Source organism: Sinisalibacter aestuarii, from assembly GCF_027923545.1.
In the GTDB taxonomy this organism is placed as follows: domain Bacteria; phylum Pseudomonadota; class Alphaproteobacteria; order Rhodobacterales; family Rhodobacteraceae; genus Sinisalibacter; species Sinisalibacter aestuarii.
The window spans coordinates 1-111,868 of the sequence record NZ_BROH01000002.1; the positions used below are offsets into that span (position 1 = coordinate 1).

The window sequence follows — 111,868 nt, forward strand, 5'->3', positions numbered from 1 at the left end:
GCAACATCATCGAGAGGTTCTTCAACAAACTGAAGCAATACAGGGGCCTGGCCACCCGCTACGACAAACACGCCGAGACCTTCATGGCCGGCGTCACTCTGGCCGCCATCCGCATCGCAATACGGGCAAATGAGTCTACGGCCTAGAGTTCTAGAGTTCTAGAGTTCTAGAGTTCTAGAGTTCTAGAGTTCTAGAGTTCTAGAGTTCTAGAGTTCTAGAGTTCTAGAGTTCTAGAGTTCTAGAGTTCTAGAGTCGACCACTCCCAAAGCAAAATCAACAGGTTACACCCAACATCCCGTTAATCTTCCGTTCATCCGTCAACGAAGTGTTACCCAGCCATCCCGGCCAACAGCCACCCTAACCGATCCAGCGCCGCGCCGGGAAGGGCACCACATTTTCACGCCCCGCTCGGCGCGGGCGAGCGTGCTGCCGCCACGCGCCGCATCCACAAGCGCGCTCAGCGGGCGCGGCGCGGTCCCGGTCGCCGAGACGATCACATCGCGCATATGCGGGAAGCAAAACGCCTGCTCGGTCATCGCAGCACAGTTTTGTAGACCTACAAACACCAAAGGCCCCCGTAGGGACCCTTGTTTTCAGGAAACCAGTTGTTTGTTTCGAGTGCTTTGTCACCCCGCATGTCCTTAGCAGGGGAGCGCCTTCGACCACTCGGCCACGTCTCCGCCGGCGTGTCTATTGGCACGGGCGGCGGAAAACAAGAGGGAAATCGGCGGGACTTGCGCCGCCGGGAGCAGAGGCCGCCGGGATCAGTTCGAGTGCAGGAAATGCATCACATCGCCGTCCTGCACCATGTAGCCCTTGCCCTCGGCCCGCATCTTGCCCGCTTCCTTCGCCCCGGTCTCGCCGCCGCAGGCGATGTAGTCGTCAAAGGCGATGGTCTCGGCGCGGATGAAACCTTTTTCGAAATCGCCGTGAATCACGCCGGCCGCCTGCGGGGCCAGCGTGCCTTCGCGGATGGTCCAGGCGCGGGCCTCTTTCGGGCCGACGGTGAAGAAGGTTTCGAGATGCAGGAGCTTGTAGCCCGCCTTGATCAGCCGGTCGAGGCCCGCCTCGTGCAGCCCGAGTTCTTCGAGGAACATCTGCTGCTCCTCGTCGGAAAGCTGGCTGATCTCTTCCTCGATCCGGGCCGAGATCACGACCGCGCCGGCACCCTGTTCCGCCGCCAGCGCCTCGACCCTGGCGGAGTGCTCATTGCCCGTCGCCGCCTCGTCCTCACCGACATTGCAGACATAGAGCACCTTCTTGGTGGTCAGCAATTGCAGCGCTTTCCAGGCTTTCTTGTCATCCTCGGCGATCTCGACGGTGCGGGCGGGCTTGCCGGCCTCCAGCGCGGCCAGCGCGGCCTTCAGCAGCCGTTCCTGCTGGATCGCCTCCTTGTCTCCGCCGCGCACCTTGCGCACCAGATTTTGCAGCCGCTTCTCGATCGACTCCATGTCGGCGATCATCAGCTCCGTCTCGATCGTCTCGGCATCGGCCACCGGGTCCACCCGGCCTTCCACATGGGTCACGTCGCCATCGTCGAAGCAGCGCAGCACATGGGCGATGGCATCGACCTCGCGGATATTGGCGAGGAACTGGTTGCCGAGCCCCTCGCCCTTCGAGGCGCCCTTCACCAGACCGGCGATGTCGACGAAGGTCATCCGCGTCGGGATGATCTCTTTCGACCCGGCGATCTCCGCCAGCTTGTCGAGGCGCGGATCGGGCATCGCCACCTCGCCCACATTCGGCTCGATGGTGCAGAACGGGAAGTTGGCGGCCTGCGCGGCGGCCGTCTTGGTCAGCGCGTTGAACAGGGTGGACTTGCCCACATTGGGCAGCCCCACGATCCCGACCTTGAAGCCCATCTCGCTCTCCTTGCGTTGGTTCGGCGCCTTCTAGGCGGAAATGCCTCCGCCCGCAACGCCCGCCGTGCTATGCTTGGCGTTCGGGCCATGGGCGCGCATCGGGTCCGGCACGTTCCGCTTCACCAGGTTGAAAGGCACAGATCATGCAGACCGCGATCTATCTGTTCTTCAGCGGCAATTGCCGCGAGGCGTTCACGCATTATGGCGAGGTTTTCGGCGCGACGCCGGATATCATGTCGGCCGCCGACATGCCGCCGGGCGAGGGCGTACCGGAGATGCCGGCCGATACGGTGATGCATGCGGCGCTCAGGCTGGGCGACGACTGGATTTTCGGCAGCGACGATCCGTCCGGCTCCACCCCGGCCATGGCCGGATGCAACCTTTCCGTCTCGCTCCCCAACGACGCCGAGACCCGGCGGGTCTATCAGGCACTTTCGGAGGGCGGCGATATCCGCCAGCCGCTCGCGCCGGAATTCTGGACCTCGCTGTATTCCGCCTTCACCGACCGCCACGGTATCCGCTGGATGGTGATGACCGAAAGTGCCCAGCCCTGAGCCATTGATTTTCCGTCCGGCCCGGGGCAAACCCTGCGGGACCGACGGAGGGATCAGCATGACTCGCATCGACGCAAAATTCGCCGCCCTGAAGGCAGACGGCAAGAAAGCCTTCGTCGCCTATATCATGGCGGGCGATCCGGATTACGCCACGTCGATGGAGGTGCTGAAGGGGCTGCCCGCCGCCGGGGTCGACGTGATCGAGCTCGGCATTCCCTTCACCGACCCGATGGCGGACGGGCCGACGATCCAGCTCGCCGGGCAGCGCGCGCTGGAGGCGGGCCAGACCCTGCAGAAAACGCTCGACATGGCCGCCGAGTTCCGCAAGTCCGACGACACGACACCGATCGTGATGATGGGGTATTACAACCCAATCTATAACCGCGGCGTGGCGCGCTTTCTGGCCGATGCGCAGGCCGCGGGTGTGGACGGGCTGATCGTGGTCGATCTGCCGCCGGAGGAGGATGACGAGTTGTGCATCCCGGCGCAGAAGGCCGGGCTCAATTTCATCCGCCTCGCCACCCCGACGACCGATGACAAGCGTTTGCCGAAGGTGCTCACCAACACCTCGGGCTTTGTCTACTATGTCTCGATCACCGGCATCACCGGCGCGGCGGAAGCGCAGGCGGGCGATGTGGCCCCGGAAGTGACGCGGATCAAGGCAAAGACCGATCTGCCGGTCATCGTCGGCTTCGGGATCAAGACGCCCGACGCCGCCGAAGCCATCGCCTCGGTGGCCGATGGCGCGGTTGTCGGCTCGGCCATCGTCGAGCGGATCAGCAAGGGCGACAGCCCGGCCGAGGTGCTGGCCTTCGTCAAGGGCCTCGCCGACGGCGCGCACCGGGCGTGACGCAGCCGAAGCCTTTCTAAGACTTCGGCCCGGTTTGTTTCAAATAAACCGGGTCAGGCGGCAAGCACCACGTCGAGGAACATCATCAGCACAAGCCCGAAGATCAGCCCGGTTGTCGCCCGGTCCTGATGGCCGTTGCGGTGGGTTTCCGGCACGATCTCGTGGGAGATGATATAGAGCATCGCGCCCGCCGCGAAGGTGAGGCCCCAGGGCAGAAGCTGGTTGGAAACCGTCACCGCGCCGGCGCCGATGAAGCCGCCCACCGCCTCGACCAGACCGGTTGCCGCCGTCACCAGGAAGGCCCTGAGCCGCGAATAGCCAAGCCCGATCAGCGAGACCGCCACGGCGAGGCCCTCGGGAATGTCTTGCAGCGAAATGCCGGTCATCACCGAGAACCCGTTGGTCGAGTCACCGCCGCCGAAGGCCACCCCGATCGACAGGCCCTCGGGGAAATTGTGGATCGTGATCGCGATGACGAATAGCCAGATCCGCGCCATATGGCCGGGATCGGCACCCTCGCGGCCGGTCTTGAAATGCTCATGCGGCAGCACCTTGTCGAGCGACCAGACAAAGAGCGCGCCAAGCGCAATGCCGATCCCCGCCACCGCGGCGGCGCCCACGACCGAACCGTAGATCTCTTCCGCCACCGCGATGCCCGGCAGGATCAGCGAGAAATAGGCGGCCGAGAGCATCACGCCGGCGGCGAAGCCCAGCGTCGTGTCGGTCCATTTCTGGCTCATCTTCTTGCCGAACATCGCCGGCAAGGCGCCGGCGGCGGTCGCGAGCGCGGCGACGAGCCCGCCGAGGCTGCCCATCAGGATCGGTGACATATCTGGCCTTTCGACTGTTCGCCGCACCTTCGAGCAAAGCCCGTGGAGCCGCAAGCCATCACTTGCGCCCGTCTGCATGGATTGGCAAAACCGGCTGAGAGAGGGAGGCGCCCATGCCCGTCATCACCAATATCGCCGATCTGCACCGCATCTACCGCCGCAGGGTGCCGAAAATGTTCTACGATTATTGCGAGACGGGAAGCTGGACCGAACAGACCTTCCGCGAGAACACCAACGATTTTTCGCAGATCCGCCTGCGTCAGCGGGTGGCGGTCGACATGTCGGACCGCAGCACCGAAACCACGCTGATCGGCGAGACGGCGGCGATGCCGGTGGCGCTCGCGCCGGTGGGGCTGACGGGGATGCAGCATGCCGATGGCGAGATCCTCGCCGCCCGCGCGGCGGAAAAGTTCGGCGTGCCCTTCACGCTCACCACCATGTCGATCTGCTCGATCGAGGATGTGGCCGAGAACACCACCAAACCGTTCTGGTTCCAGCTCTACGTGATGCGCGATCAGGACTTCCTCGCGCGCATCATCCAGCGGGCGAAGGATGCGAAGGTCTCGGCCCTCGTCGTCACGCTCGATCTGCAGATGCTCGGCCAGCGCCATAAAGACATCAAGAACGGCCTCTCGGCCCCGCCGAAGCCGACGCTGGCCAATATGATCAACCTGTCGACCAAGTGGCGCTGGGGGCTGGGCATGCTGGGCACGAAGCGCCGCCAGTTCGGCAATATCGTTGGCCATGTGCAGGGGGTGAGCGATCCGTCCAACCTCATGGCCTGGACCGCCGAGCAGTTCGATCCGCGCCTCGACTGGGCCAAGGTCGAAGCGATCCGCGACATGTGGGGCGGCAAGCTGATCCTGAAAGGGATCATGGAACCCGAAGATGCGCTGATGGCGGCGAAGATCGGGGCCGATGCCATCGTCGTCTCCAACCATGGCGGGCGGCAGCTCGACGGCGCGATCTCGTCGATCCGCGCGCTGGAGCCGATCCTGCAGGCGGTGGGCGACAAGGTGGAAGTGCATATCGACAGCGGCATCCGCTCCGGGCAGGACGTACTGAAAGCCGTGGCCCTGGGGGCAAAGGGCGCGTGGATCGGCCGGGCCTATATCTATGGCCTCGGCGCGATGGGCGAGGCGGGGGTGACCCGGGCGCTCGAAGTGATCCACACCGAGCTCGACAAGTCGATGGCCTTCACCGGCCACCGCAATATCGCCGATGTGACCCGCGACATCCTGCGCGTTCCGCGCGGGTTTTCCGGCGACTGGGCCTGAACGCTCCGCGCGCCGGAAGGAGCGAAAGCGACATGTGGCGGGGGCCCCGGCCTCCGAAACACCTGAGCCCTAGGCTGAATCGACATTGGCCGCATCCATAGCATTGCGGATGCGAGGTGGAGGACGCTCAGGAATCATACGACGCGGCGGTCGAAGCATGTTGCGATGCGGCGGAAGTGTTTGTGCTTGTTGAAACATCTCTCGATCATGTTGCGGATTTTGCACGCTTCGAAGTCGTCAGGGATCCAACGCTTGCGGGTGGAGTTGCAAGGGATCACCGGTTCAGCCTTCATCTCCGCGATTAAGGCAGGCAAGGCATTGGAATCATACGCCTTGCCTGCCAGAACAGGCAAAGGAGACAGCCCCTTCAGAAGGTCCTGCGCAATCGGCGCGTTGCCCCGGTGTCAGGAGCACACGCAAGGGTCGGCCACGGGCATCCGTTGCAAGGTGGATTTTGGTCGTGAGACCGCTTCGGGAACACCCCAGAGGCTGATCCCCCCCTTTTGACCTCTTTGCCCGTCGCCGCCTGCTGGTGCGCACGCACGAGACTGCTGTCGAGCGAGATATAGCTGTTGTCGGGGTCTTCGATCAGGTGCTCAAATACCCGCTCTCATACGCCCGCTTCCGCCCAGCGAGTGAGGCGTTTGCGTACAGTTTTCCGCTTGCCATAACGATCCGGCAGATCGTGCCACTGCGCAGTCGACCGCATAACCCACAATACTCCGTTCGCAAACAATCGGTTGTCCGTTCCGCTCAGACCAGGGTCGCCAACCTTGCCGGGCAAAAGCGGTTCAATCTCGCGCCATTGTGGCGTGGTCAGTTCATATCGCTTGGTCATGTGATCGTCCCAGACTGCTCATCTGGCTCCCCATGAATCACACAAAACCACCAAATGTGAATCCTGAATGTCGATTGGCCCTAGAGTTCTAGAGTTCTAGAGTTCTAGAGTTCTAGAGTTCTAGAGTTCTAGAGTTCTAGAGTTCTAGAGTCGACCACTCCAAAAGCAAAATCAACAGGTTACACCCAACATCCCGTTAATCTTCCGTTCATCCGTCAACGAAGTGCTACCCAGCCATCCCGGCCAACAATGGCCCTATCCGATCCAACGCCGCGCCGGGAATGGTACCACATTCCCGCGCTCCAGCTCGGCGCGGGCCAGCGTGCTGCCGCCACGCGCCGCATCGACAAGCGCGCTCAGCGGGCGCGGCGCGGTCCCGGTCGCCGAGACGATCACATCGCGCATATGCGGGAAGCAAAACGCCTGCTCGGTCATCGCCGCCGCGTCATAGGCCGTCTGCCCAAGCCCCATATAGTGCCGAAGCGAACCGCCCGCCCGCCGCAGCCGCGCCTCGAACAGCGAGGTGGCAATCAGGCATTCGTCACCGAGTTGGCGCAGGGCGCTGTCGGGCGCGCGGGCCTCAAACGCCGCGACGGTGCGGATCGTCAGCCGGTCGAGCCGTGGATTGTCGCGCATGAAGCGCGCCAGCGTGATGGCGATGTAATGGCGCAGGGTTTCGGTGAGCGCGATCCCACTCTTGCGCATCCCCTCGCCCACGAACTCGTCGGCGGCGGCAACAAAGGCGTTCTGCATCGGCGTCCCTCCTTCTCGCGTGCTGTCAGGCTAGCAACGGGACGGTGCGATACAAAATCAAATCGGGCGGCACGCGGGGGCGGCGTGCCGGCTGTTGCGCGTTTGCGCGGCGTCTCGGGGGCGGTTTGCCCGCGGAAGCGGCGTCACGAATGCTCTTCGGCGGCGGTTTCCGACAAGGCGCGATTGAAGGCTTTCAGCGCATCGACCTGATGCAGCGCGCCCCAGAGTTCCGGCGGCTCACCCTCGCCCGCAATCGTCACCACCGGGATAAAGCTCACCGGCTGCTGCTCGAAGATCGCCATCGCCGCGTCCAGCGTGGCATTGCCGTCGAGATAGATGCCGTCCTCGATCAGCGGCCAGCAGCTTTCTTCCGATGCAGCCCCCTCCGTGCCCAGCCTGCGCATGGTGCTGGCGACCCGGACGGTGGAGAGCAGATAGGCTTGCGGCCCGGCGGCCAGATGGATGCCGCGCCGTTCGAGCTGGGTGAGGAAGAAGCTGCGCTTCACCAGCCGTGAGGCGAGCGCCGAGGAAAGCGAGACCGATGCCATCACCGCGATCCCGGTCTGCCAGTCGCCGGTCAGCTCGAACACGATCATCGTGGTCGAGATCGGCGCGCCCAGCACCGCCGCCGCCACGGCCCCCATCCCGGCCAGCGCATAGAGCGTTTGCGAGCCCGACACATCGGGCAGGATCGCGGTGGCGACGATGCCGAAGGCCAGGCCGGTGAGCGCGCCGATCATCAGCGAGGGCGAGAACACCCCACCGCCCATCCGCCCCGCCATGGTGATCGACACCGCCACCACCTTGAGCGCGGCGAAAACGATGGCCTCGCGCAACAGAAGTTCGCCGGTGAGCGCGGCCGAGGTCGTCTCGTAGCCCACGCCGATGATATGCGGAAAGAAGATCGCCAGCATCCCCAGCAGCAGCCCCGCCACGGCCGGGCGCAGCACCCGGGGCAGACGGCTGCGGCGCTGCAGCTCGCTGGCGATATCCTCGGCAAAAAAGATCCCGCGCATCAGCGCCCCCGCCACCAGCCCGGATACGAGCCCGAGGATCAGAAAGGCGGGCAGCTCGACATAGAAGGCCACGCCTCCTGCCTCGGGCAGAGTAAATTCGGTGACATCGCCGAATTCCAGCCGGTTGATCACCGTGCCCGCAACCGCCGCGATGGCGATGGGAGCAAAAGCGCGCACCGCGAAATGGCGCAGCACCACTTCGAGGGCAAAGAGCGTGCCGGCAATGGGCGCGTTGAAGCTCGCCGAAACCGCCGCCGCCACGGCGCAGCCCATCAGATCGCGCGCGGTGATGCCGTTGGCATTGATCCGCGCCGACACCCAGGACGAGATCACCGCCGCAAGGTGCACCACCGGCCCTTCCCGCCCCGACGAGCCGCCGGTGGAAAGGGTAATGAGCGAGGCCAGCGCCGAGGCGAGCCCGGCCCGCTTCTCGACCCGGCCGTCATGCAGCGCCGCGCCCTCGATCACATCGGCCACCGCGCGCACCCGCCCGTCGGGGGTGAACCAGTTCAGCACCACGCCCACCACCAGCCCGCCGATCACCGGGATCAGCAAAAGCCAGTACCACGGCAGAGTGCGGGCATGCGAATGCAGGAGCGCCACGTTGTCGGTGTTGTAGAAGGTGGACTGCAGCGTCTCGATCCCGAGCCGGAAGCCGAGCGCGGCAAAGCCTGCGCCGATGCCGATCAGCAGCGCGATGAACCAGAACTGCACATGCCCCGGCCCCTTGTCGCGCAGCACATGCCAGGCCAGCACCGCCTCGTCGCGCACGCCGGTCAGCTGTTCCGTTAGGTAAAGTTTGAACCTTTTCTGCATCGGCGCATGGGCCTCGGGCTTTGCATCGGCCGTGGGGCTGGCCTAGATTGACCCGGATTGCACGACGAAGAGGATGGGATGACCATCGACACCGCAATTTCCGAGCTTTCGGCATTTCTAGGCGATCGGCTGAGCCGGTCCAAGTCCGATCTCGATGCCCACGGCGCGAGCGAAACCTGGTATGCGCCCGCGCCGCCCGATGCGGTCGCCTACCCCGAGAGCACCGAAGAGGTGGCGCGCATTCTCGCCATCTGCACCGCCCATGGCTGCCCGGTGGTGGCGTTCGGCGCCGGCACCTCGCTGGAGGGGCAGACCAGCGCCGTCGCCGGCGGGGTAACGCTGGATTTTGCCCGTATGAACAAGGTGCTGGCCATCCATCAGGGCGATATGGAAGCGGTGGTTCAACCCGGCCTCACCCGCGAGGAGCTGAACCGCGAGCTGCGCGATACCGGGCTGTTCTTCTCGGTCGATCCCGGCGCCAATGCCTCGCTCGGCGGCATGGCCGCCACCCGTGCCTCGGGCACCACCGCCCTGCGCTACGGCACGATCCGCGAGAATATCCTGGCGCTTGAGGTCGTGCTCGCGGACGGGCGGGTGATCCGCACCGGCAGCGGGGCGAAGAAAAGCGCGGCGGGGTATGACCTGACCGGGCTGTTCCTCGGCTCCGAAGGCACGCTGGGGATCATCACCGAGCTGACCGTCAAGCTGCGCGGCCAGCCTGAAGCGGTCTCGGCCGGGGTCTGCGCCTTCGGGGCGATGTCGGACGCGGTGGAAACGGTGGTGGCGGTGATCCAGATGGGCATTCCGATGGCGCGGATGGAATTCGTCGATGCCGACACGGTGCGCGCGGTAAATGCCTATTCCGGCACCGACCTGCCCGAGCAGCCGCATCTGTTCGTCGAATTTCATGGCTCCGACGCCTCAGCGGCGGAAGACGCCGCGCGGTTCGGCGAACTGGCGGCGGAAGTCGGCGCGAGCGATGTGCGCACCGCCACCCGCACCGAAGACCGCACCGCGCTCTGGACCGCGCGCCACCATGCCTATTGGGCCTGCCTCGGGCTGAAACCGGGCGCGACGGCGGTGGTGACCGATGTCTGCGTGCCGATCTCGCGGCTCGCCGAGGCGGTGGAGGAAACCCGCGCCGACATCGCCGCTTCGCATATCCCCGGCCCGATCCTCGGCCATGTGGGCGACGGGAATTTTCACGCCATCCTGCTCGTCGAAGCGGGCAACGAGGCCGATCTCGCCGAGGCCAGGCGGCTGGCCTCGCGGATGGCCGAGCGGGCGCTGCGGATGGGCGGCACCATCACCGGCGAACACGGCATCGGGCTTGGCAAGCTCGGCTATATGGAGGCCGAGCATGGCGAGGCCTGGGCGGTGATGGGCGAGATCAAGCGCACGCTCGATCCGGCGGGCATTCTCAACCCCGGCAAGCTGGTGCGGCAGAACTAGCCGAGTTTCACTTTTCCCGCCTTTTTTCAGAGTTCCTCGCGCCTCTACACTTGTAGATTTCACTTTTCGAACATCTGCTTTTTCTTGGCGAAAATACTCCCGCCGGAGGCAGCCGCCGCGTGCGCGGCGGTAACCGGCCCGCGCGCGCGGGCCGCCTCTAGCCGCGCAGCAGCGCTTCCGCCGCGGCGCGGGCTTCGTCGGTGATGTTCTCGCCCGAGATCATCCGCGCCAGCTCATCCACCCGCGCCGCCTCGCCAAGCGGCGTCACCCGTGTGAGGGTCGCGCCATCCACCACCGATTTCGCCACCTGCCAGTGATGCGCCCCGAGCGCCGCCACCTGCGGGCTATGGGTGACAACGAGCACCTGCCCGCCCTCATCGGCCAGCGTTTTCAGCCGCCGCCCCACCGCATCCGCCGTGGCCCCGCCGACCCCGCGGTCGATCTCGTCGAAGATCATCGTCAGCCCATGGGCATCGCGGGTCAGGCAGACCTTGAGCGCCAGCAGAAAGCGGCTGAGCTCACCACCCGAAGCGATCTTGTTGAGCGGCCCCGAAGGCGCGCCGGGATTGGTGGCGACGGTGAAGGTCACCGCATCGCGCCCCGCAGGGCCCGGCTCGGCCTCCGCCAGCTCGGTGGTGAACACCGCGCGTTCCATCTTGAGCGGCGCAAGCTCGGTGCCCATCGCCGCGTCGAGCGCCGCGGCCGAGGTGATGCGCACGGCCGACAGCGCCGCCGCCGCCGCGTCATAGGCGCCGGCCGCCGCAGCCCGCGCCCTGGCGAGCGCGGCCAGATCGTCGGCCCCGGCATCGAGCGCCGCCAGTTTCGCGGCGATATCCTCGGCAAACCCGCCCAGATCGTCCGGCGCCACGCCATGCTTGCGCGCCGCCGCACGGATCGCGAACAGCCGTTCTTCCACCCGTTCCAGCTCGCCGGGGTCGAAGGCCAGCGCCTCCAGCGCCGTCTCCACCCCCTGCGCCGCCTCGCCCAGCTCGGCCAGCGCCCGGCCAAGCGCCTCGATCGGGGCTTCCAGCGCATCGCCGGCCTTGTCGGCCACGCCGTCGAGCCAGCGCAGCGCATCGCCCATCCGGCCCTCGGCCCCCTCGCCCGGCCCCAGCGCCTGGGCGGCTTTCTGCACGTCCTCACCGATCCGCTGCCCGGCTTGCATCAGCCGGCGGCGCGCATCGAGCGCGGCATCCTCGCCCGGCTCCGGCGCCAGCTTCGCCAGTTCGTCGCCCGCATGGCGCAGAAAATCCTCTTCGGCCCGCGCTGCTTCCAGCCGCGCTTCGGCCTCGGCCAGCGCCGTCTCCGCCGCCCGGAGCGCGCTCCAGCTGGCCCGCACCGCCGCGAGCTCGGCCTCATGCCCGCCGAAGGTGTCAAGCAGATCGCGGTGAATACGCGGGTTCAGAAGCCCCCGGTCATCCTGCTGGCCATGCAGTTCCACCAGCGTATCGGACAGCGCGCGCAGCAGCTCGCCCGAGGCGCGCCGGTCGTTGACCCAGGCGGTCTTGGCGCCGCCGGTCCGGTTCACCCGGCGCAGAATCAGCTCGTCCGCGTCGCCAAACCCGGCCTCGGCAAGCACCGCGCGGGCCGGATGATCGGCACCGAGGGCAAACACCGCCGTCACCTCACCCTCCTCGGCGCCCTGGCGCACAAGCTCGGCCCGCCCGCGCCAGCCCAGCACGAAGCCGAGCGAATCGAGCAGGATCGACTTGCCGGCCCCGGTCTCGCCGGTGAGCACGTTCAGGCCCGGCTGGAAACTGAGGTCCAGCCGGTCGATGATCAGCATGTCGCGAATGTCGAGGCTCAGCAGCATCGGGGGCCCGGCCTAGAGCCATTCCCCCTTGACGAGCTGCCGGTAGAGCGCCGAAAGCCAGTTGTCGCCCTTCGCCTCGGGTTTCAGCCCATGGGCGGTGAGCAGCGCGTAGCTGTCGTCATACCACTCGGTGGACTGGAAGTTGTGGCCAAGGATCGCCCCCGCCGCCTGCGCCTCGTCGGTCAGGCCGAGCGACAGATAGCTTTCCACCAGCCGGTGCAGCGCCTCGGGGGTGTGCGAGGTGGTCTGGAATTGCTCCACCACCACGCGGAACCGGTTGATCGCCGCGGCGTAGTGCTTCCGCTTGAGGTAGTAGCGGCCGATCTCCATCTCCTTGCCGCCGAGATGGTCGAAGGCGAGATCGAATTTCAGGATCGCCGAGCGGGCATATTCGGTGTCGGGATATTTCTCGATCACATCGCGCAGCGCCTGCAGCGCGCGGAAGGTCTGGCCCTGGTCGCGGCCGATATCGTCGATCTGGTCGTAATAGCTCAGCGCCAGCAGGAACTGGGCATAGGCGGCATCGTCGTCGCCCGGGTAGAAATCGAGGAAGCGCTGCGCGGCGGCGCGGGCTTCTTCGAATTCCTTGTCCTTGTGCAGCGTATAGGCCTGCATGATCAGGGCGCGCTTGGCCCAGTTCGAATAGGGATAGAGGCGCTCGACCTCGCCGAACCAGCGGGCGGCTTCCTCGTAATCGCCGTTCTCAAGGTCGTATTCGCCGCGCTTGTAGATCTCCTCGGCGGTGTATTCCTCGATCGGCTTCTTCTCCGCGGTGTTGGCCGCGAAGAGATTGGAAAACCAGCCGCCGCCGCCGCCGCCGCCACCCGTCGAACAAGCCGAGAGGCTGGTGGCCAGAACCAGCACGGCAACCGTGCTGACGAGCCGTTTTCGCCCGGTGTGACCGTTATGCTGTGCCCTGTCGCGCCGCATGTCGTGCATGGTCCGCGCCTACCCCATATCCGTTAATGCCCCCGGCACCTTCCGGTGCGGGATCGAGCTTTGCCCATCCCTAGCACATAAAACTGGCAGGCAAAATGGTTTCGGGGCGGATTTTGCGCCGGGTGGGCAGCCCGGCAACTGCTGTAAGATCATGGCATATCCATCTGACCTGAAACGAAAAAAGGGCCGGCATATAGCCGGCCCCTCGATGCGGTGTCAGATTTCGTCAGTTTGCCTGGCGGCGCAGGAAGGCCGGGATTTCCACCCGCTCCTGCTCCGGGTCGGGTTGCGGCTCTTCATAGCCGCGCGCCTGCACCGGCGGCTGCTGGCGCGGCGCCGGTGCGGGCGCGGCTTCGGCATGGCCGGTCATCCGGTTGATCAGCGAATTGATCCCGAAGCGCGGCTTGTTGTCGCCGCCCGGCTGGGCGTGATGCGCCTCGGCGGTGTGCTCCTGGCCCTGCTGGCGGCCCACGGCGTTGCGCAGACGCGCCACGGCTTCCGGCGAGGGCGTGCCCGGCGCGGGCGCTTTCGGGGCAACGAAGGTGGCGACGGGCGCTTCGGCCGGAGCGCGCGGCGCGGGTTGCTGCACCGGGGCTTCCTGACGCGGCTGATAGGCCGGCGGCGGCAGGTCGCGCCCCGCCTCGTCGGCCGGGAAGATATCTTCCGCCTGCTCCTCGGCGGCGGCGGCGGTGGCGTCGATCTCTTCATCGAAGAACGACGCCTGCGGGCCTTCGTCGTAATGATGCCCGGTTTCGATCGCAGCCGCGGCGGCGATGGCGGCGGGCGCCTCGGCCTCAAGCTTTTCTTCCACCTCATGCGGCGCGTGCAGCGGCTCGGCCATGCGGCGGCGCGGCACCGGGATATCCTGCAGCACCTCGGTCGCGTCGATCCCGGTCGCCACGACGGACACGCGCATCATGCCTTCCATATCGGTGTCGAGGGTCGAGCCGACGATGATGTTGGCGTCCGGGTCCACTTCCTCGCGGATGCGGTTGGCGGCCTCGTCCAGTTCGAACAGGGTCAGGTCGTAACCGCCGGTGATGTTGATCAGCACGCCTTTTGCGCCTTTGAGCGAGATCTCGTCGAGCAGCGGGTTGGCGATCGCCTTTTCGGCGGCCTGCACGGCGCGGTCTTCGCCCTCGCCCTCGCCGGTGCCCATCATCGCCTTGCCCATTTCGTCCATCACCGCGCGCACGTCGGCGAAGTCGAGGTTGATGAGGCCCGGGCGCACCATCAGATCGGTCACACCCTTCACGCCCTGATAGAGCACGTCATCGGCCATCGAGAAGGCTTCGGTGAAGGTGGTCTTTTCATTGGCGAGGCGGAACAGGTTCTGGTTGGGGATGATGATCAGCGTATCGACCATCTTTTGCAGGGCTTCCACGCCCTCCTCGGCCTGGCGCATCCGCTTGCCGCCCTCGAACTGGAACGGCTTGGTGACGACGCCCACGGTCAGCACGCCAAGCTCGCGCGCGGCCTGGGCGATGATCGGCGCGGCCCCGGTGCCGGTGCCGCCGCCCATGCCGGCGGTGATGAAGCACATATGCGCGCCGGCCAGGTGGTCGACGATCTGCTCAATGCTTTCCTCGGCCGCCGCCGCGCCCACGGTGGCGCGCGCCCCGGCGCCGAGCCCTTCGGTTACCTTGATGCCCATCTGGATGCGGCTGGCCGCCTTCGATTGCTGCAGCGCCTGCGCATCGGTGTTGGCCACGACGAAATCGACGCCATCCAGCGCCTTGTCGATCATGTTGTTGACCGCGTTGCCGCCGGCCCCACCGACGCCGAACACGGTGATGCGAGGTTTCAAATCGTCCTGACCGGGCATGGTGAGGTTCAATGTCATGATCGTTCCGCCTGTCCTTTGATGCCGCACCCTGCGCTAGTGAATCGGGCGCGTCCGTTTATGGCACTGTTTTTACGTCTATACCTGTCCTGCCCCGCCACTCACGGGCGGGTTTGCAGCTAGGGCAAAGGTAGCGGCGTTTTGCCGAGACGTCACGCAAAAAACAAGGGAAACACCCCAAATATGGAGCATTTCCAACGCATTTCAGCGGTATTTTGCCGGGGACGCCAGATATTGGGGGTCGTTCGGGTGCGAGACCGAGTCGGGCGCAGCCTGCCTGCCCCGGTCGCCTGGCCCGCCCGCCGCCAGCGGCGGACTACCAGTTGTCTTTAAACCATTTCATCGCCCAGCGCAGGCTGCGCGCGGGGTAGCTGTCGGTCGGAATGTCGAAATCCCACCACTCGTCCTGCGGATGGGCGGCGAAGAGGCACAGCCCCACGGCGCTTGCAAAGGCCGCGCCGGTGGCCGCCTGCGGCAGCCCCTGCACCCGCAGCGGGCGGCCGATGCGCACCTGCTGGCCGAGAATCTTTGGCGCCAGCCCATCCAGACCCGGAATCTGGCTCGCCCCGCCGGTGAGCACAATCTGTTGGCTCGGAAGATGCGAGAATCCGGCGGCATCCAGCCGGTCGCGCACCTCTTCGAGGATTTCCTCGACCCGCGGGCGCATGATCCCGATCAGCTCCGACCGGCTCACCGTGCGCCGGTCCTTCTCCCAGTCGCCGCTCTCGCCGCCGATCTCGATCTGCTCGCGGTCGTCCATGCCGGTGGCGTAAACGCCGCCATAGAAGGTCTTGATCCGCTCCGCCGTCGCCCAGGGCACCTGCAGGCCCTTGGAAATGTCGGAGGTGACGTGATCGCCGCCGAGACGCACCGAATCGGCAAAAATCATGTGTTTTTTCATGAAGATGGAAATGCCGGTCGAGCCGCCGCCCATGTCGATGCAGGCCGCGCCCAGCTCCTGCTCGTCCTCGACCAGCGATGAAATCCCGGCCGCATAGGCCGAACTGGCCATGCCCGCCACTTCGAGATCGCAGCGCTTGATGCAATAGAGCGCGTTGCGCACCACGTTCGAATCGACCGTCAGCACATGCATATCCACCGAGAGCCGGTTGCCGATCTGACCGCGCGGGTCGGCCATGCCGGTGCGGTGGTCGAGCGCGAAATTGATCGGCTGGGCGTGAAGCACCTCGCGCCCTTCCCCGATCGGCGGCAATTCGCACGAGGCGAGCACGCGGGCGATATCGTCTTCGCGCACCGCGTCGCCGTGCAGCTCGACCGTGCCGGCAAGCCCGTAACTGCGCGGATTGGCGCCGGAAAAGGTGGCGATCACATGGTCGACGCGCGTATTCGCCATCTTCTGCGCGGCCTGAACGGCGGTGCGGATCGCGCGTTCCGTCTCCTGCATCGCGTCGATCTCGCCGAATTTCACGCCGCGCGAACGGGTGGTGGCGGCACCGATCACGCGGAAGGCCGATTGCCCCGCCAGCGAGCCGACGCCCTCGCCGCCCTGAAACTGCTCCGGCCCGTCGAACCGCAGCACAAGGCAGCCGATCTTCGAGGTGCCGATATCGAGGATGGCGATCACCCCCCGCTGCATGGCGGCGGACCGCATGGCGCGCATGGCACGTTGCTGTTGATAAAGCTCGGTCATCGGCGGGCTCACTCCAGTGAAAGGCTTCTGATTTGGCGCAGCTCCTCCACCGCCTGCGGGGCAAGGCGGAGGGTCGGGCGCTGCGGGTTGCGCATGTCGATAACGGTCACGTTGCGGGCGAGAAGGTCCTGCGCCTGATCGAGCGCGAGCACCTGTTCCAGCGCCGCGACCGGGTTCTGTTCGGGAAGGCGGATCACCCTGGCCTCGGACAGCCAGATGTCCCAGCGCCGCTCGCTCACCCGCACCAGGCCGCGCAGCCTATCGGCCAGCGGCGCGGCGGCGGCGATGAGCGCCATCGCCTCGGGCACGTTCGCATCGGCCCCCGCCCCAGCGACCAGCGGCAGATCGGCGCGCGCCGAGCGGTCGGTGACGGTGGCGACGCGGTGGCCGGTGGCGTCGATCAGCTCGATCGAGCCGGGCGCGCGCCAGACCAGCGCCGGCTGGCGTTCCTGCACCGCGAGTTCCAGCACGCCGCCGGGGCGGATGCGCACATCCACCTTCTCGATCACGTCGAGCGCGGCGATCTGGCTCTGGATCACGTCGAGATCGAGATCGAAGGACGAGACCGGAAAATCCACCGGCACCAATTCGCGGATCGCGGTATCGACCACCGGGGTCGCCCCCTCGACGGCCATCAGCTTGACCATGAATTCGGGCCGCGTCTCGATCGAGCGGCGCACCTCTTCGACCTTCCCGGCGATGGCATAGCGATTGGCCGGATTGGCGAGATACCAGCCGGCGACGGTGAGGATCAGGAAGGCCGGCAGCCCCACCCGCATCAGCGACCGGTAGAGCGGCGTGAGCCACATCCGCTGCACCTTGTAGGTCAGACGCGACGGCGCCGGATCGCGGCGCGGCGTTTTCGACCGTTTATGGGCGGCGATCTCGGAGCGCGAGGGCGTCAGCGGTTGCATGAAGCATCCTCCACCATCCAGGCGCAGAGCTGGCCGAAGGTCATCCCCGCCGCCGCCGCCTGTTCGGGCGCGAGCGAAGTGGGCGTCATCCCCGGCTGGGTGTTGGTCTCGATCACGATCAGCCCGTCAAGGCCACGGGTCTCGTCCCAGCGGAAATCGGTCCGGCTGACGCCCCGGCAGCCCAGCACGTCATGGGCCGTCAGCGCATAGTCGAGGCAATAAAGCGTGATTTCCTGAGGGATTTCGGCGGGCACCACGTGGCGCGAACCGCCCTCGGCATATTTGGCGTGGTAGTCATACCAGCCATCGGTGATGATCTCGGTCACGCCCAGCGCCCGGTCGCCCACCACGGTGGTGGTCAGCTCGCGGCCCGGCACATATTCCTCGACCATCATCACATCGGGGCTGCCCTCGGCCAGTTTCGGCGGCGTATTCGCCCCTTCGGCAACGATATAGACGCCGACCGACGAGCCCTCGTTATAGGGCTTCACCACATAGGGCGGCTCCATCACATGGCGGCGCTGGATCGTCTCGGCGGGCCAGAGGCCGCTCTTGGCGACCGGCAGCCCGGCGGTGCGGAAGGCGGCCTTGGCGCGCTCCTTGTCCATCGCGAGCGCCGAGGCGAGCACGCCGGAATGGGTGTAGGGAATGCGCAGCCATTCGAGGATGCCCTGCACGCAGCCATCTTCGCCCCAGCGGCCATGCAGTGCGTTGAAGGCGACATCGGGCTTGATCTGTTCGAGACGCGCACAGAGGTCGGGGCCTGCATCGACCTCGACCACCGTATATCCCTCATCGCGGAGTGCGGCGGCGCATTCGCGCCCTGTTGAAAGCGACACCTCCCGCTCAGCGGAAGGTCCACCCATAAGTACCGCAACCATGAGGGCTTGCCTGCTCGACTTGCCCACTGTCTGCCTCGTTACCCGGCCTTGATAATGGCCGATTATTGCTCGTTATTCCGGCGCAGGTTCGCCCACGCGCATGATTTCCCATTCTAGCGTGATGCCGGTCTGATCGTAAACAGTTTTTCGCACCTGCTCGCCAAGGTTTTCAAGCTCCGCGGCGCTCGCACCACCGGCATTGGTGAGGAAATTCGCGTGTTTGGGGTTCATCTGCGCGCCGCCGAGCGTGGCGCCCCGCAGGCCGGCATCGTCGATCAGCTTCCATGCTTTCAGGTCGTGCACGTCATCCGCCCGCCCGGTCGAGGAAAACCCGGCCGGATTGCGGAAGGTGGAGCCTGCCGTGCGGTCTTTCGACGGCTGGGTCTCATCGCGCCTGGCAAGCTGGGCCGCCATCCGCGCCGCCAGCTCCTCCGGCTCGCCCACAATGCCCTCGAAGGTGGCCGAGGTCAGCACCCAGCCCTCCGGCAGCGCCGATTGACGGTATTGAAAGGCCAGATCGTCGGCGCTGAGCACCACCCGGTCGCCGGCCCGCGTCACCGCCGTGGCCGAACGGAACACATCCGCCGTATAGGTGCCGTAGCAGCCCGCATTCATCTTCACCGCGCCGCCCACGGCGCCCGGGATCGTGCGCAGGAAGGTGAGGTCAACCCCCGCCTCCGCCGCACGGCGTGCGACATGCGCATCCAGCGCCGCCGCCCCGGCGCGCACCGTGGTGCCGTCGATCTCGATACCGTTGAAGCCGCGCCCGAGCCGGATCACCACGCCGCGAATACCGCCATCGCGCACGATCAGGTTGGACCCCACCCCCATCGGAAACACCGGCACCGACGGGTCGAGCGCCGCGAGGAACTCGGCCAGGTCGTCTTCGTCGGCGGGCAGGAAGAGCGCATCCGCCGGGCCGCCGACCCGCATCCAGGTGAGATCGGAGAGCGGGCGGTTTTCGGTGAGCGTGCCGCGCACGGGGGGGAGTTCGAGCGTCATGCCGCTTGGGTAGCTTCTGACGCGCGGCGGGGCAAGGGCAAGGCGTCAGCCATAGCGGCGGACCATGCGTTTCAGCCAGCGCCACAGGTAGATCGCCGGCCAGCGCAGCATCGAGGCGCCCGCCGCCAGCACCACCAGGCCGATGATCGGACCGCTCTCGAATGTCACCCAGCCGACGATGGGAATACCCGTGACGATCAGCACCCAGGCGGCAGGCCAGTGCCCGCGCCGCGACGGTGCGAGCGCGATCAGGTTCGCGACGAGCGCCCAGAGCGCGGCGGCGATCAGCGACGGGGTCATGTCGGGCGCTCCGGGTTCTGGCCGCGCGCCTTGGCGATCAGGTAGAGGAGCGGACGGCGGAACATCGACAGGAAGGCGAATAGCGCCAGCGCCGTCCAGATCCAGCCGTTCTGATAGCCGACCCAGATCATCAGCGGCACCGCCGTCAGCAGCAGGACCGAGCCGGGAATGGCCTGATACCGGATCGGGAAAAAGGCGGTGACGGCGCCGAGCAGCACCCAGAACGCAGCGGCGATGAGAGAGGGGGTCATGGCAAGGTCTCCGCGATATGGGCGACAAGCAGTGCTCCGGCCCCGGCAATGCCGAGCCAGGGCATATAGGCGGGCACCGCAAAGGGCAGCGCGCGGCGCTGGCGGTGAAGGCCGATCAACGCGGCGTTGACGATGATGAACACGGCCAGCAGCGCCAGGGTGGTGTATTCGGCCAGCGTCGAAACCGGCAGCGCCAGCGCGGCGGCGATGGTGGCGGCCCCGGCCAGCAGCGTGGCCAGCACCGGCGTGCCGAAGCGCGGATGGGCGCGGTGGAAGATCGTGAGCGAAGGCGCCCGGCGGCCCAGCCCGAACAACACGCGCGCCGCCATGACGATCTGCGCCAGCACCCCGTTCAGCGCCGCGGCAACAGCGATGGCGGAGAGAAACAGCGATGAACGGCCCGTCGTCTCCCAGACCAGCGCGAGCGGGCGCTCGGAGGCGCCCAGCGCCTCGACCGGCACCGCGCGCAGGGCGGCGAGCGTGACGAGGGCGTAGAGCAGCGCGGTGACCAGAAGCGCCACGAGGATCGCGCGCGGCATCGAGCGCACCGGATCGCGCGCTTCCTCGGCCATGTTCACCAGATCGTCGAAGCCGAGAAAGGCAAAGAAGGCAAAGACCGTCGCCGCCACCAGCCCGGCAAGCGCGAGCGGCGGCGGGCCGCTGGCGAGCGCCTCGCTCCAGCCTTCGGTGGGCACGGCCACCGCCCCGGCCCAGCCGACCATCAGCAGCCCGGCCACCTCGACCAGCGTGAGCAGCGCCGCGAAGGTCAGGCTTTCGACCACGCCAAAAACCGCAAGCAGCGTGAGCGCCACGCCAAGGCCGATGATCGCCGCGGCCGGCGGCACGGCAAGGAGCGCCTGCAAATATCCGACACCGCCCCGCAGCACGGCGGCCCCGCCGACGACGCCGGCGGCGATGTTGATCCAGCCCACCAGCATGGCGAGCCAGTGCTGGCGCAAGCCCTTTTCGACATAGGCGCTGTCGCCCGCCGCTTCGGGGATGGCGGCGGAGAGCGCGGCATAGGAGAGCGCCGAGGGAACGGCGATCAGCCCGGCGACGAGAAAGGCCACCGGCGCCCAGATCCCGGCAGCGCCGGCGGCATGGCCGACAAGCACATAGATCCCCGCCCCCACCATGATGCCGATGCCGTAGAGGGTGAGGAGCGGCGTGCCGAGCGACTTTTTCAGCGTTTCACTCATGGCCCGCCGCCCTCGCGCCATGTGCGGCGGGCCGGGCCTGCCGAAAGGGGATATGCTGCGCCGCGGTCAAGGATCAGTCTTTGAGCCTCGCTTCCAGCCCGCGCGCCCAGGCCGAGATCGTGCCGGCGCCGAGGCAGACCACGATATCGCCCGGCCGGGCCTCGGCCCGCACCAGCGCCACAAGGTCATCCTCCGAGGTCACCGCCAATGCATGGCGATGGCCGTGCGCGGTGAGGCCCGCCACCAGATCGTCGCGGGTCGCGCCGGCAATCGGCTCTTCCCCGGCGGCGTAGACTTCGGCGATGCCCACCACGTCGGCATCGTTGAAACAGGTGCAGAAATCTTCGAACAGGCTGTGCAATCGGGTGTAGCGATGCGGCTGGTGCACCGCGATGACCCGCCCGTCGCTGGCCTGGCGCGCCGCTTTCAGCACGGCGGCGATCTCCACCGGATGGTGGCCGTAATCGTCGATGATCGGAATGCCCTGCCACTCGCCCACCTTGGTGAAGCGGCGGTTGACGCCGCCGAAGCTGGCCAGAGCCGCGCGGATCTCGTCGCGCTTCATGCCAAGGTGGCGGGCCACGGCCACGGCGGCCAGAGCGTTGGACACGTTATGGTCGCCCGGCATCGGCAGGGTGCAGCCCTCGATCTTCGTGCCTTCGGCGTTCAGCTCGATATCGAAATGCGCCACCCCGGCCTTGTAGCTGAGATTGACCGCGCGCACATCGGCCTGGGCGTTGAAGCCGAAGGTGACGACGCGCCGGTCGGTGATCCGGCCCACCAGCGATTGCACCTCCGGGTGGTCGGTGCAGCACACGGCAATGCCGTAGAACGGAATGCCCGAGACGAAATCGTAAAACCCCTCGCGCAGCGTGTCGAAATCGCCCCAATGGTCCATGTGCTCGGGGTCGATATTCGTCACCACCGCGATGGTGGCGGGCAGGCGGTTGAAGGTGCCGTCGCTCTCATCGGCCTCCACCACCATCCATTCGCCCTCGCCCATCCGGGCGTTGGAGCCATAGGCGTGGATGATGCCGCCATTCACCACGGTCGGGTCCAGCCCGCCCTTCTCAAGCAATTCCGCCATCATCGTGGTGGTGGTGGTTTTGCCATGGGTGCCGGCGATGGCGATGTTGGATTTGAGCCGCATGAGTTCGGCCAGCATCTCGGCGCGGCGCACCACCGGCAGGCCACGGGCGCGGGCGGTGTCGAGCTCGGGATTGCCCGGCTTGATCGCGGAGGAAATCACCACGACTTCGGCGTTTTCGAGGTTCTCGGCCTTCTGGCCGATGAAAATCTCGGCCCCCAGCGCCGCCAGCCGCTCGGTGATCGCGGTCGATTTGAGGTCAGACCCCTGCACCCGGTAGCCGTGGTTCAGCAGCACTTCGGCAATCCCCGACATGCCGATCCCGCCGATGCCGACAAAGTGGATCGGACCCATTTCGGTGGGAAGCTTGGTCGCGGCGGCGTTCATGTCTTGTCTTTCCGGGTCTTGGCGGCGAGGTCTTCCACCAGCGCGACGAGCGCCTCGGTGGCATCGGGTTTGCCCTGTGAGAGCGCGGCGGCGGCCATTTGCTCGGCGCCGTGCGGATCGTTCAGAACCAGCGCGATGTGCTCCGAGAGCATGTCGGCGTCAAGCCGGCTTTCGGGGATCAGGATCGCCCCGCCCGCCTCGGCCAGCCCGCGCGCATTGGCGGTCTGGTGATCGTCCATCGCGGAAGGCAGCGGGATCAGGATCGAGGGCCGCCCGACCACGCTGATATCGGCCACCGACGAGGCCCCGGCCCGGCTGATCACGAGTTGCGCATCGGCCAGACGGCGCGGCACATCGTTGAAAAAGCCCTGCACTTCGGCGCGGATGCCGTGATGATTATAGGCGGCGGCGACCGCCTCGGCATCTTCGTCGCGGGCCTGCTGGCTCACGGTCACATGCCCGCGCAACGCCTCGGGCAGCCGGGCGATGGCGGCGGGCACGGTCTCCGACAGGATGCGCGCGCCCTGGCTGCCGCCGATCACCAGCACCTGCATCGGGTAATCGCCGGGCGCGATATAGCCCGCGCCCGCCCGGTCCGCGATGGCGCCGCGCACCGGGTTGCCGGTATGCACCGGATGCGCACCCGCAGGCATCGGCGCGGTCGGCCAGGTGCCACAAGCCACGTAGCCCACACGGCCCGCGAAGCGGCGATTGACCCGGCCGAGCACGCCGTTCTGTTCATGGATCATGCGCGGCAGGCGCAAGAGCGTGGCCGCCACGAGCGCCGGGATCGAGGGGTATCCGCCAAAGCCGATCACCACATCTGGCCGGTCGCGCAGGAAACCGAAGGTCGCGCCGATCACGCCGCCGAAAATGCGAAACGGCACCGCGAGCCGTGCCAGCACACCGCCGCGCGCGAAGGTGGCGGAGGAAACCCGGTCAACCTCCACCACATGCGGAAAGCCGCCGGTGTAGCGCGCGCCGCGCGCATCGGTCGAGAGTTTCACCCGCCAGCCCCGCCGGATCATCGCCTCGGCCAGCGCCTGCGCGGGGAACATATGCCCGCCGGTGCCGCCGGCGGCCATCACCAGAAGCGGCGCGCGGCGGCTCATCTGCCGCTCCGGCCATGGCCGAGAACGTCGCCAATCTTGCCCTGTGGCCGGGTGCGGGTGAAGGCGAGCAGCATCCCCACCGCGAAGCCGGTGGCGATCAGCGAGGAGCCGCCGTAGCTCACGAAGGGCAGCGTCATCCCCTTGGCGGGCAGGAGCCGCACGGCCACGCCCATATTGATCAACGCCTGCACGCCGAACATCGCGGTCAGCCCGGTGCCGGCAAGGCGGATGAACGGATCGCGTTCCTGGATCAGCCGGATGAAGCTGCGCACCACCACCGTGGCGTAAAGCCCGATGATGACCATGACGAGGAACAACCCGTATTCTTCCGCCGCGACGGCGATGATGAAATCGGTATGGGCATCGGGAAGTGACCATTTCACCTGCCCCTCACCCACGCCAACGCCGAAAATCCCACCCTCGCGGATCGCGTTGGTGGCGTAGCCGATCTGGGTGGTCGGGTCGATCTCGGTCGAGAGGAAGCCGTCGATCCGGCGGGCGAAATGCTCGGAATGCTCATAGGCGACCATGCCGCCCATCACCACGATGCCGGCGGCGCCGACGATCAGCACATAGGGCGCCCCGGCGACGAAATACATCACCCCCCAGCCAAACAGCACCAGCGCCGACTGGCCGAAATCGGGCTGCATGGCGAGGAACCCGACCACCACCGTGGTCAGCACCAGCGACATCGTCTTGCCCGGCGGGCCGCCGATCTCCTGGCTCGCGGCGATCAGCCAGGCCACGGTGATGACGAAGACGGGTTTGAGAAATTCGGACGGTTGCAGCGAGGCGAAGCCGAGCGAATACCAGCGCACCGCGCCCTTGCCGAAATCGGTGCCGAACACCGGCAGCATGATCAGCGCGGCGAAGGCGAAGAAGAAGCCCACCACGCCGATCCTGCGCACGAGCTGCGGGCTCATCATCGTGGTGGCGAACATCACCGCGAAGGCCATGACGCCGAAGGCCACCTGGCGCTCGACGTAATAGAACGGATGCAGCCCGTTGCGCTCGGCCAGCGGCGGCGAGGCGGCAAGGCCGAGCAGCAGCCCGATTGCGAATAGTAGAAGGATCGCGGAGACCGACCATTTGTCGATCGTGCGCCACCAGCGGGGCAGGATCGGATCACCGTCCTGCCGCGGGGTGGCGCCATACACCATCTCGGTCATCTGAACCGCCCGGGCTTTGCCCTGTAACTCTGCCTCAATCACGCCCGGGTTTTTCCCGGGTCACCAAACAGGATAACCGCAAAGGCGCCCCAGCGCCAGAGATTGTTGCCCTGCCTGCCCGCGCAAGACGGCTATAGCGGCGAGGAGGATTTGCGCGGCTTGTCGCGGTTGAGGCCGAGCTGACGTTCGCGCCAGATGATCAGGATGCCGGCCAGCACGATCAGCGCGGCGCCGGCCAGCGTCATGCTGGTGGGCACTTCGGCGAAGATGAAATAACCGATGGCGATGGCGAAGAGCATCGAGGCATAATCGAACGGCGCCACCACCGAGGCATGGGCGAAGCGGTAGGCCGAGGTGAGCATCCCCTGCCCGACGCCGCCGAACAGCCCGGCGAGGATGAGCAGCATCGCATCGCGCCCGGTGGGCAGGACCCAGCCGAACGGGATGGTCAGAAGCGAAAACGCCGTCGACGACAGGGTGAAGTAGAACACCACCGTGGCCGCGCGTTCGGTGGCGACCATCTTGCGGATGAAGATCTGCGCCAGCGCCGCGAAGGTGGCCGACATCAGCACCAGCATCGCCCCCAGCGCCTGCCGCGCGCCCAGATGGCCCTCCGACACGGCGGTGAGTTGCGGCGCGAGCACGATCATCACGCCGACGAGGCCAAGCCCGACGGCGGTGAGCCGGAAGATGCGCACCTGTTCGCCCAGGAACATGGCGGCGAAGACCACGGTCAGGATCGGTGCGGCATAGGACAGCGCCGTCACCTCCGGCAGCGGCAGAAGCTGCAGCCCGGCAAAGCCCAGCCCCATCGCCGACGTGCCCACCACGCCGCGCCAGACATGGCTCATCGGCTTGTGCGTGTGCAGCCCGACTCTCAGCTCCCGCCGCCAGGCAAGCCAGCCGAGGATGACCGGGAAGGCGAAGAGCGAGCGGAAGAACACCACCTCGCCCGCCGGCACCCGGCCCTCCGTGGCCTTGATCAGCGATTGCATCACCACGAAAGCGGTGACGGCGCCGAGCTTGAGGAGGATGCCGAGGGTCGGGTTCATGCCCACTTCAGAGCACGAGGGCGCGACCGGAGCAAGGCAGTCCAGGCGATGCGCGGCCTGCCGGTCCGGCGAAACGTTGCGGCTATTGCTCGGCGGGAGCTTTCGGCGGCTTTTTCTGCTTGGGCTCCGAAGCCGGCTTTTGCGCGGCGGCGGCGCGGGCGCGATAGCTCCACCGGCTGCGGCGCGGCGAGGCCTTCTCGCTCAGGAATTCCTTGAGATCAAATGGCTTCTTGGGAACAGAGTATCCCATGTCTTATCCTTCCCTGCGGCTTGCGCGACGATCTGGAAGCAAAGCGGCGGAGCCCTGCCCCGCCGCCTCACCTCCCGGCATCAATGCCCACGGCGCATACTGGCTCCCTCGGGAACCGCGCCGTCCAACACCATTTGCCGGGTATACACACCCCGCCGCGCAGGCGTGCGCGGCGAGCGTAGTCATTCCTGGATTCTTTTTGACAATACGATGCGCGACTCGGGCCGCGGATCGGCGACCATCCAACGGAAGAAATCGGCCCAACGTTCATCCGGCCCGCTGCCATTGCTGGCAGCCCGATCAATCTCCGCGCGTCTGGGGGTCTCGGTCTTTCGGGCGCTCACGGCGTGCCCTCCATAACACCCCGAGAGGGGATCCCGGCGATGCCATGGATATGGGCGCGCGCAGGGTCGAATACAACCAGATGTGAAATTATTTTTCACAATCCAGCGCGATTGCGCAACTTCCTCTCACAAAAGCCGGAATCCGGCGCTATTCCACCGGGCGCTGCACTCGCATCACCAGGTATTTCAGCTCCGGGCCGACGAATTTCTCGGCGAAGCTGATCCACAGATCGGCCTGCAGCATCTCGTCGAGCACCGCCGTGAGCAGCATCGGCGCAAGGTCGAGAAAGGGCGCACGCAGCTTCGCGCGCTGCTGCGGATCGAGGCCCGGCGCGTTGGCTGCGTTGAAATTCTCGGCGCTCGACCAGGCGCTGAGTGCGCCGTGCACGAAGCTTTCGCCCTCATCGGTTTCCACCAGCCAGTTGAACACCGAAAGCGGGATTTGCCAGACCTCCACCGGGTCCTTTGCGTCGGGCAGTTCGCGGTCGAGGATTTCGCCGATCCGCTCCAGATGGGCGCTCACCGAAGCGGCCATCTTCTCGGGGTCGGCCTCGTACCATTCGGGAAATTCCTGCATCCGCCGCCTGATCTTTTCAATCATCCGCTGCCGGGGCGATTTGCCGGCATCGGGATCGACGTAGCGGGCATGGGCCACGAAATCCTCATGCGATTTTTCCGGGCGCGGCTCGCTGTCGATCTTGCGCTGCCATTTGCTCCAGGCCGATGCGGCGGCCTGCTGGATCTTGTCGGGCACATCGCGTGGATGTCGTGCCATTTGCATCCTCTGCTTTCTCCTGGCTGCGCCATGCCACGAAAGGCGTCCGCCTCCCCCGCGCCTCGGCGCGAGGGTCACGATCGAGCCAGGCCCTGACCACGGTGATACGCCCACCGCGCAGGCCCGTCGAGGCGTTCGGCGCCCCCAATTCGGCATGGCCGGTATGTGTCTGCCGAACGGCCTATCGTCTAAAGGTAAAATCGCGGTTTACGCGGTCAAGGCCCGCACCAGGCGCGTGAAGTCGTCGCCGCGCGCCTCGAAATCTGCGTATTGGTCGAAGCTGGCCGCCGCCGGGGCCAGCAGCACCGTCTCGCCCGGCTCGGCCTCCGACGCCGCGGATGCCACGGCGCGCTCCATCGTCTCGCAGATCTCGTGCGGCGTGTCGCCGAGCTGCAGCGCAAACTCGCGCGCCGAATGGCCGATGAGATAGGCCTTGGCCACATGGCCCAGATGCGGCGCCAGCGCGGCGATGCCGCCGTCCTTGCCCAGCCCGCCGGCGATCCAGCGGATGCGCTCGAATGCCTGAAGCGCGGCGGCAGCGCTGTCGACATTGGTGGCCTTGGAATCGTTGACGAACGTCACCCCGCCCTTCTCGCCGACAAGCTGCGAGCGGTGCGGCAGCCCGGCGAAACTGGCCAGCGCCGCCTCGATCTGGCGCGGCGCGAGGCCGAGCGCGCGGCAGGCGGCGAAGGCGGCGCAGGCATTCTGGTGGTTGTGGCTGCCCGGCAGGCCCTTCATCGGGCGCAGGTCGATCGAGGCCACCTGCCTTCCCTTGCGGTATTCGCTGAGAAACCCCTTGCGGGCGAAAACATGCCAGCCCGGCCCGGCAAGCTTGCGGTCGACCGAAACGCGGATCACCCGGTCGTCGCCCGGCCCTTCGCTCAACTGCCCGGCAAGAAACAGCCCCTCCGGTTCGTCCACCCCGATCACCGCGCGGTCCGGCCCGCCCTCGGCGAACAGCCGCCGCTTGGCGGCGAAATAGCCGCCGATCCCGGCATGGCGGTCGAGATGGTCGGGCGAGAGGTTGGTGAACACCGCGATATCGGGGGTGAGCGCACGGGCAAGGTCGGTCTGGTAGCTCGACAATTCCAGCACCACCACCTCGCTGTCATGCGCCGGATCGAGATCGAGCACACCGCGCCCGATATTGCCGGCAAGCTGGGTCGGGCGGCCCGCTTCGCTCAGGATGTGGTAAATGAGGGCAGAGGTGGTCGATTTGCCGTTGGACCCGGTGATCGCCACCACTTTCGGCGTGGTCTCGAACTCGTCCCAGTCCGGCGTGGCGAAAGAGCGGAAGAACAGGCCGATATCGTTATCCACCGGCACGCCCGCCTCGTAGGCGCGGGCGATATGGCGGTTGGTTTCGGGGTAGAGATGCGGAATGCCGGGCGAGGCGATGAGGGCGGCGAGATCGTCGAAGGCGTCGCGCCGGGTAAGATCGTGCAGGATCAGCCCCTGCCCCTCGGCCCGCTCCCGTGCCTCGGCGCCGTCGTCCCAGCACAGCGCCTCGGCCCCGCCTGCCTCCAGCGCCTTTGCCGCGGCAAGGCCCGAGCGGCCGAGGCCGAGCACGGCGACACGTTTTCCTTCATAGCCTCGGACGGGGATCATGGGCTGGCTCCGATCTGCTTGCCAGATTGGTAGCCGAGCCTGCGCGCCTTTGCCAGAGGAACGCCGCTTCGAAGCGGCGTGTCACGCGGTTTCGAAACCGCGTTTGCTAGCGCACCTTCAGCGTCGCCAGCCCGATCAGCGCCAGCACCAGCGCGATGATCCAGAACCGGATCACGATCTGCGGTTCGGCCCAGCCGCGCTTTTCGAAATGATGGTGAATCGGCGCCATCAGAAACACCCGCTTGCCGGTGCGCTTGAAGTAGAGCACCTGGATCACCACCGAGGCCGCCTCGACCACGAAGAGCCCGCCGACCACGGCCAGCACGATCTCGTGTTTCAGGGCGACGGCGATCGAGCCGAGCGCGCCACCCAGCGCCAGCGAGCCGGTATCGCCCATGAACACCGCCGCGGGCGGCGCGTTATACCACAAAAATCCCAGCCCGCCGCCGATCAGCGCGGCGGCAAAGATCAGCAATTCGCCGGTGCCCGGCACGTAATGCACATCGAGATATTCGGTGAAGTCGACCCGGCCGACGGCATAGGCGATGATCCCCATCGTGGCGGCGGCGATCATCACCGGCATGATGGCCAGCCCGTCGAGCCCGTCGGTCAGGTTCACCGCATTGGCGAAGGACACCATCACGAAGGCGCCGAAAACCGGGAAGAACCAGCTCAGGTTGATCAGCGTATCCTTGAACACCGGCAGCGCCAGGCGGAAGGTGAGATCGTCGGGGTGAACCATCGAGGCGGCGGCGGCGGCGGCGATGCCGATCAGCGCTTCGAGGATCAGCCGGGTGCGGCCCGACAGCCCGCCATAATTGCTGCCCGCCGCGATCTTGCGGTAATCGTCGGCAAAGCCGATCAGCCCATAGGTGAGCGTGACCCCGAGCACGATCCAGACAAAGGGATTGTCGAGCCTGGCCCAGAGCAGCGTGGCCACCGACAGCGCCCCGAGGATCAGAACACCCCCCATCGTCGGCGTGCCCGCCTTGGTCTCCAGATGCCCCTCGGGGCCGTCTTCGCGGATTGGCTGGCCGTTTTTCTGGCGGCTTTTCAGTAGGTTGATCAGGGGCTTGCCGAAGAGGAACCCAAAGATCAGCGCGGTGAAAAAGGCCGCGCCGGCGCGGAAGGTGATGTAGCGAAACAGGTTGAAGACATCGCCGCCATCGGAAAACTCGGTAAGCCAATACAGCATTCGGGTGCGCCCTTCGTTTCAGTTGGTCAGCGGATGGCCCAGTTTGCGCAGCGCGTCAACCACGCGGCTCACGCGGGAGCCTTTCGAGCCTTTCACCAGCACGACGTCGCCCGCATCCACATGGTGGCGAATCCGGCCCGCCATGTCATCGGCGCTCTCGGTCCAGTCGCCCTGTTTCTCCGCCGGAAGCGCCTGCCAGAGCGCGCGCATGAGCGGGCCGACGCAATGGATCACCTCGATCCCGGCCAGATGCGGCGAGGCCGCCAGATCCGCGTGCATGGCCGCTTCGCCGGTGCCCAGTTCCAGCATATCGCCCAGCACCGCGATCCGGCGGCCGCGCGCGATCCGGCCCACACCGTCCAGCGGCGCGGAGGCAGCCAGCACTTCCAGCGCCGCCGCCATCGAGGTGGGATTGGCGTTGAACGCATCGTCGATCAGGGTGAAAGACAATTCCTCGACGGGATCGAGCATCACCTGCTCGCGCGTACCGCGGCCCGCGGGCGGCACCCAGTTCGACAGATCGCGCGCCGCCAGCGTCACATCGGCCCCGAGAGCGCGCGCCACACCGAGCACGCCGAGCGCATTGGCCGCGAAATGCCGCCCCGGCGTGGCGAGGCGGAAAAGCTGCGCCGTATCGCCGATCCGGGCATGGGCCACGGTGGCATCGTGCAGCAGGCTGACGGAGGTGAGGCACAGCGTATTGCCCGGCGCTTCGCCAAAGCGCTCGATCCGCGCGCCCTTCGCCCGGGCGGCGGCTTCGAGGATCGGGGTGGTCGGCAGATCGCCGTTGATCACCGCCACGCCATCGGGCTCAAGCCCTTCGAAGATCGCCGCCTTTTCACGGGCGATCGCCTCGACATTCTCGAAGGCGGCAAGATGCGCGGCGGCAATCGTGGTGATCATCGCCACATGCGGGCGGGCCAGGCGCGCCAGCGGCGCGATCTCGCCGGGATGGTTCATCCCGATCTCGATCACCGCGAAATCGGTATCCGCCGGCATCCGCGCCAGTGTGAGCGGCACGCCCCAATGGTTGTTGTAGCTCGCCTCGGCGGCATGAACCTTGCCCTGCCCGTCGAGCACCGCGCGCAGCATCTCCTTGGCCGAGGTCTTGCCGACCGAGCCGGTAATCGCCGCTACCCGGGCCCCGGTGCGCGCCCGCCCCGCCGTGCCGAGCCGTTCCAGCGCCGCGAGCACATCATCGACAATGAGCAGCGGCGCATCGGCGGCCACCCCCTCGGGAATGTGGCTGACCATCGCCGCCCCCGCCCCCCTGGCGAGCGCCTGCGCCACGAAATCGTGGCCGTCGCGCACATCCCTGAGCGCCACGAACAGATCGCCGGGCCGGATCGTGCGCGTGTCGATCGACACGCCATTCGCCTCCCAGTTGCCCTGCGCCGTGCCGCCCGTCGCGGCGGCGGCGTCGGCGGCGGTCCAGAGGCTCATGCGAGCCGCCCTTCCAGCGCGGCCACCGCCACGCTCGCCTGTTCGGCATCGTCGAAGGGCAGAACGTCTTCGCCGATCACCTGCCCCGTCTCATGGCCCTTGCCCGCGATCAGCAGCGCGTCGCCCGCTTCCAGCATGTCGACGCCGCGCAGGATCGCCTCGGCGCGGTCGCCCACCTCGTTGGCGTCCGGGCAGCCGGCCAGCACCTGCGCGCGGATCGCGGCGGGGTCTTCCGAGCGGGGGTTGTCGTCGGTCACGATCACCACGTCGGCATTCTGCGCCGCCGCCTTGCCCATCAGCGGACGCTTGGTCGTGTCGCGGTCGCCGCCGGCGCCGAAGACGATCACGATCCGGCCCATCACATGCGGGCGCAGCGCCTTCAGCGCCGTGGCGATGGCGTCGGGCGTATGGGCGTAGTCGACGAAGATTGCCGCGCCATTGGCCCGCGTCGCCGCGATCTGCATCCGCCCGCGCACGGTGGCGAGGTGTTCGAGGCTGTCGAACACCGCCTGCGGGTCCGAGCCGGAGGCGATCGCCAGCCCGGCGGCGAGCATCACGTTTTCGGCCTGGAAGCCGCCAATCAGGTTCAGCCGCGTCAACTGCGGCCTGCCCTTCCAGTGAAAGCGCAGCTCCTGCCCCGTCGCGCCGTAGCGGTGGTTGGTGATACGCAGATCGCAGCTTTCGTCATGACCGACGGTGATCACCTCCTGGCCGCGCTCGTCGGCGGCCTTGGCCAGCGTCCAGCCCTTGAGATCGTCGGTGTTGATCACCGCCACACCATCGGCGGGCAGAACGCGGGTGAACAGCCCGGCCTTGGCCTCGAAATAGGCCTCGAAGCTCTCATGATAGTCGAGATGATCCTGGGTGAAATTGGTGAACCCGGCGGCGGCAAGCGTCACCCCGTCGAGCCGGCGCTGCGCCAGCCCGTGCGACGAGGCCTCCATCGCGGCATGGGTCACGCCATGGGCGGCCATGTCGGCCAGAAGCTCATGCAGGGTGATCGGTTCGGGTGTGGTATGGCTCGACGGCGCGCTATAGGCGCCCTCCACCCCGGTTGTGCCGATATTCGCGGCCTCGTGGCCCAGAAGCTGCCAGATCTGGCGGGTGAAGGTGGCCACCGAGGTCTTGCCGTTGGTGCCGGTGACGGCGACCATCACCTGCGGCTGGCGGCCATGGAACAGCGCGGCGGTGAAGGCGAGCGCCGCGCGCGGATCTTCGGTGACGACCAGCGCGACATCGGGGTTTTCGTCCAGCACGTCGCGCGCAAGCGCCGCGCCCTGCGGATCGGTCAGCACCGCCGCCGCGCCCATCCGGAGCGCATATTGCACGAATTCCGCGCCATGAACCCTGGCTCCGGGCAGGGCCGCGAACAGGTGGCCCGGCCGGGTCTTGCGGCTGTCGACCGAGAGGCCGGTGATCCGCGCCTCGCGCCCGCCCTGCGCCGTCAGCCCAAGCGCGGCAAGCGATGTCATGGGCGCGGGCTCGATCATGGTTTCCCCCGGGGTTCAGTTCGAGGTGAGTGTTACACCGGTTGGGGTGAGGGGTTCAATCTCGGGCTTGAGGCCAAGCAGCGGCGCGACCCGGCGGATCACCTCCGCCGCCACCGGCACCGCCGTCCAGCCGGCGGTGCGGCGGGTCTCGCCCAGCGCGTAGGTCTGCGCCTCGTCCAGCGTAAGCACCAGCACATAGCGCGGATCGTTGGCCGGGAAGATGCTGGCGAAGGTGCTGATCACCTTGTCGTCATAGTAGCCGCCATTGGGCTTGGGCTTGTCGGCGCTGCCGGTCTTGCCCGCGACGGCATAGCCCTCGACCTCGCCGAAGCTTGCCGTGCCGCGCGACACCACGGCGCGCAGCATCGCGCGCGCCTCGGCCGAGACGTCCTCGGAGAGCACACGCGGGCCACGGGCGATCGGGCCCTGGCGCACCAGCGTGGGCATCACCCGGTGGCCGCCGTTCAGCAACGAGGCATAGGCGGCGGCAAGGTGCAGCGGCGAGGCCGAAAGGCCGTGACCGTAGGAAATCGTCATCGTCGACAGTTCCGACCAGTTGGCCGGCAGCAGCGGCTGCGAACCGGAGGCCTCGATCAGCTCAACCGGCAGCGGTTCGGTCAGCCCCAGCGAGGCGAGGAAGGCACGCTGACGCTCGGCGCCGATATCCATCGCGATCCGGGCGGTGCCGATATTGGAGCTTTCGACGATCACATCCGTCACCGAAAGCTGTGCGCCGTAATCGTGAAAATCGCGGATGCGGAACTTGCCCCAGGTCAGCGGCCCGCGGGTGTTGATCATCGTCGAGGGCGAGACCTGCCCAAGCTCCAGCGCCTGCGCGACGGTGAAGATCTTGAAGGTGGAGCCAAGCTCGTAAAGCCCCTGCACCGCGCGGTTGAACAGCGGGCTGTCGGAGGCGTCGCCCTTGGTCAGCGGGCGCGGACGGTCGTTCGGGTCGAAGTCCGGCAGGCTCGCCAGCGCCACGATCTCGCCGGTATGGGCATCCATCAGCACCGCCGCCGCGCCCCTGGCGTTCATCATCTGCATCCCGCCGGCCAGCACCCGCTCCACCGCGGCCTGCACCGTAAGATCCAGCGTCAGCCGCAGCGGCTCGCCCGCCTGGGCCGGGTCGCGCAGGCGTTCGTCAAAGGCTTTCTCGATCCCGGCCACGCCGATCACCTCGGCCGAACTCACGCCTTCGCGGCCAAAACTCGCGCCGCCCAGCACATGGGCGGCAATCGGGCCGTTGGGATAAAGGCGCATCTCGCGCGGGCCGAACAACAGCCCCGGCTCGCCGATATCGAACACCGCCTGCTTTTGCTCGGGGCTGATTTTCTTCTTGATCCACAGGAACTTGCGCTCACCCGTGAACCAGCCCAGCAGACGATCCTCTTCGAGATCGGGGAAGATCTTCACCAGCTCGCGCGCGGCACGCTCCGGGTTCACCATCATCGGCGGCTGGGCGTAGAGCGCATGGGTGACGAGGTTGGTCGCCAGCACCCGCCCGTTGCGGTCGACGATATCGGCGCGGGCCGCCGCGATCTGGGCGCCGGGCGCCTGGGCGCGCGGCTCGGTCGGCTCGGTCGAGGCGATCGCGCCCATCCGTATGCCCACCACAGCAAAGGCCACGAAGAACATCCCCGCCAGCACCACCAGCCGCCCCTCGGCGCGCAGCCGCGCCTTGTCGCGCATCGCTTCGTGGCGGCGGGCGAGGTTTTCGCGTTCGATCAGGTCGGGGTTCTCGCCCTTGGCGCGGGCATCCAGAATGCGCGCCAGCGGGCGCAGCGGCACACGGGTCATGGCATGATCTCCCCAACCACATCGACGGCCCCGGTCACGCTCACCTCGGCCTCGTCACGCGGATAGGCGATCTGGTCGACCCGGCCGAACTGCTCGGGCGCGAGCGGCAACAGGCCGAGACGGTCGAAATTCAGCTCGGCAAGGTCGCGCAGCCGGTCGGGGCGGTTGAGATAGGCCCATTCGGCGCGCAGCACCGTCAGCTCCTCGCGCATCTGCCCGATCTCGCGCTGCAGATCCTCGACATGGTTCAGCGACGCCTGGGTGCGGTAGTTCTCGACATAGGCCCAGTAGCCGAGTGCGATCACGGCGAGGGTGGTGAGAACGTAGACGAAGGCGCGCATGTGGGATCAGCCTTTCAACACGGGGGCCGGCAGGCCAAGGCGGGTGCGGTCGAGCTTTTCGGGCGGGGCATCGGTGCGGGTGGCGATGCGCAGCCGGGCCGAGCGCGCGCGCGGATTGGCGGCAAGCTCGTCGGGATCGGGGGCGAAGGGCTTTTTCGGCGTCAGGCGGAACCGCGGGGTTTCGCTCGCCCGCTCCGGCGCATAGCGCGAGCCGCCGCCGCCCTCGGAGGCGGCAAGCTGGAGATAGCGCTTCACCACCCGGTCTTCGAGCGAATGGAAGGTGACCACCGCCAGCACCCCGCCCGGCTTCAGCGCCCGCTCGGCGGCTTCCAGCCCGGCGGCCAGCTGGCCGAATTCGTCATTCACCGCGATCCGGATCGCCTGGAAGCTGCGGGTCGCCGGATGGCTCTGGCCGGGCTTCGGACGGGGAAGCTGTTTTTCAACGATTTCAACAAGCTCCGCCGTGGTCCTGATCGGCTCTTCGGCCCGGGCCCGGCAGATCGCCCGCGCAATCCGGCGCGCCTGCCGCTCCTCGCCGTAATGATAGAGAATATCGGCCAGGTCTTCCTCGGACGCCGTGTTCACCAGATCGGCGGCGCTCTGCCCCTTGCCGCTCATCCGCATATCGAGCGGCCCGTCGCGCAGGAAGGAAAAGCCGCGCTCGGGCTGGTCGAGCTGCATCGACGAGACGCCGAGATCGAGCACCACCCCATCCACCGGGGCGCCGGCAATCTCATCGAGATCGGAGAAGGTACCCTCGACCAGCGCCAGACGGTCGCCATAGTCACCCGCCCATACCTTCGCCATCTCGAAGACCGAGGGGTCGCGGTCGATGGCGATCACCTTGTCGGCGCCGGCATCGAGCAGGCCCCTTGTATAGCCCCCGGCCCCGAATGTGCCATCGACCCAGACACCGCGAACCGGCGTGACCGCGTCGAGGATGGGCCGCAACAGAACGGGGATATGCGGGGACGCGGGCGGTTCGGCGACGCGCGCGGGCATCATCACACGCCCCCGTCATCGGCAGGGAGAAGCGTGAGCGGATCGAAATCGTCCGGCATGTCTTCAAGCCAGGCTTCGGTGCGCGCGGCCTCGACCTCGTCATACGTCGCCGGGTTCCAGACCTGGAACGTGTCGCCGGTGGCGATGAAATAGGCCTCGCCGTCGAGCCCGATCTTCTGGCGCAGCTTCGCGGGCAGCACCAGGCGGCCGGTCTCGTCCACCGAGGTGGGATGCGACTGGCCGTTGAACAGCTTTTCGAGCATCCGCCGCTCGATCGAGCCGCGCTGCATTCTGGAGATTCTCTGATCCACCTCCTCGATCGCCTCCATGGTGAAGCATTCGAGGTATTTGCGGCGGTGGTCGCCGTAGACGATCACGAGGTTCGGGGCGAGCCCGTCGGTCCAGTCGGGGTCGCCGGCTTCGAGCACACGGCGAAACAGGGCCGGGATCGACACCCTGCCCTTCGCGTCCACCTTGTGGAGCCCTTCGCCTCTGAATACCCGTGCCACTGTCCCGTGGTCCTTACCTGTCCCTCGTTTCGTCCGCCTTGAAACGAAAACGACGGATCGAACTGCTGCCACTGTCCGATCCGCCGCCCTCGTCCCATTTCTGGGTTCGTCCGATCACGGTCGCCACCTGGGGGGATGTCTGCTCGCGAGCGCGTCGGATCTCTTTTTTCCGAAGAAGCGGGGTGCCTGTATGAAACCTGACTTGGGAGATGTTTCCGGGTCTTGGTGCCCGTTGTCTGTCCCGTCCTTCGATGCATAAGGGATGGCATGGGAAACTATGGGAAGCAACACCTTTTTGCGGGAAATCCGCACAATATCTAGGTTTTCAGCCCGGTGAAGAACAAGGTATTGCGGGGGTAAAGCCGGAACACCGGACTAATCTTAGCGTAAGCGGAATATTGCCACACAAGATATAGTGGGCCCGAAAAGGTGTAATTTATTCCCCTGAATTCCCGGATTTTCTTGCCGTCAGGCCGGGTCAAGCCCCGGATCACGCGGCGGCGCTGTGGAATCCGGCCCGAATCAAGCCGTTGATTCGGCTTTTTTCAACATGCGGCCATCCTCCGCCGGGCAGATCGGCCCACCGTCCCATGCTTTCCCGTGAACTGCGCCCATGAATTCCCGTGGCCGGTCCGGATCAGCCCCGGTAGGCGGCTTCGAGCGTGGCGATGTCGATCTTGTTCATCGTGAACATCGCTTCGGTGGCACGGGCAGCGCCTGCCGGGTCGGCGCCGCCGACCGTGGCCATGAGCTGGCGCGGCACCACCTGCCAGCTCACACCGAACCGGTCCACGCACCAGGCGCAGCGGCTCTCGGCGCCACCATCGGCGATGAGCGCATCCCAGAGCCTGTCGGTCTCGGCCTGATCCTCGGTGATGACGGCGATCGACACCGCCGGGCTGTGCGTGAACATCGGCCCGCCATTCAGCGCCTGATACGGCACGCCCGCGAGATGAAAGTTCACCATCAGCGGCTTGCCCTCCGCGGTGGCGCCGGCGAGGGTCTCGACCCCGGATCCGGGGATCAGCGACACGTAGAACCGGGCCGCCTCTTCGGCGGCGCCATCGAACCAGAGACAGGTGCGCAGCTTCGACATCGGAATTCCTCCCGCGATAACTCAGCAAACACCCCACCACCGCCCCGCGTCAAAGAAAAAGGGCCGGGCGCCCTGCACCCTGCCCTTCATCTTGCCGGAAATATCCCGGGGGTGTGGGGGCTGGCCCCCACGCCCGCCCGCTCAGCCCATGCCGCCGTTGATCAACTCGCGCGCGAGCCGCTGATAGGCCTCCGCCACCGGCCCCTCGCCCAGCGCGATCGGCGTGCCCGTATCGCCCGCCATGCGCACTTCGCGCGCCAGCGGGATCTCACCGAGGAACGGGATCTTCATCCGTTCGCTCTCGGCCCGCACCCCGCCCTCGCCGAAGATATGGTCTTCATGGCCGCAATTCGGGCAGACATACATCGACATGTTCTCGATCAGCCCGAGCACCGGAATGCGCACCTTCTGGAACATGTCGATCGCCTTGTGCGCGTCGATCAGCGCCACGTCCTGCGGCGTCGACACCACCAGCGCGCCCGACATCAGCACCTTCTGCGCCAGCGTGATCTGCACGTCGCCGGTGCCGGGCGGCAGGTCGATGATCAGCACGTCGAGCGGCCCCCAGTTCACCGAGAACAGGAATTGCTGGATCGTGCCGGTGATCAGCGGCCCGCGCCAGACCACCGCCTGATCGGGATCGACGAAGAGGCCGATCGAGACAAGCTTCACGCCATGCGCCACCACCGGGTCCATGATCTTGCCGTCATCGGATTTTGGCCGGTCCCTGGTGCCCATCATCAGCTGCTGCGAGGGGCCGAGCACGTCGGCGTCGATCAGCCCCACCTTGCGGCCCTGTTTCGCCAGCGCCACCGCGAGGTTGGAAGCGACGGTGGATTTGCCCACCCCGCCTTTGCCCGAAGCGATGGCGATCACCCGGTCCACACCCTTGATCTTCTCCGGGCCGTCCTGCGGCTTGGGATGCTGGCCGATCTTCAGCGCCGGCGGTTCACCCGTGCCGGCGGACGGCGCCGGCTGCGGCGCATTCTTCGGCATCGCGTTATGCGCGGTGAGGATAACGGTGGCGTGGCTCACCCCGTCCAGCGCCGCGACGGCCGCCTGCGCGGCGGCGCGTTGCGGCTCCAGCGTGCCGGCAAGCTCCGGCGTCGGCGCTTCGATCAGGAAGCTCACCTTGCCGTCTGCGGCGACCATGAGGCCGCGAATCATATCGCGCGAGACGAGATCGCCGCCATCGGGCACGGCCACGCCAGCCAGTGTTTCGAGAATCTGTTCCTTGCTCACGGCCATCGGCGTGCTCCCTTTCCTCGTGGTGCCGCATTACATGAGCGTTTTCGTCGGGATCGCAAGAGGGCGCACCAATCTGCCGCAGGATTGGGCATTTCAAGGGTGCCATGCACAAAGCACATGCCTCCCGTGAATAGGTCAGGGTTACATATGCATTTTCTGCATGGCGGCAATTCCGAACCGTCCATTGTGCAAGCGCAGCATTCGGCCCATCTTAGCCTCAACACGGAACGAACAAACGCCGCCAGCACACAAGGCCCAGACGAGGCCCGGGCGGAAAAGGAAAGAGAACACGATGGCATACGCTTCTGACATCCGCACCGCACAGCGCGGCCTTATGGATCGCGTGAACGCCGTGACGAAGGCCTTCGCCGAAGCGCGCGAGCAGCGCCGCGTCTACACCCGCACGCTCAATGAGCTGCGTGCGCTCAACAGCCGCGAGCTTGCCGATCTCGGCATCTCTGCCGCGCAAATCCCGTTCATCGCCCGCGAGGCGGCCTACGGGAGCAAGTAATTCGAACGGGGCGCTCCTCTCCTCCTCCCTGGAGCGCTCCTGACCCGACGCGAACCCTTCCTCCTCCCTGGGTTTCGCATGAGGGTCACACCTTCGGGCGCGTCTTCCTCCTCCCTGAAGCGCCCGTGACCTGCCGGCGGCCCCTCTCCTCCTCCCTGGGGCCGCCGCGCAGGGTCAGAACAGAGATCCGGCGCCCCCTTCCTCCTCCCTGGGTCAGCGCCGAATACCCCGAAGGCCCACTCCTCCTCCCGGGCCGGACGGGTGAATACCCTGGGCGCAAGCCCAACATAGTGCGGCGGCTCCTTCCTCCTCCCTGGAGCCGGTTGCAGATCTAACGGCGGCGCCTCTCCTCCTCCCTGGCGTCGCCGTTTTTTCTTTTTGGGGCTGGGAATCGGCTCGAAGCGCCCGCAAACTTGGCCCGCGTAAATGTGGAGTTGCGATGCAACGGCAATTCGTGCCCTTCGGCCAGCGCTGGTCGATCCGGATGCCGGTGCCCTATTCGGCGCTGGTGGTGGATGGCGACCGGGCCTGGAGCAGCGGCCAGCTTGCGCTGGACCCGGTGGGCGCGGTGCGCGCGCCCGGTGATCTGGCGGCACAGGCGCGGATCATTGCCGACAATATCGCAGCCCTTCTCGCCGAAGGCGGCTTGAACGCCGCCGCCGTCTCCCGGCTGGTGCTCTACAGCGCTGCCCACGATCCGGCGGCGCAGGCCAAGGCCGAAACCTTCTTCGCCCGCCGCTTCGGCCCCGACACGCTGATCGAAACGGTGCCGGTGCCGCATTTCTATTATGACGGCGTGCTGCTGGAGGTGGACGTGTTCTGCGCGCGCGCCCAGCCGGTCGAGGGCGAGGCGCTGCCCGGCGGCGGCTCGGCCCGGGTGATGCGCGAGGACGAGCTGGTGCTCGTCAACCTCACCGCGCCGCCCGCCTCGCTCGGGCAGGCCATTGGCGGGCTGCTCAACCGGCACGCGCTGTCGCCCGACCAGCTTCTGTCGGGCTGGGGCATCGCGCCCGAACCGATGCTCTCGGCGGTGCCGGGCCAGGTCGCGCCACGGCTGCCGGGCTTCTTCGCCGGGGCACTCATGCCCTGCTACCAGATCGGTGATCAGGTGCATCTCTATCTCACTTTCGGCACCGGCGAGGTGGAGATCGCCGAGCGCCGGGGCGAGCGGGTGCGGCTGCATCTGGCGCGGGCGGGCACGCTGGCGGTGCTCGACGGGCGCTATCTCGGCGGGCGCGAGGTGGGCCTTGATGCCCAGACCGAGGCGGTGATGGCCGAACTCGGCAAAGTGCTGGCCGAACATGGCATGAGTTTCACCGATGTGGTGAAAAGCACCACCTTCTATGCCGGCGGCAACACCGCCGAAGAGCTTCACGGCAACCTTGCGATCCGCAACCGCTACTACAGCGCCCCCGGCCCGGCCTCGACCGGGGTGCCGATCGCGCGCATGGCCGATCCCGGCGCAAAGGTGCGCATCGAGCTGGTGCTGCGCCCCACCTCGGGCTGAGGGCTAGACCGCCGCGCGCAACGGGCCCGCCCTCGCCCGCGGCGTTCCCACGACGAGGGGCCCCGTTCCGAGCAGCGCCACCAGAGCCACCGCATCACGCAGGCTGAGCACCGGGCGCACCGCCCGCTGGTAGCCGGGTTTCCGGCCCAGAAGCCGCCGTGCCACCGCATCGCCCGCCACGCTGGCGCCGGTCAGCGCCGCCTCGGCCACCGGGCCATAGAGCAGCGATTCGACCTCCGCCCCCTCGGCCAGCACGAGTGCGTGGCTGTCGAACAGCAGGTTCACATATACCACCCCGGCCCGCATCTCGCGCCGCACGCCGGGGCGGCTGGCAAGTGCCTTGGCCGGCACCAGCATCTCCGCCGCGCCGGTGAACAGTTCGACAAGCGGCCCCGCCAGCAGCACGCGATGCTGCGGCGACACCACCAGCGGCGCGCTATTGCCCAAAACGCCCGGCGCAAAGCGCAGCGGCATGTCGGCGCCGATCCCCGGGCGGCGCTGGCGCGCGACCCAGCGCAGCGGCATCGGCCCGGCATCCACCGTGGTGACGAGATCGCCCGGCGCCAGCCCGCCGACGGGGCGCGGCCCGCCGGGCGTGGCCACCCGGGTGGCGGCCTCGAAACAGACCATCTGGTAGCGCGTCGCCGGATCCTGATCGGTATTGTAGAAGGAGGGCGGGGCGTAGCTGCTGTAATTGGCCCAGTACCAGTCGGAAACATTGACATCGGGCGACCAGAGCACCTGCACGATGTTGCCGTTGTCGTCGCGCCCTTCGAAGACCACGGCAAAGCCCTCGCAACCGGTTGTCGCCGGGTCCACCGCATCGGAGCGCACCACTGTGGCCCCGGTCAGCAGCCCGCCGCCGGACGGGCTGTCCCACGACAGATCGAACCGGTCGCCCACCTCGAACACATAAGGCGCGGAATCGTCCGGGTAGCCGGTGATGACGAGGTTCGTGGTGTCGCCCGGCGCATGATCGAAGGTGGAGCTGTTCGATCCGCTGCCGACATGCCCGCCCGTGGCCATGCCGAAATAGTCCCCGTCGACCTCGATAACGTTGCTGCCAGATGCCATGTTGCGGGCCCCGATGTGAACAGAAGGCCCGGCGTGGGGCCACGGGAGCAGCCTCGCAAAAACAGGTTGTCATTTCGCTAATGCCCGCAGGGGGCGTCAGAACGGCACGTCATCGCCCGCGCGGTCGGCGGGCATGACGAAGCGCGCCACCACCTTCTTGGCCCCGGCATGTTCGAACTCGATATCGAGCTTGTCGCCCTCGATCCCCATCACGTAGCCATAGCCGAATTTCTGGTGGAACACCCGGTCGCCCTGGGTGAAGGCAGAAATCGCGGTGGCGTCGATGGTGAGGCCGCGCACCTCGTTCGGGCTTTGCACCTGCCGCGCCGCACCGCCGCGCGATTGCATCCGCTTCCAGCCGGGCGAATTATAGGCATCGGCGCGCGAGGCTTTTTCTTCGAGTTGCGAACCAAACCCCGCCGTCGCCGCCGCGCCGTAGCCGCCACCGTAAAGGCCCGGCGGGGTGAGCACCTCGACATGCTCCTCGGGCAATTCGTCGATGAAGCGGGAGGGAAGCTGGCTTTGCCACTGGCCGTAAACCCGCCGATTGGCGGCAAAGGAGATGGTGCAAAGCTCCTCGGCCCGGGTGATGCCGACATAGGCGAGCCGGCGTTCCTCCTCCAGCCCCTTGAGGCCCGATTCGTCCATCGAGCGCTGCGACGGAAACAGCCCGTCTTCCCAGCCCGGCAGGAAGACGGCGGGGTATTCCAGCCCCTTGGCGGCGTGGAGCGTCATGATCGTGACCTTCTCCTCCGCCTCCTCGCTCTCATTGTCCATGATCAGCGCGACATGTTCGAGGAAGCCTTGCAGATTGTCGAATTCCTCCAGCGCCTTGACCAGTTCCTTGAGGTTTTCGAGACGCCCCGGCGCTTCCGGCGTCTTGTCGTTCTGCCACATCTCGGTGTAGCCGCTCTCGTCGAGGATCATCTCGGCGAGTTCCACATGGGTGTCGGCCTCGGCCACCACCTGGGCGTGCCAGCGATCGAGCTGGCGGGTCAGCAGATCGAGCGCGGTGCCGCCCTTGCCCTTGATTGCCCCCTGCTCGACCGCGATCCGCGCGCCGTCGACCAGCGACACACCGTTGCCACGTGCGAGCCGGGTGATGGTCTGGATCGCTACATCGCCCAGCCCCCGGCGCGGGGTGTTGACGATCCGCTCGAAGGCGAGATCGTCATCGGGCGAGACGGCGAGGCGGAAATAGGCCATCGCATCGCGGATCTCCATCCGCTCGTAGAAGCGCGGGCCGCCGATGACGCGGTAGGGAAGGCCGATGGTGAGGAAACGGTCCTCGAAGGCGCGCATCTGGTGGGAGGCGCGCACGAGGATCGCCATGTGGTCGAGGCTCATCGGCGCCATGCCGCGCGAGCCGGTCTGCATCGCCTCGATCTCGTCGCCGATCCAGCGCGCCTCTTCCTCGCCATCCCAATGGCCGATCAGGCGGACCTTTTCGCCCTCGGTGAGTTCGGTCCAAAGCTCCTTGCCGAGCCGGCCCTCGTTGCCCCGGATCACCCCGGAGGCGGCGGCGAGAATATGCGGGGTGGAGCGGTAATTCTGCTCCAGCCGGATCACCTTTGCGCCGGGAAAATCCTTTTCGAACCGCAGGATGTTGCCCACCTCGGCACCACGCCAGCCGTAGATCGACTGGTCGTCATCGCCCACGCAGCAGATATTCCTGTGCTCGCGCGCCAGCAGCCGCAGCCAGAGATACTGGGCGGTGTTGGTGTCCTGATACTCGTCGACGAGAATGTATCTGAACCAGCGCTGATACTGTGCCAGCAGATCGGGGTAGTTCTGGAAGATATGGACGCAATGCAGGAGCAGATCGCCGAAATCGACGGCGTTCAGCTCCAGAAGGCGGCGCTGATAGGCGTCGTAAAGCTCCACCCCCCGGCCGTTGAAGGCAGAAGCCTCGGCCGCAGGCACCTGATCGGGTCCCCAGGCGCGGTTTTTCCAATTGTCGATGATCCCGGCGAGCACGCGGGCGGGCCAGCGCTTTTCGTCGATATTCTCGGCGAGGATGAGCTGTTTCATCAGCCGCACCTGATCGTCGGTGTCGAGGATGGTGAAGTTGGATTTGAGATGCAGACCGTCCGGTCGCACAGGATCGAGCCCATCGATGCCTGGCTCCGCTCGGTCACGCGGAGGCGTCGGCACCGGCCCGAGATCGTAGGGGCCCTGATCTCCGGTATCGACAATGTCCTCGTCTTCTTCAAGCTGCCGTGAAGAAACGACCGGTTTCTCAGAGGATTGTTGAGGACCCGTTGGTATCGTTCCCGGCTCTCCCACCAGTTCGGCATGGCGGCGCAGGAGCTTCACGCCAATGGCATGGAAGGTGCCGAGCCAGGGCATCCCCTCCACGGTCTGGCCAAGCAGCCGGGCGACCCGCTCTTTCATCTCGCGCGCCGCCTTGTTGGTGAAGGTGACGGCGAGGATCTCGTTGGGCCGGGCGGTACCGGTATAGAGCAGATGCGCAATGCGGGTGGTGAGCGCCTTGGTCTTGCCGGTGCCCGCCCCGGCAAGCATCAGCACCGGGCCATCCAGCGCCTCGACCGCCTCGCGCTGCGCCGGGTTCAGGTCGTCGAGATAGGGCGCGGGCCGCGCGGCGGTGGCGCGCTGGCTCAGCGACGGGGCAAGGCCGGACGGATCATCGAAACTGCTCATGCGCGCGAAGATAACGGGCCATGCGGGCGAGGAAAAGCGTTCTTTGTATGTTCCCACCCGGCCGGTGCCGCTTCGCTCCCCCGCAGCTGCGAGTACCGGAGGCTTCCGCAAACCACTTTTCCGGTTTTCCGGTTTTCCGGTTTTCCGGTAAAAACGCGAATACAACTCATTGTTTGTCAACATATTTTCATGCGATCAGGCACGCCGGCAAGCGCTACCGGCCCGCTGCGCAGGCCGCGTCAAGCCGCCTCACCGGTCCCCGAGCAGCGAGGGTTCGCGCCGCGCCGGGCACTTGTCGCGCGAGCAGATCCGGCATGAGGTGCCCGCCGCGATCACCGGGCCGAGCGCAGATACATCGTCGGGCGCGGGCTCGATCAGCATCGTCGCCTCATGCACCTGCGGCGCCCCGAAGCCGCCGCCCGGCACCGGCACCGAGACGGCGCGGCACAGGAACCGGCGCGGCATCCGCCCCGGCATTTCGACCAGTGCCGCCACCGGCTGCGCGGGCCGGCTCAGCGCCTGGAAGAGCGGCCAGAGCCCGCAGCCCGCGCCGAAGCGCGGCAGCGCAAAGCCATCCACCGGCTTGCGCAGGATCAGCGCGCCGGTGCCATCGCAGGTGACAAGCCCCACCTCGTCGCCGCCGCGGCTGGCGATCCGGCGCAGCGCCGCGTCGAGCCCCACGCCGAACCCCGCCGCGATCCGGGCCGGATCGCCGCCGGCCGCCGCGCGCGAGGCGTCGAAGGCACCGGCGGGCATGGCGCGCACATCGTCGAGATAGCGGTAGAGCATGGTGCGGGCGAGCCCCGCCGCGCCGGCATCCGTCAGACCGGGCACCGAGCGGATCAGCGCCTCGATCTCGGCCTCGCCCGCCCGGGCGCCTTCGAGCGCGGGAAAGCGGTAGCCCGCCTCGGTGACGAAGGCGCCCAACTCGTCCACCGGCGAAAGCGGCGTCTCGGCCAGGTCGCCGCCGCTGTCGAGCCAGGCCACAAGCCCCTCGGCGCTTTCCGACAGGCGGCGGCTTTCCTCGCTCACGTTGCGCACGAAACGCGCGCGCCAGTCGGCGTCGATATCCGGCTCGGCGAGGATCGAGGCGGCCGAGCGGATCGCGGTCACTGCCGTCACCACCTCGTGCAGCGAGGCGGCGAGATGGGGGTCATGGGCCAGCCGGTCGCTGAGCGATTCCACCAGCCGCTCCAGCTCGTCGACCCGCCGCGCCTGGGCCGTCACGACCGCCGCCCAGCCGGGAAAGCGACCGACGAATTCTTCCACCTTGTCCTGTTCCGGCCGGGCCTGTTCGTGGCGCGCGCCCGCCGCCTGCAAGCCGGCCAGCAGCGCATCCTGCGCGCCCTCGCTGAGCTGCGTCGGCTCCACCTCCAGCGCGCGGGCGAGATCGACCAGCAGCTTGCCGCCGATTCTGCGCCGGTTGTGCTCGATCAGGTTGAGATAGGCGGGCGAGATCCCCACCGCGCGGGCCAGATCGGCCTGCCGCGTGCCTGCCGCCAGCCTGCGCTCGCGGATGCGCGAGCCGGTCAGCCGCGCGCCCGGCCCTGCAATTTCCTTCGATTCCATGTGTTTTCTGCACCTGCGCGAAAATTTATTTACAAAATCACTCTATCACTTGTTCATTGGTTTACAAAAAAATTGTTATAGTAAAAGCATTTGTTGCGCAGTTTTCTATCGTGCGCCCATAATATTACAGCTCTGTAAAAGAGCACGCGGCGCGAGGAGGCGCCGTGCATTACCAAACGGGAGGATATACATGTCCAAAACGAACATCACCCGTCGCGGTCTGATGAAGACCGGCGCCGCCACCGGTGCCGGCCTCGCTCTGCCGACGATCTTCACCTCGGGCGCCGCGGCCTTCACCAACGAGCCCACCGGCAGCACCGTGACCCTCGGCTTCAACGTGCCGCAGACCGGCCCCTATGCCGACGAGGGCATTGACGAGCTCCGCGCCCAGCAGCTCGCGGTCGAACACCTGAACGGCGAAGGCGACGGCGGCATGCTCAACACCTTCTCCTCGAAGGTGCTGGACGGCACCGGCATCCTCGGCAAGAAAGTCGAGTACGTCACCGGCGACACCCAGACCAAGTCGGACGCGGCCCGCGCCTCGGCCAAGTCGATGATCGAAAAAGACGGCGTCGTGATGATCAACGGCGGCTCGTCCTCGGGCGTGGCCGTGGCCGTTCAGGGTCTCTGCCAGGAAGCCGGCATCATCTTCATGGCCGGCCTCACCCACTCGAACGACACCACCGGCAAGGACCGCAAGGCCAACGGTTTCCGCCATTTCTTCAACGCCTACATGTCGGGCGCCGCTCTGGCCCCGGTGCTGAAGAACGCCTACGGCACCGACCGGCGCGCCTATCACCTGACCGCCGACTACACCTGGGGCTGGACGCAGCAGGAATCGATCCAGGCCTCGACCGAGGCGATCGGCTGGGAAACCGTCAACAACGTGATGACCCCGGTCGGCGCGGGCGACTTCTCGTCCTACATCGCGCCGGTTCTGAACTCGGGCGCCGACGTGCTCGTGCTCAACCACTACGGCGGCGACATGATCAACTCGCTGACCCAGGCCGTGCAGTTCGGCCTGCGCGACAAGCAGGTCAACGGCAAGCAGTTCGAAATCGTCGTGCCGCTCTACTCCGAGCTGATGGCCAACGGCGCCGGCGAGAACATCAAGGGCGTGTACGGCTCGATGAACTGGAACTGGCAGCTGCAGGATGAAGGCACCAAGGCCTTCGTGAAATCCTTCGGCGAGAAGTATGGCCGTCCGCCCTCCAACTCGGCGCAGACCTGCTACGCGCAGACCATCCTCTACGCCGATGCGGTGACCCGTGCCGGTTCGTTCGAGCCCTGCGCCGTGGCCGCGGCCCTTGAGGGCTTCGAGTTCGACGGCCTCGGCAACGGCCCGACGCTGTACCGCGCCGAAGACCATCAGTGCTTCAAGGACGTGCTGGTCATGAAGGGCGCCGAGAACCCGACCACCGAGTACGACACGCTCGAAATCGTCGAGATCACCCCGGTGGATCAGGTCACCTACGCACCGGATCACGCGATGTTCGGCGGCGCCGAAGCCTCGCTCGGCGCGTGCAACAACGGCGCGTGATCGCCTGACCGGACAGCCTTCGTGGGGCGGGGACTTCCCCGCCCCACTTCCAACCCGGCCGCGAGAGCCGGTTCTCCCAATACATCACGGTGGGGACCATGGACGCCATCATTCTTCAGATTCTCAACGGGCTCGACAAGGGCTCGGCCTATGCGCTCATCGCGCTCGGGCTCACGCTGATCTTCGGCACGCTCGGGGTGGTCAACTTCGCCCACGGCGCGTTGTTCATGATCGGGGCCTTCGTGGCCGTGACCATGCAGAAGCTCCTGGGCCTGTCCTTCGAGCAGATCGACGAGAGCAAGACCGACTTTCTCGGCAATCCGCTCAAGGTCGAGGTGCCCTATGTCGAAAGCTGGTTCGGCCCCGATGTCGGCGCCGCGCTGATCGACTGGTCGGTGCCGCTGGCGATCCTGTTCGCGATCCCGGTCATGCTGGTGATCGGCTTCGTCATGGAACGCGGCCTGATCAAGCATTTCTACAAGCGTCCCCATGCCGACCAGATCCTCGTCACCTTCGGCCTCGCCATCGTGCTGCAGGAACTGGTCAAGCATTTCTACGGCGCCAACCCGATCCAGACCCCGGCGCCCGACGCCTTTATCGGCTCGTTCGACTTCGGCGCGATGATCGGCTTCGACCCGAACGTGATCATCTACCCCTACTGGCGGCTGGTCTACTTCCTGTTCGCCGCCCTGGTGATCGGCGCGGTCTTTGCCTTCCTGCAATTCACCACCTTCGGCATGGTCGTGCGCGCGGGTATGGCCGACCGTGAAACCGTGGGCCTGCTCGGCATCAATATCGACCGGCGCTTCACCATCATGTTCGGCATCGCCGCCGCCGTGGCCGGGATAGCAGGGGTGATGTATGCCCCGATCCTCAGTCCGAACTACCACATGGGGATGGACTTCCTGGTGCTCTCCTTCGTCGTGGTCGTGGTCGGCGGCATGGGCTCGCTGCCCGGCGCCGTGGCCGCGGGCTTTCTGCTCGGCATCCTGCAGAGCTTCGCCTCGATGAACGAGGTCAAGAGCCTCATCCCCGGCATCGACCAGGTGATCATCTACCTCGTCGCCATCATTATTCTGCTGACCCGTCCGCGGGGCCTGATGGGCCGCGCCGGCGTGATGGAGGACTGATCCGTGAAATTCCTCGGCCTGTCCAGAAAAGACACCCGCTTCCTGATCATCGTCATCCTGCTCACGCTGGCGACGCCGATCCTCCTGCAACCCTTCCCCGAAGGGTCGGGCCTGGCGACCTTCAACGCCGGCTATCCCGACCTCATGCAGCGCTTTGCCATCTTCGGCATCTTCGCCATCGGCTTCAACATCCTGTTCGGCCTCACCGGCTACCTCTCCTTCGGCCATGCCGCCTTCCTCGGCGTCGGCTCCTACACCGTGGTCTGGATGTACAAGCTCCTCGACTACAACGTGATCTGGGGCCTTCCGCTGGCGGTGATCTTCTCGGGCCTCTTCGCCCTGCTGATCGGCTATGTCTCGCTGCGCCGCTCGGGGATCTACTTCTCGATCCTCACGCTGGCCTTCGCGCAGATGTCCTACAACCTCGCCTATTCGGTGCTCACCCCGATCACCAATGGCGAGACCGGCCTGCAGGTCTACGGCAACGACGCCCAGGTGCTGCTCGGGGCCAACGAGCCGACCAGCCCGCATTTCTTCGGCATCGTCATGCGCGAGAATTTCTGGGAGCCGACCTTCGGCGGCTGGTCGTTCACCTTCAACAACGGCTACTACTTCACCGCCGTGATCGCGATCATCGTCTTCTATATCAGCCTGCGCATCTTCCGCTCGCCCTTCGGGCTGATGCTGCGCGCGATCAAGACCAACCAGACCCGGCTGAACTACACCGGCATCAACGCCCGCCCCTACACGCTCGCGGCCTTCGTGATCTCGGGCATGTATGCCGGCCTCGCCGGTGGCCTGATGGCGGCGATGGACCCGCTGGCGGGCGCCGAGCGGATGCAATGGACCGCCTCGGGCGAGGTGGTGCTGATGACCATCCTCGGCGGCGCGGGCACCCTGATGGGGCCGATCCTCGGTGCCGGGTTCATCAAGTATTTCGAGAACATCTTCTCGAAGATCAACGATCAGGTGCTGCATGGCTGGTTCGCCTTCCTGCCCGACGGGCTTGAAGACTTCCTGATCGGCGTCAGCCACTTCTTCGTCGGCAAATCCTGGCACCTCACCCTCGGCCTGCTGTTCATGCTGGTGGTGATCTTCCTGCCCGGCGGCCTCGTCGAAGGCGGCCAGCGGATCGCGGGGCTGTTCCGCAAGAAGAAAACCACAGGCGGTGGCGGCGACCCGGAGCACCACCCCAAAGAAACGCCCCACGTGGCCGAGTAAGGAGGACGCAATATGGGAATCCTTGAAGTCAAAGGCGTGGGCAAGCGCTTCGGCGGCCTTCAGGCGCTGTCGGAGGTGACGCTCTCGGTCGCCGAGAACTCGGTTCACGCGATCATCGGGCCGAACGGCGCGGGCAAATCCACCCTGCTCAACTGCTTCGTCGGCAAGCTCATCCCCGATACCGGCTCGGTCATGTTCGACGGCCAGTCGGTGCTGGGGCGCAAGCCGCACGAGATCAACCAGATGGGTATCAGCCGCGTGTTCCAGACGCCCGAGATCTTCGGCGACCTCACGGTGATGGAAAACGTGATGATCTCCTGCTTCGCAAAGCGCGACGGCGCCTTCCGCCTGCACCCGTTCGAAACGGTGGCGCATGAGCAGGACATCGTCGAACAGGCCGAACAGATGCTCATGGACGTAAACATGATCGACAAGCGCCGGATGCATGCCGCCTCGATGAGCCGGGGCGACAAGCGGCGGCTGGAAATGGCGATGTGTCTGGCGCAGGAACCCAAGCTTCTGCTGCTCGACGAACCCACCGCCGGCATGGCGCGCGCCGACACCAACAACACGATCGACCTGCTCAAGGAGATCAAGGAAAAGCGCGATATCACCATGGCGATCATCGAGCACGACATGCATGTGGTGTTCTCGCTCGCCGACCGGATCACCGTTCTCGCCCAGGGCACACCGCTGGTCGAGGACACGCCCGAGAACATCAAGGGCCATCCGAAGGTGAAAGAAGCCTATCTGGGCGAAAGCGCGTAAAGGGAGCGAGACATGGCAGACGAAACCCTACTTGGCGACGTTAAGACCCCGGAGCGCCCGGATTTTTCGAAGCACGCCAACCACGCGGCAACGGCCCCGGCCTTCTTCTCGGCGCACGATATCCACGCCTATTACGGCGAGAGCTACATCGTGCAGGGCGTGAGTTTCAACATCCACGAAGGCGAGATCCTCGCGCTTCTGGGCCGCAACGGCGCCGGCAAGACCTCGACGCTGCGCGCCATTGCCCGCACCGGCAGCCCGCTGGTCACGCATGGCGAGATCTGGCTTGACCACAAGCCGCTGCACCGGATGAAAAGTCACGAGGCCGCGCAGGCCGGGCTTCAGCTCGTGCCGGAAGACCGGCGCATCATCCAGGGCCTGACGGTGGAAGAAAACCTCGAACTCGCCCGGATCGCGCCCAGCGCGGGCTGGGAGCTTGAGCGCGTCTACGAGCTGTTCCCGCGCCTCGGCGAACGGCGCAAGCAGGAGGGCGTGACCCTGTCGGGCGGCGAACAGCAGATGCTCGCCATCGCCCGCGCCCTGGTGCGCGACATCAAGCTCCTCTTGCTCGACGAACCCTATGAGGGCCTCGCCCCGGTGATCGTGGATGAGATCGAGAAGACGCTCAACATCATCAAGGCCCAGGGCATCACCACGGTGCTGGTCGAACAGAACGCCCTGCGCGCGCTGGCGCTCGCGGATCGGGCCGTGATCCTCGATACCGGCACCGTCGTCTTCGACGGCACCGCTCAGGAAGTCCTCGACAACGAAGCCCTGCGGCACGAGTATCTGGCCATCTGAGTCGGTTTGCGGGCGTGTCCGTACCCTGCGGGCACGCTCCCTATTGGCATGGAAAAGCCTGTCCGGGAGGGGCAGGCCCAGGAGGAAAATATGACCGAAGCGAAAATTCACCCGCCCTCAGCCGAATTCGTCAAGCACGCGCATATCGACGCGGCGAAATACGATGAAATGTATGCCCGTTCGGTGGATGACCCCGAGGGGTTCTGGGGCGAGGCGGCGGAACGGCTCGACTGGTTCAGGAAACCCACCAAGGTCAAGAACACGACCTTCGATTACCACAACGTCTCGATCAAGTGGTTCGAAGACGGCGAGCTGAACGTTTCGGTCAACTGCGTCGATCGCCATCTCGCAACGCGCGGCGACCAGGTGGCGATCATCTGGGAAGCGGACGATCCCAACGTCACCAGGCACATCACCTACAAAGAGCTGGCGGTGAATGTGAACAAATTCGCCAATATCTACCACGAACTCGGCGTGAAGCGGGGCGACCGGGTGGTGCTCTACATGCCGATGATCCCCGAAGCGGCCTATGCGATGCTGGCCTGCACCCGGATCGGCGCGGTGCATTCCATCGTCTTCGCCGGCTTCTCGCCCGAGGCGCTGGCGAGCCGGGTGAACGACAGCAAGGCGGCCCTCATCGTCACCGCCGACGAGGCCCCGCGCGGCGGGCGCAACACCCCGCTCAAGGCCAATGTCGACAAGGCGCGCGAGATCACCGGCCCGGTGAAAACCCTCGTCGTCGAGCGCACCGGCGGCGATGTGCACATGGAAGAGGGCGTGGACATCGGCTATACCGCGATGTTCGAGAAAGCCTCCGATACCTGCGAGCCGGAAGTGATGAACGCGGAAGACCCGCTCTTCATCCTCTACACCTCCGGGTCCACCGGCACCCCCAAGGGCGTGCTGCACACCACCGGCGGCTATCTGCTCTTTGCCGCGATAACCCACGAATACACCTTCGACTACCATGATGGCGACATCTACTGGTGCACCGCCGATGTGGGCTGGGTGACCGGCCACAGCTATATCGTCTATGGCCCGCTGGCCAATGGCGCGACCACGCTGATGTTCGAAGGTGTGCCCACCTACCCCGATGTCGGCCGGTTCTGGCAGGTGATCGAGAAGCACAAGGTCAACCAGTTCTACACCGCGCCCACCGCGATCCGCGCGCTGATGCGCCACGGGCCGGAGCCGGTGGAACGCTACGACATGTCATCGCTGAAGGTGCTGGGCTCGGTCGGCGAGCCGATCAACCCGGAAGCCTGGGAGTGGTATAACGAGGTGGTCGGCAAGGGCAAATGCCCGATCGTCGACACCTGGTGGCAGACCGAAACCGGCGGCCATATGATGACCCCCCTGCCCGGCGCCCATGCCACCAAGCCCGGCGCGGCGATGAAGCCCTTCTTCGGCGTTCAGCCGGTCGTGCTCGACGCCACCACCGGCAAGGAGATCGACGAGACGGAATGCGAGGGCGTGCTCTGCATCAAGGATTCCTGGCCCGGCCAGATGCGCACGGTGTTCGGCAACCATGAGCGCTTCATCAACACCTATTTCCAGGATTACAAAGGCTACTACTTCTCCGGCGACGGCTGCCGCCGCGATGCCGATGGCGATTACTGGATCACCGGCCGGGTCGATGACGTGATCAACGTCTCGGGCCACCGGATGGGCACCGCCGAGGTCGAAAGCGCGCTGGTCGCCCATGCCAAGGTGGCCGAAGCCGCCGTGGTGGGCTTCCCCCATGCGCTGAAGGGCCAGGGCATCTATTGCTACGTGACCCTGATGGAAGGTGTGCCCTATACCGACGAGCTGCGCGACGAGCTGGTCGGCTGGGTCCGCAAGGAGATCGGCCCGATCGCCAAGCCCGACTTCATCCAATGGGCGCCCGGCCTGCCGAAAACCCGCTCGGGCAAGATCATGCGCCGCATCCTGCGCAAGATTGCCGAGAACGATTTCGGCGCCCTCGGCGACACCTCGACGCTGGCCGATCCGGGCGTGGTCGACGATCTGATCGACAACCGCATGAACAAGTGAGCCTGTGGCTCACGGGCGCATGAACAAGTGACCTGACAGGTTACGGGAGGAGGGAAGCGGCCGGGGGAAATCCCGGCCGTTTTCTATTTGCGCCACACGCACCCCGGCTCCCGCCCTATTTCTCGCGCGAAACCAGCATCAGCTCTACACGCTTGAGTTCGCGGATCACCCGGTCGGCCTGCATCGCCTGGAACAGGTAGAGTTTCATCATCCCGATGATGACCAGCGACAGGCCCGCGCCGAGTCCCCATTTGACCGCCGCCAGCGCATCGGTGGCGGCAAAGAAATGCCAGCCGGTCCAGACCAGCAGGCCGAGGTAGACGAAGATCATGATCGTCGCGAGCCAGTTCACCCAGGCATTGCGCCCCGAGAGCTGGCCGAAAAGCTGGGCGAAAAAGCCCGGCTCGACGGTTTCCGTCATCAGCGCGCGCTCCTCGGCCGAGAGCGCCTCTTCAATCATGCGGTCAAGTTTGCTCATATCCTTGTCCTTCCAGTTCGGCACGCAGCTTGCGGCGCGCGTGCATCAGCCTTGTTTTCACCGTGCCCACCGGTACGTCGAGCGCCGTGGCCACCTCGGTGACGGAAAGGTCTTCGAGGTAGAACAGCGCCACCGTGGCCGCCTGCGCCGGCGACAGGGTGGCGATGGCCGCGCGCACCCTGGCGGCGTCGGCCTCCTCCGGCCCGGCATCGCTCACCACAGGGTCGGCCTCGGCCTTCACGGCGGCGGCCAGCCTGCGGCCCTTCTGCCGGCGCCCGATCTCACGCGCCACCCGCCGGGTGACGATCCTGAGCGCCCAGGGCAGAAACAGGCTTTCATCCCGTAAGCCTTTGAGGCCGCGCAGAATTTCGATCCAGGCTTCCTGCACCACGTCGCGCGCGCCATCATGCTCCCCAAGGAGCCGGCTGGCATGTGAGAGCAGCCGCGGCCCGCGCAATTCGACAAGCTGCGCCATCGCCCGCCGGTCGCCCAGACGGGCGGAGGCGACGAGATAGGCATCCAGCGCGCGGTCCTTCGTGGTCATCGGGATCCTTTCCGTCTCGATACAGGAAGGTGCCCGTCAGCGGAGAAACGGTTCAACACAGCCCGCCCGCCCGGACCCGGTGGTTGACGAGGATCGCCGCAAAGATCACAAGATGCACGGCGCCCGACAGGGTCCGCAATACCGGATCGGTGCCGCCAGCGCCGCGCGCCGCCAGCGTAAGATATGGCCCCGCACCATGCGCGGCGGTTCTGCTCATATCTTCACTCCGAATTTTGATTTTCTCACAGATTGCAGGAAAAATCTTACTTCTCATCATAAAATGGGGCATTTGGAGGATTAAATATCGAAAAAATGATATCAGTGCCCGCAACGTCGCAGGCTGTGTCCCCCGGCGACGCACGCTGGCCTGGCACATTTTCGGGTACAATTATGTTGGACCAAATGGTTGAATCCCGGTCGCGCAGGGGGCACTCTGTGCAGGCCCATCGGGGGGAGGATCGACATGGCGGAAGACAGGCCCAGAACGCGGATTCAGGAAAAGAACCGTGCGGCGATTCTGGAAGCCGCCCTCGATGTGTTCTCGCAAAGCGGCTTCCGCGGCTCGACGCTGGACCAGATCGCCAAGGCGGCCGGCCTCTCGAAGCCCAATGTGCTCTACTATTTCCCCTCCAAGGAAGCGATCCATCAGGCCCTGCTGGCCGAACTCATGGATGTCTGGCTCGAACCGCTGCGCGCCTTTACCGACGAGGGCGATCCGATCGGTGCGATTCTCGACTATGTCTGCCGCAAGCTGCACATGTCGCGCAAAATGCCGCGGGAAAGCCGGCTGTTCGCCAACGAGGTGCTGCAGGGCGCGCCGCGTTACGGGCCGCAGATCACCGGAATGCTGAAAGATCTGGTTGACGAGAAGGCCGCCATCATCCGCCGCTGGTCCGATGCGGGCAAGATCGCCCCGCTCGATCCCTATCACCTGATCTTTTCGATCTGGGCGACCACCCAGCATTACGCCGATTTCGATGTGCAGGTGCGCGGCATCCTTCATCCGAAGGACGATGCCCATTACGACGATGCCGAAACCTTCCTGACCGCCTTCTACCGGCGCGCGCTGAATCCGGCCAATACCGAAGGTTAGCCTCGCCTTAACCAACGTGCCGGAAAACCGTGGAAAGCCGCTGCCAGACGGCCTAGGCTGGCGCGGCAATCTGGGTTGGGGGCTCCGACAGACGGAGCCTGATCATGGAGTTTTACGCGTTTTCGCCGCGCCTGCCCTATGCCGCCGCGGCAGAGCCGGGCCCGCAAAGGGCCGATATGGTAACAAAGATCGCCCCGAGCGACGATGCCCGCGGCACGGGGGCCGACAGCCGCAACCATACGGCGCCAGATGAGCGCGCCGCCGGTCTCCGGGCCGCCGCCGCCCTGCGCCACGAGATGGAGCGGCGCGGGTTGCCCGCCGGCCCGCCCCCCGCCTTCCGGATGAACCTGCTGGAAACCGAAGCCGGCGTAAGCCGGGTGATCGCCCGCCTCGAAGCCGCCCGCGCGCAGGAGCGCGACGGCAAGGCGGTAAAGCTGCCCGACGAGGCCCCCGCGCCCGCGATGCCGGCCCGATCCGGGGCCACACAACCCGCCGCGCAGCAATCTTAAGCCCAGCCGGCACAGCCCGCAGGATTGTTGCCCGCTGCCGCCGCCGGGGGCGAAAATGCGCCCGCCCCCCGGTGAAGTGGCGCTTTCCACCCGACGCCCGCCACCGTATAACCGAACGAACACAAATAGCCCGCCTTGCGCGGGCCAGGCAATTGTCGAGGAAGGCATGGCGAAAACGACCCGGGACGACGACGTGGCATTCATCCAGGCGCTGGCCGAATTGCTGGCCGAAAACGATCTGACCGAACTCGAGGTGAAACGGGAATATGGCGAGGCCGACAGGCTGAATGTCCGGGTGAGCCGGGCGACCGACACGGTGGCCCAGGTGATCGCCGCCCCGGCTCCCGCCGCCGCCGCGCCGGCCGCTGCCCCCGCCCCTGCCGCGCCCGCCGCCGCGCCCGGCAATGACGGCGACCCGGCCTCCCATCCCGGTGCGGTCACCTCGCCGATGGTGGGCACCGTCTACCTGCAATCCGAGCCCGGCGCCGCCCCCTTCGTGAAGGTCGGCGACAGCGTCAGCGAGGGCGACACGCTGCTGATCATCGAAGCGATGAAAACGATGAACCAGATCCCGGCGCCCAAATCCGGCACCGTGAAGCGCATTCTCGTCGAGGATTCCGCGCCCGTCGAATTCGGCGCGCCGCTGATGATCATCGAATAATCCGGGGGACCACCCATGTTCGACAAGATCCTGGTCGCCAACAGGGGCGAAATCGCGCTTCGGGTGATCCGTGCGGCCCGCGAGATGGGGATCAAGACGGTCGCCGTCCATTCCACCGCCGATGCCGACGCGATGCATGTGCGCATGGCTGACGAGGCGGTCTGCATCGGGCCGCCGCCGAGCCCGCAGAGCTACCTCTCGATCCCGGCAATCATCGCCGCCTGCGAAATCACCGGCGCGCAGGCGATCCACCCCGGCTACGGCTTCCTGTCGGAAAACGCCAATTTCGTGCAGATCGTCGAGGATCACGGGCTGACCTTCATCGGCCCCAGCTCCGAGCATATCCGCCAGATGGGCGACAAGATCACCGCGAAGGACACCGCCAAGGCGCTCGGCATCCCGGTGGTGCCCGGCTCCGATGGCGGCGTGCCCGATCTGGAGACCGCCAAAAAGGTGGCCGCCGATATGGGCTATCCGGTGATCATCAAGGCCACCGCCGGCGGCGGCGGGCGCGGCATGAAGGTGGCGGCGAGCGAGAAAGACATCGAAACCGCCTTCCGTACCGCCCGCACCGAGGCCAAGGCCGCCTTCGGCAATGACGAGGTTTATATGGAGAAATACCTCCAGAAACCGCGTCACATCGAGATTCAGGTGTTCGGCGACGGCAAGGGCGGCGGCGTCCATCTCGGCGAGCGCGATTGCTCGCTGCAGCGCCGCCATCAGAAGGTGTTCGAAGAAGCGCCCGGCCCCTCGATCACCGCCGAGGAGCGCGCCCATATCGGCGGCATCTGCGCCAACGCCATCGCCAGGATGGGCTATTCCGGCGCCGGCACGATCGAATTTCTCTACGAAGACGGCGAATTCTATTTCATCGAGATGAACACCCGCCTGCAGGTGGAGCACCCGGTGACCGAGGGGATTTTCGGCGTCGACCTCGTGCGCGAGCAGATCCGCGTGGCCGAGGGAATGCCGATGTCGTTCACCCAGGAAGATCTGGTGGTGAACGGCCATGCCATCGAGATCCGCATCAATGCCGAGCGCCTGCCCAATTTCGCCCCCTGCCCCGGCCGGATCAGCCAGTATCACGTGCCCGGCGGCCTTGGCGTGCGGATGGATTCGGCGCTCTACGACGGCTACACGATCCCCCCCTATTACGACAGCCTGATCGGCAAGCTGATCGTCCATGGCCGCGACCGGACCGAGGCGCTGTCGCGGCTCGAACGGGCGCTTGGCGAGTTGATCGTCGACGGGGTGGATACCACCGTGCCGCTGTTCCACGCGCTGTTGCAGGAGCCCGATATCCTCGCCGGCAATTACAACATCCATTGGCTCGAACGCTGGCTCGACGCCAATATGGGGTAACGCCCTTGCAGACCACGCGGCTCAGCCCCGAGCTTCTACTGCGTGCCTATGCGGCGGGCGTTTTTCCGATGTCGGAATCCCGCGACGATCCGCGCGTGTTCTGGGTCGATCCGGAGCGGCGCGGCATCCTGCCGATCGACGGCTTCCACCTGTCGCGCTCGCTCAGGCGCACCATCCTGCGCAAACCCTTTGAACTGACCCTCGATCTGGCCTTCGAAGAGGTGGTGCGCGGCTGCGCCGACCGCGAGGAAACCTGGATCAACGATACGATCTTCCGCGCCTATTTCGCCCTGCACCGGCTGGGCTATGCCCATTCCATCGAAGCCTGGGAGGGCGACCGGCTGGTGGGCGGCGTCTATGGCGTGGCGCTGGGGCGGGTCTTTTTCGGCGAGAGCATGTTCTCGGAAGCAACCGACGCCTCGAAGGTCGCGCTCGCCACGCTGATCGCCCATCTCGGGCGCACCGGGTTCGAGCTGTTCGACACGCAATTCGTCACCGAGCACCTCGCCACGCTGGGTGCCGTGGAGGTGCCGCGCGCGGAATATCACCGGCGGCTGGAGGCGGCGATGGTGGAACCGGCGGCCGAGATCCTCTCAAAGCCCCTGCCCGACCCTCATTCGGTGGTGCAGTTTATCACCCAGACATCGAACCGGGCGTGATCGAGCGCGTTCAGCGCCGGCGATGAGGCCATCATCCAGCCTTCGAATACGGGGGTGGCGCCCGCCTCTTCGCGGATCACCAGCCAGGCATAGGCATCGCCCGAGGGGTTGTCTTCGGGGTAGCGGCATTCGCCCAGCGTGATCTGGAGCCAGCCCAGCGCGGTGGTCTCGCCGCTGTTCAGTTCCATTTCCTCGACCGTGCCCGCAAGCTTGTCGAGCCCGCGCAGCACCGCGCCGGTGCCGGTGGCCACCACGTCTTCCTCGACGGTCATCACGTCTTCCCCGACGATCGAGCCGGGCGCGCGCGGTGCGGGCGGCGTGATCGGGAACAGCCCGCCCTGATCGGGCGTGATCCCGTCATTGAACAGATCGGTCGCGCTGGGGGTGCCGTCGGGCAAGGGTTGCACCAGGCCGGGATCGCCGGGCACCACCTCGTCGGGATCGACCGGATCGAGCGGCACCACGACGATCTGCGCCATCGCCGGCGCGGCAAGCGCGCCCGCCAGAACCGCGGCACCGAGGCCGCGGGCGCATATGGTCAGAACAGAATGCAGCACTGGCCCGGCCCGCCTATTCCGGCTGCCATGCCTCGTAATCGCGCCGGTCGCCATGGGCGTCGCGCCTGAGCGAGCCGGTCGGGGCATAGGCCGCGATGGTGCCCGTCAGGTTCTCGTGATGCGGTTTTTCCCAGCCTTTATGCGCCAGCGGCTTTTCGGCCGGGTTGTCGTCGAAGGTGCGGTGCAGCCAGCCGTGCCAGTCGGCGGGCACCTTCGAGGCTTCCGGCTCGTCGGCATAGATCACCCAACGGCGGCTGTCGTCGCGGTTGCGGTAGTAGCGGTTGCCCTGATCGTCCTCGCCCACCTTCACACCCCTGAACCGGGTCATCAGACGGGTGCCGAGCGTCTCGGCATGATACCAGGTGATGAGCGACAGAATGAACCGCATGGAAACCTCCGCATCGTTGCTCCCCCGTATGGCGCAAGGGGGCGGCGAGGTCCAGTGCCAATCCGGGCCGCGGGCGGCGCCTTGCCGCCCGGGTCAGGGCAGCTTCGCCGTCACCTCGATCTCGATCTTCATCTCGGGCTTCATCAGCCCCGCAACGATCATCGTCGCCGCCGGGCGCTGCGCGCCGAACACCTCGCGCAACACCGGCCAGCAAGGTTCGAAATCGTCGCCGTCGGGCAGGATGTAGCGCACCCGGACCACATCGGCCATCGCAGCCCCCGCCTCGGCCAGCGCCTGCCCGATCGTGCCGAGCGCATTGCGGCACTGATCGGCAACGCTCCCGGGCATTTCCATCTTCGCGTAATCGTAGCCGGTGGTGCCGGAGACGAAGACCCAGCCATCCTGCACCACGGCGCGGGCATAGCCGATCTGCTCTTCAAAAGGGGAGCCGGAGGAAATGGTCTGGCGGGTCATGTGGTGGCGCCTTTCTGAACGGGTCGGGCTCAGAGAAGCGGTTTCGAAACCGCTTTACAAGGCCGTTCGAACGGCCTTGCGCCAATGCGGGGCCGCCCACAAAAAAGGCCGCCCCCGGCGGAGCGGCCCTTCGCTGTGTTGAAGCCCGGCTCAGCTTGCCGAGGATTTGCCTTCCTTGGTGTCGGCATAGATGATCAGCGGCTTGGCGACAGAGGTCACCGCCTCCTCGTTCACCACCACCTCGTCGACATTTTCCATCGAGGGCAGTTCGAACATCGTGTCGAGCAGGATGTCTTCCATGATCGAGCGCAGGCCCCGCGCGCCGGTCTTGCGGGCGATGGCGCGCTTGGCGATGGCTTTCAGCGCATCCTCGGTGAAGCTCAGCGTGGCGCGCTCGATATCGAACAGGCGCTGATATTGCTTCACCAGCGCGTTCTTCGGCTGGGTCAGGATCGTCACCAGCGCCTCTTCGTCGAGGTCGCCCAGCGTGGCGATCACCGGCAGACGGCCGACGAATTCGGGGATCAGGCCGAATTTGAGCAGGTCTTCCGGCTCCAGATCGGTGAAGATCTCGCCCACGCCGCGGGTATCGTCATCCTTCACATCGGCGCCGAAGCCGATGGCCGAGCCCTTGCCGCGATGGGCGATGATCTTGTCCAGCCCGGCGAAAGCCCCGCCGCAGATGAACAGGATATTGGTGGTGTCCACCTGCAGGAATTCCTGCTGCGGATGCTTGCGCCCGCCCTGCGGCGGCACCGAGGCCACCGTGCCCTCCATGATCTTCAGGAGCGCCTGCTGCACCCCCTCGCCCGACACGTCGCGGGTGATCGAGGGATTGTCGGACTTGCGGGTGATCTTGTCGACCTCGTCGATATAGACGATGCCGCGCTGCGCCCGCTCAACGTTGTATTCGCTGGCCTGCAGCAGCTTGAGGATGATGTTCTCCACATCCTCGCCCACATAGCCCGCCTCGGTCAGCGTGGTGGCGTCGGCCATGGTGAAGGGCACGTCGAGGATGCGCGCCAGCGTCTGCGCCAGCAGCGTCTTGCCCGAGCCGGTGGGGCCGATGAGCAGGATATTCGACTTGGCGAGCTCGATATCGTCATTCGCCGCCGCCGCGTGATTGAGCCGCTTGTAATGGTTGTGCACCGCCACCGAGAGCACCCGCTTGGCGTGGCTCTGGCCGATCACGTAATCGTCCAGCACCTCGCAGATCTCCTGCGGCGTCGGTACGCCATCGGTGGATTTCAGCCCCGAGCCCTTGGTTTCCTCGCGGATGATGTCCATGCACAGCTCGACGCATTCGTCGCAGATGAACACCGTCGGCCCCGCGATCAGCTTGCGCACCTCGTGCTGGCTCTTGCCGCAGAACGAGCAATAAAGGGTGTTCTTGCTGTCACCGCTGGAGGAATTGTTCGCCATAATGTCGTTTCCCTGGGGTGCTTCGGCCCCGTTCCTGTATGCCCCGCATGGGCCATTGGCCCCCGCGCCCCAAGCTTAGGGCACGGGTTTTCGCGGCACAACGCCAAATTCCCCGGCTGCGTCCGGGGAGCAACAGCTTACTTGCCGCCGTCTTCCGGCACTTCGCGCGCTTCGAGGATCTCGTCGATCAGGCCCCACTTCTTGGCCTCTTCCGGATCCATGAAATTATCGCGCTCCAGCGCCGCTTCCACGTCCTTGAGCTTGTTGCCGGTATGCTTGACGTAGATCGAGTTCAGCCGGTCCTTGAGCTTCTGGGTTTCCTGGGCGTGGATCATGATATCGGTCGCCTGGCCCTGATAGCCGCCCGAGGGCTGGTGCACCATGATGCGGGAATTGGGCAGCGAGAAGCGCATTCCCTTCTCCCCCGCCGTCAGCAGCAGCGAGCCCATCGAGGCGGCCTGGCCGATCACCAGGGTCGACACTTTCGGCCGGATATATTGCATCGTGTCGTAGATCGAGAGGCCCGAGGTCACCACGCCGCCGGGCGAGTTGATATACATCGCGATCTCTTTCGACGGGTTCTCGGCTTCGAGAAACAGAAGCTGCGCACAGATCAGCGACGACATGCCGTCATGCACCGGGCCGTTGAGGAAGATGATCCGCTCTTTCAGCAGGCGGGAGAAGATATCATAGGCCCGCTCGCCGCGGCTGGTTTGCTCGACCACCATGGGCACGAGGGTGTTCATGTATGTCTCAAGGGGATCGCGCATCATTCCTGCCTTTGTTTTCGATGGGCCGGGTCCTCCGCCCGGGTCTCATGAATCCTAATCACGCGCTCGGGGGGCTGCAAGGCCGAGTAGGCGCTTTGCCGCTCTCCCTGGCACGGGCGCGGTTAACAAGCGGTTGAGGCAGCGGCACAATTGCCGGTTTGCGCGAGCCTGCCCGCGTTACTGCGGCGTAATGCCCCTGAGGCGCTCGGAGCGGCGGCGCAGGAGTTCCACCGTGGCCAGCAGCAGGATCGAGATCGCCACGAGCAGCGTCGCCACCGCGAGGATGGTCGGCGAAATCTGCTCGCGCAGCCCGATAAACATCTGCCAGGGCAGCGTTTTCTGCGAAGCGGAGCCGACGAACAGCACCACCACCACTTCGTCGAAGGAGGTGATGAAGGCAAACAGCCCGCCCGAGATCACGCCGGGCAGGATCAGCGGCATCTGCACCTTGAAGAAGGTGCGCACCGGATCGGCGCCGAGATTGGCCGCCGCGCGGGTCAGCGAACGGTCGAACCCCACCAGCGTGGCGGTCACGGTGATGATGACGAAGGGAATCCCCAGCGCCGCATGGGCCAGCACCACCCCCACATAGGTGCCCTGCAGCCCGACGCGGGAATAGAAGAAATACATCCCCGCCGCCGAGATGATCAGCGGCACGATCATCGGCGAGATCAGGATCGCCATGATCGCCCGGCGGAACGGCACATGCGATTGCGACAGCCCGATCGCCGCCAGCGTGCCGAGCCCGACCGACAGCACCGTGGCCGAGGGCGCGATTGCCAGCGAGTTCCACATCGCCTGCTGCCAGTCGCTGTTGGAGAAGAAATCGCGGTAATGCTTGAGCGAATAGGCCTCCGGATCGAGCGCCAGCATCCCCGGCGTGTAGGTGAAGAAATCCTCGGCGTTGAAGCTGAGCGGAATGATCACCAGGATCGGCGCGATCAGGAAGAAGAAGATCAGCCCGACGATCACGCGGAACGCATAATACCAGACGCGCTGGACGGGGGAGGCATAGGCGGGAAGAGCAGACATATCGCGTTACCCCAGCTTCACGTTGTCGATGCCCACGAGCTTGTCGTAGACCCAGTAGAGGAGAAGGACGAGCGCCAGCAGGATCGTGCCGAGAGCGGCGGCGAGGCCCCAGTTGAGCGAGGTCGAGATGTGGTAGGCGATCCGGTTGGAGATGAATACACCGGTGGTGCCGCCGACCAGTTCCGGCGTGATGTAATAGCCGATGGCGAGGATGAAGACGAGGATCGAGCCGGCGCCGATCCCCGGCACCGATTGCGGGAAATAGACCCGCCAGAACGCCGTCCAGTCATTCGCGCCCAGCGATTTCGCCGCCCGCAGATAGGTGGGCGGGATGGTCTGCATCACCGAGTAGAGCGGCAGGATCATGAACGGCAGCAGGATATGCGTCATGGCGATGATCGTGCCGGTGGCGTTGTTGATCAGCACCAGCCGGTTGTCATCGGCGATGATCCCGATCCAGACCAGCAGATCGTTGATCACCCCCTGCTGCTGCAACAGCACCTTCCACGCCGAGGTGCGCACCAGAAGCGATGTCCAGAACGGCAGGAGCACGAGGATCATCAGGATGTTCGAAACCCGCATCGGCAGGTTGGCGAGCAACCACGCCACCGGGTAGCCGAGCAGGATCGTGGCCAGCGTGATGGTCAGCGACATGATCAGCGTGCGCTGGAACAGCATCAGATAAAGCCGCTGATCCTCGGGCTGCTGCGCCACGCCCTGATCGGTAAGCTGCATGTCGACCGCATTGAGGAAATAGCCGGAAGTGAGGCGCGGCGCATAGGTGCGGATTGTGCGCCAGACGGCGGGATCGCTCCAGCCCTCGTCCACATCCTCCATCGCCGCGACGTAATCCACCGGGGCGACACCGGCGAGCGCCTGCGTCAACTGGCCAAGCTCGGCCTTGAGCGGCCCGTCATACTCGGCCGCGGCCCCTGCCCGCAGGTCTTCGGCAAGGCTCACATGGAGCACTTCCCAGGGGTTTTCTTCCGCCGGATCGTCGCCATCGGCGCGCACGACCCGGGCGAAATCGGCCCAGACATTGCTGAAATCCGGCAGCGCCGAACCGGCGCTTTCGGCGAGCGCAGCCCATGTCGCCGGCTCTTCCCAGATCGGGTCGGTGGCCTCGATCGTGTCGACGATCTCTTCGCCGACATCGTCCATCGACCGGCCCGATTTGCGAAACAGCGACGAAATCCCGGTGGTTTCATAATTCAGCCGCGAGCCAAGCCGGGTATGGGTCTTTTCCTCGGCGGCGATGAACAGATCGCGGTAAAGCCCGGCAAAGGCGGCGGGCGGCGGCAAGTCATCCGCCTCCGGATCCCAGTCGCCCAGAACGGCGACGGTGCGCGGCAGCGTGTCCTCGACGATCTGGTTTTCGACCGAGCGGAACAGCATGTCGGCAATCGGCGCGATGAAGGTGATGAGAATGAAGATCAGCAGCGGCGCGATCAGCATCAGCGCCCGCATTTTCTGCCGTCGCAGGGCGCGGTTCAGCGAATGTTTGAGCGGCCGGCCATCCGCGGCCAGAACCGGGCCGGAAGGGGGGCTTTGCGTCTCCGCCCCGTGCGTTTGGCTCATGTCAGACATCGGCATCCCTGTCGTTGCGCGCCCCGCCCGGCGCCGGCGGGAGAGGCCCGGTGCGGGCCCCTCCGGTGTTGTGCAGCCGTCGCAGGTTTACTGCGCCAGCCAGGCCTGGAATTTCGCGTCGATATCGTCGCGGTAATCGGCCCACCATTCGTAGTTCTGCACGAAGGCGTTGGTGGCGTTGTCCGGATTGGTCGGCATATGCGGACCCATCTCGATGCCAAGCTCGGCATGTGCCCCGACCAGCGGCGCCGACGAGGTACGCGCCGGACCGTAGGAGATGTATTTCGCCTGGTCGGCGAGGCGCTGGGTGTCGGTCGCGAAGTAGAGGAAGTCGAGCACCCGGGCCAGACGGTCTTCCGGCAGCCCCTCGGGGATGATCCAGCCGTCGAGGTCGTAGGACTGGCTGTCCCACATCATGCTGACGGGCTGGTTCTGCTCGACGATCACGCTGAACAGACGGCCGTTATAGGTGGAGCCGAACACGATCTCGCCATCGGCGAGAAGCTGCGGCGTATCGGCGCCGGCGGTCCACCAGATCGTCTGATCCTTGATCGTGTCGAGCTTGGCGAGCGCGCGTTCCTGGCCCTCGTCGGTTTCCAGCACGTCATAGACCTCGTCGCGCGGCACACCGTCGCAGATCAGGGCCCATTCCATGTTGTTGTGCGGGCGGCGCTCAAGGCTGCGCTTGCCCGGGAAGGTTTCGAGATCGAAGACATCGCAGATCTCGCTGGGCTCGTTGCCGTTCCACTCGGCCACGTCGTTGCGGTAGCCGAAGGTGTAGGAATAGGCGATCTGCGGGATGAAGCAGTCGCTGACGATCATGTCGCCGAAATCGTCGCTGGCCGAGGTGCCATCGGGGGCGGGCGCGAGAATTTCGTCATGGTCGACTTCCATCGCCAGGCCCTCGTCGCACAGCCGCATCGCATCCGCGGCGGTCACGTCGACGAGATCCCAGGTGAGGTTGCCGGCTTCGTTCTGGGCGCGCAGCTTGGCCACCGCTTCGGCGGAGCTTTCGTCCCAGGTCACCGACACGTCGGGATTGTTGGCCATATAGGGCTCGACATAAGCCTTGAGCTGGCTGTTCTGATAGGCGCCGCCCCAGGATACGACCGTCATGTCATTGGCCATCTGCGCGTGAGCCGCGCCGCCAAGAACAGTCAGCACCGACGTGGCGAGAAGGGTTGTCTTAAGCTTCATTTCTGAGCTCCCTGTTGTTTGGTCCGGTTTTCTCGATACAGGTCCGCGCCTCCGGCCGGGCCGGCGGACCCGGCCCATCCACACCGGATCGGCGCGGACGGGCCAGCTTCACGCCTCACGCATCCAGCGCTCGGCAATCCTGCGGCAACCAGCCGATCTCGATCTTCTGGCCCGGCTTCAGCCGCACCTGATCGGGGGCGTTGCGTGTCTTGATGATAAACTCGTCATTGCCCGCAACCTTCAGCCGGGTGCGGAAAATATCGCCCATATAGATGAATTCGAGCACCTCGGCGTGCAGCGTATGCGCGCCTTCGGGAATGCGCTCCTTGTTGTACTCCACCCGCTCCGGGCGGATCGAAACCTTGGTCCGCTGGCCAACCTCGTGGACATTGACCGCCTTGGCGTCGATCACCTCGCCATCGTCGAGCCGGACGACGCAGAGATCGCCGGGCTTCATCTCGACGACCTCACCCACCAGCGTGTTGTTCTCACCGATGAACTGGGCGACGAAGCTGTTTTTCGGCTCCTCATAAAGCACATCGGGCGGGTCCAGTTGCTGGATCCGCCCGTCATCGAACACCGCCACCCGGTCCGACATCGTTAGTGCTTCGGTCTGATCGTGCGTCACGTAGACCGTGGTAATGCCAAGCTCATGGGCGAGCCGGGTGATCTCGAATTGCATATGCTCGCGCAATTGCTTGTCGAGCGCGCCGAGCGGCTCGTCCATCAGCACCAGCTCCGGCTCGAACACCAGCGCCCGTGCCAGCGCGATCCGCTGCTGCTGGCCGCCGGAAAGCTGCGCCGGGCGGCGATTGCCGAAATCGCCCATCTGCACCATTTCGAGCGCCCGCTTGATCTTGGTTTCGCGCTCCGACTTGCCCAGCCCCCGCACTTCGAGCGGAAAGGCGAGGTTTTCAGCCACCGTCATATGCGGAAACAGCGCGTAATTCTGAAACACCATGCCGATGCCGCGCTTGTGCGGCGGGATGTTGTTGATCGGCGTGCCGCCGAGCAGAATGTCGCCATGGGTGGCGGTCTCGAAGCCGGCGAGCATCATCAGGCAGGTGGTCTTGCCCGAACCGGACGGCCCGAGCATCGTCAGAAACTCACCCCGTCCGATGGCAAGATTGAGATCCTTCACCACAAGCGTTTCGCCGTCATAGCTTTTTTGCACGCGGTCGAAGACGACGAATCCGTCGTTTGTATCGGTGTTGGTCAAGTGACCCCCTATTTCCCTGTCGGTCTTTGTTTTGATCAAAGCCAACACGAAGGACTTCGGGATTTCAACAGCGAATGCGACGCTTTTTCGCTCATCTGCGCAAGGTTTACCCTAGGTCCGGCCAGTAATTGGGCTGGTTTCCCGGCCTTCGCGCAAGTCGTGCAGCGACCCCGATTCTACACGGATCGGGCCCCTGTTGCGGCCTCAAACCGGCTGGAGCGCCGGCGAATCCCCCCAAAACCGCGCGGTGATTCTCCCCGGCGAGCGGCAGCCACGGGCCAGCGCGGCCCCATGCGAATCCCCTCTCGCGGCGCGCGGCTGCGCGCCCGGTCAGGCCACCTTCTGCAACACCGCCCTCGGCGCCACGCCCAGCGCATGGGCGATATCGCGGGTCAGATGCGGCTTGTTGAGGGTGTAGAAATGCAGGTCTTCCACCCCGCCGTCGATCAGGTCCGAGCACAGCTCCGCCGCCAGCGCCACCGAGAGCAGCTCCTCGCGCCCGTCGCGCTGCGCCTTGGCAAAGGCGTCGTCGATCCAGCCCGGCACATGCGCACCGCAGCCGGCGGCGAATTTCTTCACCCCGTTCCAGTTTTCGATCGGCAGGATGCCGGGAATGATCGGCACGTCGATCCCGGCCTTCTCGGCCTTGTCGCGGAAGCGGAAATAGGTCTCGGCCTCGAAGAAGAACTGGGTGATCGCCGAACTGGCCCCGGCATCGACCTTGCGCTTCAGCCAGTCCACATCGGCATTGCCGTCGCGCGCTTCGGGATGCGGATCGGGGTAGGCCCCGACGCGGATGTTGAACGTGCCGGTCTCGGCCAGCGCCTCGATCAGCTCGATGGAATCGGCAAAGCCCTCGGGATGCGGGCGGAACGCGCCCTGCCCTTTCGGCGGATCGCCCCGCAGCGCCACCAGCTCGGTGATCCCGGCCTCGGCATAGCTCTGCGCGATCTCCAGCGTCTCGGCGCGGCTGGCATCGACGCAGGTCAGATGCGCCGCCACGTTCAGCCCGTAGCGCTTGTGGATCGTGGTCACCGCGTCATGGGTCAGCGCCCGCGTGGTGCCGCCCGCGCCATAGGTGACCGAGACGAAGGTGGGATCGAGCGGCGCGAGATCGCGCACCGTGTCCGACAGGCGGAACGCCCCGGCAATGTCCTTGGGCGGGAAGAATTCGAAAGAAATGCGCGGTGCGGTCATGACGGAGTCTCTGCGTTATGTTTCGGCTCTTGTAGCTTCGCGCCCCCTGTGAGACAAATTCATAAATCTCACGAAGTTTATGAGACGCCCTCATGTATCTCGAATTCCGCCACCTGCGCACCATCCGCGCCATCCACGAAGCCGGGGGCCTCGCCCGCGCCGCCGATATGCTGCACATCACCCAGTCGGCGCTCAGCCATCAGGTGAAGGCGCTGGAGGATCAGGTGGGGATGGAGCTGTTTCACCGCCGCTCGAAGCCGATGAAGCTGTCGCCCGCCGGGCTCAAGCTCCTGCGTCTGGCCGAGCACATCCTGCCGGAAGTGGCGGCGGTGGAGGAGGAATTCCGCGCCATGCAATCGGGCCGGTCGGGCCGGCTGCACATCGCCATCGAATGCCATGCCTGCTTCGAATGGCTCTTCCCGGTGCTCGACGGGCTGCGCACCGCCTGGCCGGATGTCGATGTCGATATCCGGATGCGCCTCGCCTTCGACGCGATCGAGGCGCTCCGGCGCGAGGAGGTGGATTTCGTCATCTCGTCAGACCCGGTCAGCCTGCCCGGCGTGGTGTTCAAGCCGCTGTTCGATTACGAGCCGATGTTCGTCTGCCCCAGGGGCCACCGGCTGGCCGAAAAAGACTTCATCGAGGCGGAGGATTTCGAGGGCGAGGTGCTGCTGCATTACCCGGTGGAGCGCGCCAAGCTCGATGTGTTCACCCAGCTTCTGACCCCGGCGCGGATCGAGCCGCGCGGGATGCGCGGAGTGGAACTGACCGAGGTGATCCTGATGCTGGTCGCCGCCGGGCGCGGCGTCACCGTTCTGCCCGACTGGGTGCTGCGCGATTATCGCGGGCGGCCGGATTACGTGGTGAAGCGCATCACGGCACAGGGGCTGTCGAAGCGGATGTATGCCGCCGTGCGCGAGGAAGACGAGGCCCGGCCCTATATCGCCCACATGATCCGCCTCGCCCGCACCGAACCGGTGAAGCTGCAACGCGGATAGCAGGCAGGCGCGAAAGCCGCGCCAACGCCTTGGCAAAGCGCCCGCCCGCGCGTATAGCGCCCTCGAACGACAGGAGCCGGACATGCAGCAAGGCAGCGCGAACCTCAACATCATGATCAAGGCCGCCCGCAAGGCGGGCCGCAGCCTGGTGAAAGACTTCCGCGAGGTCGAGAACCTTCAGGTCTCGATGAAGGGCGCGGGCGATTTCGTGTCGAAGGCCGACATCGCCGCCGAGACCATCATCAAGGAAGAGCTGATGGGCGCGCGGCCGAATTACGGCTGGCTCGGCGAGGAAGGCGGCGGCGAAGACGGCGCCGACCCGACCCGGCGCTGGATCGTCGACCCGCTCGACGGCACCACCAACTTCCTGCACGGGCTGCCGCACTGGGCGGTGTCCATCGCGCTCGAACATAAGGGCGAAGTCGTCGCCGGTGTGGTCTTCGACCCGGCGAAGGACGAGCTGTTCTGGGCCGAAAAAGGCGCCGGCGCCTGGATGAACGAAAGCCGCCTGCGGGTGTCGGGCCGGGCGCGCATGATCGAGGCGATCTTCGCCACCGGCCTGCCCTTCGGTGGCCGCCACGACCTGCCCGAAACGCTGCAGGATCTCGCCCGCCTGCTGCCCGCCTGCGCCGGCGTGCGCCGCTGGGGCGCCGCCGCGCTCGACCTCGCCTATGTCGCCGCCGGCCGCTACGACGGCTTCTGGGAGCGTGAACTGCACGCCTGGGACATCGCCGCGGGCCTCGTGATCCTGCGCGAAGCGGGCGGGCTGGTGGAGCCGATCCATCCGGGCGGCAATATCCTCGAAGACGGCGAAGTGGTCGCCGCCAATGAGGCGATCTTCGACAAATTCGCCACAATCATTCGCAACGGCTGATCCGTGCCTGCGGGCCGATCCGGCCCGAAATGCCGCAAGATTCCCAAGGTTTGGTCCCCGCAGCGCCATATTCTGCGCGGATTGTGCGCCTCATGGGCAGGGCCAGGAGCACAGGACAGGTGTGACCATGATCGACCCGAAGACGGCATGGACGGCAGTGACGAAGGTTTTCAGGGACGAAGACGGCGCTGCGACGGTCGATTGGGTCGTCCTCACCGCCGCCATCGCCCTGACGGGCGTCGGCGCCGGCTTCTACGTCACCTCCACCATTCCCGACCTCGCCGACAGGATTTCCAGCTAAATGCAGGATTTCGATGTCGGCGGAGATGGCGAGAGCAACGACGGCTGAACCCGTCGCGTCCAGCCCTTGCTCTAGCGCCGCCGCGTCACCCGCGGCACCGGGCTTTTCACCATCCGATACCGCGCCTCGGGATGGTCCGGGTGCCCCTGCGTGCGCCGCCAGAATCCAAGCCCGCCCGCCGCAAGCCATGACGGCAGCACCGCCGCCATGCCGACGAGAAATCCGCCCGCATGCGCCCAATAGGCCACCCCGCTGTCACCGGCGCCATTGGCGACCCCGTTGAACACCTGCAGCCCGAACCACAGCCCGAGCATCACCCAGGCCGGCAGCGGAAAAATCCTGAAGAAGATGATGAAGATCACCAGCACATCCACCCGCGCGCGCGGGAACAGCAGCAGATAGCCGCCCATCACCCCCGCGATGGCGCCCGAGGCGCCCACCATCGGCACCTGCGCATCCGGCGCCGGCGCCACCTGCAGAAGCGCGGCACCCAGGCCCGAGGCAAGGTAGAACACGGCAAACCCGACATGCCCCAGCCGGTCTTCCAGATTGTCGCCGAAGATCCACAGAAACAGCATGTTACCGGCGATATGCATGAAGCCCGCATGGACGAACATCGAGGTGAAAAAGCCCAGATAGCCCTCGCCGTGGGTCACCATCGCCGGCACCAGCCCCCACTGCCAATACAGCCCAAACAGCGTGCGCTCGTCGCCCAGATGCGGCAGGTAGGTGAGGAACACGACGATATTCGCCGCGATCAGCAGGTAGGTGACGACAGGGACACGTTCGGACGGGTTGTGATCGCGGATCGGGAACATGGGCCGAGGTCACACCAGCGCCCGCGGCGCGTCAAGCCTCTCGCGCGCAGTTGACTTGACCGGCGCGGCGCAGGCGGCAAGGCTGAGGCCATGAAACGCGCGCTCCTCCTCCTGTCGCTCGCCAGCCCGGCTCAGGCCGAAGAGGTCTGCCCGCCCGCGCCCGATATCTCCGCCGCCCTCGACGTGCTGATCGCCGATGCCCAGGCGGCGCAAACCTATATGGCCGGGCGCGATGCCTTCCGCGACATGCGCGCGCTCTACAATGCCGCGCCCGATACCTGGTCGGGCGAATTGCTCGACATCGCGCTCGAACGCATCGCCATGGCGGATTACGATGGTGCGATGCTCGGGCTGGACGAGCTTGTCGCCTATTGCCCGCACTGGGCCGAAGGCTGGAACCAGCGCGCCTTCGTCCATTTCCTGCGCGAAGAATACGAGCCGGCCCTGGCCGATCTCGAACAGGCCCTCGCGCTCTCGCCCCGCCACGTCGCCGCGCTGTCGGGCAAGGGGCTCACCCTGATGCGGATGGGCCGCGAGGCCGAGGGCGACGCGGTGCTGCGCGACGCCGTGGCGCTCCACCCCTGGCTGCCCGAACGCGGCCTCCTCGACCCGCCCGCCGGCGCCCCCCGCTGAGCCACCTTTTCCCCGCCGCACCGATCGGCTACCGTCCGCGCGGCCTGCCCGCGTGGTGGAACGGTAGACACAGGGGACTTAAAATCCCCAGCCCTCGGGCGTGCGGGTTCGAATCCCGCCGCGGGTACCAGGCGAAACGGTTGGCAGGGCCGGCGACGTAAACGATATTGATTTGAACCAGATCAATGTCATCGGACCACCAAGCTGCGACAAGGCCGGTGAGGGAAGATATGGCAGCGCGCGTTTTTCATACCGAAGGCATCACCAAGGTCTACCGCACCGGCGAGGTGGAGGTGCATGCTTTGCGGGGCGTGGACACGGAGTTGTTCATGGGGGAGTTCACGGTGCTGCTCGGGGCCTCGGGCTCGGGCAAGTCGACCCTGCTCAACATCCTCGGCGGGCTCGATACCGCCACGGCGGGGCGGGTCTGGTTCCGTGACATGGAGCTGACGGCGATGCGCGAGCGCGAGCTGACCCGCTACCGGCGCGACCATGTGGGCTTCGTCTTCCAGTTCTACAACCTCGTGCCGAGCCTCACCGCGCGCGAGAACGTGGCGCTGGTCACCGAGGTGGCGCGCGATCCGATGCGCCCGGAAGAGGCGCTGGAACGGGTCGGGCTCGATCACCGGATGGATCACTTTCCGGCCGAGATGTCGGGTGGCGAACAGCAGCGCGTGGCCATCGCCCGCGCCATCGCCAAGCGCCCCGAAGTGCTGCTCTGCGACGAGCCGACCGGCGCGCTCGATTCGAATACCGGCGTGCAGGTGCTCGAAGCCCTCAACCGGATCAACCAGGATCTGGGCACCACCACGGTGATCATCACCCACAATGCCGGGATCCGTGCCATGGCGCACCGGGTGATCCATGTGGCCGATGGCAATATCGCCGATGTGACGGTGAACGACACCCGCATCGCCGCCAGCGAGATCGTGTGGTAGGCCGATGCGCGCGCTCGACAAGAAACTCCTGCGAGACATTCGCCGCCTCTGGGCGCAGTCGCTCGCCATCGCCGCGGTGCTCGCCGCCGGCGTGATGGTGATGGTGACGATGAACGGCGCGCTGCGGTCGCTGAGCGAAACGCGCGACACCTATTACGAGCGCGCCCGGTTCGCCGATGTCTGGTCGAGCGCGGCGCGCGCGCCGATGAGCCTCGTGCCCGAGATCGCCGCCATCGAGGGCGTGGCCCGGGTCGAGGCGCGGATCACGGAAAACGCGATCCTCGACCTCGCCGATCTCGACGCGCCGGGCATGGGCCAGATCATCTCGATCCCCGCTTCGGGCGAGCCGGAGATGAACCGGCTGATCCTGCGCGAGGGCCGCTTGCCCGAGCCCGGCCACAAGAACGAGGTGGTCGTGTCCGAGGCGTTCGCGCTGGCGCATGATTTTCACCCCGGCGACGGGTTCTCGATCACGCTCAACGGTCAGAAACGCCCGCTGACGATCACCGGCATCGCGCTTTCTCCCGAGTTCATCTATTCCATCGGCCCCGGCTCGATCATGCCTGACGACATGCGCTTCGGCATTCTGTGGATGCCCGAAGACGTGCTGGCCGCCGCCTTCAACCTCTCTGGCGCATTCAACTCCGTCACCCTCGGCGTGACCCGGGGTACCGATCTCGAACAGGTGAAAGACGAGCTTGAGACGCTGCTCAAGCCCTATGGCGGCACCGGTCCCTATGACCGCGAACAGCAAACCTCCAATGCCTTCCTCGATGGCGAGATCATGGGGCTGGAGCTGATGGTGCAGTTTCTGCCGCCGATCTTCCTGCTGATCACCGCCTTTCTGGTCAACATGGTGCTGAGCCGGCTGATCACCCTCGAACGCGAGCAGATCGGGCTGTTGAAGGCGCTCGGCTACAGCGCCTGGGAAGTGTCGTGGCACTACCTCAAGCTTGCCATGCTGATCGGCGCGGTGGGGATCGCGATCGGCTGGGCCACCGGCTACTGGGCCACCATCGCAATCGCCGAAATCTATGGCGAGTTCTTCCACTTCCCCTATCTCGTCTTCATTCAATACCCCGCCGTCTACGCGCTGTCGGCCGTCACCGGCACCGGTGCGGCGCTGTTCGGCGCGGTATTCGCGGTGCGCCGGGTGGTGCAGCTTTCGCCCGCCGTGGCGATGTCGCCCCCCGCGCCCACGCGGTTCCGCAAAGGGCTGTTCGACCGGCTGATCGGGGTGGTGAAGCCGCGCCAGACGACGATGATGATCCTGCGCGCAATCGGGCGCTGGCCGCTGCGCGCGGCGATGACCACGCTCGGTATCTCGATGAGCGCGGCGATGATCGTGGCCGCGCTGTTCATGCTCGACTCGTTCGACGAATTGCTCGACGTGGCCTTCGTGCAGGTCAACCGACAGGATGCGATCCTCGAATTCGCCCTGCCGCGCCCCGAAACCGTGCTCGACGATGTCGAGAACCTGCCCGGCGTGATGCTGGCCGAAGGCGCCTATTCGGCCCCCGCCCGGCTCTATCACGGGCCGCGCACCCGCACCGTCGCCATCGAAGGGCGGCGCGACGGGGCCGAGCTTGCCCGCGTTTTCGATGGCGTGAGCCGGACGGAAGTGCCGCCCGAAGACGGGATCGTGCTGGAAGCGCGGCTCGCCAACCATCTCGACGCGCGCGTCGGCGACGTGATCGAGGTGGAATTCCTGCAACATGACGAGACCCGCCACCGGGTGATCCTGACCGGCACGGTGCAGACCTTCTTCGGCCTTGGCGCCTATATGGACCAGCAAAAGCTGTCGGCCATGCTCGGGCAGGAGCCTCAGGTTTACATGGCCAATGTGATGATCGACGAGGGTCAGGAAGACGCGCTTTTCAAGGCGGTGAAGGATGCCCCGGCGATCTCGGGGATTACCCTGATGACGACGGTGCGCCAGAGTTTCGATGAAACGATGGCCGAAAGCGCCAATATCTCGGTCATCATCTACTCCTTCGTCGCCTCGCTGATCGCCGTCGGCGTGGTCTACAACTCGGCCCGCATCCAGCTTTCCGAACGCGCGCGCGAGCTGGCGAGCCTGCGCATTCTCGGCTTCACCCGGGGCGAGGTCAGCTACATCCTGCTGGGCGAGCTGTTCCTGCTCACCGCCGCCGCTATCCCGCTCGGGCTCTGGCTTGGCTACATACTGGCCGCCGGCATGGTTGAGAGCTTCGACAGCGACCTCTACTCGATCCCGCTTCTCATCACTCAGGAAACCTATATCCGCGCCGCCGGTGTGGTTGCCGGGGCCTCGATCGCCTCCGCCCTTCTCGTGCGCCGCCGGATCGACCGGATGGACCTCGTCGCGGTCATGAAAACAAGGGAGTAAGCCCCATGCGTCTCACGTTCAGGAATATCGTCATCGGGGCGGTGGTGCTCGCCGGGGTCGGCGCGGCCGGTTACCAGCTCAGCCAGCCCGAGATGGTGCCCGTCGATCTCGCCGCCGTCAGCCGCGGACCGCTGGAAGTGACCGTGAACGCCGATGGCATGACCCGGATCAAGGATGTCTACGAAGTGTCGGCCCCGGTTTCCGGCCAGGTGTTGCGCACGCCGGTCAGGATCGGCGACGCGGTGGTCGCGGGCGAGACGGTGGTGGCCCGGATCGAACCGGGCGAGCCCGCCTTCCTCGACCAGCGCGCCCGCGCCCAGGCCGAGGCCGCCGTGGCCCAGGCCGAAGCCGCCAAGCTGCTGGCCGAAGCCTCCGCCCGCGCCGCCGAAGCCGATCTCGACAATGCCCAGCGCCAGTTCGACCGGATCTACGCGCTGCATGAGCGCGGCGCCGCCTCCGACGCACAGATGGACGCCGCCGAGGTCGCGCTCGACGTGGCCGCGGCGCAATTCGACAGCGCCCAGGCAACCCAGCGGATGCGCGAAAGCGAGCTGTCCGCCGCCAGGGCCGTACTGATCGAGCCCACCGCCCGCGAAAGCGGTGACGGGGCGGCGGCGAATTGCTGCATCGCCCTCACCGCCCCGGTCTCGGGGCAGGTGCTTTCGATCACCAATGAAAGCGCCCGGATGGTAGCCGCCGGCACGCCGCTCGTCACCATCGGACCGCGCGGCGATCTTGAAATCACCGTCGATCTGCTCTCGACAGACGCAGTGCGCATTGCCCCCGGCGCCAAGGCCTACGTCGAACGCTGGGGCGGACCGGACGCCCTTGCCGCGACCGTGACCGAGATCGAGCCCGCCGCCTTCACCAAGATCTCGGCCCTCGGCATCGAGGAACAACGGGTGAAGGTGCTGCTCGATTTCACCACGCCGCCGGAGGACCGCCCAAGCCTTGGCCACAATTTCCGCGTCTATCTGCGCATCGTCGAATGGCGCGGCGATGACGTGCTCACCCTGCCGATCAGCGCCCTCTTTCGTGAAGACGGCGATTGGGCCGTCTTCGTGGTGGATGAGGGCATGGCCCGGCTGCAGCCCGTCGAGATCGGTCAGCGCAACACCGAGATCGCCGAAGTTCTGGGCGGGCTGGATGAAGGCCAGCAGGTGATCACCCACCCCTCCGACAAGGTGGAGGAGGGCGTGCTCGTGGTCGACCGCACCACGCTGGAGTAGCGGGCTTGCACTTTCAGGCCGCTGGCGGGAGACTTTCCGCAGGCTGACAGGGAGGCTCGGGGATGGGCGACGGCAAGATGGCATTCTCACGCGGCGAATATGACCGGCGGCTCGCCCTGGCGCGCGCCGGGATGGCCGCGCGCGGGTTCGACGCGCTGTTCATCGAAGACCCGTCCAACATGGCCTGGCTCACCGGTTATGACGGCTGGTCGTTCTACGTCCATCAGGGCGTGATCCTCACCCATGCGGGCGAGCCCTTGTGGTGGGGCCGTGCCATGGACGCCAATGGCGCCCGCCGCACCGCCTGGATCGGCGAGGGCAGCCTGCGCCCCTATGGCGACGCCTTCGTGCAATCCAGCGAACGCCACCCGATGCAGCACCTCGCGGGTGTGCTGAAGGAGATCGGGCTGGAACATGCGCGGATCGGCGTGGAGATGGAGAATTACTATTTCTCCGCCAAAGCTTACGTGACGCTGCTGGAAGAATTGCCGAACGCGCAGATCCTCGACGCAACGGCGCTGGTCAACTGGCAACGCGCGGTGAAATCCGACGAGGAGCTTGCCTTCATGCGCAAGGCCGCGCGGATTTCGGAAAAGATCGTCGATGGCGTGTTCGAGCGCGCGGAACCCGGGCTGAAGAAGAACGAACTGGTCGCCGATATCTACCGCGACGCGCTGCGCGGCTATCACGACGATTGGGGCGATTATCCCGCCATCGTGCCCATGGTGCCCTCGGGCCCCGACGCCTCAGCCCCGCACCTGACCTGGAACGGCGAGGCGTTGCGCGAGGGCGAGGCGACCTTTTTCGAGATCGCCGGCGTCTATCGCCGCTACCATGTGCCCTTCTGCCGGACGGTCTTTCTCGGCGAGATGCCCGAGGAGATGCGGCTGGCCGCCGATGCGCTGGTGGAGGGGCTGGAAGCCGGGCTGGAGGCCGCCCGGGCCGGCAACCGCGCCTGTGACATTGCCAATGCGCTGGGATCGGTGCTGGAAAAGGCCGGCATAGACCGCGGCGCGCGCTGCGGCTACCCGATCGGGCTCAGCTATCCGCCAGACTGGGGCGAACGCACGATCAGCCTGCGCGCCGAGGATGAGACGGTGCTGGAACCGGGCATGACCTTTCATTTCATGCCCGGCCTGTGGATGGATGGCTGGGGGATCGAGATCACCGAGCCGATCCTGATCCGCGAGAGCGGCAAGGCGGATTGCTTCTGCGACCGACCGCGCGGTGTCTGGGTGAAGGATTAGGGCCCTGTCCGCCGCGCCCGACCGGGCCATGCCGGCGCCCCGGAAAGGGTGAACGACATCTTAATCCACCGTCTCACAGAAGGCGTTCTGGCTTGTTTTCAGACGGTTACGGCAGACCCGGAAAACCAGTTATCCGGATAACTGGTTTTCCGGTTTTCCGGTTTTCTGGCATCCGGGATGTCCGGCGCCCCGACAGCGCCCCTATCGCCCCCGAACCGTCGCGATCTCGTAGCCGCCATAGCCGTTGAACCGCGTCGCGGTCACCGTCGAATAGGCGCCCATCCCGTCGAAGAGGATGTAATCGCCCTCGGCGATCTTGCCCGGCAGCGCAACCGGGTCGGGCAGGCGATCGACCGAGTCGCAGGTCGGGCCGTAGAGCACCCGCGCCACCGGAGCGCCGCCGCGCAGGCCGCCATCCGGGGCCACCACCCGCAGCCGTTCCACCGCCCCCATGAGCGGCGCTTCCGACAATGCGCCGTATATCCCGTCGTTCAAAAACAGCGCACCGCAGCTTCGCATGGCCTTGACCTGCACCGCGAGCGAGAAGGCATCGGCCACCATCGCCCGCCCCGGCTCGCAGACCAGCGCCGGGGCCTCCGCGCCGAACGCCTCGTCGCGCACAAGGTGGATCGTGTCGAAAATCTCTTCCAGCTCCGGCAGATGCCGGCCCCGGTTCGCCGGAAAGCCGCCGCCCACATTGAGCCGGGCCAGCCGCACGCCGGCCTCTCGCGATACTGCGGCGCAGGCTTCGATATAGCGCGCCCAGGCAGACGGATCGGCGCATTGGGTGCCGGGGTGGAAGGTCATCGCCGGGGTGAATCCCGCCGCCTTCACCGCCCGCAGAAGCACCGCCGCTTCCGCCGGGCCTTCGCCGAATTTCTCACCGAAATCATAGGCCGCGCCGGGAATGCCCAGATGCAGCCGTACCGCCACCTCCACCCCCATCGGCACCAGTTCGATCAGCTTGGCCAGTTCCCCCATCCCGTCGACAGAATAGGAGGCCACGCCCGCCTCGACGGCAAAGGCGATCTCGGCGCGCGAGCGCACCGGGTTGTTGTAATGCAGCGCCGCCTTCGGCGCGATCTCGCGGATCAGGGCGATCTCGGCGGGCGAGGCCACGTCGAACCCTGCGATCCCGGCCCCGACGAGGTTTTCCAGCACCGCGCGCTCGGGGTTGGCCTTGACCGCGAAGGTCACCAGCCCGTCAAAGCCGTTGCGAAAGCGCCGCGCGGTGCGCGCCAGCACTTCGGGCGCGAAGTAGAACACCGGGTGCTCCGGGCGCGCGGCCCTGAGGTGATCCTCTTCCGAGGCCCAGACTTGCGGAAAGCGGCTCATGACGATCTCCCTGCCCTTTTTGTCAGGATCCGATCAAATCCCGCCGATTCATAGCGACAGACCGGCGATATTGCCCCATAGTGCCGTCATTTCGACGGACAGGCCGACAGATGGACGAAATCGACGAAAAGCTCCTCGCCTTGTTGGCGGAAAACGCGCGCCTGCCGGTGGCCACGCTGGCGCGCCGCCTCGGCCTCGCCCGCTCGACGGTGCAGGCCCGCATCGACCGGCTGGAAGCGAAAGGCGTGATCGCCGGCTATGCGCTGCGGCTGGGCGACGGCGCGGCGCGCGACACGATCCGGGCCACGGTGCTGCTCACGCTGGAGCCGCGCGCCACCGCGGCGGTGGTATCGCGGCTCAGGTCGATGCGGCAGGTGGAGGCGGCCCATACCGCCTCGGGCCGGTTCGATCTGGTGGTCACCCTGGCCGCCCGCTCCACCGCCGAGCTGGACGACACGCTGGACCGGATCGGCGAGATCGGCGGCGTGCGCGGGTCGGAGAGCCTCATTCACCTTTCGACCAAGATCGACCGGCAGGGCTGAGAGCACGGCATAAGTATCACTTTTCCTGCAATCTCTGGCAGAAATTGAGCCAGTGTTCCGCTAGTTGTTTCATTTATCCAACTTTGCGCCCAGAAACCCGAGTTTCCGGAACAGCCAGAACAAGCCCCCGGCCAACGCCACCAGCAGCGCCACCACGATCCAGAAGGCCCACGGATTCTGCGCCCCCGGCATCCCGCCCACATTGATGCCGAGCAACCCGGTGAGAAAGCCCAGCGGCAGGAAGATCGCCGAGACCACCGACAGGAGCAGCATCTGCCGGTTCATCGCTTCCGAGCGCAGATCCATCACCATGTCATGCACCACCTGCGCCCGGTCGCGGATCGCGTCGAGTTCTTCGGCCAGCCGGGTGACGCGCTCCGTCGCCTCGCGCAGCCGGGCGCGGGCATGGCTGTCGAGCCAGGGCACGTCCTCGATCTCCAGCGACGACAGCGCGTCGCGTTGCGGAAACATGTAGCGGCGCATCAGGATCGCCATACGGCGGATATCGGCCAGTTCGCCGCGCAGACGCGCGCCGAAGCCCTCGGCGTCGCTCGTCTCTTCCAGATCGTCGATCCGTTCGTTCAGCCGCGCCACCACGGGCTCGGCCCGATCGGCGCTGCGCAGCGCGATGCGGGCGACCAGATCGCCGGGGCTGGCCGGGCCCGCCCCCCGGGCAAAGCCCGCGATCACATCGTCCACCGCGTTGAGTTCGCGCCGCTCCACCGTCACCACCAGCCGCGCCGAGATGAACAGCCTGAGCGACACCATGTCTTCCGGTTCGGCGCCGGGATTGAGGTTTACCCCGCGCAGGTTCATCAGCACCGTATCGCCATGCACCGTGGCGCGCGGGCGGGTCTCGGAGGCGGTGAGCGCGGCCAGGGTGATCGTGTCGAACCCGGCGCCCGCCAGCCAGTCCTGCCCGACCGGGCCGGAGGCATTGACATGCACCCAGGCAAAGCCACCCTCGGGCGCGGCCACATCCGCCGCCCGCGCCGCCGCCGCCGCGCTGCGCCCGCCGCTTCCGTCCGGGCCAAAGGCAAATGTCAGAACCTCATCCATCCCGCACCTCCTCGGCGCAGAATAGCCGCCCCGCCCCGGCTGTCATCCGAAACCGTCGCCGCTGCCGGGCCGCAGGGGGCTTTCGCCTTCCCCTTTGCGCCCCCCTCGGGTAAACACCCGGCGACATCCAGACGACGAGAACGGAACGCCCCGCCATGGCCATGGAAAAAACCTTCGACGCCGCCACAGCCGAGCCGCGCATTTCGGCGAAATGGGAAGCGGCCCACGCCTTCCGCGCCGGCGCCAACAAGTCGCGCGACGAGACCTTCACGGTGATGATCCCGCCGCCGAACGTGACCGGCGCGCTGCATGTGGGCCATGCCTTCAACAACACGCTGCAGGATATCCTCGTGCGCTGGCACCGGATGCGCGGCTTCGACACGCTGTGGCAGCCGGGGCAGGACCATGCCGGCATCGCCACCCAGCTTCAGGTCGAAAAGATGTTGACGGCGACGCAGCAGCCCAGCCGCCGCGAGCTTGGCCGCGAGGCGTTTCTCGACAAGGTCTGGGAGTGGAAAGGGCAATATGGCGGCACCATCGTCGAGCAGCTGAAGCGCCTCGGCGCCTCCTGCGACTGGGACCGCAACGCCTTTACCATGGCCGGCGCCCCGGGCGATCCGCGCACCGGCCATGAAAACAGCCCCGATTTCCACGATGCGGTGATCAAGGTCTTTGTCGAGATGTATCGCAAGGGCCTGATCTATCGCGGCAAGCGGCTGGTGAACTGGGACCCGCATTTCGAAACCGCGATCTCCGATCTCGAAGTGGAGAATATCGAGGTCGCCGGCCATATGTGGCACTTCAAATACCCGCTCGCGGGCGGCGAAACCTACACCTATATCGAGAAGGACGAGGACGGGAATGTCGTGCTCAGGGAGGAGCGCGACTACATCTCCATCGCCACCACCCGGCCCGAGACGATGCTGGGCGACGGGGCGGTTGCCGTGCATCCGTCCGATGAGCGCTATGCCCCCATCGTCGGCAAGCTCTGCGAAATTCCGGTGGGGCCGAAAGAGCACCGCCGCCTGATCCCGATCATCACCGACGATTACCCCGATCCCACCTTCGGCTCGGGCGCGGTGAAGATCACCGGCGCGCATGATTTCAACGACTACGCGGTGGCCCAGCGCGGCGGCATTCCGATGTACCGGCTGATGGACACCAAGGGCCATATGCGCGACGACGGGCTGGATTATGCCGCCTGCGCCACGCGGGCGCAGGCCATCGCCGGCGGTGCGGGTTTCACCGGCGAGGAAGTGGATACGCTCAACCTCGTGCCCGACGATCTGCGCGGGCTGGATCGCTTCGAGGCGCGCAAGCGGGTGATCGACCAGATCAGTGCCGAGGGCCTTGCGGTGATGGTCACCGACGAGGAAGGCAACGCGGTGCCTTACGTCGAGTCGAAGCCGATCATGCAGCCCTTCGGCGACCGCTCGAAAGTGGTGATCGAGCCGATGCTCACCGACCAGTGGTTCGTCGATGCCGAAAAGGTCGTCGGCCCCGCCCTCGACGCGGTGCGCGACGGGCGCACGAAGATCATCCCGGAATCGGGCGAGAAGACCTATTACCACTGGCTTGAGAATATCGAGCCCTGGTGCATCAGCCGCCAGCTTTGGTGGGGCCACCAGATTCCGGTCTGGTACGGCCTCGATCTCTCCTACGAAGCCCCGGCCGATACCGATGGCGATGCCGAGATCGACCAGGTCGAGATGATGCGGATGCTGATCGACGGGATCGTGAAGATGGGCGAGGTCTATCATTGCGGCGCCACGCTCGACGAGGTCCGCGAGCGCTTCCTTGACGACAATGCCGACACGCCCGCCCCCATCGCCCATGCCCGCGTGGTCGAGGTCGCCGACAAGAAGGCGGCCCAGGAGATGCTGGCCGAGAGCCTCGCGCAATTCACCATCGAACAGGACCCGACAAAGCTGGTCTACCCGGTCTGGCGCGATCCCGACGTGCTCGATACCTGGTTCTCCTCCGGCCTCTGGCCGATCGGCACGCTGGGCTGGCCGGAACAGACGGAAGAGCTGGAAAAATACTTCCCCACCGATGTGCTGATCACCGGGTTCGACATCCTGTTCTTCTGGGTCGCGCGGATGATGATGATGCAGCTTGCCGTGGTCGACGATATCCCGTTCCACACCGTCTATCTGCACCAGCTCGTGCGCGACGAGCACGGCAAGAAGATGTCGAAGACCACGGGCAACGTGATCGACCCACTTGAAATCATTGACGAATACGGCGCCGACGCGCTGCGCTTCACCAATGCCTCGATGGCGGCCATCGGCGGCGTGCTGAAGCTTTCGGAAGAGCGCATCAAGGGCTACCGCAATTTCGGCACCAAGCTGTGGAACGCGGCCCGCTTTGCCGAGATGAACGAATGCAAGCCGGTGGCGGGCTTCGATCCCGCCTCGGTCAGCGCCACGGTGAACTGCTGGATCGTGGGCGAGACCGCCCGCATCCGCGAAAGCGTGGACGAGGCGCTTGCCGCCTACCGCTTCAACGATGCCGCCAACGGGCTTTATGCCTATGTCTGGGGCAAGGTCTGCGACTGGTATGTGGAGTTCTCCAAGCCGCTGCTGAACAGCGACGAGGCCGCCGTGGTCGAGGAAACCCGCGCCACCATGGCCTGGGTGATCGACCAGTGCCTGATCCTCCTGCACCCGTTCATGCCCTTCATCACCGAAGAGCTCTGGGGCGAGATCGCCGAGCGCGACGGCCTGCTCGTTCATGCCGACTGGCCGGAATACGGCGCCAGCCTGATCGACGCCGCCGCCGACCGCGAGATGAACTGGGTGATCCGGCTGATCGAGGATGTCCGCTCGGCCCGCGCCCAGATGCACGTGCCCGCCGGCCTCAAGATCCCGATGATCCGGCAAACCTCCGACGAGGCCGCGCGCGCGGCGTGGGAGACCAATGCCGCGCTGATCATGCGGATGGCGCGGATCGACAGCCTGAGCGACATGGCCAAGCTGCCCAAAGGCTGCGTCACCATCCCCGCCGAGGGCGCCATCTTCGCCCTGCCGCTCGCCGATATCATCGACGTGGCCGAGGAAAAGGCCCGGCTGGAGAAGACCCTGGCCAAGCTCGACAAGGAGATCGCCGGGCTGAACGGGCGGCTGAAAAACCCGAAATTCGCCGAGAACGCCCCCGAAGAGGTGGTGCAGGAAGCCCGCGACAACCTCGCCGCGCGCGAGGACGAGGCGGGCAAGATCCGCGAGGCGCTCGCCCGGCTGGCCGAACTCGGCTGAACCCGGCAGACCGGCACCGAAACGGCCCGGCCCCGCGCCGGGCCGTTTTGTTTTGCGCGCGCAAATATTTTCTGCCGCGCATTGCTCTGGATCATGAAACCCGCGCCGAAAGCGCCTATATTGGAACGGTCCGAAAGGAGGCGCGCATGTTCAGTGTCGATCTTTCCCGCCTTGCCGAGCGCCGCATGCTGGCGGCACTGGCCGAAGGCAAGCTGCAGAACCTGCAGGGCGAAGGCAAACCCCTGCCCCGGCATTATGAAGACGCTTTCCTGGACCCGGGCGAAGCGGTGGGCTACCGCATCATGGCCGAAGCAGGCTGGGTGCCCGCCGAACTCGACCTGAACAAGCAACTCATCGCCGCGAAGGCCGCCTGGCGTATGGCGCAGAGTCCGGCCGAAAAACGCGCGATGATGGCCCGGATCGCCGATCTCGATATGCGCCACGAAATCGCCCGCGAGGCGCGGCTTTCGTTCATGAGCCGGCACCACCACTAGGAGAGCACGATGCGCGGATGGCACCGCCTCACCGAACAGCAGATCAGGAAGGCCGAGGCCGAAGGCAAGCTGCGCGGCCTCGAAGGCGAAGGCAAGCCGCTGCCCTACCGCCCCGGCGATGCATTTATCGACGCCGGCGACGCGGTCGGCCACCGGATCATGGCCGAAGCGGGCGCGCTGCCGGCAGAGATCACGCTCAAACGGGCGCTGGACGAGGCCCGTCGCGCCTGGGGAGAAGAGACCGATCCGGCGGAAAAGAAGAAGAAAATGGCCGTGATCGCGGATCTGGAGTTGCGCTATGCCATCGCCCGCGAGGCGCGGATGAAATTTCTCGGCCCGTGACCGGGCACCCGTATGATGCATCTGGATGGGTCGTGCGTCCGGCCCTTCCACCTTGCAGGTCTGCGCCCGCATAGCTGCCTACGGCGCGGCCACCCCGGTGCCCCGCGATCCCCCTTGCCCAGCGCGCCGGTTTCAGGCCAACTGCGGCCATGACCAGAGGCCCCCGCTACACCCCGCTCGCCGAAAGCCTGCCCGCCACCGTGCCCTTCGTCGGCCCCGAGGCGATGGAGCGCGCAGGCGGGCGGCCCTTCCGCGCCCGGCTCGGCGCGAATGAAAGCGTTTTCGGCCCGTCGCCCAGAGCGATTGCCGCAATGGCCGAGGCGGCGCGGGACAGCTGGAAATACGCCGACCCGGAAAGCCATGACCTGCGCGCCGCGCTGTCGGCGCATCTGGGCGTGTCTCCCGCCCATATCGCCGTGGGCGGCGGGATCGACGGGCTGCTGGGCGAACTCGTGCGCCTCACCGTCGCGCCCGGCGATGTGGTGGTCACCTCCGCCGGGGCCTATCCCACCTTCAACTACCACGTCGCGGGCTTTGGCGGCGCGCTCCTCACCGTGCCCTATGCGGGCGACCACGAAGACCCCGAGGCGCTCATTGCCAGGGCGACGGAGACCGGGGCGAAGCTTGTCTATATCGCCAATCCCGATAATCCGATGGGCACCTGGCATTCCGCCGACCGCATCCGGGCGATGATCGAGGCGGTGCCGGAGGGCACGCTGATGGTGCTCGACGAAGCCTATATCGAATTCGCCCCCGCGGGCACCGCGCCGCAGATCGACGCGGACGATCCGCGCGTGATCCGGATGCGCACCTTCTCGAAGGCCCATGGCATGGCGGGCGCGCGCGTGGGCTATGCCATCGCCGCGCCGGAACTGGTGCGCGCCTTCGACAAGGTGCGCAACCATTTCGGCATGAGCAGGATCAGTCAGATCGGCGCCGAGGCGGCGCTGGCCGATGGCGATCACCTGACCGAAGTGCAGGCCGCCGTCTCGGTCGCGCGCGGGCGGATCACCGAAATCGCCGCCGCCAACGGCCTCGCCGCGCTGCCCTCGGCGGCCAATTTCGTGGCCGTGGATTGCGGCGCCGACGGCGCCTTCGCCCGCGCGGTTTTGGAAGAATTGCTGGCGCGCGACGTTTTCGTGCGGATGCCCTTCGTTGCGCCACAGGACCGCTGCATCCGCATCTCGGCGGGCACGCCCCAGATGCTCGACCTGCTGGAGCGCGCGCTGCCCGAGGCATTGGCCGCCGCCCGCGCGCGCTGACGGCGCGCAACAGCGCCAATACCCGTCGGGGCGACAAGCCACCGTGTCACCCATTGAGCGCCCGATCCACGTTCACGCTTTGGAAAGATGTGAACAAAATCTGAACACAAATATGCGCTCAACTCATTGAAAGTACAATATAAACACAGAGCGCCAGGATTCTAGAACTCTAGATTCCCAGTGTCGGACTCCCACGCGGCGCAGCCCGTCAGACACGCCTTAAAGCCGCCCCCGGCGCGCCACCCCTAAGCCTCCGCGATCACCTTCGCCGCCGCGTTCAGCGCACCGGGTCCATAGGGAATGCCCAGTGCCTCGAAGCCCGATTCGATCACCCCGAGCGCGCCCATCAGCATATGGGCGTTGATATGCCCCATATGGCCCATGCGGAAGAAGCGGTCGGCCTCCGGGCTGCCCGGCTCGGCCATGCCAAGGCCGATGCCCAGCGTCAGCCCGGCCTTCTCCTCCACCCAGCGCCTGAGCCGCGTGCCATTGTCGCCGTCGAGCCGCAGCGCGGTGACGGCATGGCTGCGCAAAGCGGGATCGGCGATGTTCATCTCGAGCGGCCCGCCCTGCCCCCAGGCCTCGAAGGCCGCCCAGGCGGCGCGGGCCAGTTTCTCGTGCCGCGCCCAGACCGCCTCGATCCCGCCTTCCTCGGCGATCATGTCGAGCGCCTCGCGCAGCGCGAAAAGGTGGTGGGTGGGCGCGGTGCCGCCGAAATACTGGTAGAAGAAATCCGGCTTCGCCCGCGGCGTCCAATCCCAGTAGAAACTCGCCGTTTCCGGCTGTCGCGCCGCCGCCTTGTCGTTGAAGAACACAAAGCCAAGGCCCGGCGGCGTCATCAGCCCCTTCTGGCTCGCCGCGACCATCACGTCGACGCCCCAGGCATCCATCTCGAACGGGTCGACGGCCAGCGAGGCGATGCAGTCGATCATCAGCAGCGCCGGGTGTCCGAGCTTGTCGAGCACCGCGCGCAGGCCCGGCACATCGTTCTTCACGCTGGTCGAGGTGTCGATATGCACCGCGACCACCGCCTTGATCTCATGGCCGGTATCGGCGGCCAGCGCGGTCTCGGCGCGGGCAAGGTCGATGGGCGATTGCTTGCCGAAGTCGATCACCTGCATCCGCGCGCCGAGCCGGGCAAAGACCTCGCTCCAGCCGGTGGCGAAACGCCCGGTGGAGAGCACCAGCACCTTGTCGCCCGGCCGCACCGTGTTGGAGGCCGCCGCCTCCCAGGCGCCGTGTCCGTTGGCAATATAGATCGCCGCATGTCCCTTCGTGCGTGCCACCGCCTTCAGGTCCGGCACCAGCCCCGCCACCATATCGACCAGCGCCCCCTCATAGATGTTGGGCGCGGCGCGGTGCATGGCGTTCAGCACCCGGTCGGGCATTACCGAGGGGCCGGGAATGGCAAGGTAGGGGCGGCCGTGGGACAATGTCATGGGAAACCTCATGAAAGGACGTCCCAAAGCGGTAGGCCCAGCCGCCGGGAAGGTCAATTGCCCCCGGGGGCCGTCAGCCCCGCAAATGCAGCAGCAACGCCTTCGAGGCGATCCCGGTCACAGGCAGGCGGCGCGCGGCCTCATAGGCGCGGATCGCCGCCGTGGTCTTGTCGCCGATCACCCCATCGGCGCCCTGGGTGTCGAACCCGGCACGGGTGAGCCGCTCCTGCACTTCCTTGCGCTCGTCCAGCGTCAGACCCTGGGCATCGGTGCCGAAACTGCCCACCAGCGGCCCGCCGCCCGCCAGCCTGTCTGACAGATGGCCCACCGCCAGCGCATATTTCATCGAATCGTTATAGGCGCGGAAGGCGCGGTAATTGCCGAAGAGCAGAAAGGCCGGACCGCCCGCGCCGCCCGGCAGGATCAGCGTGGCCGGGCCATGATCGGGCACGGCGCCGCCGCGCGCCAGCGTCACCCCCCGCGCCCGCCACTCCGCCACCGGGCGCGTGACCAGATCGTCGCGCCCCGAGGGCAGCCGCACCTCGACGCCCCAGAGCCGCCCTTTCTGCCAACCCGATTGCGCCAGGTAATGCGCCGCCGAGGCCAGCGCGTCACTCGGGTCGTCAGCCCAGATGTCGCGCCGCCCGTCGCCGGTGAAATCCACCGCATGGGCCAGATAGGTGGTGGGGATGAATTGCGTATGCCCCATCGCCCCGGCCCAGCTTCCGGTCATCCGCGCCGGGGTGATGTCGCCGGCCTGCAGGATCTTCAGCGCCGCCACCAGCTGGCCCTCGAAGAACGCCGCCCGCCGGCTCCTATAGCCCAGCGTCGACAGCGCCGAGATCACCGGGGTGGAGCCACGCCGCGCACCGTAGGAGCTTTCCATCCCCCAGATCGCCGCCACCACTTCCTTCTGCACGCCATAGCGCGCCTCGATCCGGCCGAGCGCCGCGCCATGCGCCCGCAGCTTCTCCGCCCCGATCCTGAGCCGCGCATCGGAGGCGGCGATGGCGATGTAATCTTCCAGCGTGCGCCGGGTCTGAAACTGGGTCTGATCCTTCTCGATCACATCCGGCAGATAGCCCGCCGCGCGGAAGGCGGCATCGAGCGTGGCCTGCGAAATCCCCTTCGACGAGGCGCGGGCGCGAAACCCGCGCAGCCAGGCGTCATAGCCGCCATCGGCCCGCGCCACCGGGGCCGGCTCGTCCGAGGCGAGCACCGGCGCCGCCACGCTCCCGACCGGCCCGGCCCCGCCGCAACCCATCAACGACAGCCCGACCAGCCCAAGGCTCACCTCTCTGCGTGACACGCTCATCACCGTCTCCTTTTGCCCCCGAGCCTAGCGCGCGGGCCGGGATCGGGCAAAGGCTTCCCGGGGGGATGAGCAAAAAGCGGCGCGACGAAAAACGCGCGCGATGTTGCCACCGCGCGCGTTCTCTCCTCCCATGGCCGCAAGCCTACTTCCCGCTTCGCCGATGATCGGGATGCAGGCTCGCGCCGAGAATATGATCGGCCCCGTGGATCACCTGGCTAGCATGACCGATGATCAGCGGGTCGGGCGCCCGGACAAGCTCTGTATTCTTGTCGGGGTATTCCAGCGTGTTGAGAAAATGCCGGATCGTCTCCAGCCGCGCACGCTTCTTGTCGTTCGACTTGACGATGGTCCAGGGCGCGTCGGCGGTGTCGGTGTAGAAGAACATCGCTTCCTTCGCCTCGGTATAATCGTCCCACTTGTCGAGGCTCGCCTTGTCCACCGGGCTCAGCTTCCACTGTTTCAGGGGATCGTGCTCGCGGCTGTTGAAGCGGCTCAACTGTTCGTCGCGGGTGACCGAGAACCAGTATTTGTAAAGCTGGATGCCCGACCGCACCAGCATCCGCTCAAGGTCGGGCGTCTGGCGCATGAATTCGAGATATTCGTTCGGGGTGCAGAACCCCATCACCCGCTCCACACCGGCACGATTGTACCAGGAGCGGTCATAGAGCACCATCTCGCCCGCGGTCGGCAGATGTTCGATATAGCGCTGGAAGAACCACTGACCACGCTCGCGCTCGCTGGGCTTGTTCAGCGCCACCACACGGGCTTCGCGCGGGTTCAGATGCTCCATGAAGCGCTTGATCGTGCCGCCCTTGCCGGCGGCGTCGCGGCCTTCGAACAGGAGCACGAATTTCTGCCCCGTTTCACCAACCCATTTCTGAACCTTCAGCAGCTCGGCCTGAAGCTGCGCCTTCTCGCGTTCGTAGTCGCGCCGGCCGATTTTCTCGGAATACGGATATTCGCCGTTCTCGAAGGTCTGGCGGATCAGATCGGCGGTCACCTGCGGGAACGCCCCCTCGCTCTTCTTCGCCGTCTCCGGCTTCACGCTCACTTTCGCAACCGGCGCCGCGCTCTCGGGCGCGGCCGATATGTCACCGGGAGCGGCCTTGGCTCCCGTGGCGGCGGTTGCAGATTTGGTCGAGGCTGTCGCCATGAGTCACTCCCTTCGTTCACTACGCAACGATCCTACAACATCTCCGCCCCGCCGCGCCTTGATCCGGGTCAATCCGGAGCGATATGCGCGGCTGTTTCCGGGCCGGAAAAAGAACGCCCGCATTCTGCCCGTTTGTCGCCCGCACGCCCCTGAAAACCGCCACCTTTCCCCGCTCTCGTCACGATCTTGCCCGGATTGGGCACCAGGTTCGGCCCCATCAAGGTACGGAGAAAGAAGATGCCTGTGTTCGACACCATCACCGCTGACAGCGTCATCGTCGCGCTCATTGCCACCCTCGCCCTGCGCGAAGCGATGATCGCCTTCCTGCCCAGTTCCGTCGTCGGCCCCGAGGGCTGGCTCCTGCGCATCGATGGCCGCGACTGATCCCCAGACACGAAAAACCGCCCCGGCCGGATAGCCGGAGCGGTCCGCCGCCGCCGATGGGCCGCCGTCAGAGCGGGCGATCCACCCGCGCGGTCACATGCACGGTGCCGCGGCAGGCTTCCGGCCAGACGAGCTGAACGTATTTGTTCTGCGCCCCCTGGTTCACCCTGCTGCTTGGCATCGCCGAAACCACGCCCCCCGACCCGTTCAGAACAGCCCCCTCGGCCACCACCGCCGAAACCGTGCGCGCATTGCCCTCGAAGGGCAGATACGCGCTCACGTCCAGCGTCCATGTCGTCTGGTTGGTGTTTTGCTGGAATTCGAGCGTGACCGGCGAGCTTGCCGGGCTGTTCACCCCCTGGAAGGTGTTGCGCTCGAAGGTGAGGTTGCGGCAGGCCCAGGGGTTGAGCCCGGCAAAGCTGCTGTCCACCCCTTCCACCCGGTGGATATTGCCCTTGATGGATTTGAACACGTTCTGATTCACCTGCATCTGCGAGATGAAATGGCCGTCGCCATAGGGCTTGATGACGATGAAGCGGAACGAACTCAGCACATCGCCGGTGAGGAAGATGTTGCCCGTCACCGTCAACCCGCTGAACGAGAATTCCGAGCCGAAATCGGGCGCTTCGTCATGCTCGTTCGTCCATTCGAGGTAGCAATTGTCGATATAATTGGCGCTGAACACGCTGCCCACCGGCTCGTAGCTGAAGACAAAGCCCGGCACCCGCGCGCCGCCCGGCATGTTGTCGCCCTGAAAGATGTGGTTGCCGATCACCAGATGGTTGCTGCCATGCATGATCCCGGCCAGCCCGAAGCGCTGAAAGCGGTTGTCGCGGATCTTGCCGTCATTGGCGTTGACGTTGAACGCCACCGAGGTCCGGTCCACCGCCGGCAGGCCCTGATCGGGCGAGTTGAACTGGCAGCGGTCGATATGCAGATCCTGGCAGGCCCGCCCGGCCGAGGTGATGCCCCGGTCCTTCGGCTTGTTGAAATAGCAATCGTTGAACTGGAAATTCGAGCCATCGCGCGCCAGCAGCACGCCGCTGCCGATGCCGCGCATCTGGAATTCGACGTTCTGCACCGTAAAGCGCTGCATCCGGGCGAAGCCGTGAAAATCCAGCGCGTATTTGAACCGGGTGAAGCTGTAGCCCTGCGTCGTCGCCGGGCTATAGAGCGGCTGCGACAGCGTGAGCTTCGCCCCGCTCACATCCACCTCCTTCACATAGACCTCGCGCCCCACGCCATGGCCCGTCACCAGCGATCCCGGACGGATCTGCGCGGCATTGCCGAGCCCGGTCAGCTCATAGGCATTGTTGGGGTTGTAGGTGCCGGTGGAACTCGCCACCTCCGCATCCCAGGCGGTGCTGTCGAGCGCATAGAACTGGCCGTTGCGGATCGTGCGCGGGATCTCGAACACATCCACATCGGCCACCGCCGCCTGCATGTCGATCGGCCCGTCAAGCTCGATGCGCCGCCCCTTGAGGTCGAAGGCGTCGTGGTCGGCGTAGTTCATCAGCGCCTGAAAGCCCTTCCTGAAGGCCAGCACCTCATCGCCGAACGCGTCGATATAGGTCGGCAGATCGAAATTGCGGATCAGGATCAGCCGCGTGGCATCGTCCATTACCAACGTGCCGTCGAAGCGCATCTTCGATTGCAGGGTCAGCGAGCTGCCGATGCGGAAGGTGCCATCCGGCACCACCACCGTGCGCCCGTCGGCGGCGGCATCGGCGGCGACAAAGGCGGCACGGTCATCGCTCACCCCGTCGCCCAGCGCGCCGTAGTCGCGCACATCCACCATATCCATCATCTCGCGCAGGAAGGCGGCGGTGACATCCTCGATGACGATATCGTCGATCCGCACGATCCCGCCCGACCCGCCGGTCAGGTCGAGCCCGAAATGGCCATAGGCCGCGCCCATGCCCCAGACCATGTCCACGCCCGGCCGGTTGCCGGTACCGACGATGGCGCTCACCTCGACGATCTTGCCGTAGGTCTCCAGCGCCACTGACGGGCCCACCTGCGTCAGCGCCGCCAGATGGCTCCCGCCCGCATCCGCCGCAAAGGCCGCGATCCGCAGATCGGGGAACACGCCGCTCACCGCCTTCACCCGCGCGCGGATACGCAGATAGACGCCGGGGCGCAGCGGCGTTTGCGCCTTCCAGCGCAGCTTCTGGGTCGATTGCGTCTTCAGCAGTTCCAGGCATCCGCCGAAATCCTGATCGGCGGGCACGATCGCGGCATTCGCGGCCCCCTCATAGCTGGCCGAGCCCGGCGTGCCATCTTCGCTGGACCACACATCCAGCCCGTCCGTAAACGGCGGCGGCATCAGGTCCAGCCCTTCGGTAATCGCGATGTTCATCCAAATCCCTTTCAGATCACAGCTCTGTCAGCCTGGGTCCGGACGGCGCGATGCCCGGTCCTCACCGGCTGCGGGAGATGGGGTAGCAAACGGATGTTAACCGGGGCTGAGACCAGCGCGCGCCGCCCCGCGCGCATGTCAGCCCGTCAGCACCCAGCCAAAGGCGCGGCGCAGCTCCTCGGTGCCATTGCGGGTATACCAGCGGCCATGCGCGAGGATCACCCGCTCCGGCCCCCAGCCGATCATGCGCGCCACATCCGCGCGCAGCGCGCCCCGGTCGCGAAAGGTGGCCTTCATGTCGCGCGGCATCCGCCCGTTCGGGTCCTGGTTGCCGGCAAGCCGCGTGAGCAGCCGGAACCAGAGGCTCAGCTTCGCCGGCTCGAAATTCTCGATCAGATCGGTCAGGATCAGCGTGCGGCTCGCCCGATGGAAGAACACCGCCTCACGGTGGACAGACGAGCCGCGCACGATCATCTGGTCGATCTCGCCGGCCCAGTCCGGCGGCGGCTCCTGCCCCAGCGCATGGCCGAACCGCACGGCAACGCCCCGGCTCGCCGCCCGCTCCGCCACGCCCGGCGCGGCCCAGCTTTCGGCTTGCGGAAAGCGCGCCTGCCAGTCGGCTACGTAGGCGTAGTGGATCCAGTTCGGCGCAACCAGATGGCGCACCGGCCCCAGCGCCGCCACCGCATCGGCAAGCCCGTCATCCAGCCATGTGGGCGAATGCACCCAAAGCCCGCCATCTTCCAGCCGGATCACCGTCGCGCGGGTCGAGAACGGCATCCCGAAGAAGCGGATCGCCGGGCCGTCGATCACCCATACATCCCTGGCTACAGGTTTGGGAATATTGAGGGGTTCGTATCCGGTGGCCATGGCATCCGCTCCCGCTGGGCTGCGGCGCCAGAGAACCATCTCACGGGCGCGGCCGCAACCGGCCGCCGCCGCGCGCTTACACGTCGTCGCCACCCCATTCCGGCGCGATCAGCTCATGCACCACATCGGCGGGGCAGATCGCCTGCAAAACCGCCGGCGCGCTACCAAGCACCCGCGTCCCGTCGCCGAGCCAGGCGGCCAGATGCGCATTCATCCCGGCGCGCACGACGCCATCGTCCTGCGCATCCATCGGAAAGGCCCAGGCGATCAGAATTGCGAGAACGAGTATGATCTGTTTCATGTCGGTTCCCCCTGTGGCCACCATGATAGCCGCCACAGAAGGTAACGACACATCACGTATTGGCGACGAGTTCGCCAGCCAGCGCTTTGTCGATGAGTTTCACCGTATCCTCAACGCCATAGAGTGCGATGAACGAGCCAAAGCGCGGCCCCTGATCGGCGCCGAGCAGCACCTGGTAGAGCGCCTTGAACCAGTCGCGCATCGGCTCGAACCGCTCGCGCCCGCAGGCGAAAACCTCGCCCTGCAGCGCCTCGGCATCGTTGCCGCCTTGCCAGCCCGCAAGCCGGTCGCGCAGATCGGCGAGCGCCTCGCGCTCCAACCCGCTCGCCTCCCGGTATTGCTTCGTCGGGGCCACGAAATCTTCGTAGTATTTCACCGCGAAACCCGCCGCCGCATCGAGGTCGGGATGCGTCTGCGGGCTCGCCTCTGGGGCGTAATTGCGGATGAAGCCCCAGAGCACGTCCTTGTCATGGGCCGAGGCCACCGAGGCGAGGTTCAGGAGCATCGAGTAATTCACCACCATCCGGCTTTCCGGCACGTCGCCGTTGTGGATGTGGTGCACCGGGTTGGCCAGCTTCTGCGCCAGATCCTGCCCCGGATAGGCCTGCAATTGCTGGTGATACTCGTCCATCGCCCGCGGGATCACGTCGAAGAACAGCCGCTTCGCCGTCTTCGGCTTGAGATACATGAAGTAGCTCAGGCTCTCGGTCGAGGCATAGGTAAGCCATTCGTCGATCGAAATGCCATTGCCCGAGCTTTTCGAGATCTTCTGGCCCTTGTCGTCAAGGAACAGCTCATAGGTGAAATGCTCCGGCGCCGGCTCGCCCAGCACCCGGCAGATGCCGTCGTAGATCGGCGTATTGGTCGAATGGTCCTTGCCATACATCTCGAAATCGACGCCGAGCGCGGCCCAGCGCGCGCCGAAATCGGGCTTCCATTGCAGCTTCACATTGCCGCCGGTCACCGGCAGCGTCCACTCCCGGCCATCGTCATCGTCGAAGGTGATGGTGCCATCCTTGGCGTTCACCTCTTTCATCGGCACATAGAGCACCCGCCCCGTTTCCGGGTGGATCGGCAGGAAGATCGAATAGGTCTGCTGGCGCTCCTCGCGCAGCGACTTCAGCATGATCTTCATGATGTCGTCGTATTTCTCGGCGGCCTTCAGCAGCGTCTCGTCGAACTGGCCCGACTTGTAGAACTCGGTGGCCGAATAGAACTCGTATTCGAACCCGAACGTGTCGAGGAAGCGGCGCAGCATCGCGTTATTGTGGTGGCCGAAGCTCTCGTATTCGCCGAACGGATCGGGCACCGTGGTCAGCGGCTCCTGCAGATGCTGCTTGAGCATCTCCTGGTTGGGCACGTTGCCCGGCACCTTGCGCATCCCGTCGAGATCGTCGGAAAAGCAGATCAGGCGGGTCGGAATGTCGCTGATCGTCTCGAAGGCGCGGCGGATCATCGTCGTGCGCAGCACTTCGCCAAAGGTGCCGATATGCGGCAGGCCCGAGGGGCCGTAGCCCGTTTCGAACAGCACATAGCCCTTTTTCGGCGGGGCCTTTTCGTAACGTTTGAGAATCCGGCGCGCCTCTTCGAAGGGCCAGGCTTTCGAATTCATTGCAAGGTCACGCATTTCGGACATGTCTGTTCTCTCTCAGGGGCCCCATGCCCCGCAAATGCCGCTTCCTATTGAAGCCCGGTGCGTTGGTCAATATTCTGCGCTGCAACACAGAAATTCCGCAAGGAGGCCCCCGGTGCCCGACCTTCCCCACGCTCTCTCTCCCGAAGACGCGCTCGTCGCCGTCATGATCACAGTGTCCGCCTCCGACGAGAATATCGAAACGGCCGAACTTCTGCGCATCGAGGCCAGCGTCAACAACCTGCCGATTTTCGGCGCCTATGACATGGACCGCGCCCGCCTCGTCACCAAGGTGGTGTTCGACCTGCTCACCGAAGAAGACGGGCTCGACGCGCTTTTCGGCCTCGTGCGCGAGAACCTGCCCGATTACCTGTGGGAGACGGCCTATGCGCTGGCCTGCGACGTGGCCGCCGCCGATGGCACGCTGCACGGGCCGGAGCTGCGCATCCTCGAAGAGATGCGCCACGAGCTGAATATCGACCGGCTGCACGCCGCCGCCATCGAGCGCGGCGCCCGTGCCCGCCACATGATCCTGCGCAGCGAATAACCCGCCGCGCGCCTTTCCACCGATATCCGGCGCACCCCGCCGCAAGGACAAATCATGCTTGAACGCTTCGACATCACCAAACGCTGGCCGGCGAAAGACCCCTCCGTCATCCAGCTCTATTCCCTGCCCACGCCCAACGGCATCAAGGTCTCGGCCATGCTGGAAGAGACCGGCCTCGCCTACGAGCCGCATCTTGTGAGTTTCGGCGAGAACGACCAGTTCACGCCCGAATTCCTCTCGCTCAACCCCAACAACAAAATCCCCGCCATCATCGACCCGAACGGGCCGGGCGGCGCGCCGCTGCCGCTGTTCGAATCCGGCGCGATCCTGATCTATCTTGCGGAAAAGACAGGCAAGTTCCTGCCCGAAGATCCCGCCCAACGCTACCAGACCATCCAGTGGCTGATGTGGCAGATGGGCGGCGCCGGGCCGATGTTCGGCCAGTTCGGTCATTTCCATGCCTATGCCGGCAAGGATATCGAGGATAAATACGCCTGGCGCCGCTACAAGGAAGAAACCCAGCGCCTGCTCGATGTGCTCGAAGAGCGCCTTGAAGGCCGCGCGTATATCATGGGCGACGCCTACACCATCGCCGATATCGCGATCTGGCCCTGGGTGCGCGCCCTGAAAACCTCCTACGACGCGCAAGACGAACTGGAACTGGCCGATCTCGCCAATGTCGAGCGCTGGTTTGAAACCTGCTCGACCCGGCCCGCCAGCGTGAAGGCCATCAACATCCCGGCCAGGCCCTGACAAGGACGGGGCCGGGCACCCGGCCCGGCCCCGCAGGTCTGTTCCCGCTCCCCGAACGGGCGGTCCGGCCCAGCTATTGCTGGACCGACTCGAGGTATTCAACAAGCGACAGCAGCCGCCCGCGCACGATCAATTCGGCGCCGTAAATTCCCGCATCGTCGAGCGCGGATTTTTCATACCGATCACCCCAGACCGGCATCGGGCCACCATGGCCGCGCACACCTGTCCGTCCGTCGATCACCATGAGCGTGTCGAGGAACGGAAATTCTCCGTCATTGGCAGCGGCAAGGCCGGTCAGCCCCGGCACCTCAATATTGAGAAGCGCGGCGAACGGGCCGTTCCCCATCGCGGTTTCGCCGTGGCAAACCGCGCAGGCCGTCATGTATTCGGTCCTGCCCGGATCGTCCTGGGCGCTCGCCCCAAGCGTCATGGCGGCGAGCAATGCGGCACTCAGTGCAAGCAGTTTTCTCGTTTTCATCTCGCCCTCCTGTGTCAGAGCGCGCACGCGCAACCGCGCGTGCCACGCGCGTTGCATGAACTGTTGCAATCACCCTATTGCCGGACCGGCTCGAAATCCCCGGCCATCGCTCCAAAGGTGGTGGCCGCGAGGATGATTGCCGCCCATGTCGTGAGCCGTCTCATCATCTCCGCCTCCCTCCTTTCAGTGAGTATTTAATCACAAAACCCCTCGCCCCGCCTTGATGCGACGCAATCGCCCGCCTTTCGGCCAGTTTTGGCCGATTGCGTATCCGGAACGGGAAAGCCGGCCGCTCAGACGCCGTAAAGCCCGGCCCAGCGGTTGATGAGCCGGTGCTGCAACAGCCGCGAGCGGCGTGACCAGGCGCGCGCACCATCGGGGCGCTCCATGTCCTCCGGTGCGATCCGCGCCCGCCGCGCGGTGTCGCCGGTAAAGATGGCAAAGGCCAGCAGCGCGCCATCGGCGCCGGTCACGTAGCCTGCCAGGGTCGAGACGAAATTGAGCGTGCCGGTCTTGGCCTGGATCGAATACCGCGCATCGCTCAGCGTCTTGCCCTCTTCGTCCTGCGGCACGACCTCCTTCAGATGGCCATGCAGCACCCCGCCCGGCCCGGCCTTGATCAGCATCCGCACCATGTCGGCGGCCGAGATCCGCGATCCGCCCCCCAGCCCGGAATGGTCGACAAACCGCGCCCCGGCGGCGCCGAACCCGTCCTGCATCCAGTCGTTCATCGCCTGCGCCGAAGCGTCGAGCCGCGTCACCGGCACGCCCCGCGTCGCGCTGGCGGTCAGGCCGATGACCTCGGCGGTCAGATTGGTCGAGTATTTCAGCATCTCGCGCACGATGGCCGACAGCGGCGCGCTTTCATGCTGCACCAGCACCGTGCCCGAAGGCATGGCCGCGATCGCCTCGATCTTCGGCAACCGGATGCCCTGCGCGGCGGCCAGCACCTGCATCACCTCGCCGGCATAGAGATCGGGCCGCCGCACCGGCAGCCAGCGCGAACCCGCATTGCCCAGCGCGGTACTCGCCACGGTCCATTCGTCCACCCCGCCCTGCGCCTCGCGATAGGTGTAGGTGGGCAAATCGCGGCTCACCACCGACATCTTCGCCATCGAGACCGCCGGGCGCAGCGTGTCCGAGCGCGCATCCATCGCCACGGCCCAGCCGTTCGTGGCGCGTTTCCACTCGAAATGCACCCGGTTGAAATTGAGGTTCACGCCGCTGACGGCCGGGTTGTAGCCCACATGATCGGGCTGCTCCGGGTCGATCTCGCGCATATAGGGCAGCATTCCGGCAAACACCCTGAAGCCGCCCGTCACCCCGCTTACCCCCGCCGCCTTCAGCCGCGCCACCATCGCCGACAGTGCATCGGTGTCGAGCAGCGGATCGCCCGTGCCGACAAGGATCAGATCGCCCTGCACCTTGCCCGCCTGCACCGGCCCCGTGGCGACAAGCTGGGTGCGGAAGCGAAAATCCGGACCCAGCGTCGACAGCCCGTAAAGCGCCGTCACCGCCTTGGTCACCGAAGCGGGCGGCAGCCCCAGATCGGCGCCGTGGCTTTCGAGCACCACGCCGGTGCGGGCATCGGCGACGGCAAAGCTCACCTCGCCGCCAAGCCGCGCCTCGGCAATGAGATCCTCGGCAGACGGCGCCGCCAGCGCGGCGAGCCGGGGCGCGGCGCCACCCAGCGCTTCGGGCCGCTGACCGGGGCGCGGCGAAACGGTTGGCGCTTCGGCAAAGGCCACACCGGCGACAGCCGAAACGGCGCCGCCCAGGAACGCACGTCTCGAAAACCCCCTAAGCATGAAGCAGAGTTAAGCAAGCGCCACGAGTCGCCTCAAGACCGCAAATGGCAACAATTGGTGATTGCCGCCGTCCTGTGGCGCATCGCCACCGGCCCGCGCCGCTCACCAGCACCCCGCCGCCCGGATCGCGCTCGACGAGGCGTCCACCATCGGCACGTTGACGAGGCACCAGGCCGGCGGCTCGGACCGCGCCAGCAGGCGCGAGCGCGCATCCGGCAGGCGGGCGAAACGAAAGGCCCGCGCGGCGGGCGACATGCGCGCCGCCACCCGGTCGCCGGGCCGCGCCAGCACCCCGATGGGCAGCGCCCCCATGATCTCTTCCCAGCGTTCCCAGCGGTGGAACCCCGCCAGGTTGTCGGCCCCCATCAGCCAGGTGAAATGCACCCCCGGATAGAGGGTGAAGAGCGCGCCCAGCGTTTCGGCGGTGTAGCGCGTGCCAAGCTGCGCCTCGATATCGGTGACCACGACGCGCGGATGGCGCATCACCTGCCGCGCCCGCGCCAGCCGTGCCTCCAGCGGTGCGGGTCCGTGCTCTTTCAACGGGTTGCCGGGGCTGACCAGCCACCAGACCGCATCCAGCCCGAAGCGCTTCAGCGCCTCGCGGGTGATATGGGCATGGCCGTTATGGGCCGGATCGAAGGATCCGCCCAGAAGGCCGATTGCCTGGCCAGGACGCGCATGGGGCATTGCATGTCTCATTGCGCCGGTAGACCGAAGCGCGCGGGCGCTGTCAATCGCCTGCGCTTGACATCCGGCATTTACCTGACAAAAGTCAGATATCATGCTGCCCGATCCCATCGCCCGCATCCGCCGCTTCAACCGTGCCGTCACCCGCGAGACCGGCGCGCTCGACGGCTCGTTTCTCGGTCGCGGCCGCCCCCTCGGCGCGGCCCGCGTGCTGAACGCCATCGGTCAGGGGATCGACGATCTCGCGCGCCTGCGCGGCTATCTCGGCCTCGACAGCGGGCTGGCCAGCCGTCTGCTGCGCGGGCTGGAAGCCGAAGGGCTGATCGAGACCCGCCCCCGCCCCGAAGATGCCCGCCGCCGCTCGCTGCATCTCACCGATGCGGGAAGGCGCGAATTCGACGCCTATGAGCGGCTGTCCAACGAGAGCGCCGCCACGATCCTCGCCGCCCATCCCCGCCCCGAGGCGCTGCTTGCGGCGATGGACCTCGTCGCCTCCGCGCTGGGGCGCAACGGGATCGAGATCGCCGCCGCCGACCCGCAAAGCGACGAGGCCCGCTACTGCCTTGGCGAATATTATGCCGAGCTCAACCGCCGCTTCGATACCGGCTTCGACCCCGCCCGCTCCCGCGATCCCGAGGCCGCCGACATGTCGCCGCCGCGCGGCATCTTCCTCACCGCCCGCTCCGATGGTCTGCCGATCGGTTGCGCCGGGCTCAAGGGCCATGACGGACGCTGGGCCGAGGTCAAGCGCGTCTGGGTCGCCCCCGCCGCGCGCGGTCTCGGTCTCGCGCGCCGGATGATGGACCGGATCGAAGCCGAGGCCCGCACCCTCGCCATCCCGCTCCTGCGGCTCGACACCAACTCCGCCCTGCCCGAAGCCGTCGCGCTCTATACCCGGCTCGGCTGGCGCGAGATCCCCCGCTTCAACGACGATCCCTACCCCGACACCTTCTTTGAGAAGCGGCTATAGGCCAGAGGCACAAGCCGAAACCGCCAGCCGCGCGGCGCAACCACGGGGAGCGCAGAGCCGCAGCCGCGCGCTCCGGCATGGGGTGCGCCGTTTACGGTGCCGCCACACCCTCGCTCATTCCGTCTCCGACGACCGCGCCCAGAGGTTGATCGCCTCTTCATCGGCGTATTTGTCGATCTCGGACAGCTCCGCCTCGGTGAAGTCGAGCTTCGCCACCGCGCCCGCGCAATCCACCACCTGCTCCGGCTTCGACGCCCCGATCAGCGCCGACGTAATACCGCCGCCGCGCAGCACCCAGGCGATGGCCATCTGCGCCAGCGTCTGCCCGCGGGCCGCCGCGATCTCGTTCAGCGCGCGGATATGTTCGATTGCCCGCTCGCTCAGCATATGCGGGTCGAGCGATTTGCCCTGCGCCGCCCGGCTGCCCGCGGGAATGCCGCCGAGATATTTCTTCGTCAGCATCCCCTGCGCCAGCGGCGTGAAGGCGATGGAACCGACGCCCAGCTCAGCCAGCGTCTCCTTCAGCCCGTCGCGTTCGACCCAGCGGTTGAACATGTTGTAGCTCGGCTGATGGATGAGCAGCGGCGTGCCCATCTCGCGCAGGATCGCCACCGCCTCGCGGCTGCGCTGCGCATTGTAGGACGAAATCCCGATATAGAGCGCCTTGCCTTGCCGGACGATCTGGTCGAGCGCGCCCATCGTCTCTTCCAGCGGCGTATCGGGGTCGAAGCGGTGGGAATAGAAGATATCGACATAGTCGAGCCCCATCCGCTTCAGGCTCTGGTCGAGCGACGAGATCAGGTATTTGCGGCTGCCCCATTCGCCATAGGGCCCCGGCCACATATCGTAGCCCGCCTTTGACGAGATGATCAGCTCGTCGCGGTAGCCCTGGAAATCCTGTTTCAGGATCTGGCCAAACGCCTCCTCGGCGCTGCCATAGGGCGGCCCGTAATTGTTGGCGAGGTCGAAATGGGTGATACCGAGATCGAAAGCCGTGCGCGCAATCGCCCGCTTGGTCTGATGCGGCGTATCCTCCCCGAAATTGTGCCAAAGCCCGAGGCTCACCGCCGGCAGCTTCAGCCCCGAATTGCCGCAGCGGTTATAGACCATCTTCTCATAGCGGTCCTCGGCGGGGGTGTAACGGGCGGGGAAATCTTTGGCGGAGCGAATATGGGTCATCTGAGCCTCCTTGTTCGCGGGCCGGAGTAGACGCCCCACGCCAGGGAGTGTCAACGCGAACATCCCACGCCCCAAGTGAGGTTGGGGGCGCAGGCCATCGTTGCGCAGCAAGGAATCTGGGCCTCCCATTTACGACTTCAAATGAGCTTTAGTGGGAAACGTAAATGTCGATCACTTCCCATGCATTCTTGTCCACCGTGTATTGGACCACCGACGTGTTCCACTCCTGACCATTGGGGCCAAACCGGTGGACAAGGCGTATCAGATACTCTTGCCCACCCTGACACTCAAAATAGTGCACATCGTCATATTCTTCCGGTGCAACCGCCCGCTTGAAAACGCGACGATATCCCGAACTTGTCGCAATAGGGCTGACAAGTTCCCACAGCCGAATTTGGGTGTTTTCGTCGGTGAATTCCAAACATATGGTTTCTTCAGCGGTCGCGCACGCCCCGATCCCACTCAGAGTGGCCAGCAGCCACAACAGATGAATTCTTTTCATCCGTCTTCCCCTCGCCTCGCCCTTTCGCTACACCACAGCTCAATCCCTAAGTTTCGAGGAATCCGCGCCATGGCTGCTTACCAATATGTCTACCACATGGACGGGGTCTCCAAGACCTATCCCGGCGGCAAGAAGGTGTTTGAGAACATCCGGCTCAGCTTCCTGCCCGGCGTGAAGATCGGCGTGGTCGGGGTGAACGGCGCCGGCAAGTCGACGCTGCTCAAGGTGATGGCCGGGTGGGACAAGGATTTCACCGGCGAGGCCTGGGCCGCCGAGGGCGCGAAGGTGGGCTATCTGCCGCAGGAGCCGGAGCTGGATAACAGCCTCACTGTACGCGAAAACGTCATGCTCGGCGTGAAGGCGAAGAAGGATATCCTCGACCGCTACAACGAGCTGGCCATGAACTATTCCGACGAGACGGCGGAAGAGATGGCCGAGTTGCAGGACATTATCGACGCCCAGAACCTCTGGGATCTCGACGCGCAGGTCGACGTGTCGATGGAAGCGCTGCGCTGCCCGCCGGACGATGCGATGCCGGAGAACCTTTCGGGCGGCGAGAAGCGCCGGGTCGCGCTCTGCGCGCTGCTCCTGGAAAACCCCGACATGCTGCTGCTCGACGAACCGACCAACCACCTCGACGCCGAGACCATCGCCTGGCTGCAACAGCACCTGATCGACTACAAGGGCACGATCCTGATCGTCACCCATGACCGTTATTTCCTCGACGATATCACCGGCTGGATTCTCGAACTCGACCGTGGCCGGGGCATTCCCTACGAGGGCAATTACTCGGCCTGGCTCGAGCAGAAGGCCAAGCGGCTCGCCCAGGAAGCGCGCGAAGACAAATCGCGCCAGAAGACGCTGGAGCGCGAGCTGGAATGGATCCGCCAGGGCGCGAAGGCCCGGCAATCGAAGCAGAAGGCCCGGATCGACCGCTATAACGAACTCGCCGACCAGTCGGAGCGCGAGAAGATCACCCGCGCCCAGATCGTCATCCCGCGCGGGCCGCGGCTCGGCGGCAAGGTGATCGAGGTGGAGGGGCTGAAAAAGCACATGGGCGACAAGCTGCTGGTGGAAGACCTCAGCTTCGCCCTGCCCCCCGGCGGCATCGTCGGCGTGATCGGCCCGAACGGCGCCGGCAAGACCACGCTGTTCCGGATGCTCACCGGGCAGGAACAGCCCGACGCGGGGACCATCGAATATGGCGATACGGTCAAACTCGCCTTCGTCGACCAGTCGCGCGACGATCTCGACGCGAACAAGACGGTCTGGGAAGAGATTTCCGGCGGCGGCGAGGTGATCGACCTCGGCGACGCACAGGTCAATTCCCGCGCCTATTGCTCGTCGTTCAACTTCAAGGGCGGCGACCAGCAGAAAAAGGTCGGGCTGCTCTCGGGCGGCGAACGCAACCGGGTGCATATGGCGAAGCTGCTGAAGTCCGGCGGCAACGTCCTCCTGCTCGACGAACCGACCAACGACCTCGACGTCGAAACCCTGCGCGCGCTGGAAGACGCGCTGGTCGATTTCGCCGGCTGCGCCGTGGTGATCAGCCACGACCGCTTCTTCCTCGACCGGATCTGCACGCATATCCTGGCCTTCGAAGGCGAAGCCCATGTGGAATGGTTCGAAGGCAACTTCGAGGATTACGAGGAAGACAAGAAGCGGCGGCTGGGGCCGGATGCGCTGGAGCCGAAGCGGTTGAAGTATAAGAAGTTCACCCGCTGAGGCGGGTGGACGCTTGGGGTTCCGGCTTGGGTTCGATGCGCGCGCGGCACCCGGTTGGGTGGAGCGTAGGGTGCGCATTCATGCGCACCGCGTGTCCGGTTTGTGGGACGTGCTTGGGGCCGGGGATGGTGGTGCGCATGAATGCGCACCCTACGGCCACCGGCCTTCCCGCTTCTCCCGCGGCAAAGGCCGCGCAAAAACCCAACCCTTCACTATTTCCGCAATATCAATGCCTTGGAAGCCTGTGCGAATTCGTCCAGCCTAATTCGTCACCACCCCGACAAAGTCCAGGCTCATCGTCTGCACCCCGGCGGCGATGCTCAGGCCGGTCTGCATCTGCACGCTCACCGGTTGCAGCCGGAACGCCTCGTCACCCTCGCCGAAGAGCAGATTCGCGCCGACGCCGGTGCCCAGGGTGGCCTCGGCGCCCACGCCCCGGTACTCGCCGGCCAGCGCGCCGGGCAGGTAATCGCCGGTGAACCCGGTTTCGGGGCCGAGCACCAGCCAGGCCAGCGCGCTCTTGTCGGTCATGCCGATATCAATGCCGACCTTGCGGATCGTGCCCTGATAGGCCTCCTTCACATTGCCGTCCACGCTGACATAGGTGCACTCGAAGACCTTCTTGGAGGTGACGATCGCGCCCCATCCGCCTTCGCCGAGGCAGGTCAGGGTGCCCGCCTTCACGCCGTTTTGCGCCTCAGCCGCCCCGGCGGCGAGGCTCAGGGCCAGCAGCGCGGCCAGGCCGGCGGCGCGGCGGGTGCGCGGGCGATCGGGGTCGAGATTAGCTGTGGTCATGGAAAAATCCTTTCCTCGCAGTGCCTGTCCGGTTCAGCGCCGGTTTGTCCCCCAGAGGTGTAGATGGCCGCGGTTGAAATCAATCGGCCGCCGCCGCGCTTCGCGGGTTCTTGCCGATGACGCGGCGGAAAGCCGGCGGTGGCGCTCACTGGTGCCCCGCCCGGCATCGCAGGCCCACACGGTCATGGCGGGTCTCGCGCCTATGCAGACAGGGCCGACGGCGCTATCCTCCTCTGCCAAGCCGGCATCTGTCGCCGGACGGGACCACCAGACGAAAGGAAACGCCATGCACCGCCGGACGCTCCTCGCCAGCATCGCCGCCACGCCACTTCTGGCCGCCTGCGGATTGCCGGATACCGGGGCGGGGACGCGGCTGGTCGTGCTGCGCCACACCGAGCGCACCGGGGAAAACCTGAACGCCGACGGCATCGCCCGCGCCGCGGCCCTCCCCGGCGCTCTGGCCGACATCTCCGTCGACGCGATTTTCGCCCCCGACCGCCAGCGCAATATCGACACCGCCACGCCCCTCGCCCGCGCCCGTGGCCTGACGGTGCAGGTGATCCCCGCCACCGATATCGCCAGAACCATGGTCACCGGCCGCGCCGGGCAAACGCTGGTCTGGGTCGGCAACAAGGACAACCTCGAAGCGCTGTGGGCCGAGATCCACGCGTTCGGCGCGCCGCCGATCCAGTATGGCGAGCTGTTCATCGTTTCGATGAACGGCCTGCGCGCCGGACGGGTCGAACAGCGCCGGTTCGGCGCCTGAGCGGGCGGGCGAAACCCCGGCCTCCGCTCGCGATCCCGGCGCCCTTGCGCCATGGACGGTTTACCGCCGATCGCCCGGCGCCGCGCTGGACAGGCATCGCCATGCACCTTACCCTGAACGAAACACACACGAGCAGGCAGCCCCATGTTTCGACGCGACTTTCTGGCCCTCACCGGGGCAACCGCCCTCCTGTCCGCCTGCGCCGCCCGACCGCCGGAGCTTCACGGCCGGCTCATCGTGCTGCGCCATGCCGACCGGACCTTTTCGATGCTGAACGAAAACGGCGTCGCCCGCGCCGCCGAACTGCCCGCCGCGGTCGCAGATCTGAAGATCGACGCGATCTATTGCACACCGCGCCCGCGCAATATCGACACCGCGACGCCGCTGGCCGAGGCCCGCAACCTCTCGGTCACCACGATGGAGGCAAGCGGCGCCGGCACCCGGATACTGACGGCCCATCCCGGGCAAACGGTGGTCTGGGTCGGCAATCAGGAAAACCTTGGCTTTCTCTATGCCGAGCTTGGCATTCCGGAGAAACCGCCTGTCCAGTTCGGCGAGTTGCACGTGGTCACCCTGCCCCGGGGCGGCGGCCGGCCGATTGTCGAAGAGCGCCGCTACGGCCTTGCCTGACAGGCCCTGACGGAAAAGGACGGCCCTCAGGACCGTCCTTTCCGGATTCCCCTTCGCCTCGGGCAAACCACCTTGCGATGGCCGGTGCATCGGGAAGAGTTCTTTGCGCGAGTCGCGCGCCCTTCTCGCCCTCTGGCATAGGTAATGGTATCGCAAACAGCCGCCCGCGCAAAGCAAAACCGCGCGGCGGGGGATTTGCGCGCCAAGTCAACTGTCTAGATCGCGGCGCGCGCGACAGGCGGCGATTCACGCTCCCTCAATCATCGGCATTGAGCCGGTCCGAGGTCTCACGCAGCTCGGTGAGCAGGTCGAGCAGCGCCTCCATCCGGTCGGTGCCGAAGGCAGCTTCGAGGCGGGCGTAGATCTCGGCGGAGCGCTCCGCCATCTCGGCGTATTTTTCCCGCCCCGCCGCTGTCAGCCGCACCCGGCGGCGGCGCGCATCGCCATCCTCGACCCGGGCGATGAAGCCCCGCTCGGTGAGCGCCTTCATGATCCGGCTGAGCGAGGGCGGCATCAGCACGCAGATTTCGCTCAATTCGCCCGCCGTGCGCGGCTCGCCCTCGGCCAGCGCACGGATCACCCGCCATTGCTGAACGGTGAGGCCGATCCTGTCGAGGTCGGCCCGGAACGGCGCCAGCGTCGACTCGCGGGCGCGCAGAAGCGCGATGGGCAAGGCGCGATCATAGCCTCTCACCGGCGCCACCCGCGCGGCCCGGCGCCAGCGGAATCGCGTAAAACCCGCTCAAAATCAAAGCTGTGCTGCCGCATATCTCCTCCGGTTTGCCGAAACATTATCGCCGCGCCCCGCCTCTGTCACCCGCCCCCGCATGATCGCGATTGCATTTGCTCAGGCCCGGTCCTACCATTTGATCAAATTCCCCGATCTGCGACGGAGCACGAGATGGACGGCGTCACCGAGAACGATATTTCCCACGTCATCGAGGCCGACAAGGCCCATGTCTGGCACCACCTGGTTCAGCATAAACCCTTCGAGGCCGGCGATCCCCGGATCATCGTCGAGGGCAAGGGCATGCGGGTCTGGGATGCGACCGGCAAGGAATATATCGACGCGGTGTCCGGCGCGGTCTGGACGGTGAATGTGGGCTATGGCCGCACCAGCATTGCCGATGCGATCCGCGACCAGATCGTCAAGCTGAACTATTTCGCCGGTGCCGCCGGCACCGTGCCCGGCGCGATTTTCGCCGAGAAGCTCATCGCGAAGATGCCGGGCATGAGCCGGGTCTATTACGCCAATTCGGGCAGCGAGGCGAACGAGAAGGCCTTCAAGATGGTCCGCCAGATCGCCCACAAGCGCTATGGCGGCAAGAAGCACAAGATCCTTTACCGCGAGCGCGATTATCACGGCGGCACCATCGGCACGATGAGCGCGGGCGGCCAGACCGAGCGGGTGATGCAATACGGCCCGCTCGCCCCCGGCTTCGTCGCCGTGCCGCACGCGATGGAATACCGCGCGCAATGGGATCTTTCCGGCGAGGCTTACGGCGAGCGCGCGGCGGAGGCGATCGAAGAGGTGATCCTGCGCGAAGGCCCCGACACGGTGGGCGCGCTCTGCCTTGAGCCGATCACCGCAGGCGGCGGCGTGATCGTGCCGCCGGTGGGATACTGGCAGCGCGTGCAGGAGATCTGCGACCGCTACGATATCCTTTTGCATATCGACGAGGTGGTCTGCGGCATGGGCCGCACCGGCACCTGGTTCGGCTACGAACATTACGGGCTGCGCCCTGATTTCGTGACGCTCGCCAAGGGCGTGGCCTCGGGCTATGCCGCCATTGGCGTGACGGTGACGACCGAGAAGGTCTTTGACATGTTCAAGGACGATGCCACCGACCCGCTCAACCATTTCCGCGACATTTCCACCTTCGGCGGTTGCACGGCAGGCCCGGCGGCGGCGATCGAGAACATGCGGATCATCGAGGACGAGGGGCTGCTCGACAACACCACCGCCATGGGCGCGCGGATGCTGGCCAATCTCGAAGGGCTGATGGACAAGCACCGCGTGGTGGGCGATGCGCGCGGCAAGGGGCTGTTTCTCGGGCTGGAACTGGTGGCCGACCGGACGACGAAGGAGCCGGTGCCGGAGAAGGACATTGCCGCCGTGGTGGCCGACTGCGCGGCCCAAGGCGTGATCATCGGGGCCTCGAACCGCTCGGTGCCGGGGCTGAACAACGTGCTGATGTTCGCACCAGCCCTGATCGCGACCCCGGACGATATCGACCAGATCACCGACAGCGTGGACCGGGCACTGAGCAAGGTCTTCGGCTGACGAAGGCCCCTTTGGCGGACGCGGGCCGCGCCCCGGAGCCATCCGGGACGCGGCCTTTGCTTGTCGGGTCGGCGGCGGGCGGGTGAAGACCGGCGGGCGGCGGCGGCGGGTAAAAGCCCGGGCGGCGGGGCAGACTCCGGAAATCCGGATAAGTGGAGTCCCGGCGCCGCGCAAACTCCAAGACACCGCTTTGATATAAAACAATTTTCTCACATACACCCGTGCAACTTTCCGGTTAACGAAGTGTTGACGCCGCCGGTTTTGCCGCGCCCCCAGCCCGCTGTCACGGCAGGGTGAACGCCGCCATCTTGAAATCTCGCCCCAAATGTTCCATATTTGTTCTCCCCGCAGAGGAGACCCGCCATGTATGATCACAGCCCCCTGCCGCCGACGCAGAAGCAGCTCGACTATGCCCGTGCCATCGCCCGGCGGCTCGATATGGCCATTCCGCGCGACAATCTCGAAACCCGCCAGTCGCTCTCGCGCTGGATCGACGCGCACAGGGCCGGCACCGGCAGCGCGCCGGGCGCCACGTCGCGCCAGGTCGCCTATGCCGAGAAGATCGCCCGTATCAAGCGGCGCGCCATTCCCGAGGAATGCTTCAGGGATTCCGGCCTGATGTCGCGCTGGATCGACGCGAACCGTTAGCGGTTGAGCCAGCCGCGTTTATGCACCAGGGCCATTTCGCCCACGGTGAACAGGATGCGCACCAGATGATGCAGGGTCACGATCGCCGGGTTCGCCGCGAGCGACAGGGCGATCAGGCTCATCTCGACCACCCCGCCGGGGGCGAAGCTTACCACCAGCATATCCGTGGGCAGGCCGGTGGCGATATGCACGCCCGCCGCGAGCAGCACGCCCAGCCCCATCATCGCGCTGACCGAGACAACCGAAAGCCCCATGCCGCGCAGGAACATCGTCCGCGTCATGCCGGTGAAGCGGATGCCCAGCCCGGTGCCCAGCACCACCTGCGCCACCGCCACCAGCCAGCCGGGCGCGGCGACATCCACAAGCCCGGTCATTGCCAGAGCACCGGCCACCAGCAGCGGGCCCATGAGCTGCGCCGCCGGCAGCTTCAGCCGGCTGCCAACCCAGAGCCCGGCCAGGGCGATCACCGTAACGAGCGGGATGTCATGCCAGTCCGTCGCGCCGGGGCTGAAGCTCATGCCGCCCGCCGAGCCCACCGGGTGCCCCTCCCAGAGCGACATGCCCACCGGCACCAATGTGACCACCACGATGATCCGCAGGAACTGCATCAGCGTGAGGATGCGCACATCCGCCCCTGCATCTTCGCCGAACAGGATGGATTCGAACAGCCCGCCAGGGCTGCCGGAATAATAGGCCGTGGCGCGGTCATAGCCGCCAAGACGGCGGAAAATCAGGTAGTTGGTCGCATGGGCACCAAGCACGAAAACCGCCACCGCCGGCACCGAGACCAGCATCAGCGGCAAGAGCGAGAGCACATCCGGCGTCAGCCGCGCGCCGATCATCGTGCCGATCACGCCGACAAAGATCATGCGGACCTTCATCGGAAACTCGTAGCCGGCCGGGAAGCGGCGCTGCCCCACCGCGACGGCCAGCGCCGAGGCGGTCAGGCTGCCCAGCATATAGGGCAGCGGCATCCCGAGCCAGGCCATCACCGTGCCGCCGAGCCCGCCCAGGGCGAGCAGCACGATCGTGAAGGCGATATGGGCGAGAGGCGGGAGGGTCATGCTCGTTGGGTATACCGCGGCACACCGGGGCACAAGGGCGTGATATGTTACACGATTCCGCCGAATTGCCTGCATCCGTAACATATTCCTTGCGCCGAATCGCCGCAGCAATTACCCCTGACCATGCGGTCGGCTTTGCGAAGCCGTCAGGATCAGGGAGGACGGGCCAGATATGGCAGACGCATATATCTGCGATGCGCAACGCACACCTATTGGCCGCTATGGCGGCGCGCTCTCGCCGGTGCGCGCCGATGATCTTGCCGCGCTGCCCATCGCGGCACTGATTGCCCGCAATCCGCAGGTGGACTGGTCGGCGATCGACGATGTGATCTTCGGCGATGCCAATCAGGCCGGCGAAGACAACCGCAACGTCGCCCGCATGGCCGCCCTGCTCTCGGGCCTGCCGGTCGAGGTGCCGGGCACGACGATGAACCGGCTCTGCGCCTCGGGGATGGATGCGGTGGGCACCGCCGCGCGCGGGATCAAAGCGGGCGATTACGATCTGGTCATCGCCGGCGGGGTCGAAAGCATGAGCCGGGCGCCCTTCGTGATGCCCAAGGCCGACGCCGCCTTTTCGCGCGCCAACGCGGTCTATGACACCACCATCGGCTGGCGCTTCGTCAACCCGAAGATGGATGCCGCCCACGGCACCCATTCGATGCCCGAAACCGCCGACAACGTCGCCGAGGATTACAAGATCAGCCGCGCGGATCAGGACGCGTTCGCCGCCCGCTCGCAGGCCCGCTGGGCCGCCGCCCATGCCGCCGGGCGGTTCGATGACGAGATCTGCCCGGTCACCATCCCGCAGCGCAAGGGCGAGCCGCTCGTGGTCGATACCGACGAGCACCCGCGCCCCGGCACCACGGCGGAGACGCTGGCCAGATTGCGCGGGGTGAACGGCGCCGACAAGACCGTCACTGCCGGCAATGCCTCCGGGGTCAACGACGGGGCGGCGGCGCTGCTCATCGCCTCC

General features: G+C 66.1%; 103 protein-coding genes, 1 tRNA gene and 3 pseudogenes (1 of these 107 cut by a window edge). 42 read left to right on the forward strand and 65 right to left on the reverse strand.

The genetic code is table 11. From position 1 onward, the window contains the following. Positions 1-146 (forward strand): annotated as a pseudogene (locus tag QMG28_RS04895) (IS5/IS1182 family transposase); the annotation flags it as partial. Between the two features lie 618 nt (positions 147-764). On the opposite strand, the gene ychF reads toward QMG28_RS04895, so the two are convergent. Beyond that, entirely contained in the window at positions 765-1,862 is a 1,098-nt protein-coding gene (gene ychF, locus QMG28_RS04900; RefSeq protein WP_281841074.1) for a redox-regulated ATPase YchF, read from the reverse strand. 143 nt (positions 1,863-2,005) lie between these two features. Here ychF and QMG28_RS04905 point away from each other — a divergent pair, with 143 nt between their 5' ends. Both QMG28_RS04905 and trpA read left to right on the forward strand, forming a co-directional pair. Continuing rightward, a complete protein-coding gene (locus QMG28_RS04905; RefSeq protein WP_281841075.1) occupies positions 2,006-2,416 on the forward strand; it encodes a VOC family protein in 411 nt (136 codons plus the stop codon). Between the two features lie 58 nt (positions 2,417-2,474). After that, positions 2,475-3,266, forward strand: coding sequence for a tryptophan synthase subunit alpha (trpA, locus tag QMG28_RS04910; protein WP_281841076.1), 792 nt, complete (start codon positions 2,475-2,477; stop codon positions 3,264-3,266). A 53-nt stretch (positions 3,267-3,319) separates the two neighbouring features. Here the strand turns inward: trpA and QMG28_RS04915 are convergent, their stop codons facing one another. Then, positions 3,320-4,096 (reverse strand): ZIP family metal transporter, encoded by a 777-nt coding sequence (locus QMG28_RS04915; RefSeq protein WP_281841077.1) that lies wholly within the window; start codon positions 4,094-4,096, stop codon positions 3,320-3,322. Between the two features lie 113 nt (positions 4,097-4,209). On the opposite strand from QMG28_RS04915, the gene QMG28_RS04920 reads away from it, so the two are divergent. Next, a complete protein-coding gene (locus QMG28_RS04920) occupies positions 4,210-5,373 on the forward strand; it encodes an alpha-hydroxy acid oxidase (protein WP_281841079.1) in 1,164 nt (387 codons plus the stop codon). A gap of 134 nt (positions 5,374-5,507) precedes the next feature. Here the strand turns inward: QMG28_RS04920 and QMG28_RS04925 are convergent. From QMG28_RS04925 to QMG28_RS04935, 3 genes and pseudogenes are all read right to left on the reverse strand, one after another. Continuing rightward, positions 5,508-6,211 (reverse strand): annotated as a pseudogene (locus tag QMG28_RS04925) (IS5 family transposase). Positions 6,212-6,466: 255 nt separating this feature from the next. After that, complete coding sequence (locus QMG28_RS04930) at positions 6,467-6,964, reverse strand: hypothetical protein (RefSeq protein WP_281841080.1); 498 nt, start codon at positions 6,962-6,964, stop codon at positions 6,467-6,469. A 143-nt stretch (positions 6,965-7,107) separates the two neighbouring features. Beyond that, positions 7,108-8,796 carry a chloride channel protein gene (locus QMG28_RS04935; RefSeq protein ID WP_281841081.1) on the reverse strand — a complete coding sequence of 563 codons (1,689 nt, stop codon included), beginning with the start codon at positions 8,794-8,796 and terminating at the stop codon, positions 7,108-7,110. Positions 8,797-8,874: 78 nt separating this feature from the next. On the opposite strand from QMG28_RS04935, the gene QMG28_RS04940 reads away from it, so the two are divergent. Further along, complete coding sequence (locus tag QMG28_RS04940) at positions 8,875-10,248, forward strand: FAD-binding oxidoreductase (RefSeq protein WP_281841082.1); 1,374 nt, start codon at positions 8,875-8,877, stop codon at positions 10,246-10,248. A gap of 157 nt (positions 10,249-10,405) precedes the next feature. Here the strand turns inward: QMG28_RS04940 and recN are convergent, their stop codons facing one another. From recN to QMG28_RS05070, 26 genes are all read right to left on the reverse strand, one after another. After that, entirely contained in the window at positions 10,406-12,061 is a 1,656-nt protein-coding gene (recN, locus tag QMG28_RS04945) for a DNA repair protein RecN (protein ID WP_281841083.1), read from the reverse strand. 12 nt (positions 12,062-12,073) lie between these two features. After that, positions 12,074-12,991, reverse strand: a complete 918-nt coding sequence (locus tag QMG28_RS04950) for an outer membrane protein assembly factor BamD (protein ID WP_281841445.1) — start codon at positions 12,989-12,991, stop codon at positions 12,074-12,076. A gap of 235 nt (positions 12,992-13,226) precedes the next feature. Continuing rightward, positions 13,227-14,843 (reverse strand): cell division protein FtsZ, encoded by a 1,617-nt coding sequence (gene ftsZ / locus QMG28_RS04955; protein WP_281841084.1) that lies wholly within the window; start codon positions 14,841-14,843, stop codon positions 13,227-13,229. A 316-nt stretch (positions 14,844-15,159) separates the two neighbouring features. Further along, positions 15,160-16,494, reverse strand: a complete 1,335-nt coding sequence (gene ftsA / locus QMG28_RS04960; RefSeq protein ID WP_281841085.1) for a cell division protein FtsA — start codon at positions 16,492-16,494, stop codon at positions 15,160-15,162. Between the two features lie 8 nt (positions 16,495-16,502). After that, positions 16,503-17,408 carry a cell division protein FtsQ/DivIB gene (locus tag QMG28_RS04965; protein WP_281841086.1) on the reverse strand — a complete coding sequence of 302 codons (906 nt, stop codon included), beginning with the start codon at positions 17,406-17,408 and terminating at the stop codon, positions 16,503-16,505. Further along, positions 17,396-18,289 carry a D-alanine--D-alanine ligase gene (locus QMG28_RS04970; protein WP_281841087.1) on the reverse strand — a complete coding sequence of 298 codons (894 nt, stop codon included), beginning with the start codon at positions 18,287-18,289 and terminating at the stop codon, positions 17,396-17,398. Before QMG28_RS04970 ends, QMG28_RS04965 begins: the two co-directional genes overlap by 13 nt. 72 nt (positions 18,290-18,361) lie before the next feature. Then, complete coding sequence (murB, locus tag QMG28_RS04975) at positions 18,362-19,291, reverse strand: UDP-N-acetylmuramate dehydrogenase (RefSeq protein ID WP_281841088.1); 930 nt, start codon at positions 19,289-19,291, stop codon at positions 18,362-18,364. A 45-nt stretch (positions 19,292-19,336) separates the two neighbouring features. Next, positions 19,337-19,591, reverse strand: coding sequence for a DUF2484 family protein (locus QMG28_RS04980; RefSeq protein WP_281841089.1), 255 nt, complete (start codon positions 19,589-19,591; stop codon positions 19,337-19,339). Beyond that, a complete protein-coding gene (locus QMG28_RS04985; protein WP_281841090.1) occupies positions 19,588-19,842 on the reverse strand; it encodes a DUF2484 family protein in 255 nt (84 codons plus the stop codon). The genes QMG28_RS04980 and QMG28_RS04985 overlap by 4 nt, the downstream gene beginning before the upstream one ends. After that, entirely contained in the window at positions 19,839-21,041 is a 1,203-nt protein-coding gene (locus QMG28_RS04990; RefSeq protein ID WP_281841091.1) for an APC family permease, read from the reverse strand. The genes QMG28_RS04985 and QMG28_RS04990 overlap by 4 nt, the downstream gene beginning before the upstream one ends. A 73-nt stretch (positions 21,042-21,114) precedes the next feature. Beyond that, complete coding sequence (murC, locus tag QMG28_RS04995) at positions 21,115-22,515, reverse strand: UDP-N-acetylmuramate--L-alanine ligase (protein ID WP_281841092.1); 1,401 nt, start codon at positions 22,513-22,515, stop codon at positions 21,115-21,117. Continuing rightward, positions 22,512-23,627 carry a UDP-N-acetylglucosamine--N-acetylmuramyl-(pentapeptide) pyrophosphoryl-undecaprenol N-acetylglucosamine transferase gene (locus tag QMG28_RS05000; protein WP_281841093.1) on the reverse strand — a complete coding sequence of 372 codons (1,116 nt, stop codon included), beginning with the start codon at positions 23,625-23,627 and terminating at the stop codon, positions 22,512-22,514. Before QMG28_RS05000 ends, murC begins: the two co-directional genes overlap by 4 nt. Continuing rightward, a complete protein-coding gene (ftsW, locus tag QMG28_RS05005) occupies positions 23,624-24,796 on the reverse strand; it encodes a putative lipid II flippase FtsW (protein ID WP_281841094.1) in 1,173 nt (390 codons plus the stop codon). The genes QMG28_RS05000 and ftsW overlap by 4 nt, the downstream gene beginning before the upstream one ends. A gap of 131 nt (positions 24,797-24,927) precedes the next feature. After that, positions 24,928-25,848 (reverse strand): DMT family transporter, encoded by a 921-nt coding sequence (locus QMG28_RS05010; protein WP_281841095.1) that lies wholly within the window; start codon positions 25,846-25,848, stop codon positions 24,928-24,930. Positions 25,849-25,930: 82 nt separating this feature from the next. After that, positions 25,931-26,098 carry a hypothetical protein gene (locus QMG28_RS05015; protein WP_281841096.1) on the reverse strand — a complete coding sequence of 56 codons (168 nt, stop codon included), beginning with the start codon at positions 26,096-26,098 and terminating at the stop codon, positions 25,931-25,933. A gap of 492 nt (positions 26,099-26,590) precedes the next feature. Next, complete coding sequence (locus QMG28_RS05020) at positions 26,591-27,217, reverse strand: hypothetical protein (RefSeq protein WP_281841097.1); 627 nt, start codon at positions 27,215-27,217, stop codon at positions 26,591-26,593. 207 nt (positions 27,218-27,424) lie between these two features. Continuing rightward, positions 27,425-28,825, reverse strand: coding sequence for a UDP-N-acetylmuramoyl-L-alanine--D-glutamate ligase (murD, locus tag QMG28_RS05025; protein ID WP_281841099.1), 1,401 nt, complete (start codon positions 28,823-28,825; stop codon positions 27,425-27,427). 106 nt (positions 28,826-28,931) lie between these two features. Beyond that, positions 28,932-30,020 (reverse strand): phospho-N-acetylmuramoyl-pentapeptide-transferase, encoded by a 1,089-nt coding sequence (gene mraY / locus QMG28_RS05030; RefSeq protein ID WP_281841100.1) that lies wholly within the window; start codon positions 30,018-30,020, stop codon positions 28,932-28,934. Positions 30,021-30,038: 18 nt separating this feature from the next. Then, positions 30,039-31,463, reverse strand: a complete 1,425-nt coding sequence (locus QMG28_RS05035) for a UDP-N-acetylmuramoyl-tripeptide--D-alanyl-D-alanine ligase (RefSeq protein ID WP_281841101.1) — start codon at positions 31,461-31,463, stop codon at positions 30,039-30,041. Continuing rightward, positions 31,460-32,953, reverse strand: a complete 1,494-nt coding sequence (locus QMG28_RS05040; RefSeq protein ID WP_281841102.1) for a UDP-N-acetylmuramoyl-L-alanyl-D-glutamate--2,6-diaminopimelate ligase — start codon at positions 32,951-32,953, stop codon at positions 31,460-31,462. Before QMG28_RS05040 ends, QMG28_RS05035 begins: the two co-directional genes overlap by 4 nt. Positions 32,954-32,968: 15 nt before the next feature. Continuing rightward, positions 32,969-34,750, reverse strand: coding sequence for a peptidoglycan D,D-transpeptidase FtsI family protein (locus QMG28_RS05045; protein ID WP_281841103.1), 1,782 nt, complete (start codon positions 34,748-34,750; stop codon positions 32,969-32,971). Next, the gene (gene ftsL, locus QMG28_RS05050; protein ID WP_281841104.1) at positions 34,747-35,091 is read right to left on the reverse strand and encodes a cell division protein FtsL; all 345 of its coding nucleotides are present in this window, start codon (positions 35,089-35,091) and stop codon (positions 34,747-34,749) included. The genes QMG28_RS05045 and ftsL overlap by 4 nt, the downstream gene beginning before the upstream one ends. Positions 35,092-35,097: 6 nt before the next feature. Further along, complete coding sequence (rsmH, locus tag QMG28_RS05055) at positions 35,098-36,096, reverse strand: 16S rRNA (cytosine(1402)-N(4))-methyltransferase RsmH (protein ID WP_281841105.1); 999 nt, start codon at positions 36,094-36,096, stop codon at positions 35,098-35,100. Then, positions 36,096-36,602: a division/cell wall cluster transcriptional repressor MraZ gene (mraZ, locus tag QMG28_RS05060; protein WP_281841106.1), complete on the reverse strand. Its 507-nt coding sequence runs from the start codon at positions 36,600-36,602 to the stop codon at positions 36,096-36,098. The genes rsmH and mraZ overlap by 1 nt, the downstream gene beginning before the upstream one ends. A gap of 637 nt (positions 36,603-37,239) precedes the next feature. Next, positions 37,240-37,698 carry a VOC family protein gene (locus QMG28_RS05065; RefSeq protein WP_281841107.1) on the reverse strand — a complete coding sequence of 153 codons (459 nt, stop codon included), beginning with the start codon at positions 37,696-37,698 and terminating at the stop codon, positions 37,240-37,242. A 141-nt stretch (positions 37,699-37,839) separates the two neighbouring features. Next, the gene (locus tag QMG28_RS05070; protein WP_281841109.1) at positions 37,840-38,946 is read right to left on the reverse strand and encodes an Mrp/NBP35 family ATP-binding protein; all 1,107 of its coding nucleotides are present in this window, start codon (positions 38,944-38,946) and stop codon (positions 37,840-37,842) included. Between the two features lie 292 nt (positions 38,947-39,238). Between QMG28_RS05070 and QMG28_RS05075 the strand changes: the two genes are divergently transcribed. Both QMG28_RS05075 and QMG28_RS05080 read left to right on the forward strand, forming a co-directional pair. Further along, complete coding sequence (locus tag QMG28_RS05075) at positions 39,239-39,457, forward strand: DUF1127 domain-containing protein (protein ID WP_281841110.1); 219 nt, start codon at positions 39,239-39,241, stop codon at positions 39,455-39,457. Positions 39,458-39,896: 439 nt separating this feature from the next. Beyond that, positions 39,897-40,964 carry a RidA family protein gene (locus QMG28_RS05080; RefSeq protein WP_281841111.1) on the forward strand — a complete coding sequence of 356 codons (1,068 nt, stop codon included), beginning with the start codon at positions 39,897-39,899 and terminating at the stop codon, positions 40,962-40,964. Positions 40,965-40,967: 3 nt separating this feature from the next. On the opposite strand, the gene QMG28_RS05085 is transcribed toward QMG28_RS05080, so the two are convergent. The 3 genes from QMG28_RS05085 to QMG28_RS05095 form a co-directional block, all read right to left on the reverse strand. After that, positions 40,968-42,038, reverse strand: coding sequence for a Hint domain-containing protein (locus tag QMG28_RS05085; protein ID WP_281841112.1), 1,071 nt, complete (start codon positions 42,036-42,038; stop codon positions 40,968-40,970). A 96-nt stretch (positions 42,039-42,134) separates the two neighbouring features. After that, positions 42,135-44,699: an ATP-dependent helicase gene (locus tag QMG28_RS05090; RefSeq protein WP_281841114.1), complete on the reverse strand. Its 2,565-nt coding sequence runs from the start codon at positions 44,697-44,699 to the stop codon at positions 42,135-42,137. Positions 44,700-44,948: 249 nt separating this feature from the next. Further along, entirely contained in the window at positions 44,949-46,268 is a 1,320-nt protein-coding gene (locus QMG28_RS05095) for an XRE family transcriptional regulator (RefSeq protein ID WP_281841115.1), read from the reverse strand. 190 nt (positions 46,269-46,458) lie between these two features. Between QMG28_RS05095 and QMG28_RS05100 the strand changes: the two genes are divergently transcribed. From QMG28_RS05100 to acs, 6 genes are all read left to right on the forward strand, one after another. After that, complete coding sequence (locus QMG28_RS05100; protein WP_281841117.1) at positions 46,459-47,808, forward strand: substrate-binding protein; 1,350 nt, start codon at positions 46,459-46,461, stop codon at positions 47,806-47,808. Between the two features lie 98 nt (positions 47,809-47,906). Then, positions 47,907-48,938, forward strand: a complete 1,032-nt coding sequence (locus tag QMG28_RS05105) for a branched-chain amino acid ABC transporter permease (RefSeq protein ID WP_281841118.1) — start codon at positions 47,907-47,909, stop codon at positions 48,936-48,938. A gap of 3 nt (positions 48,939-48,941) precedes the next feature. Then, entirely contained in the window at positions 48,942-50,159 is a 1,218-nt protein-coding gene (locus tag QMG28_RS05110; protein WP_281841120.1) for a branched-chain amino acid ABC transporter permease, read from the forward strand. A 12-nt stretch (positions 50,160-50,171) separates the two neighbouring features. Continuing rightward, positions 50,172-50,927: an ABC transporter ATP-binding protein gene (locus tag QMG28_RS05115; RefSeq protein ID WP_281841121.1), complete on the forward strand. Its 756-nt coding sequence runs from the start codon at positions 50,172-50,174 to the stop codon at positions 50,925-50,927. 12 nt (positions 50,928-50,939) lie between these two features. Further along, positions 50,940-51,728 (forward strand): ABC transporter ATP-binding protein, encoded by a 789-nt coding sequence (locus tag QMG28_RS05120; protein WP_281841122.1) that lies wholly within the window; start codon positions 50,940-50,942, stop codon positions 51,726-51,728. A 90-nt stretch (positions 51,729-51,818) separates the two neighbouring features. After that, a complete protein-coding gene (gene acs, locus QMG28_RS05125) occupies positions 51,819-53,762 on the forward strand; it encodes an acetate--CoA ligase (RefSeq protein ID WP_281841124.1) in 1,944 nt (647 codons plus the stop codon). A 115-nt stretch (positions 53,763-53,877) separates the two neighbouring features. On the opposite strand, the gene QMG28_RS05130 is transcribed toward acs, so the two are convergent. Genes QMG28_RS05130 through QMG28_RS05140 form a run of 3 tightly spaced genes read right to left on the reverse strand, consistent with a single transcriptional unit; the run spans position 53,878 to position 55,001 of the window. After that, positions 53,878-54,240: a DUF6768 family protein gene (locus tag QMG28_RS05130; RefSeq protein ID WP_281841125.1), complete on the reverse strand. Its 363-nt coding sequence runs from the start codon at positions 54,238-54,240 to the stop codon at positions 53,878-53,880. Further along, complete coding sequence (locus tag QMG28_RS05135) at positions 54,227-54,784, reverse strand: RNA polymerase sigma factor (RefSeq protein WP_281841126.1); 558 nt, start codon at positions 54,782-54,784, stop codon at positions 54,227-54,229. The genes QMG28_RS05130 and QMG28_RS05135 overlap by 14 nt, the downstream gene beginning before the upstream one ends. A 52-nt stretch (positions 54,785-54,836) precedes the next feature. Next, on the reverse strand, positions 54,837-55,001 hold the full coding sequence (locus QMG28_RS05140; RefSeq protein WP_281841127.1) for a hypothetical protein: 165 nt from the start codon (positions 54,999-55,001) through the stop codon (positions 54,837-54,839). Between the two features lie 246 nt (positions 55,002-55,247). Between QMG28_RS05140 and QMG28_RS05145 the strand changes: the two genes are divergently transcribed. The 5 genes from QMG28_RS05145 (at position 55,248) to aat (ending at position 59,068) form a co-directional block, all read left to right on the forward strand. Beyond that, on the forward strand, positions 55,248-55,877 hold the full coding sequence (locus QMG28_RS05145) for a TetR family transcriptional regulator C-terminal domain-containing protein (protein WP_281841129.1): 630 nt from the start codon (positions 55,248-55,250) through the stop codon (positions 55,875-55,877). Positions 55,878-55,981: 104 nt separating this feature from the next. Continuing rightward, positions 55,982-56,386 (forward strand): hypothetical protein, encoded by a 405-nt coding sequence (locus tag QMG28_RS05150; RefSeq protein WP_281841131.1) that lies wholly within the window; start codon positions 55,982-55,984, stop codon positions 56,384-56,386. Positions 56,387-56,552: 166 nt separating this feature from the next. Then, positions 56,553-57,047, forward strand: coding sequence for an acetyl-CoA carboxylase biotin carboxyl carrier protein (gene accB / locus QMG28_RS05155; protein WP_281841133.1), 495 nt, complete (start codon positions 56,553-56,555; stop codon positions 57,045-57,047). A gap of 15 nt (positions 57,048-57,062) precedes the next feature. Beyond that, positions 57,063-58,409: an acetyl-CoA carboxylase biotin carboxylase subunit gene (gene accC / locus QMG28_RS05160; RefSeq protein WP_281841134.1), complete on the forward strand. Its 1,347-nt coding sequence runs from the start codon at positions 57,063-57,065 to the stop codon at positions 58,407-58,409. 5 nt (positions 58,410-58,414) lie between these two features. Then, positions 58,415-59,068: a leucyl/phenylalanyl-tRNA--protein transferase gene (gene aat / locus QMG28_RS05165; protein ID WP_281841136.1), complete on the forward strand. Its 654-nt coding sequence runs from the start codon at positions 58,415-58,417 to the stop codon at positions 59,066-59,068. On the opposite strand, the gene QMG28_RS05170 is transcribed toward aat, so the two are convergent. The 10 genes and pseudogenes from QMG28_RS05170 to metF all read right to left on the reverse strand — a co-directional run bounded on the left by QMG28_RS05170 (position 59,023) and on the right by metF (position 68,911). Beyond that, positions 59,023-59,547 carry a DUF2155 domain-containing protein gene (locus QMG28_RS05170; protein ID WP_281841138.1) on the reverse strand — a complete coding sequence of 175 codons (525 nt, stop codon included), beginning with the start codon at positions 59,545-59,547 and terminating at the stop codon, positions 59,023-59,025. The genes aat and QMG28_RS05170 overlap by 46 nt on opposite strands. A 91-nt stretch (positions 59,548-59,638) precedes the next feature. After that, a complete protein-coding gene (locus QMG28_RS05175; protein WP_281841140.1) occupies positions 59,639-60,013 on the reverse strand; it encodes an NADH:ubiquinone oxidoreductase subunit NDUFA12 in 375 nt (124 codons plus the stop codon). Between the two features lie 93 nt (positions 60,014-60,106). Continuing rightward, a complete protein-coding gene (locus QMG28_RS05180) occupies positions 60,107-60,487 on the reverse strand; it encodes a RidA family protein (RefSeq protein WP_281841141.1) in 381 nt (126 codons plus the stop codon). Positions 60,488-60,637: 150 nt separating this feature from the next. Further along, positions 60,638-61,909: an ATP-dependent Clp protease ATP-binding subunit ClpX gene (gene clpX / locus QMG28_RS05185; protein ID WP_281841143.1), complete on the reverse strand. Its 1,272-nt coding sequence runs from the start codon at positions 61,907-61,909 to the stop codon at positions 60,638-60,640. A gap of 137 nt (positions 61,910-62,046) precedes the next feature. Beyond that, complete coding sequence (locus QMG28_RS05190; protein ID WP_281841145.1) at positions 62,047-62,679, reverse strand: ATP-dependent Clp protease proteolytic subunit; 633 nt, start codon at positions 62,677-62,679, stop codon at positions 62,047-62,049. 177 nt (positions 62,680-62,856) lie between these two features. Further along, positions 62,857-63,678, reverse strand: a pseudogene (locus tag QMG28_RS05195) (ABC transporter permease); the annotation flags it as partial. A gap of 39 nt (positions 63,679-63,717) precedes the next feature. Further along, positions 63,718-65,289, reverse strand: coding sequence for an ABC transporter permease (locus QMG28_RS05200; RefSeq protein ID WP_281841149.1), 1,572 nt, complete (start codon positions 65,287-65,289; stop codon positions 63,718-63,720). A gap of 96 nt (positions 65,290-65,385) precedes the next feature. Further along, complete coding sequence (locus QMG28_RS05205; protein WP_281841151.1) at positions 65,386-66,495, reverse strand: extracellular solute-binding protein; 1,110 nt, start codon at positions 66,493-66,495, stop codon at positions 65,386-65,388. Positions 66,496-66,610: 115 nt separating this feature from the next. Next, complete coding sequence (locus tag QMG28_RS05210) at positions 66,611-67,714, reverse strand: ABC transporter ATP-binding protein (RefSeq protein ID WP_281841152.1); 1,104 nt, start codon at positions 67,712-67,714, stop codon at positions 66,611-66,613. Positions 67,715-68,044: 330 nt separating this feature from the next. Continuing rightward, the gene (gene metF / locus QMG28_RS05215; RefSeq protein ID WP_281841154.1) at positions 68,045-68,911 is read right to left on the reverse strand and encodes a methylenetetrahydrofolate reductase [NAD(P)H]; all 867 of its coding nucleotides are present in this window, start codon (positions 68,909-68,911) and stop codon (positions 68,045-68,047) included. Between the two features lie 92 nt (positions 68,912-69,003). Here metF and QMG28_RS05220 point away from each other — a divergent pair, with 92 nt between their 5' ends. The 3 genes from QMG28_RS05220 to QMG28_RS05230 all read left to right on the forward strand — a co-directional run bounded on the left by QMG28_RS05220 (position 69,004) and on the right by QMG28_RS05230 (position 71,084). Beyond that, complete coding sequence (locus QMG28_RS05220) at positions 69,004-69,909, forward strand: LysR family transcriptional regulator (RefSeq protein WP_281841155.1); 906 nt, start codon at positions 69,004-69,006, stop codon at positions 69,907-69,909. An 82-nt stretch (positions 69,910-69,991) separates the two neighbouring features. After that, on the forward strand, positions 69,992-70,783 hold the full coding sequence (locus QMG28_RS05225; protein WP_281841157.1) for an inositol monophosphatase family protein: 792 nt from the start codon (positions 69,992-69,994) through the stop codon (positions 70,781-70,783). A gap of 127 nt (positions 70,784-70,910) precedes the next feature. Further along, positions 70,911-71,084, forward strand: coding sequence for a hypothetical protein (locus QMG28_RS05230; RefSeq protein WP_281841158.1), 174 nt, complete (start codon positions 70,911-70,913; stop codon positions 71,082-71,084). A 71-nt stretch (positions 71,085-71,155) separates the two neighbouring features. Here the strand turns inward: QMG28_RS05230 and QMG28_RS05235 are convergent, their stop codons facing one another. Further along, complete coding sequence (locus tag QMG28_RS05235) at positions 71,156-71,902, reverse strand: rhomboid family intramembrane serine protease (RefSeq protein WP_281841159.1); 747 nt, start codon at positions 71,900-71,902, stop codon at positions 71,156-71,158. Positions 71,903-71,992: 90 nt separating this feature from the next. Between QMG28_RS05235 and QMG28_RS05240 the strand changes: the two genes are divergently transcribed. The 6 genes from QMG28_RS05240 to QMG28_RS05265 all read left to right on the forward strand — a co-directional run bounded on the left by QMG28_RS05240 (position 71,993) and on the right by QMG28_RS05265 (position 78,317). Next, a complete protein-coding gene (locus QMG28_RS05240; protein ID WP_281841160.1) occupies positions 71,993-72,535 on the forward strand; it encodes a tetratricopeptide repeat protein in 543 nt (180 codons plus the stop codon). A gap of 46 nt (positions 72,536-72,581) precedes the next feature. Next, positions 72,582-72,665, forward strand: a tRNA-Leu gene (locus QMG28_RS05245). A gap of 100 nt (positions 72,666-72,765) precedes the next feature. Further along, positions 72,766-73,473, forward strand: coding sequence for an ABC transporter ATP-binding protein (locus QMG28_RS05250; RefSeq protein WP_281841161.1), 708 nt, complete (start codon positions 72,766-72,768; stop codon positions 73,471-73,473). Positions 73,474-73,477: 4 nt separating this feature from the next. Further along, entirely contained in the window at positions 73,478-75,841 is a 2,364-nt protein-coding gene (locus QMG28_RS05255; RefSeq protein ID WP_281841162.1) for an ABC transporter permease, read from the forward strand. 5 nt (positions 75,842-75,846) lie between these two features. Next, on the forward strand, positions 75,847-77,070 hold the full coding sequence (locus QMG28_RS05260; protein ID WP_281841163.1) for an efflux RND transporter periplasmic adaptor subunit: 1,224 nt from the start codon (positions 75,847-75,849) through the stop codon (positions 77,068-77,070). A 62-nt stretch (positions 77,071-77,132) separates the two neighbouring features. Next, a complete protein-coding gene (locus tag QMG28_RS05265) occupies positions 77,133-78,317 on the forward strand; it encodes a M24 family metallopeptidase (protein WP_281841164.1) in 1,185 nt (394 codons plus the stop codon). Positions 78,318-78,518: 201 nt separating this feature from the next. Here QMG28_RS05265 and QMG28_RS05270 read toward each other — a convergent pair whose 3' ends face one another. Then, positions 78,519-79,652: a type III PLP-dependent enzyme gene (locus QMG28_RS05270; RefSeq protein ID WP_281841165.1), complete on the reverse strand. Its 1,134-nt coding sequence runs from the start codon at positions 79,650-79,652 to the stop codon at positions 78,519-78,521. A gap of 110 nt (positions 79,653-79,762) precedes the next feature. On the opposite strand from QMG28_RS05270, the gene QMG28_RS05275 reads away from it, so the two are divergent. Continuing rightward, a complete protein-coding gene (locus QMG28_RS05275; protein WP_281841166.1) occupies positions 79,763-80,194 on the forward strand; it encodes an Lrp/AsnC family transcriptional regulator in 432 nt (143 codons plus the stop codon). A 69-nt stretch (positions 80,195-80,263) separates the two neighbouring features. On the opposite strand, the gene QMG28_RS05280 is transcribed toward QMG28_RS05275, so the two are convergent. Further along, complete coding sequence (locus QMG28_RS05280; protein WP_281841167.1) at positions 80,264-81,253, reverse strand: zinc transporter ZntB; 990 nt, start codon at positions 81,251-81,253, stop codon at positions 80,264-80,266. A gap of 155 nt (positions 81,254-81,408) precedes the next feature. Here QMG28_RS05280 and QMG28_RS05285 point away from each other — a divergent pair, with 155 nt between their 5' ends. From QMG28_RS05285 to QMG28_RS05300, 4 genes are all read left to right on the forward strand, one after another. Next, positions 81,409-84,507: a valine--tRNA ligase gene (locus tag QMG28_RS05285; protein WP_281841168.1), complete on the forward strand. Its 3,099-nt coding sequence runs from the start codon at positions 81,409-81,411 to the stop codon at positions 84,505-84,507. A 146-nt stretch (positions 84,508-84,653) separates the two neighbouring features. Continuing rightward, positions 84,654-85,001 carry a DnaJ family domain-containing protein gene (locus QMG28_RS05290; protein WP_281841169.1) on the forward strand — a complete coding sequence of 116 codons (348 nt, stop codon included), beginning with the start codon at positions 84,654-84,656 and terminating at the stop codon, positions 84,999-85,001. A gap of 9 nt (positions 85,002-85,010) precedes the next feature. Continuing rightward, positions 85,011-85,343, forward strand: a complete 333-nt coding sequence (locus tag QMG28_RS05295) for a DnaJ family domain-containing protein (protein ID WP_281841170.1) — start codon at positions 85,011-85,013, stop codon at positions 85,341-85,343. Between the two features lie 149 nt (positions 85,344-85,492). After that, a complete protein-coding gene (locus QMG28_RS05300) occupies positions 85,493-86,605 on the forward strand; it encodes a pyridoxal phosphate-dependent aminotransferase (RefSeq protein WP_281841171.1) in 1,113 nt (370 codons plus the stop codon). Between the two features lie 245 nt (positions 86,606-86,850). Here the strand turns inward: QMG28_RS05300 and QMG28_RS05305 are convergent, their stop codons facing one another. The 3 genes from QMG28_RS05305 to ppk2 all read right to left on the reverse strand — a co-directional run bounded on the left by QMG28_RS05305 (position 86,851) and on the right by ppk2 (position 90,512). Further along, positions 86,851-88,044 (reverse strand): pyridoxal-phosphate-dependent aminotransferase family protein, encoded by a 1,194-nt coding sequence (locus tag QMG28_RS05305; protein WP_281841172.1) that lies wholly within the window; start codon positions 88,042-88,044, stop codon positions 86,851-86,853. 73 nt (positions 88,045-88,117) lie between these two features. Further along, on the reverse strand, positions 88,118-89,359 hold the full coding sequence (locus QMG28_RS05310; protein WP_281841173.1) for a lytic murein transglycosylase: 1,242 nt from the start codon (positions 89,357-89,359) through the stop codon (positions 88,118-88,120). 142 nt (positions 89,360-89,501) lie between these two features. Beyond that, positions 89,502-90,512 (reverse strand): polyphosphate kinase 2, encoded by a 1,011-nt coding sequence (gene ppk2, locus QMG28_RS05315; RefSeq protein WP_281841174.1) that lies wholly within the window; start codon positions 90,510-90,512, stop codon positions 89,502-89,504. A 237-nt stretch (positions 90,513-90,749) separates the two neighbouring features. On the opposite strand from ppk2, the gene QMG28_RS05320 reads away from it, so the two are divergent. After that, a complete protein-coding gene (locus QMG28_RS05320; protein WP_281841175.1) occupies positions 90,750-90,896 on the forward strand; it encodes a hypothetical protein in 147 nt (48 codons plus the stop codon). 67 nt (positions 90,897-90,963) lie between these two features. On the opposite strand, the gene QMG28_RS05325 is transcribed toward QMG28_RS05320, so the two are convergent. From QMG28_RS05325 to QMG28_RS05340, 4 genes are all read right to left on the reverse strand, one after another. Further along, entirely contained in the window at positions 90,964-93,255 is a 2,292-nt protein-coding gene (locus tag QMG28_RS05325) for a glycosyl hydrolase family 28-related protein (RefSeq protein WP_281841176.1), read from the reverse strand. 138 nt (positions 93,256-93,393) lie between these two features. Beyond that, positions 93,394-94,125 (reverse strand): DUF4336 domain-containing protein, encoded by a 732-nt coding sequence (locus tag QMG28_RS05330; RefSeq protein ID WP_281841177.1) that lies wholly within the window; start codon positions 94,123-94,125, stop codon positions 93,394-93,396. 76 nt (positions 94,126-94,201) lie between these two features. Then, entirely contained in the window at positions 94,202-94,426 is a 225-nt protein-coding gene (locus tag QMG28_RS05335) for a hypothetical protein (RefSeq protein ID WP_281841178.1), read from the reverse strand. A gap of 52 nt (positions 94,427-94,478) precedes the next feature. Beyond that, the gene (locus QMG28_RS05340; RefSeq protein WP_281841179.1) at positions 94,479-96,062 is read right to left on the reverse strand and encodes a lysine--tRNA ligase; all 1,584 of its coding nucleotides are present in this window, start codon (positions 96,060-96,062) and stop codon (positions 94,479-94,481) included. A 112-nt stretch (positions 96,063-96,174) separates the two neighbouring features. On the opposite strand from QMG28_RS05340, the gene QMG28_RS05345 reads away from it, so the two are divergent. Both QMG28_RS05345 and QMG28_RS05350 read left to right on the forward strand, forming a co-directional pair. Beyond that, a complete protein-coding gene (locus QMG28_RS05345; protein WP_281841180.1) occupies positions 96,175-96,606 on the forward strand; it encodes a tellurite resistance TerB family protein in 432 nt (143 codons plus the stop codon). Between the two features lie 54 nt (positions 96,607-96,660). After that, entirely contained in the window at positions 96,661-97,359 is a 699-nt protein-coding gene (locus tag QMG28_RS05350) for a glutathione binding-like protein (RefSeq protein WP_281841181.1), read from the forward strand. Between the two features lie 73 nt (positions 97,360-97,432). Here the strand turns inward: QMG28_RS05350 and QMG28_RS05355 are convergent, their stop codons facing one another. From QMG28_RS05355 to QMG28_RS05365, 3 genes are all read right to left on the reverse strand, one after another. Beyond that, entirely contained in the window at positions 97,433-97,837 is a 405-nt protein-coding gene (locus QMG28_RS05355) for a c-type cytochrome (protein ID WP_281841182.1), read from the reverse strand. Positions 97,838-98,130: 293 nt separating this feature from the next. Beyond that, positions 98,131-99,645 (reverse strand): D-alanyl-D-alanine carboxypeptidase/D-alanyl-D-alanine endopeptidase, encoded by a 1,515-nt coding sequence (gene dacB, locus QMG28_RS05360; RefSeq protein ID WP_281841183.1) that lies wholly within the window; start codon positions 99,643-99,645, stop codon positions 98,131-98,133. Positions 99,646-99,747: 102 nt separating this feature from the next. Next, positions 99,748-100,344, reverse strand: coding sequence for a nicotinate-nucleotide adenylyltransferase (locus QMG28_RS05365; RefSeq protein WP_281841184.1), 597 nt, complete (start codon positions 100,342-100,344; stop codon positions 99,748-99,750). 82 nt (positions 100,345-100,426) lie between these two features. On the opposite strand from QMG28_RS05365, the gene QMG28_RS05370 reads away from it, so the two are divergent. Beyond that, positions 100,427-101,302, forward strand: a complete 876-nt coding sequence (locus QMG28_RS05370; protein ID WP_281841185.1) for a bifunctional helix-turn-helix transcriptional regulator/GNAT family N-acetyltransferase — start codon at positions 100,427-100,429, stop codon at positions 101,300-101,302. A 114-nt stretch (positions 101,303-101,416) separates the two neighbouring features. Here QMG28_RS05370 and mgrA read toward each other — a convergent pair whose 3' ends face one another. Together mgrA and QMG28_RS05380 are read right to left on the reverse strand one after the other, a co-directional pair. Further along, positions 101,417-102,481, reverse strand: coding sequence for an L-glyceraldehyde 3-phosphate reductase (gene mgrA, locus QMG28_RS05375; RefSeq protein ID WP_281841186.1), 1,065 nt, complete (start codon positions 102,479-102,481; stop codon positions 101,417-101,419). 148 nt (positions 102,482-102,629) lie between these two features. Continuing rightward, on the reverse strand, positions 102,630-102,983 hold the full coding sequence (locus QMG28_RS05380) for a hypothetical protein (protein WP_281841187.1): 354 nt from the start codon (positions 102,981-102,983) through the stop codon (positions 102,630-102,632). Positions 102,984-103,052: 69 nt separating this feature from the next. Between QMG28_RS05380 and ettA the strand changes: the two genes are divergently transcribed. After that, a complete protein-coding gene (ettA, locus tag QMG28_RS05385) occupies positions 103,053-104,708 on the forward strand; it encodes an energy-dependent translational throttle protein EttA (protein WP_281841188.1) in 1,656 nt (551 codons plus the stop codon). A 261-nt stretch (positions 104,709-104,969) separates the two neighbouring features. Here ettA and QMG28_RS05390 read toward each other — a convergent pair whose 3' ends face one another. Then, positions 104,970-105,503: a DUF992 domain-containing protein gene (locus QMG28_RS05390; RefSeq protein ID WP_281841189.1), complete on the reverse strand. Its 534-nt coding sequence runs from the start codon at positions 105,501-105,503 to the stop codon at positions 104,970-104,972. Between the two features lie 286 nt (positions 105,504-105,789). Between QMG28_RS05390 and QMG28_RS05395 the strand changes: the two genes are divergently transcribed. Then, positions 105,790-106,269, forward strand: a complete 480-nt coding sequence (locus tag QMG28_RS05395; RefSeq protein WP_281841190.1) for a histidine phosphatase family protein — start codon at positions 105,790-105,792, stop codon at positions 106,267-106,269. A gap of 144 nt (positions 106,270-106,413) precedes the next feature. Next, the gene (locus QMG28_RS05400) at positions 106,414-106,899 is read left to right on the forward strand and encodes a histidine phosphatase family protein (RefSeq protein WP_281841191.1); all 486 of its coding nucleotides are present in this window, start codon (positions 106,414-106,416) and stop codon (positions 106,897-106,899) included. 256 nt (positions 106,900-107,155) lie between these two features. On the opposite strand, the gene QMG28_RS05405 is transcribed toward QMG28_RS05400, so the two are convergent. Next, entirely contained in the window at positions 107,156-107,593 is a 438-nt protein-coding gene (locus QMG28_RS05405; protein ID WP_281841192.1) for a MarR family transcriptional regulator, read from the reverse strand. Positions 107,594-107,800: 207 nt separating this feature from the next. Here QMG28_RS05405 and QMG28_RS05410 point away from each other — a divergent pair, with 207 nt between their 5' ends. Next, positions 107,801-109,183: an aminotransferase family protein gene (locus QMG28_RS05410; RefSeq protein ID WP_281841193.1), complete on the forward strand. Its 1,383-nt coding sequence runs from the start codon at positions 107,801-107,803 to the stop codon at positions 109,181-109,183. Between the two features lie 363 nt (positions 109,184-109,546). Further along, positions 109,547-109,831, forward strand: coding sequence for a hypothetical protein (locus tag QMG28_RS05415; RefSeq protein ID WP_281841194.1), 285 nt, complete (start codon positions 109,547-109,549; stop codon positions 109,829-109,831). Here QMG28_RS05415 and QMG28_RS05420 read toward each other — a convergent pair. Beyond that, the gene (locus QMG28_RS05420) at positions 109,828-110,895 is read right to left on the reverse strand and encodes an AbrB family transcriptional regulator (protein ID WP_281841195.1); all 1,068 of its coding nucleotides are present in this window, start codon (positions 110,893-110,895) and stop codon (positions 109,828-109,830) included. The genes QMG28_RS05415 and QMG28_RS05420 overlap by 4 nt on opposite strands. 172 nt (positions 110,896-111,067) lie before the next feature. Here QMG28_RS05420 and pcaF point away from each other — a divergent pair, with 172 nt between their 5' ends. After that, positions 111,068-111,868 carry the 5' portion of a 3-oxoadipyl-CoA thiolase gene (gene pcaF / locus QMG28_RS05425; protein WP_281841196.1) on the forward strand. Its footprint extends 405 nt past the window's final position, so 801 of the gene's 1,206 nt are visible here — the first part of the coding sequence; its start codon is at positions 111,068-111,070; the stop codon falls past the right edge of the window.

Excerpts from the sequence above, each read along its gene's own strand:
- QMG28_RS05090 (WP_281841114.1), bottom strand. The coding sequence starts at position 44,699 with ATGAGCAGTTTCGATGATCCGTCCGGCCTTGCCCCGTCGCTGAGCCAG.
- QMG28_RS05300 (WP_281841171.1), top strand. The coding sequence starts at position 85,493 with ATGACCAGAGGCCCCCGCTACACCCCGCTCGCCGAAAGCCTGCCCGCC.
- QMG28_RS05010 (WP_281841095.1), bottom strand. The coding sequence starts at position 25,848 with ATGAACCCGACCCTCGGCATCCTCCTCAAGCTCGGCGCCGTCACCGCT.
- QMG28_RS05410 (WP_281841193.1), top strand. The coding sequence starts at position 107,801 with ATGGACGGCGTCACCGAGAACGATATTTCCCACGTCATCGAGGCCGAC.
- QMG28_RS05325 (WP_281841176.1), bottom strand. The coding sequence starts at position 93,255 with ATGAACATCGCGATTACCGAAGGGCTGGACCTGATGCCGCCGCCGTTT.
- QMG28_RS05400 (WP_281841191.1), top strand. The coding sequence starts at position 106,414 with ATGTTTCGACGCGACTTTCTGGCCCTCACCGGGGCAACCGCCCTCCTG.
- ftsW (WP_281841094.1), bottom strand. The coding sequence starts at position 24,796 with ATGACCGAGATGGTGTATGGCGCCACCCCGCGGCAGGACGGTGATCCG.
- trpA (WP_281841076.1), top strand. The coding sequence starts at position 2,475 with ATGACTCGCATCGACGCAAAATTCGCCGCCCTGAAGGCAGACGGCAAG.
- QMG28_RS05225 (WP_281841157.1), top strand. The coding sequence starts at position 69,992 with ATGCAGCAAGGCAGCGCGAACCTCAACATCATGATCAAGGCCGCCCGC.
- QMG28_RS05260 (WP_281841163.1), top strand. The coding sequence starts at position 75,847 with ATGCGTCTCACGTTCAGGAATATCGTCATCGGGGCGGTGGTGCTCGCC.
- mraY (WP_281841100.1), bottom strand. The coding sequence starts at position 30,020 with ATGCTGTATTGGCTTACCGAGTTTTCCGATGGCGGCGATGTCTTCAAC.
- QMG28_RS05380 (WP_281841187.1), bottom strand. The coding sequence starts at position 102,983 with ATGAAAAGAATTCATCTGTTGTGGCTGCTGGCCACTCTGAGTGGGATC.
- QMG28_RS05135 (WP_281841126.1), bottom strand. The coding sequence starts at position 54,784 with ATGACCACGAAGGACCGCGCGCTGGATGCCTATCTCGTCGCCTCCGCC.
- QMG28_RS05105 (WP_281841118.1), top strand. The coding sequence starts at position 47,907 with ATGGACGCCATCATTCTTCAGATTCTCAACGGGCTCGACAAGGGCTCG.
- QMG28_RS05020 (WP_281841097.1), bottom strand. The coding sequence starts at position 27,217 with ATGGCACGACATCCACGCGATGTGCCCGACAAGATCCAGCAGGCCGCC.
- ettA (WP_281841188.1), top strand. The coding sequence starts at position 103,053 with ATGGCTGCTTACCAATATGTCTACCACATGGACGGGGTCTCCAAGACC.
- QMG28_RS05270 (WP_281841165.1), bottom strand. The coding sequence starts at position 79,652 with ATGAGCCGCTTTCCGCAAGTCTGGGCCTCGGAAGAGGATCACCTCAGG.
- QMG28_RS05320 (WP_281841175.1), top strand. The coding sequence starts at position 90,750 with ATGCCTGTGTTCGACACCATCACCGCTGACAGCGTCATCGTCGCGCTC.
- QMG28_RS05250 (WP_281841161.1), top strand. The coding sequence starts at position 72,766 with ATGGCAGCGCGCGTTTTTCATACCGAAGGCATCACCAAGGTCTACCGC.
- clpX (WP_281841143.1), bottom strand. The coding sequence starts at position 61,909 with ATGGCGAACAATTCCTCCAGCGGTGACAGCAAGAACACCCTTTATTGC.
- QMG28_RS05140 (WP_281841127.1), bottom strand. The coding sequence starts at position 55,001 with ATGAGCAGAACCGCCGCGCATGGTGCGGGGCCATATCTTACGCTGGCG.
- QMG28_RS05175 (WP_281841140.1), bottom strand. The coding sequence starts at position 60,013 with ATGCGGTTCATTCTGTCGCTCATCACCTGGTATCATGCCGAGACGCTC.
- QMG28_RS05420 (WP_281841195.1), bottom strand. The coding sequence starts at position 110,895 with ATGACCCTCCCGCCTCTCGCCCATATCGCCTTCACGATCGTGCTGCTC.
- QMG28_RS05295 (WP_281841170.1), top strand. The coding sequence starts at position 85,011 with ATGCGCGGATGGCACCGCCTCACCGAACAGCAGATCAGGAAGGCCGAG.
- QMG28_RS05100 (WP_281841117.1), top strand. The coding sequence starts at position 46,459 with ATGTCCAAAACGAACATCACCCGTCGCGGTCTGATGAAGACCGGCGCC.
- dacB (WP_281841183.1), bottom strand. The coding sequence starts at position 99,645 with ATGCTTAGGGGGTTTTCGAGACGTGCGTTCCTGGGCGGCGCCGTTTCG.
- murC (WP_281841092.1), bottom strand. The coding sequence starts at position 22,515 with ATGAACGCCGCCGCGACCAAGCTTCCCACCGAAATGGGTCCGATCCAC.
- QMG28_RS05395 (WP_281841190.1), top strand. The coding sequence starts at position 105,790 with ATGCACCGCCGGACGCTCCTCGCCAGCATCGCCGCCACGCCACTTCTG.
- QMG28_RS05180 (WP_281841141.1), bottom strand. The coding sequence starts at position 60,487 with ATGACCCGCCAGACCATTTCCTCCGGCTCCCCTTTTGAAGAGCAGATC.
- QMG28_RS05040 (WP_281841102.1), bottom strand. The coding sequence starts at position 32,953 with ATGATCGAGCCCGCGCCCATGACATCGCTTGCCGCGCTTGGGCTGACG.
- QMG28_RS05255 (WP_281841162.1), top strand. The coding sequence starts at position 73,478 with ATGCGCGCGCTCGACAAGAAACTCCTGCGAGACATTCGCCGCCTCTGG.
- QMG28_RS05145 (WP_281841129.1), top strand. The coding sequence starts at position 55,248 with ATGGCGGAAGACAGGCCCAGAACGCGGATTCAGGAAAAGAACCGTGCG.
- QMG28_RS05070 (WP_281841109.1), bottom strand. The coding sequence starts at position 38,946 with ATGGCCGTGAGCAAGGAACAGATTCTCGAAACACTGGCTGGCGTGGCC.
- QMG28_RS05335 (WP_281841178.1), bottom strand. The coding sequence starts at position 94,426 with ATGAAACAGATCATACTCGTTCTCGCAATTCTGATCGCCTGGGCCTTT.
- QMG28_RS04950 (WP_281841445.1), bottom strand. The coding sequence starts at position 12,991 with ATGCGGCGCGACAGGGCACAGCATAACGGTCACACCGGGCGAAAACGG.
- QMG28_RS05355 (WP_281841182.1), bottom strand. The coding sequence starts at position 97,837 with ATGAAAACGAGAAAACTGCTTGCACTGAGTGCCGCATTGCTCGCCGCC.
- QMG28_RS04990 (WP_281841091.1), bottom strand. The coding sequence starts at position 21,041 with ATGAGTGAAACGCTGAAAAAGTCGCTCGGCACGCCGCTCCTCACCCTC.
- accB (WP_281841133.1), top strand. The coding sequence starts at position 56,553 with ATGGCGAAAACGACCCGGGACGACGACGTGGCATTCATCCAGGCGCTG.
- QMG28_RS04935 (WP_281841081.1), bottom strand. The coding sequence starts at position 8,796 with ATGCAGAAAAGGTTCAAACTTTACCTAACGGAACAGCTGACCGGCGTG.
- QMG28_RS05310 (WP_281841173.1), bottom strand. The coding sequence starts at position 89,359 with ATGAGCGTGTCACGCAGAGAGGTGAGCCTTGGGCTGGTCGGGCTGTCG.
- ftsL (WP_281841104.1), bottom strand. The coding sequence starts at position 35,091 with ATGCGCGCCTTCGTCTACGTTCTCACCACCCTCGCCGTGATCGCACTC.
- QMG28_RS05290 (WP_281841169.1), top strand. The coding sequence starts at position 84,654 with ATGTTCAGTGTCGATCTTTCCCGCCTTGCCGAGCGCCGCATGCTGGCG.
- QMG28_RS04915 (WP_281841077.1), bottom strand. The coding sequence starts at position 4,096 with ATGTCACCGATCCTGATGGGCAGCCTCGGCGGGCTCGTCGCCGCGCTC.
- QMG28_RS04965 (WP_281841086.1), bottom strand. The coding sequence starts at position 17,408 with ATGCAACCGCTGACGCCCTCGCGCTCCGAGATCGCCGCCCATAAACGG.
- QMG28_RS04920 (WP_281841079.1), top strand. The coding sequence starts at position 4,210 with ATGCCCGTCATCACCAATATCGCCGATCTGCACCGCATCTACCGCCGC.
- accC (WP_281841134.1), top strand. The coding sequence starts at position 57,063 with ATGTTCGACAAGATCCTGGTCGCCAACAGGGGCGAAATCGCGCTTCGG.
- QMG28_RS05000 (WP_281841093.1), bottom strand. The coding sequence starts at position 23,627 with ATGAGCCGCCGCGCGCCGCTTCTGGTGATGGCCGCCGGCGGCACCGGC.
- QMG28_RS05200 (WP_281841149.1), bottom strand. The coding sequence starts at position 65,289 with ATGAGCCAAACGCACGGGGCGGAGACGCAAAGCCCCCCTTCCGGCCCG.
- QMG28_RS04905 (WP_281841075.1), top strand. The coding sequence starts at position 2,006 with ATGCAGACCGCGATCTATCTGTTCTTCAGCGGCAATTGCCGCGAGGCG.
- QMG28_RS05115 (WP_281841121.1), top strand. The coding sequence starts at position 50,172 with ATGGGAATCCTTGAAGTCAAAGGCGTGGGCAAGCGCTTCGGCGGCCTT.
- QMG28_RS05170 (WP_281841138.1), bottom strand. The coding sequence starts at position 59,547 with ATGGCGCAGATCGTCGTGGTGCCGCTCGATCCGGTCGATCCCGACGAG.
- metF (WP_281841154.1), bottom strand. The coding sequence starts at position 68,911 with ATGACCGCACCGCGCATTTCTTTCGAATTCTTCCCGCCCAAGGACATT.
- QMG28_RS05220 (WP_281841155.1), top strand. The coding sequence starts at position 69,004 with ATGTATCTCGAATTCCGCCACCTGCGCACCATCCGCGCCATCCACGAA.
- QMG28_RS05280 (WP_281841167.1), bottom strand. The coding sequence starts at position 81,253 with ATGGATGAGGTTCTGACATTTGCCTTTGGCCCGGACGGAAGCGGCGGG.
- QMG28_RS04985 (WP_281841090.1), bottom strand. The coding sequence starts at position 19,842 with ATGACCCCCTCTCTCATCGCCGCTGCGTTCTGGGTGCTGCTCGGCGCC.
- QMG28_RS05065 (WP_281841107.1), bottom strand. The coding sequence starts at position 37,698 with ATGTCGAAGCTGCGCACCTGTCTCTGGTTCGATGGCGCCGCCGAAGAG.
- QMG28_RS05370 (WP_281841185.1), top strand. The coding sequence starts at position 100,427 with ATGCTGCCCGATCCCATCGCCCGCATCCGCCGCTTCAACCGTGCCGTC.
- QMG28_RS05330 (WP_281841177.1), bottom strand. The coding sequence starts at position 94,125 with ATGGCCACCGGATACGAACCCCTCAATATTCCCAAACCTGTAGCCAGG.
- ppk2 (WP_281841174.1), bottom strand. The coding sequence starts at position 90,512 with ATGGCGACAGCCTCGACCAAATCTGCAACCGCCGCCACGGGAGCCAAG.
- ftsA (WP_281841085.1), bottom strand. The coding sequence starts at position 16,494 with ATGACCGAGCTTTATCAACAGCAACGTGCCATGCGCGCCATGCGGTCC.
- mgrA (WP_281841186.1), bottom strand. The coding sequence starts at position 102,481 with ATGACCCATATTCGCTCCGCCAAAGATTTCCCCGCCCGTTACACCCCC.
- QMG28_RS05390 (WP_281841189.1), bottom strand. The coding sequence starts at position 105,503 with ATGACCACAGCTAATCTCGACCCCGATCGCCCGCGCACCCGCCGCGCC.
- rsmH (WP_281841105.1), bottom strand. The coding sequence starts at position 36,096 with ATGATGCCCGCGCGCGTCGCCGAACCGCCCGCGTCCCCGCATATCCCC.
- murD (WP_281841099.1), bottom strand. The coding sequence starts at position 28,825 with ATGATCCCCGTCCGAGGCTATGAAGGAAAACGTGTCGCCGTGCTCGGC.
- QMG28_RS04980 (WP_281841089.1), bottom strand. The coding sequence starts at position 19,591 with ATGACCCCGTCGCTGATCGCCGCCGCGCTCTGGGCGCTCGTCGCGAAC.
- QMG28_RS05365 (WP_281841184.1), bottom strand. The coding sequence starts at position 100,344 with ATGAGACATGCAATGCCCCATGCGCGTCCTGGCCAGGCAATCGGCCTT.
- QMG28_RS05340 (WP_281841179.1), bottom strand. The coding sequence starts at position 96,062 with ATGTCCGAAATGCGTGACCTTGCAATGAATTCGAAAGCCTGGCCCTTC.
- QMG28_RS05015 (WP_281841096.1), bottom strand. The coding sequence starts at position 26,098 with ATGGGATACTCTGTTCCCAAGAAGCCATTTGATCTCAAGGAATTCCTG.
- QMG28_RS05240 (WP_281841160.1), top strand. The coding sequence starts at position 71,993 with ATGAAACGCGCGCTCCTCCTCCTGTCGCTCGCCAGCCCGGCTCAGGCC.
- recN (WP_281841083.1), bottom strand. The coding sequence starts at position 12,061 with ATGCTGCTGAGCCTCGACATTCGCGACATGCTGATCATCGACCGGCTG.
- ychF (WP_281841074.1), bottom strand. The coding sequence starts at position 1,862 with ATGGGCTTCAAGGTCGGGATCGTGGGGCTGCCCAATGTGGGCAAGTCC.
- acs (WP_281841124.1), top strand. The coding sequence starts at position 51,819 with ATGACCGAAGCGAAAATTCACCCGCCCTCAGCCGAATTCGTCAAGCAC.
- QMG28_RS04930 (WP_281841080.1), bottom strand. The coding sequence starts at position 6,964 with ATGCAGAACGCCTTTGTTGCCGCCGCCGACGAGTTCGTGGGCGAGGGG.
- QMG28_RS05235 (WP_281841159.1), bottom strand. The coding sequence starts at position 71,902 with ATGTTCCCGATCCGCGATCACAACCCGTCCGAACGTGTCCCTGTCGTC.
- QMG28_RS05075 (WP_281841110.1), top strand. The coding sequence starts at position 39,239 with ATGGCATACGCTTCTGACATCCGCACCGCACAGCGCGGCCTTATGGAT.
- QMG28_RS04940 (WP_281841082.1), top strand. The coding sequence starts at position 8,875 with ATGACCATCGACACCGCAATTTCCGAGCTTTCGGCATTTCTAGGCGAT.
- QMG28_RS05415 (WP_281841194.1), top strand. The coding sequence starts at position 109,547 with ATGTATGATCACAGCCCCCTGCCGCCGACGCAGAAGCAGCTCGACTAT.
- QMG28_RS05305 (WP_281841172.1), bottom strand. The coding sequence starts at position 88,044 with ATGACATTGTCCCACGGCCGCCCCTACCTTGCCATTCCCGGCCCCTCG.
- murB (WP_281841088.1), bottom strand. The coding sequence starts at position 19,291 with ATGACGCTCGAACTCCCCCCCGTGCGCGGCACGCTCACCGAAAACCGC.
- QMG28_RS05120 (WP_281841122.1), top strand. The coding sequence starts at position 50,940 with ATGGCAGACGAAACCCTACTTGGCGACGTTAAGACCCCGGAGCGCCCG.
- QMG28_RS04970 (WP_281841087.1), bottom strand. The coding sequence starts at position 18,289 with ATGGTTGCGGTACTTATGGGTGGACCTTCCGCTGAGCGGGAGGTGTCG.
- QMG28_RS05130 (WP_281841125.1), bottom strand. The coding sequence starts at position 54,240 with ATGAGCAAACTTGACCGCATGATTGAAGAGGCGCTCTCGGCCGAGGAG.
- QMG28_RS05275 (WP_281841166.1), top strand. The coding sequence starts at position 79,763 with ATGGACGAAATCGACGAAAAGCTCCTCGCCTTGTTGGCGGAAAACGCG.
- QMG28_RS05190 (WP_281841145.1), bottom strand. The coding sequence starts at position 62,679 with ATGCGCGATCCCCTTGAGACATACATGAACACCCTCGTGCCCATGGTG.
- QMG28_RS05230 (WP_281841158.1), top strand. The coding sequence starts at position 70,911 with ATGATCGACCCGAAGACGGCATGGACGGCAGTGACGAAGGTTTTCAGG.
- QMG28_RS05350 (WP_281841181.1), top strand. The coding sequence starts at position 96,661 with ATGCTTGAACGCTTCGACATCACCAAACGCTGGCCGGCGAAAGACCCC.
- QMG28_RS05150 (WP_281841131.1), top strand. The coding sequence starts at position 55,982 with ATGGAGTTTTACGCGTTTTCGCCGCGCCTGCCCTATGCCGCCGCGGCA.
- QMG28_RS05265 (WP_281841164.1), top strand. The coding sequence starts at position 77,133 with ATGGGCGACGGCAAGATGGCATTCTCACGCGGCGAATATGACCGGCGG.
- QMG28_RS05085 (WP_281841112.1), bottom strand. The coding sequence starts at position 42,038 with ATGGCATCTGGCAGCAACGTTATCGAGGTCGACGGGGACTATTTCGGC.
- QMG28_RS05095 (WP_281841115.1), bottom strand. The coding sequence starts at position 46,268 with ATGGAATCGAAGGAAATTGCAGGGCCGGGCGCGCGGCTGACCGGCTCG.
- QMG28_RS05035 (WP_281841101.1), bottom strand. The coding sequence starts at position 31,463 with ATGAGCCTCTGGACCGCCGCCGACGCCGCCGCCGCGACGGGCGGCACG.
- QMG28_RS05080 (WP_281841111.1), top strand. The coding sequence starts at position 39,897 with ATGCAACGGCAATTCGTGCCCTTCGGCCAGCGCTGGTCGATCCGGATG.
- QMG28_RS05205 (WP_281841151.1), bottom strand. The coding sequence starts at position 66,495 with ATGAAGCTTAAGACAACCCTTCTCGCCACGTCGGTGCTGACTGTTCTT.
- QMG28_RS05285 (WP_281841168.1), top strand. The coding sequence starts at position 81,409 with ATGGCCATGGAAAAAACCTTCGACGCCGCCACAGCCGAGCCGCGCATT.
- ftsZ (WP_281841084.1), bottom strand. The coding sequence starts at position 14,843 with ATGACATTGAACCTCACCATGCCCGGTCAGGACGATTTGAAACCTCGC.
- QMG28_RS05045 (WP_281841103.1), bottom strand. The coding sequence starts at position 34,750 with ATGACCCGTGTGCCGCTGCGCCCGCTGGCGCGCATTCTGGATGCCCGC.